The following is an 87,436-nucleotide window of genomic DNA, read 5'->3' as shown; positions in this document are numbered from 1 at the left end:
ACCTCCTGGTAGTCGGTCGCGCTGCGGGTACCCCGGTGCACGCGCTGTCATGCCTCCCGTTTGCCTGCGCGGAGGCGGGGTAAACCGGCCCGGGTGAACACTTTCCCGGACTACACGGTGGTGATCCCGACCACCGGACGCCCCGCGCTGCGCACCCTGCTGGACACGCTCGCCGCGGCCGAAGGCCCCGGACCGGCCGAGGTGATCGTGGTCGACGACCGTCCACAAGGGACGCCGCTGGAGGCGCCCGAGGGCGTCCGGGTGCTGCGTTCGCACGGCCGGGGCCCGGCCGCCGCGCGCAATGCCGGCTGGCGGGCGGCGAAGTCCGAGTGGATCGCGTTCGTGGACGACGACGTGGTCCTCGCCGCGGACTGGCCCGCCCAGCTGGCCGCCGACCTGGCCCGGCTGCCGCCGGAAGCCGCCGCGTCGCAGGCCCGGATCGTGGTTCCGCTGCCGGACGACCGGAAACCCACTGACGACGAACGCGGCACCGCCGGGCTGGAAACGGCGCGCTGGATCACCGCGGACATGGCGTACCGGCGGGCCGCGCTGGTCGAGTCCGGCGGTTTCGACGAACGATTCCCGCGTGCCTTCCGGGAAGACTCCGACCTGGCGCTGCGCGTCGTGCTGAAAGGACACCGGATCGAGCGCGGCGAGCGGGTCACGACCCATCCAGCGCGCCGTTCGGGATTCTTCGCCAGCGTACGAGCCCAACGAGGCAACGCGGACAACGCGCGAATGCGGTACAAGCACGGCGTCCTGTGGCGGCAGCGAACCGGCGCTGGCAGCGGAATGCTGGGACGGCACGCGCTGACCGTCGCAGCAGCCGTCGCGGCGCTCGCGCCCGGGAAGCGTCGCCTCGCACTGGCGGCCTGGGCCGGATTGACCGGAGCCTTCGCCGCGCAACGCATCCGTTCCGGGCCAGCCACGCCCGGCGAGATCGCGCGCATGCTCGTGACGAGCGTGCTGATCCCGCCCGCCGCCTGCTATCACCGGCTCCGCGGGGAAATCGACGCCCGCCGTTCGCTTACGCCGCAAGCAGTGCTGTTCGACCGCGACGACACGTTGATCCACGACGTCCCTTACCTGGCGGACCCGGAGCAGGTCCGGCCGGTCGACGGAGCGGTCGACCTGGTGCGGGAGCTCCGGCGGAAGGGCGTCCGGGTCGGGGTCGTGAGCAATCAGTCCGGAGTCGCGAAAGGACTGATCGAACCGGGTCAACTGAGCGCGGTGAACGCTCGCGTGGACGAATTGTTCGGGCAGTTCGGCACCTGGCAGGTCTGCCCGCACGACGCCGGCGACGGCTGCGGCTGCCGCAAACCGTCCCCGGAACTCGTCCGGCGGGCGGCGAAGGAACTGCAGGTCGATCCCGCGCGGTGCGTCGTCATCGGCGACACCGGCGCGGACGTCGACGCGGGGCTCGCCGCCGGGGCGCGTGCCGTGCTGGTTCCGACTGCGCGCACTCTGCCCGCCGAAATCACTCGCGCCCGACGGGAAGCGCTGGTCGCGCGAGATCTCCAGGACGCGCTGCGACAGGCGGGGGTCGTCAGGTGAAGCGCGTTGTGGTGGCCCGGCAGGACAATCTCGGCGACGTCCTGCTGGCGGGCCCGGCGATCCGGGCGATCGCCGCACAGGCCGAGCACGTCACGCTCCTGGCCGGACCACATGGCGCCGCGGCCGGGGAACTGCTGCCCGGCGTCGACGAAGTACAGGTTTTCCGCGCGCCGTGGATCGACCCCGATCCGCCGCCGCTGACCCGCCCGTCCGTCGAGGCCCTCGCCGAACAGTTGACCGGTTTCGACGCGGCCTTCGTGTTCACGTCGTTTCACCAGTCGCCGTTGCCGCTCGCGCTGGTGTTGCGCATGGCCGGGGTGCCGTGGATCGGCGCGATCTGCGACGACTACCCGGGCAGCCTCCTCGACCTGCGCCACCGCGTACCGGGGGATCCGCCGGAGGCGCTGCGCATGCTGTCGCTTGCGCAAGTCGCCGGGTGTTCGCTGCCGTTCGGCGACGACGGGCGGCTCGCTGTCCGCCGTCCGCTGCCGGATGTCTCCGCGCTGACCGGAATCGGCGACTACGTCGTGGTGCACCCCACGGCCTCGGTACCGGCTCGCAGCCCCTCCCCGGTCCACAGTGGACGGATCGTGGACGCGCTGACCGAAGCGGGACACCGGGTGGTGGTGACCGGCGCGAAGCCCGAGGGGATGACCGCCGACGTCGACCTGAGCGGCCGCACGACGCTGCCCGAACTGGCCGCGGTGCTCGCCGGGGCCGAGGTCGTCGTGGCCCCGAACACCGGTCCGGCGCACCTGGCCGCCGCGGTCGGGACTCCAGTGGTGTCGCTGTTCGCGCCGGTGGTTCCCGCGGCGCGCTGGGCTCCGTTCGGGGTTCCGGCGGCCTTGCTCGGCGACCAGCACGCGCCGTGCCGCGGCAGCCGGGCCCGGACCTGTCCGGTCCCCGGACATCCGTGCCTGGACGGCATCGACCCGGCCGAAGTGGTGGCCGCGGTGGCCGAACTGGCCAAGAGACCGAGCCGGCAGGCAACCGCTTGAACCGCACAGGAAAGGAGAAGAGATGGTGGACCCAGCACCGTTGCCCGAAGAGGCCGACGGGCCGCGCACCGCGATCGTGACCGGCGCGGATTCCGGCATCGGCCGCGCGGTGGCCGTCGCGCTCGCCGGCGGGGGAGTGGACGTCGGAATCACTTGGCACACCGATAAAACCGGTGCGGAGGAGACCGCGGCCGAGGCGCGCGAGCAGGGTGTGGCCGCGCCCGTGCGGCAGCTCGACCTGACCGACCTGCCCACGGCGGCGAGCGCCGTCGACGAGCTCGCGGACGAGCTGGGCGGCGTCGACGTGCTGGTGAACTGCTCCGGGACCGGCAGCAGCGAACTCGCGATGGACATGGACTTCGACACCTGGCGCGGCGTCGTGGATGTCGATCTGCACGGCGTTTTCGTGTGCTCGCAACGCGCTGCGCGGCACATGATCGACGCCGGCCGCGGCGGCCGGATCATCACGATCACCAGCGTCCACGGACACGTGCCCCGGGTCGGAGCGGCCCCGTACTGCGCGGCGAAAGCCGGTGCCGGCGCGCTGACCCAGGTGCTCGCGCTCGAACTTGCCGAGCACGGGATCACGGTCAATTCGGTGGCTCCCGGCGAAATCTCCACGCCGATGACCGGACAGACCGACGTCGACCCGCGCGATCAGGAGCGTCCCGGAATCCCCTTGGGCCGCCCCGGACACGCCCGTGAAGTCGCCGCGGCGGTGGCTTTCCTGGCCACCCCCGCGGCGGGGTACATCACGGGCTCGTCCCTGGTCGTCGACGGCGGGCTGATTCGCATGGGCGCCCAGGCCGGGACAGTCTTCCCGGACAACCGGTGGCGTCGCCCCTAAGCCCGTTCTTCGCGGGCTGTGCTGCCGCTGAGCGCGACGACCAAGGCGACGAGCGCGGTCAGCCCGTGCAGCCAGTTGTCCGCCCAGTTGAGGTTCACCGGGTCGTCGCGTGCGGTGCTGAACGCCGTCGCCAGAATCCCGTACGCGGTCAACCCGGTGAACGCCACGAACAGGACCCAGCAGTACGCGACCGCGCCGGAAAGCTTGCGCGCGGCCAAAAGACCGAGGAGACCCAGTGCGGTGTGGACGATGTTCAGCACCGTGCTGGAACTGAACAGCCAGACGACCCGCGAGGTGTCGTGCCCGCCGTGGGCGGTTTCCGGCACGAAGAACCCGGCGACGCCCAGCACGAGGTAGACCAGCCCGAGCACGGCGACGACCGGACGGGCCCAGGAACGGGTGGTGACCGTCGGCATGGGGACTCCTTTCCGTTTCGGCCGCTGGCCGTACGCGGCTTTTTCCGTTGTCGTGCGCCAGGTTTCCGGGCTACTCCTCGCGAAGCGATTTCGCGACGGAACCGCCGGCCTCGTCCGCCTGTTCCCCCGGATCCGGGTCCGCGCGGCGCTGCGGAAGATCCTCGTCCGGAGCCGCGGCCCGGGCCGCCTCCGCGCGGGCGAGCGTCTCGTCGTCGGGCGGGTTCGGCACCGGCTGGACGTCCGGCCGCTCCTCGGCGAGCCTGCGGCCGAGCGGCTCGCCCTCGCGCGCCTCGGCGGGCGTCGGGGCCTGCTGGGCCACCGGGCTCCAGCGTTCCGGCGGTTCGACACCGGCTTCCAGCGGGTCGACCCGCAGCTCGTCCTCGTCGAGGGATTCGGACTGATCGAGCGTTTCGGGCTCGGCCGGATCGAGGTCGGGCATCATGCTCCCTTCTCGCTGCAGCGCTTTTCTGGCGGGTACCCGCCTGGAACGGGACAAAACGGCGTCAGGCGGCGGCGAGATCGCGGATCGCGGTCTGCGCCTTCTGGATTTCCTGCCCGACCAGGAGCGCGGTAAAGCGGGCGACCGAAATGCTGTGCGCCGCCGAGGCGACCGCGTCGCAGGCTTCCTGCGGGTCGTCCGAATGATGCCGGACGCGCCCGGCGAGCAAGGCGTCCTCGAGCTGGCCGCACAGATCGGGAAGGAGTTCCGAGAGGTCGTCGGCGAGGAGGCTCAGCAACCCGAGCGTCCGGTAGAGGTCCGCGGGTGATTCGTAGCCGCCGGCACCGGCTTCGCGACGGAGCCGGCGCAGCGCGGTCTGCGCCTGCTCGGCCGGTGCGGGAGACGTCGCTGAATGGTCCATGGGACGGCAGATACCCGGTGGTGGCACGGCTAACCGGACGATTGCGGACGGCCGCGCCGGGTATCCGGGAGCAATGGACGAGATCGTCGAACTGATCCGGAGGCGGGCCTGTCTCGCGGAAGCGCGCGACGCCGAACGCGCCGCGCACGCGGTGCTGCGGACGCTGTCCGAGCGGATTTCCCCGGAAGCGGCAGCAAGCCTCGCCGTGCAGCTTCCGGCCGAGCTGGCGGAAGACCTGCGCCCGGGCGGCGGCGCCGGGGAACGCTACGAGCTGGAGGACTTCGTCGGGCGGATCGCGGAGCGCGAGAACCTGACCGAGCCGGAGGCCGTGCACCGCGCCGGAGTGGTGCTGGACGTGCTGGGCCGGGAGACGGTGCAGGTGGCGGACGAGGTCTGGAACGTGCTGCCGGAACCGTTGCGGCGCCTGGCGGAGCCGGACCGGCTCGGAGCCGCCTGACGCGGCTGGCTCAGGCGTTCCGCACGCGGGGCCGGTGCGGCTGGGAGTGGCCGCCGGGTTCGGCCGGGATGTCGCGGTCCACGTGGTCGGCGTGGTGCAGCGCCTGGGCCAGGAGCCCGCGGACGTGCTCGTCGGCGGCGGAGTAGTACACGAACGTCCCCTCGCGACGGCCCTTCACCAGGCCCGCGAGCCGGAGCTTGGCCAGGTGCTGGCTGACCGCGGTCGGCGCGGCCCCGGCCAGTTCGGCGAGGCAGGCGACCGACGATTCTCCCTGCAGGAGCGCCCACAGCACCTTGATCCGGGTCGGGTCGGAGAGCAGGCGGAAGCTTTCCGCGGCCAGGTGGACCTGCTCGTCGGAAGGCATGTCGAAGTCCGGCAGGGAGGTGTGCATGCCCCGATGCTACCGGGCCTGGTCGACTATCTGCGCATCTGCGCAGGTATGCTGGAATGAGGCCGGTGCGTTCGCCCGGTTCGCGAGAGGTTTCGAGCATCCGGGAGTGTGCTGATGACTGAGCCGCGTCGGGATCGTCCGCGGGCCGCGGACGGTCGCGGTCCTGCGCATGGGCAGGACGCCGGGGCGGGCGACGGGCACGGGCATGGTCCCGGCGCGTCCGGCCCTGGTCACGGCCACGGCCACGGGCATGGCCATGGGCACGGTCATGGGCATGGCCACGCTGAGCCCGCGACCTGGCGGGACCGTGTCAAGCACTTCTTCACCCCGCACAGCCACGACAGCGCCGACCGCCTCGACACCGCCCTGGAAACCAGCCAGCGCGGCATCCGGGCGCTGATCTGGTCGTTCGCCGCCCTGTTCGGCACCGCCGTCATCCAGCTGGCGCTGGTCGCGGTCACCGGCTCGGTAGCCCTCCTGGGCGACACCATCCACAACTTCGCGGACGCTCTCACCGCCCTGCCGCTCGGCATCGCTTTCGCGCTCGGCCGTCGTGCCGCGACCCGCCGCTACACCTACGGCCTGGGCCGCGCCGAAGACCTGGCCGGCGTCGTCGTGGTGCTGATCATCGCCGGATCGGCCGCGCTGGCCGCGTACGAAGCGATCGACCGCCTGCTGCACCCGCACCCCGTGCAACAGCTCTGGGTGCTCGCCGCGGCGGGTGTGGTCGGGTTCGCCGGAAACGAACTCGTCGCCCGGTACCGCATCACCGTCGGCCGCGAAATCGGCTCCGCCGCCTTGGTCGCGGACGGCTTGCACGCCCGCACCGACGGCTTCACCTCGCTGGCAGTGGTGCTGGGCGCGATCGGCGTCGCCCTCGGTTTCCCGGCCGCTGACCCGGTGATCGGGCTGTTGATCACTGTTGCGATCCTGTTCGTCCTGCGCGACGCGGCCAAGGAAGTCTTCCGGCGGCTGATGGACGCCGTCGACCCGGCGACCGTCGAACTGGCCGAGGAGACGGCCGCGGCGGTGCCCGGGGTGGAGGGCGTCCGCGAGGTTCGGATGCGCTGGATCGGCCACAGCCTGCGCGCCGAACTCGCCGTCCAGGTGGCCAACACCCTCACCGTGGTGCAGGCGCACGAACTGGCGCACAGCCTGGAGCACCAGCTGATCACCACAGTGCCCCGCCTGACCGCGGCGGCGGTCCACGTCGAACCGGCGATCGGGGCGGAGACCGCGCATATCTCGTGATTGCTGTGGACGAGCGAGATCACAGCGGTGCCTGCAGGGTGACTTCGAACGGGGAGAACCCGCTTCTGCGATAGAAACGAATGGCGGATTCGTTTGCCGAATACGCTGTGACGCTGGCTTGCTGTGCACCGGATTCCCTGGCCCACGCGAAGAATTCCTCCGTCAAGGCCGTCGCGACACCGGTTTCGCGGTGTGCGGGGTCGACGCGCAGGCTCTCCAGCACGCCGACCACTGTCCCCGGCCGGAGCGGGTCGGCGCGGCGGATCCGGCCGATCAGGTGGCCGATCGCGGAGCCCGCGGCCGGAAGCGCCAGAAGGCACAGCGAATCCTCGCGGCGCACGAGATCCGCGAAGTAAGCAAAGCCTTCGCGGCGCGGCCAGGAGAGATCCAGCGACGGATCCCGCCGCCCGCCGTCCTCGGCGAAGAGAGCTGCCGCCGAGGCGACGAGCTGCGGTACGTGCCGCGAGGTGGCCCTTGCGGTCCGTGAAGGGCTCCTTGAGGGAATTAGATTCCCTCAAGGGGCCCTTCACGGACCGCCCGCGACTCAACCGCTACGCCGACCAGACCCGTTCCCCGCCGACCCACGTTTCCCGTACCCGCACCCGATCCAGCGTTTCCGGATCGGTCTCGAACGGATCCTCCGCCAGCACCGCGAAATCGGCCAGGAAACCCGGCGCGAGCTGCCCCTTGGTCGTCTCCTCGCCCGACGCGTAAGCCGATCCCGTCGTGTACACGCCCAGCGCCGCCTTGACGCTGATCCGCTGCGAAGGCCCGAACAACTCCCCGTCCGGAGCCCGGCGCGTCACGCAACTGCGCAGCGCGTACAGCGGCGGGAACGGCCCGCACGGATGGTCGGACGAACCGGCGACGGCGACCCCGGCGTCGAGCATCGACCGGTGGGCGAACATCCGCTCGACGCGCTCCGCCCCGTAGTACTGGGTCAGCTTGTCGCCGTGCGCGGCGGCGTAGTTCGCGAACGGCACCGCGACCATGCCGTGGTCGCGCATCCGCTTCAGGATCTCGTCGTCGATGATCGAACAGTGTTCGATGCGGTGTCGCGGATCCTGCCTGGGCTTGGCGGCCTGCGCCTGGTCGACGGCGTCCAGGACACGACGGATCGCGCGGTCGCCGTTGGCGTGCACGCAGACTCGCCATCCGGCGTCGTGCACGTGCCGCACCGTATCGGCCAGTTCGGCGGCGCTGACGCGCTCCAAGCCGTAGCTGTCGGTGCCTTCGATGGGCTGTTCGACCAGACAGGTCCCGCCGTTGACGGCACCGTCGGCGAAAGTCTTGACCCCACCTAGGCGCAACCGCGTTTCCGGGGTGATCGGCTCTTCCGGGAGGGCGCGGAAGTAGTCGAAGTGGTCGTAGGCGGCCAGCGCGTTCACCCGGAGCGTGAGCTGGTTCTGGTCGGCAAGATGGCGGAGCACCTGCCATTCGGTGCGGCCGACCAGGGCGTCGCCGACCGAGGTGATGCCCGCCGCGTGCAGGTCGGCGGCGTGCCGGGTGAAGGCGGCGGCCAGGACCTCGGTGGGCGGGTCCCGCACGATCGTCGGGCGCGGGGTGAAGGCGGGAAAAGCCAGGTCGTAAAGGGCTTGGTCGTGGATGACGCCGTCGAGGCGCCCGGCGGCGTCCCGGCCCAGGTGACCGCCGGGCGGCGGCTCGCTGGAGTCGGTGAGGCCGGCGAGGGCGAGGCCGGGGGAGTTGAGGACGCCGGCGTGCAGTGTCACGTGCACGACCAGGACGGGGTGGTCCGGGCAGGCTTCGTCCAGTTCGGCGCGGGTGAGTTCGCGGCCGCCGTTGCTGCGGAACGAGTCGTAGCCGCAGCCGATGACCCATTCGCCGGACGGCGTCGCGGCGGCTCGCTCGCGCAGGGCCGCGGCGAGGTCGGCGGTCGAGCGGATCCGGGACGGCGAGAGGTCGACCTGCAAGGATTGCGCGGCGACGACCGTCGGGTGCTGGTGGGCGTCGTTGAAACCCGGGATGACAGTGGCGTCGCCGAAATCGTGCACTTCGGCCGAGGGGAACTCGCCGCGCAGGTCGGCGACGGTGCCGTGCGCGACGACCCGTTCGCCGCGCATCGCGAACGCCGGAGGTTCGGCGCCGGTCATGGTCACGATCCGCCGGGCGGTGACGATCTGCGCGGATTCCGGTGCGGACACGGGGTTGCCTCCAGGTTCGACGGCTGGCCGGGCGGCACTGTGTCCACAAAGGACGGTGTGGCTGCAGTGCCGCACCGCCGAGTCTAGGGGCGGCGGGGACCTGGCCGCATCGTCGAAGCGGGTTGCGGCAATCGGGTGATCTCGGTCCCACCCGGGTGAACTCCGGAATGAGAATCGGCCGTGCGGCGGTGTATACGCTGGAAGCACAGGGCACCAGGCCCGGCTCCCGCGGCGGCAGGAGGCTCGCATGTCCGGCATCGGTGCGGCGCGGGCCGCGCTCAGGGCCGCGGCGCAGCCGTGGGAGATCCAGGTCGGCCGCGACCTCGCCGACCGGCTCGACACCAAACCGCCCTCCCGCTGGTCCCGTCCGGGCGCGGCGGCGGAGGACCTCGCGGATCTGGTCGGCCCGGGCGAGGTGGTCCTGGCCCCGTCGGCGACCCGTCCGTCGGACGACGGCGTGGTGTGGACTCCGGAGCAGGCGCTGGGCGCGGGCGCCCGCGGGGTGGCGCTGTGGGTCGACGACCTGCCGTACCCGCGCATCGTCGGCGCGATCCCGTACCCGGAGCTGATCGCGGTCGAGCACGCGATGACCGGGAAGCATGCGTGCCTGGTGCTAACCGGTGTCCGGACGACTCTGGTTTTCCGCTACCGCTCGTGGGCGTGGCCCGCGGTGGCCGACCTCGTGACGCACGTGCGGTCGCGCGCGCACCGGCCCGGCGCGGCGGAACCAGCCCACGCGGGCCCGCCGTCGCTCGGCTGGGACCGGCTCCCGGCTTCGCCGCTGGTGGCCCTCGGACATCACCGGCACGCGCGCTACCTCGGCGCGGAACCGGAACTGCCGCGGCGCTGGCTGTGGCAGCAATCCCGCCCGGCCGCCTTCGTCGTGCTGACGCGGCAGGAACTGGTCGTGGTCCAGCATGTCCTGGGCCGGCGGCCGTTGACGCACGGGGTGCAGCTGCTGGCGGTGGCCCGCAACCGGATCACCGGCCTTGCCCGGCGGGGCGACCGGCTGCGCATCGCCGCCTCGGGGCGCCGGTACGAGGTGGACCTCGGCGCCGAACTGGCGGACGAAGCGCGGTCGAGGTTCGGGCCGATGCTGCGCGCGGACGGGCGGCGAGTGGTGCGGAGGGCGTCGAAGGCCGCTCCGCAGGCGTGACCGGCGCGGAACGCCTACTCCGGCGCGTGGTCTTCTGGTACGCAAGCGGGCTATGCGCGGCAACCGACCTATTTCGACTTCTCGATCTCGCGGCGCTCGCTGAGCGGCCGACCGGCAGGAGCTTCCTCAGCTCTCCTTCGCGGCAGTCTTCCGCAGTTTCCGGCGCACGAGCGGCCAGAACGCCGCGATCACGGCGAGCGACACGAGGCTCGTCCACACCTGGGTGCGGGCGGAGTCGTCGGTCAGCAGCATGACCACGATGATCCCCACGACGCCGGCGACCGTCAGGATGCCGAGCCACGGATGCAGCCACATCTTGAGCTTGAGCCCGGCGCGTTCCTCCGGCGTCATGGTGTGCCGCATCCGCATCTGGGTGAACGCGATGAACGAGTACACGAACAGCGCGACCAGACCGGCGGAGTTCATGATGAAGTCGAAGATGCCGGAGTCCGGTGCGACGAAGTTGACGAGGACCGCGACATACCCGCCGATCGTGCACGCGGCGACCGCCACCACCGGCACGCCGGACTTGTTCTTCCTCGCCACCACGCGCGGGGCGAGCCGTTTTTCGGCGAGCGCGGAGAACATCCGCCCGGCGGAATAGAGTCCGGAATTGAGCACCGAACACGCGGCGGTGAGCACGACGGCGTTCATCACCAGACCGGCGCCCGGCAGTCCGAACAACGTGAAGGCGTGCGCGAACGGGCCCTCCTGTTTGGGATTCGGCAGCTGGTTCCACGGGACGATGGTGACGATCAGCAGGACCCCGCCGACGAAGAAGAGCAGGATCCGCCAGATCACCGTGACGACGGCCTGCCGCACGCCCTTGGCCGGGTCCTCCGATTCGGCCGCGGCCATCACCGCGATCTCGGTGCCGAAATAGGAGAAGATCACGATCGCGACGCCGCTGAGCACCGGCCACCAGCCGTTCGGCGCGAACCCGCCGTGCTGCCAGAGGTTCGGGATCGAGAAGCTCGCCTTCGGCCAGAGCCCGAACGCGAACAGCGTGCCGACCGCGAGGAACACGATGATCGCGGCGACCTTGATGCTCGCCAGCCAGTACTCGACCTCGCCGAACGACCGCGCGGACACCAGGTTCGTGGTGGTGAAGAAAAGCAGCAGCACCACCGAAAACACCCACTGCGGCACGTCCGGGAACCAGCCGCCGAGCACCGACCCGCCGACGACCGCCTCGAACGCGATCACGCCGATCCAGTAGTACCAGTACAGCCAGCCGACGAGATACCCCGCCCACTCGCCGAGCCCGACCCGGGCGTACTCCATGAACGACCCGATCGCCGGACGCGCCGCGGCCATCTCGCCGAGCATCCGCATCGCGAGGAAGACGAGCAGCCCGCCGATCAGATAGGAAATGACCGCCGCCGGCCCGACGGCGCGCACGACGTTCCCCGAACCGACGAAAAGGCTCGCCCCGATGATCCCGCCGAGGGCGATCATCGTGATGTGCCGGGAACGCAGCTTCTTGGGATCGGCGGCCGCTCCGCCTGGGCTGTCCGCGCTTCCCTGGCTTCCCTGGCCCTGCTCGGTCATCCGGTCAGCCATCGATCGCTCTTCCTCTCGCTCGGCCGTTCCGCCCCGTCCGACAACGATGTCGGAACCGGCCGCGGAGCCAGGCCGCGGCCGCCGGGTCCGTCGAGGTTAGGGGCGGGAAGGGGCGGATGCCGGGCGGGGCGTAGTCGATCATCCGAATGGAGCAGCGATCTTGCTTGCCCGGTGCGGTTTTCCGGTTCACGTGCAGGTGCGGACGAAGACGGCGACGGCGGGTGCGGGTTCGATGCTGCGGTAGAGCAAGTGGAAGTCGGTGGTGAGCCCGGGTTCGGTCAGCGGGCGGTACACGACGTCCGGCACCCCGGCCTGCTCGACGCCCGCCGGGACGACCGCCAGACCCGCCTTCGCGGCGACCAGCGCGAGCACGCTCAGCGTGCTGTCGGCGCGAAACCGAGCCGGCGAACCCGGCAGATTCGGCCGGTGGCCAAGCAATCCCCGGGGCGCGAGATCGTCGTCTCCGGTGATGTACTCGACCAGTTCCTCGCCCGCGATCTGCTCGGCGGTGAGCATCCGGTGACCGGCCAGCCGGTGCCCGGCGGGCAGTGCGACCAGGAACGACACCGAACTGGCCGGGGTCGAGGCCAGGCGGGGTTCGTCGGCCGGGGCCGGGAGCGCGCTGAAACCGACGTCCAGTTCGCCCGCGAGGATCGCGGCGCGCTGCGCCTGCGGCCCGGCTTCCCGGAGTTCGATCCGGACGAGCGGGCGTGCCTGGTGGAACTCGCCGATCAGGCCGGTGAGGAGACCGCCGAAGACCGCGGCGCCCGCCACTCCGATTCGCACGCTTCCGGTGTCCCCGCGGATGGCTGACCGCGCGGTGTCCCGTGCTCGTTCGGCCTGGGCCAGCACCTGCCGGGCCTCGATCAGGAACGCTTCGCCCGCCGGGGTCAGCCGGGGCCGCCCGCCGCGGTCGAACAGCGGTCCGCCGAGTTCGTGTTCGAGGTCGCGGATCTGCATGCTCAACGTGGGCTGGACGACGTGCAGCCGCCGCGCGGCCGCGCTGAACCCGCCCTCCTCGGCGACCGCGACGAAGTAGCGCAGGTGCCGCAGTTCCATCCCGGCTCCTATCAGCAGTACTGATCGTTGGATCAGAAACGATGCCTTGAGCCTATCGCTGCCCGGGGCCACTGTGGAGGTGCAGACCCACGAAGAGGAGCAGCGATGCGGATTGTCACGCTCGAGGAACACTGGTCCGATCCGGCGGTGACCGCTGCCGGTATGCCGAGCATGCTCGACCACGTGCCCGGCTACGCGGCTGCGTTCGACCAGAGCACCGGAATGCCCTACCCGCAACGCCCGGAACTGCTGGAGGACCTCGGTTCCGCCCGGATCGCCGACATGGACCGCAACGGCATCACCACCCAGGTCCTCTCTCTGATCAACACCTTTCTGCCCGCGGACGTCGCGCCGGAACTGACCGCCTCGGCCAACGACGCCATGTTCGAGGCGGTCAAGGCGTTTCCTGGCCGGTTCGCCGCGTTCGCCGCCCTCCCGACGGCCGTGCCCGGCGCCGCTGCCGGCGAATTGCGCCGGTGTGTCCGCGAACTGGGCTTCGTCGGCACCATGATCATGGGGCGCACCGACGACGAATTCCTCGACCAGCCGCGCTTCGATCCGATCCTGCGCGCCGCGAGCGACCTGTCCGTGCCGATCTACCTGCACCCGGGCCCGCCGCCGGCACCGGTGAGCGACGCCAACTACGCCGCCGGGCTGTCGCCCGCGGTGTCGGGGGCCATGCGGCTCGCCGCGTGGGGGTGGCACCAGGAAACGGCCGTGCACTTCCTGCACCTGGTGCTCACCGGGGTGCTCGACCGCTACCCGGAACTGCAGTTCGTCCTCGGCCACTGGGGCGAGTTCGTCCCGTTCTACCTCGACCGGCTGGACGAGACGATGCCGCGGCGGATGACCGGGCTCGACCGGACCTTCCGCGAATACTTCCGCGACAACGTGTTCATCACTCCCAGCGGCATGTTCAGCCAAGCCCAGCTGCGGTACTGCGTGGACACCGTCGGCGCCGACCGGATCATCCATTCCGTGGATTTCCCGATGCTGAGCAACGAGGGCGCCGCGGCGTTCCTCACCGAATCGCATCTTTCCGCCGAGGACCAGGAAAAGATCGCCCACGGCAATGCCGACCGGCTGCTGGGCCTGACCGCGGTGTGACTCAGGTTTGATCGCGGGTCAGTCCGGCGGCCCGGGGCTGGGTTGTCGTCCTCACCGGCTTGTGGACTCGGTCAGCTGAGGATCGCTCGGTCATTTCGACGGAACTTTCGTCCTTTGTGGACGGTCAGAAGGGCCGCGCCGCTTGAGTTCCGGCATGGGAATCAGTGCCCCTCGGAGATATCTCGTCAGCGGGCGGATCAGCTCGGCGAGTCGGGACGGAGGAGGCGGATTCCTTGTGCGGTGGTGCGGTAGAGGACCGCGCGGCCGGACCGTCGTCCGGCGACCAGGCCGCTGTCGCGCAGGACCCGGAGGTGTTGCGAAACCGCGCTCGGCGAAACGTCCAGGGCTTCGGCGAGGTCGGTGGTCGTGGCGGGGGAGCGCAGCGTCTCCAGCAGTTCGGCGCGACGTCGGCCCAGGAGGCGGACCGCGTGTTCGACCGGGCGGCGCTCCGCGACGGTCCACAATGCACCGCTGCCTCGGGCCGGGTAGCGGATCGTGGTCTGGGTGGTGGTGTGCAGCTTGATCATCACCCACGGCGGGCCCAGCACGACCGGGGAGAGCACCAGCCCGCCGGCGGGCCGCCCGGGCGAGCGACGGTGATCGCCGTCGAGGGTGAGGCGGCCGTCCTGCCAGTTCATTCCGGGGTGCAGGTCGGCGAACAGGTGGCCGGCGCCGCCGTCGGCCCATTGTTTGGCGCGGTAGGCGATGTCGGCGTCGAGGACGGCGCGTAACCGGCTCCAGTGCGGGGCGATCAGACGGTCGTGCGCCTGACGGAGTTCGGCGGCGACGGCGCGGAGCCCGGCCTCGGGGTCGGCGGCGAGCGCCCGGGCCGGTGCGGGGAGGCGGTCGCCGAACACGCCGCGCAGGCTGCGCCGGATCTCGCTCGCGGTGGTCCGGCACATCGCGGCGAGCGCCTCGTCGATCGTGCTCGCCGCGCGGGCCGGGGCGGGCAGCAGGAACTGCGGCCAGCTGGTCCGGCCGGTGACGAGCAACGGCCAGGTCCACGACAGGTCCACCGGACGGACGGCGAGTTCGTGCTCGGCCCAGCGGGTCCAGCGTCCGTGGCGCGTCCGGCCCCAGCATCCGGCCAGGGTCTGCAGGCCGGAGACGGTTTCGGACAGCGGCGAGACGGCGAGCCTGGTGCCGGCCAGGTCGCTGGTGCTCAGTCGGAGGGTCAGCGGCACCTCGCGATTATGCGGCAGCGGACGGGGGTCTAGGGAGTTGGCGGGCTTGCCGGAGGGGCGGATGGCGGCTGCTTGCCTTCGTCGGACGCGGGTGCGGGCTGGTCGTGAATCAAGTCGAACGCTTTTTGCCGCAAGGAAAACGGGCGACCATCGGCACCGCGTCCCGCGGCTGATCACTCCTCCGGTGCCTGGTGCGCAGCGGATGGGGGCGGTGGAAGCGGCGGGCAGGCCAGACGAGTGGTTGCCGTGGTTATGAGCCTGTTGTGCGGCGGGGAGCGGCCTTCCGCGGGGCGAGGTGGTGGTTCTCGCTCACGCGGGCCCGCCGAACCACCGGGCGAGGTGACGGTTCAGCTCCTGCTGGTCCTCGCCGATCCAGGCGACGTATCCGTCCGGGCGGAGCAGGAGTGCCGGAGCGTCCAGGGCCGCGGCGGAGTCCGGGAGGAGGTCGACCCGGTCTGCCCAGCCCGCGACGTTCAGCCGTTCGGTGCGGTCGAGCACCAGGCCGCGGCCCTGGTGCAGGCGGTCGTAGAGGCGGCCCTGCCTCAGGTCGAGGTCGGGCAGACGGCGGCCGAGCAGGTCGGGGCCTTCGCCGAAGTCGTAGCGGAGGTCGATCGCGGTGATTTTCCCGATCAGGCGGCGGTTGACCTCGTCGATGTCCATCAGTTCGGCGAGCAGCCCGCGCACCGCTCGCGGTCCCGCTTCAGTGGAGGACAGCTCCATTTGGGCACGGGTGTTGTCGAGGACGTCCGCCGCGACCGGGCGGCGTTCGGTCTGATAAGTGTCGAGCAAGGTGTCCGGGGCCCAGCCTCGAACTTGCGCGGCCAGCTTCCAGCCGAGGTTGAACGCGTCCTGAACGCCCAGGTTGAGGCCCTGCCCGCCGGTGGGCGGGTGGATGTGCGCGGCGTCGCCGGCCAGCAGCACCCGGTCGACCCGGTACCGTTCGGCCAGCCGGGTGGCGTCGCCGAAGCGCGACAGCCAGCGCGGGGAGTGCACGCCGAAATCGGTTCCGGCGACGGCGCGCAGCCGTTCTTGGAAGTCCTCGAGCACGGGCGGTTCGGCGCTGATCCCCGCGGCCGGGACGACGACGCGATAGACCCCTTCTTCGACCGGCCCCAGCATGAAGCGCTTGTTGGTGGCGCGGACCTCGGCCACCTTCGCCGCGATCTCTTCTTGCGGCGCGGTCGCGGCCATTTCGCCCATCAGGGTCTCGGTCCGCGAGGGTTCGCCGGGGAAGCCGACGCCGAGCAGTTTGCGCACTGTGCTGCGCGCGCCGTCGCAGCCGACGAGGTACTTCGACCGCACCCGTTCGCCGTCGGTCAGCTCGACGGTCACTCCGTCTTCGTCCTGCTCGAAGCCGGCGACCGCGCAGCCGTGCCGGACCTGGGCGCCCAGCCCGATCGCGTGGTCCTCGAGCATCCGGACGACGACCGGCTGCGGGATGCCCAGCAGGTACGCCGAATCGAGCTCCTTGGGCGCGGGTTTGGCGATGCCCGCGAAGATGCCGCCGACCGGACGCTGTCGTCCGCGTTCGAGGATGCGCGGCAGCAGCCCCCGCATCGCGAGCAGTTCGAGGCTGCGGATATGCAGGCTGACGATGCGGGCGAGCGGGACAGGCTCGGTTTCCTTTTCGAGGACGAGCACCTGCACGCCGTGGAGCCGGAGCTCAGCCGCCAGCGTCGCGCCGGTCGGGCCGCATCCGGCGATGATTACGTCGATCATGAAGCATCCGTTCGGTCGGCTGCGGCGCGTGTGGCGGCCGTTGCGGGCTTGGCCGCCTGCCCCACCGCGGTGAGTCGGGCCGCGACGGCAGGGGACGCGTCGGACTGGTTCCGGATGTGCGCAGGACTGGGCATCGGCCGATCAGTCTGCGGCACCCGGCACGGTGCGGCAAGCGAAATACCGGACAGCTCGGCCACGACCCTGGCGAAACCTTCGATGTAGCTCCAGTCTACATGGTAGCGAACACCTGTTCGAGTCGGGAACGCTTCCGGGCATGAAACGACGCGACGCCAAACTCCCGGCCGCGTACTGGCGGTTGTGGTGGGCATCGGCGGTGGACAACGTGGGCGACGGGGTCTTCTCGGCCGCTGTGCCCCTGCTGACCGTCACCCTCACCCGTGATCCGGTGCTGGTCTCCGTCGTCTCGGCGGCGACCTACCTTCCGTGGCTGCTGCTCTCCTTGCCCGCGGGCGCGGTCGTGGACCGGCGCGACCGGGTCGGTCTGCTGTGGCGGTCGCAGGCTCTTCAGGCGGCGATCGTCGCGGCGGCGGCGGTGCTGATCGGGCTGGGGCGGATCGACATCGCGGCGCTGGCGCTCATGGGATTCGGGCTCAGCGCGTGCGAGGTCGTGTTCGCCAACGCGTCGCTCGCGGTCTTGCCGGACCTCGTTTCCGAGACGCACCTGCACCGGGCGAACGGCAGTCAATACGCGATCGCCAACGCTGGGCAGTTGTTCGTCGGGCCGCCGATCGGCAGCCTGCTCTTCGCCGTGGCGGCGGCTTTGCCGTTCGGGGTGGACGCCACCTCGTTCGTGGTGTCCGCCGCATTGCTCGCGACGCTGCCTCGTCGTCCGTTGCCGCAGATCGCGCACCCGCCGATTCGGGTCGCGGTGGCGGAAGGGGTGCGCTGGCTCGGGCGGCACCGGCTGTTGCGCACGTTGGCCGGGCTCCTGGCAGTGAACACGTTCTGCTATCAGCTCGGCAACGTCACGGTCGTGCTGCTCGCGACGCAGACCCTGCATGTCAGCGAGCGCGGTTACGGCGTGCTGCTCGCGGGGGCCGCGGTCGGCAGTGTGCTCGGTGGGATGGTCAACGCGCGGGTCGTGGCGAAAATCGGGGCGCTGCGGGCGTTGCTGACCGCGTTGATCGCCAACGTGGTGATCTTCGTGCTCATCGGCGCCAGTCCGAACGCGGTCGTTCTTGGGCTCCTGCTGGGGTTGAACGGATTCGCCACCACGCTGTGGAGCGTCGTCACGGTCAGCCTGCGGCAGCAGGCGGTGCCGACGGAACTGCGCGGGCGGGTGCACAGCGTCTACCGGATGCTGGGCTGGGGATTGATGCCGCTGGGATCGCTGGCCGGCGGGCTGGTCGCGGACGCGTTCGGCATCCGGGCGGCGTATCCGGTGGCTGGTGCGGTGCGGGGGATCGCGTTGGCCGCCGCGCTGCCCGTGCTTCTTTCCGCGATGCGCGCCAGGAGGTCCGCGGAGTGACCCGGAATGACTGTCCTTAGTGGACACAAGGGCGGGCCGCGCCGGATGCGGGCACTGCCGCGGATGTCATCTACCCCCGGTTGGACGTCGCCGTGGAGCAACGTGTGCTGGTGAATCTGCTGGGTCGCGCACCGCGCGGTCTTTCTCGGCCTAGGGCGCGAACGGGCGGCGCTCATCGCGTCGCTGGCGTTCGACGCGTCCTGGGAACCGAGACCGGCCATGATCGACGGCTTCGGTGCGTGCGGCCCCGGCGGTCATTGCGGGTGACAGTGTTGGGCGTGGTCGGTCTGAATCTGTTCTTTTCCGCTTGGCGGCGACATTGCGCCCGGGCCTCGCGGCGCGGCGGGAATCGGTCCGTGAAGGGCTCGTTGAGGGAGTCTGAATCCGGGAAGGGGCCCCTCGCGATCCGAGGATCCGTGAGGGGCCCCTTCACCGCTGCGGGATGGCGAAATGGACCGCGGAACGCGGGGATTTACGGCAGAACCAGCCCGTAAGCGCTCAATGCGGCGGGAACCGGCTGGAAGAACGTTTCTCCGCCGGACGTGCAGTCTCCGCTGCCGCCCGAGGTGAGGCCCAGTGCGGTGGATCCGTCGAACAGCGAGCCGCCGCTGTCGCCGGGTTCTGCGCAGACTGTGGTGTCGATCAGGCCGTTCACTGCGCCTTCCTGGTAGTTCACCGTGGCGTTGAGCGCGGTGACCTGGCCGTCGTGCACGCCGGTCGTCGAGCCGCTGCGGGTGACGGTTTCGCCGACGGTGGCGTCGCCCGCGGCGGTGATCTGCTGGCCGGTGTTGATGGCGCTCGGGGCGTCGACGCCGGCGTCGTAGGTGGCGTACGAGTAGTCAGTGCCGGGGAAGTCAGCGGCGGACGTGGTGGCGATGTGCTGCGAGTTGCTCTGGTCGGCCCACCAGTCGTTGGTGGCGACGCCGCAGTGGCCGGCGGTCAGGATCGCGGCCTGGCCGCTCGAGGTGTGCACGTTGAAGCCCAGCGAGCAGCGCAGTCCCTGGCCCCAGATCGCGTCGCCGCCGCTGATCAACGGGCGCAGTTTGCCTTTCGTCCGGGCGAAACGGGCTTTGTCGCCGAAGCGGTGCACGGCGTTGGTCACCTGGGAGAGTTTGGCGCCGGTGACCGTCGAATCGGCGGTGACGAGGACCTGTCCGGTCCGCGGGTCGACGCGCCAGGCGGTGCCGGGGACGCTGGCCGTGCGGGCCAGTTCCGCGGTGACGGCTTTCAGTTGGGACGCGCGGTATTTCACGAACTTCGGCGTCGCGCCGGCCGCGCGGACCTGGTCGGCGGCGGCCTGGTCGGTGACGGTGACTGTCAGCCGCGAACCGGACTGGTCGTAGAACGAGCCGACGGTGCGGTCGCCGAGCGATTTCGCGAGGCTGGCGGACACGGCGGTCGCGGCTCGCGCGTTCAGCGGCGCCGTCGAGGGCTGGGCAGCCGCGACGCCCGAGGCGGCGAAAACTGATCCAGCGGCCAGAACCGCCGCGGCGAAGGCGATACCGCCGCGCCCGCCGTGTCTTTGACTGAGTGCTGAGATCATGCACATCTCCGTTTCTTGCGAATAGGACGATGGCGCGCCGCGGTCAGCGAATGCGGGCGCAATTCGCAGTTTAGGGACGCCGGTCGCCCTCCTATACCCACGAAAGTCGCGAATCCCGTTCGGTTTCGCTGTTCAGCGGCGACTTCCGTCCGCTGAACGGAAGTCGTTCTCCCGCACCGGATCCGTTGGCTGCCAGGTGAACCGTGCGGACGCTCATTCCGCGTTCGGTTCATCCCGGTAATCGAAGTTCGTGCCGCCTCGCACGGTTCGGCGTCCGGACGTGTCCCTCCTTTCGACGGTGTTCGGACTCCGGCGGCCCTGGGACTCTGTGGTTTCCGTCGCGGGCCCGGCGCCCGCGAAGCCGTCCCGGCCGTATCCCCGGCCGAACTCCCCTCCCGCGATTCGCGGGATTGGCTGCTATGGAAGGGAAAGCGATGCGGAAAACAATGCTGGTGCTGATGGGCGCGGCCGCCCTGCTGTTCGGGGCCGCCGCACCGGCGGTCGCGGCGCAGCCGGCCATCATCGGCGGCAGCGACGCCACCGAAACCTACTCGTTCATGGTGTCCCTGGACAACGGCTGCGGCGGAAGTCTCGTCGCGCCCCAGTGGATCATCACCGCGCACCACTGCGGTGAGGCCTCGCAGGCGCGGATCGGGTCCACCGACATCAACTCGGGCGAGGTCGGCCAGATCGACAACGTGATCACCAACCCGGGCACCGATCTCACCATGATGCACCTGAGCCAGCCCGCGCAGTCCGCACCGGTCGCGATGGCGCAGAGCAACCCGGCTCCGGGAACGAGCGCGCGGCTGCTCGGCTGGGGATGCACGAGCTGGCCGAACTGCCAAACGCCGCAAACCCTGCAGCAGATCGATCTTCAGGTGCTCGACAGCAGCGCGTGCGCGGAGGGCGGCGGCGGTGCGGGCGACGTCTGCATCTCCGGCGACTACGCGCATTCGGCGTGCCACGGCGATTCGGGCGGCCCGGCGATCGTCGGCACCACCGGGAACTGGACGCTGGTAGGCGAAACCCACGGCCCCGGCGACAACGGCGGCGAATGCGCGACCACCACCCTCTACACCGGCATCGCCCAGTACCAGTCGTGGATCCAGCAGCAGATCGGAAGCTGACCCCTGTCCGGAAAACCTCGCGCGGAGAGGAAAAACCATGATCCTGCAACGCTTTGGGCGACTGGCCGCGGGCGCTGCCGTCGCGTTGACGCTGCCGCTGACCGGAGCCGGCACGGCGTCGGCCGCACCGCTGGACGCGGTCGAGCTGTACTACGACGCCAGCGGTTTGCCCGACTATCAGGCCGAGGCCACCCAGGCCGCGGCGAACTGGAACAGTTCGGTGCACAACGTGCACCTCAACAGCGGCGGCGCCGCGACCATCATCATGCACGAAACCACCGGCGGCGGTTCCTACACGCAGACCGACGGGCACGGGACCGGAGACATCTACATCGACACCCAGCAGGTCGCCGAGGGCAACGACCCGACGCGGATCATCGCCCACGAGATCGGCCACAACCTCGGCCTGCCCGACCACTACGAGGGTCCCTGCTCGGAGCTGATGTCCGGCCACGGCCCGGGGATCACGTGCAAGAACGCGATGCCCGACGCTCAGGAAGCCGCACAGGTGGACGCGAACTTCGCCAACGGCTTCGCGACGGTTCGCTTGCCTGACAAGCACATCTATCGTTGAGACGCCGACGTTCGCCGGAAGCGCACGGCTTCCGGCGAACGTCGGGCGTCGCTCACGCGCGGGCGACCTCGACGTGGTCGAGGATCCCGAGCGCGTCCGGCACGAGAACCGCGACGGAGTGATAGGCACTGACCACATAGGACGACACAGCGCGGTCGTTGATGCCCATGAACCGAACATTCAGCCCCGGCCGGTATTCGTCGGCGAGGGATTTCGGCCGCAATCCGATGACGCCCGCGTCGTCCTCCCCGGTGCGCATCGCGAGCACCGAGGTGGTGCCCGCCTCGGTGACCGGGATTTTGTCGCACGGCAGGATCGGGACCCCGCGCCACGCGGTGACGCGTTTCCCGTCCACCACGACCGGCTCCGGATAAATGCCCGCCTTCGTGCATTCGCGGCCGATCGCGGCGATGGCCCGCGGATGCGCGAGGAACAAGCGCGTTTTGCGCCGTCGGGAGAGCAGTTCGTCCAGATCGCCCGGCGTCGGAGGACCGGTGCGCGTGGTGATCCGGGATTTGAGATCGGCATTGTGCAGCAGGCCGAAATCCGGGTTGTTGACCAGCTCGTGTTCCTGCCGTTCCCGCAGCGCTTCCACGGTGAGCCGCAATTGCTGCTCGAACTGGTTCATCGGGTCGTTGTACAGATCGGTGACGCGGTTGTGCACCCGCAGGACCGTTTGCGCCACCGCGAGGTCGTACTCGCGCGGCGAGGGTTCGTAGTCGACGTACGTTCCGGCGATGACCGGTTCGCCGTCGTGGCCCGCGGACAGTTCGATGTTCGCTTCGCCCTTGCGGTTCTGTGGTTTCCGCGGCCGGGAAGCGGCCTGCGCGACGTGCGCGCGCAGGGAATCGATCCTGCCGTTGAGCCGGGCGTACGAGCCGGCGGGCAGCACGAGCGCGACCACCCTGGTCGCGGCGCGCGCGGTGAAACCCCAGGTGGCGTCGTCCCGGGAGAGGAGTTCGCCGCCGAAATGATCGCCGTCCGTGGAGGTGCCCAGGTGAGTTTCCGCGCAGTAGTGCCCCTGGGCGTGCCGGGTGACCTTGCCGTGCACGACGAGCACGAGCTGGTCCAGGGGTTCGCCGGCGGTGACGAGCGTGCTGCCCTTCTCGTACTCGCGCTGTTCGAATGCGTCGGCCAGCGCGCCGAGCGCCGCTTCGTCGGAGAACCCGCGCAGCAGTTCGATTTCGGTGAGTTCCAGAGGGACGGCCTGGACCCGCGTTCCGGTCTGGAAGAAACTCACTTTGCCGTCGCCGACGGTGTAGGTGAGCCGCCGGTTGACCCGGTAGCTGCCGCCGGGCACCTCGACCCACGGCAGCTGCGACAGCAGCCACCGCGGGGTGATCGAGCGCATCTGGGGCAGCGATTTGGTGGTCGTGGCGAGGGTGCGGGCCGCCCTGACTCCGAGGGAAAGCTGCTCCTGTTGTTCCGTGACCGGCACCGGGCTCAGCCCTCCCGGCCGATTTCGGCGGCTTCCAGCACGGCGAGCGCGTCGGGCACGAGGACGGCGGCGGAATAGTAGGCCGACACCAGGTAGGACAGGATGGCCTGCTCGTTGATGCCCATGAACCGCACGTTGAGGCCGGGCTGGTATTCGTCGGGCAGTCCGGTCTGGTGCAGCCCGACGACGCCCTGGGATTCCTCGCCGGTCCGCATCAGCAGCACCGAGCTGGTGCGGGTCTCGGTGACCGGGATCTTGTTGCACGGCAGGATCGGCACCCCGCGCCACGAGGGCACCTGGTGGCCGCCGAGGTCGACCGAACCGGGGTAGATCCCGGCCTTGCTGCATTCCCGTCCGAACGCGGCGATCGTCTTCGGGTGCGCGAGGAAGAACGCGGGGTCCTTCCACACCAGCGAGAGCAGCTCGTCGAAATCGTCCGGCGTCGGCGGGCCGGTGCGGGTGGGCACCCGCTGGTCGAAGTCGGCGTTGTTCAGCAGGCCGAAATCGGGGTTGTTGACCAGCTCGTGCTCTTGCCGTTCCCGCAGCGCCTCGACGGTGAGCCGCAACTGCTGCTCGGTCTGGTTCATCGGCTCGCTGTAGAGGTCGGCGACCCGGCTGTGGACCCGAAGCACGGTCTGCGCGACGCTCAGCTCGTACTCGCGCGGGGAAGTGTCGTAGTCGACGAAGGTTCCCGGCAGCCGCGGTTCGCCGTCGTGCCCGGCGGCGAGAGCGATCTCGGCCTCGCCGTGTTCGTTGCGGGCCGTGTCTCCGCTCGCGACGAAGGCGTCCAGGTGCGCGCGCAGCGTTTCCGAGCGGTTCAGCACTCCTTCGAACTCCTGGCGCGACAACGTCAGCACGGTCGCGGAGGTGACCGCCTTGGCGGTGAACTCCCAGATCCCGTCCGGAGTGGTGAGTACGTTCTCGCCGAAGTAACTGCCGTCCAGGAGCGTGCCGAGCACGGTCTGGTCGCCGAAGTGCCCGACACCCGCTTTCGTGATCTTGCCGTGCGCGACGAGGAACACCTGGTCGGCGGGGCTGCCGAATTCGGCCAGCACGTCGCCCGGCTGGTATTCCCGCTGCTGGAACCTCCCGGCGAGCTCCTCCAGCACCGCCTCGTCGTCGAATCCGCGCAGCGGCGCGAGCTCCCCGAGCTCGGGCGGGATGACCCGGCACTCGGAGCCGCTCGTCACGAAGGTGACCCGGCCGTCGCCGACGGTGTAGCTCAGCCGCCGGTTGACGCGGTACGTCCCCGCCGACACCTCGACCCACGGCAGCACCTTCAGCAGCCACCGCGAGCTGATGCTCTGCATCTGCGGCACGGACTTCGTGGTCGTGGCCAGCTGCCGCGCCGCCGCGCGGCCTAGGCTCAAGGGTTCCTGGTCTTCCACGTCCGCGGAGTCGACCGGATCGGTGACAGTCACAGCGAAACCACCTTGTCTTCGGTTGCGAAGCCTGGCATCAGGGGTCTGGGATCAGGATCGGTAGCGAGGGTTCGTCGCGTGCCATTCGAAGCCGCCGCCCATCCAGTCGCGGACGCCGGCGAGGAAGCGCTGCAGTTCCGGCGACGGGATCGCGAGCAGCGCGCGATGGCCCTCCTCGAACTCGCGCACGATCCGGTTGTGCAGCGCGACGGTGGTCTCGACCGCCTCGGAGACCGGGCAGTTCCGGTCGGCGGCGATCTGGAGCACCATGTTGCAGACCGGGTTCTCGTCGGCCGCGTCCTTGGCCACCGAATGGAGGTCGTTGACCAGGACCGTCGCGGTGCCCGCGCGCATCATCGCCTCCCGCACGCGCGGGTCGTAGCAGAACGGCGCGGGCAGTTCGTACCCGCCGACGGCGTCGATGAGGGTCATCGAGGTGTAGAAGCTGTCGTGCTGGCGGGCCGCCAGGTACTCCCAAGCCGGGGGATAGCGGCCGGTGTGGCGCCACGCCGCGTAGGCGTCCCAGCTCACGAACATCGCGAACGTCGAGTAGCAGACCCGCTGGACCAGCACCGGCGAACCGTGCCTGCCGAGATGGTCGACCGCCGAGCGGAACCCGACCCGGATCGGATCCGCGCGCAGCGCCTCTTCCAGCGGCGCGGAGAACTCGCCGGCGGGCGCGACCGGGTCCATCGCGGCCATGACCAGCGCCAGCCGCGGCGGGAGTTCGGTCGGCGAGGCGCCGAGGGAACTGTCGTCGGCGTAGTAGTCGTCGGCCGCCCACCACACCGCGTTGAGCTGCGCGGCGAGCAGCAGCCGGTCGGGATCGTCGCAGTCCGGGTGGGCGAGCATCACGAGCCTGCCGAACGTGGCGCGCGCGATCTGGTCCAGTCCCTCGCCCTCGAACCCGCAGTCCTGCGCCCACGCGACGAGCCGCCGGTCCACCTCCTCGGCGAGCGGCTCGTCCACCCGCCGCACGACCGGGCAGTACAGCGGCGACGCGCTGCCGTCGCCCCATTCCCGCTCCGCGTACGCCGGATCCTGCCCGCGCGCCGGCGCGAACTGCTCCGCGATCCGCGCCGCCGAGGTCCCGAGCCCGACCGGACCCGCCCACGCGAAGTCCGGGCGGACCGCTGCGATTCCGGACATGTTGTCCCTCCCGCTCAGACGCGGTCGGCGGCGATGAGCAGGTAGTGGAAGCTGCCCTCGCGATAGGCGGTCAGGAACGGCTTTTCGATGCTGGTCGCGACGGAGGACTGCTCGCGCAGCTCCCAGTACGGGATCGTCGCCTCGGTCAGGTCCACCACGTTGATCGGGACGAATCCGTTCGCGGCCAGGGCTTTGAAATAGTCGCCGCGCGCGTGGATATTGCAGATGTAATGCTGGTCGATCTGGCTCACCGCGCGCGAACGCCCGCCGGTCAGGTCGTTGTAGCATCCGGTGATGGTCACGAATCGCCCGCCCGGGGCGAGCTGCCGCGCGTGTTCGGCGAAGAGCTCGTGCAGATCGACGTACATCGTGCTTTCGTTGTTCCAGATCCCGGCGAAATCGCCGCTTTCGAATCCGGTGTCGAGCATGTTGCGGAGGTGGAATCGCACCGCGCCGTCGATTCCGCGCAGCCGGGCCTGTTCATTGGCGAAATCGACCTGCTGCTCGGAAATGGAGATGCCGTCCACCCGGCAGCCGAACCGCTGGTGCGCCTGCACGCTCGTGCCGCCGCGTCCGCATCCGGCGTCGAGGAGCCGGGCCGTGGGATCGATGTCTCCGAGGTGCCCCAGCAAAAACTGCGACTGCGCCGTCTCCAGGCGGTGCAGCTCGGCGATGATCGCCTTGTCGCGCTTTTCCCCGCGTCCGTCCAGGACGGACGGATCGTAGTCGCCGATGCCGTAGTGGTGGTGGTAAAGCCCGTCGACGTCGCCGAGGCGCAGGTTGACCGGATCCTTTTCGGCATTCCAGTAGTCGGCGACCGACTGCTGATACGCGGTGCGGGCAACCGGACGGGCAACAGACGTCATCATGTACTCCCTTTTCGGAACGCGATTTCCGGTCGGCGCGCGGCGAACTGCGACGGCGCGCTTCCGGCCTGGCGGAAGCGGTCGGCTTTTCTCCCTCCGGGCCCGAGGCTAGCGAGAATTCTTTTCCGCGGACAAGACGATTCGCGGTAATTCACTCGCGGGCTGGCGGGAGTCGTGCGGCGTGCCTCTTCTGGCCTAGAAAGCGGCTCCTGCGGGGTGGTCGCACGCCGGCCGCCGGGCCACGTTCGATGCCGCCGCGGACACGGGCGGATGACGGCGGGCGACAGCCCGTGCGCGATCCTGGCAGACGGGTGACGCCTGGTGGGGCCAGCGGTGGCGGGCGGGGGCGCCGCACCGCTGCGGGCGGGTGGCAAAGGGCCGTCCAGATGCGTGGGCGGCCGAGGGCTGGGATTGGGGCGGTCGGCGAGTCTGGCGGGTGGACGGCGGTGCGCTGACGCGGTTCGGCCGGGTTGTGTCGCGCTGGTGGCGATCGAACGTGCCGGGGGCCGGTCGTGGCGGGCCACTGGTGCGGAGCGGCGTGCTTAAGCCGGGCCGTGCGGGTTGGCGCGTTGATGCCTGGGCCGGTGGTGTCGGGGAAGTGCGCCGGGTGGGTGGCAGGGCGCTGGTGCGGAGCGGCGTGCTTGCGTCCTGCCGTGGGGGTGGGTGTGCTGGTTCCGGGGGTGCGTCCGCCGGGTGAATGGTGGCGTGTCGGTGTGGAGTGGCGTCCGTATGTCCTGCCGTCAGGATGGGTGGGCGGTGGCGTGCGGATGCGGAGTGGCGTGCTTACGCCGGGCCGTGGGGTAGGTGTGCTGGCCGGGGCGAGTCAGCCGGGTGAGTAGCGGCGTCTCGAGGTGGAGTGGCGTGCTTGCGTCCTGCTGCCAGGGTGGATGTGCTGGAACTGGCGGTGGCGGGGTGAGTTCGCCGGGCGTGCGGCGACGTCCCGATCCGGAGCGGTGCGCTTACTCCCTGCCATCAGGCCGAGTTTGCTCGTGCGGAAACCGGCGGAAGCGGAGTAAATTCGCCGGATGAACGGTGGCGCGCCGATGCGGATCGGCTGGATCTGCCTCGCGGTGGTCAGTGCGGGGATCCTCGGGTTCGGGATCGTGGTCGCGATCGTGCCGCCCGCCGGGGACGCCCTTCTCTACCGCACGGACGCGCTCGCGACCGCCGGGCTCGGGCTGTTCGGCGGGCTCATCGCGGTCGTCCCGTTCCGCGCCGGGGAGCGGTGGGCGTGGTTCGCGTTGTGGTTCTACCCGCTGTTCTGGCTGGCGCATCTCGTGTTCCGGTTGCCGCCGGGGACGGACCATGTGCATCAGGTGGTCTTCGTAGTGCTGTCGCTGGCGGGACTGCTGCTGCCGGTGCGGTCGTTCTTCCGGACCCCGGCCGAGGGACAGCACGCTCGCCGGTAGCCGGACGTGCCGCGATTCCCGGCGTGTCCACGAAAAGGCCCGCTGTGGCAGAGGATTCCGCGCGCAGGAAGCACTCCGCCGAGCGGTCGAGTCGTCGCCCTGCGTGCCGGATGGTGCTGTCTCTGGGTGGTGGTGCTCGGCGGATCCGCGGGCTGAGGTTCGTGACCTCCAGCTCGGTGGCGTCCGCGGCGGTGTTCATCTCCTCCGGACGCGGCTGGTTCCTCGTCGGCGGCTTCCTGGTAAGCGCCCTCTCCCTAGTGTCTGTCGGGGAGACCTCGATCGGGTACGTCGCGGCGCACGGTAATCGGTACAGCCCGATCGTGGTTAGGACGGCACGCTGCTGGCCGGGCGCGGCTTCCGGCGACCGTCGAGAGGCTGACTTTATCGCGCTGGCGACGAGGTCTGACGGTTGGAGGCGTCTGATGTGGACACCGAGTACCCACCGGGCTGAATGGACGGGCCCGTGCCATCAGCGCCGAATCGTGGTGAGGATCGGAGTAAGACTCTTGATCTCCTTGAGGAGGCGTGTCGCTCCGCGCCGCAGCTCCTCGTTCGCGCTGTGCGTGAGCGGCTCGCAGATCCCGACCGCCGCGTCGCGTTCGCCGGTCGAGATCCCCAAGACCTTGGAGATCGCTGAGTAGATCCAGTCCGCGTGGTTCTCATCAGCCGTCGCGAATGCTGTCGCCACCAAACTGAGGCCAAGGGCATCGAATCGCCGGAGCAACGCTTCCGTGGTCTCGTAGGTGACGCCCGTGTCTTTATTGTCCAGCACGAGTCTCACCAGCACCGGTTGAGCCTCAGCGACCTCGGCGAAGCGTGCCAAGCCCCACCCGGCGTCGATCCGGTCCTGGTAGGCCGGACTGCTCGCCAACGCGAGAAGCGATGTCACGCAGGCGTGTCTCGTTCCAGTATCCACGAGTCCACCTTCCACCGGTGGCTGCTCTGGAGCAACGGAATATACGTGACAGTGGAGTGAGTGCCGGGACATGGAACAAGCTGCTCAACCCGGACGCGCGCCGCTGTACCGTCAACCCGGATCACCTGAAGCGCACACGGAAGGGCTGTTTTTCGTGGCTGTGAAGAATCAGCGCGAATCATGAACCGCGCGACGAAATACGCCATTCTGGACTTGGACGGCCCCCTGCTTCCCGGGCACACCATGAGGCATTACGTGCACATTCTGATCGACGACGGTGCCTGCGACCGGCAAGCGGGGCTGTCCTGCCTGGAGGCCATCGGACAGCTCGCGGCCACCGAGAAAGCGCCGCCCGGGCTGATGGACGAGATCTACCGGCGGTACGCGATGAAAGGCGCGTCGGTCGAGCAGACCCGGTTCGCGGCGGAGAAAATCTGTCGGGCGAGCCGGGGGAAGCTGTTTTCCTTTGTCCCGGAACTGCTTTCGTTGCTACGGGGGAGCGGATACCGGATCTATCTGCTGTCGGGCAGTCCCGATTTCCCGGTGCAGGAGGCGGCGATCGACCTCGGGCTGACCGGCGGGCACGGTGCCGTCGTGGAGGTGGCCGACGGCAGGCTCACCGGACGTCTGTTGTCCGCCCCTGGCGCGGCCGGGGGCAAACTCGCCTTCATGCGCTGCCTCGCCGAAGCGACCGGGTTCGACACGGAGAACTTCCTCGCGATCGGGAATTCCGCCTCGGACGCGGAGATCTTCCCGTGCGTAGGCAAGGCTGTGGCCTTCGAACCGGATGCCGAGTTAAAACGGCTTGCCGCTGGTCAGCGCTGGCAGGTCGCCGACCGGCGCTCGATCCTCCGAGTGTGCGCACGGTTGGTCGCCCGCACGGCAGCTGCGCGACCGACGCTCCTCTCACGTCGAGAAGACGGTGCGCTGCTTCGCTGATTGCTCGCGCTTTGAACGGATCGTGCGGTGTGCCAGCGCAATCGCGATGGACGGCGTAGTTCGCTGATGACGTCGCGCCGGTCCTTTCGTCGTCCGAAAGTCAAGGCGCTGTTCCGCGGCCTGGAACATTGACGCGGCGGCCGCCGGAAGCGGCTTCCGCCGGTCCTCCCGTTGTTGGCACGGACAGCGCATCCTCGCCGTCGTGGGGGGGCGACGGCCCAGAATATTCTCGGGCCGCGACGATTCTTCGCCGGAACCTCGCAGGACGTTGCACCCCGGTTCTGCGGCGGACAAAAGCGGGGAAGCAATGGTCACGGCCCGCGACCACGACGGCGCGTGAGCGCGCGATGGCAACGCAGAGCGACCGTTCGCGGCCGTTTGCGGGGACGGACCTGTCGCGCGACGAGGCGTGCAGGCCAACGCGCTGCGCCACTGGGGCGATCTCTTTCAGTGAACGGGTGCGACCGGTTGTGCCGGACGCGGTCCTGGGCAAGCATGAAGGCGCGAAAGCAGGGCGGCGTCGCGAAAGACGCGGGTGGCGAACAAATCGGGCGGCGGCGAGGCGCGGGCCGCCCGTGAACGGCGGAGGGCGTCGAGACCGCATGGGCAGCGGTCGCGCAGGCGCGCCGAGGCATCTGGGGACGAGGTTCCCGGCGGCTGGACGGCGCGTGCGCACGACGGACTGATGATTCGGTGGAGGTTGCGGCCGTGACTATGAGTGAGGATAACGGGCAATGGGCTTGCACGAGCGTGGTCCCGCGCAGGCCGATTCCCCGGGCGCTTTCGATCCTGAGTGCTATCCGCGATTCGGGCGGGATCGAAACTCTGAGCGAGATATCGCGGTCGACCCGGCTGCCGAAAAGCACGGTGCACCGGCTTCTCGCCGAGATGCAGGGATACGGAATGGTCGTGCGGGCGGGCTACCATTACCGGCACGGGGAAGCGGTGTGCCGGCTCGCCAGGCCCGATTCGACCCAGGAACTGCAACGGTTGCGAAGAGGCATTCTTCCGTCGCTGATCGACATCCACTGGCGCACCGGCTACCTGGTCGGCCTCGGGGTCGCCAGCGGCAATGTCGTCGATTTCGTGCATTTGATCTACAGCAGCGGCTATTGTTCGCTGGCTGAACGGATAGAAAACGATTCGCAACTGGCCGGAAGCGCGGCGGGAAGAGTGCTGATGGCGTTCGACCCGGGTCTCGCCGCGCGCTTCGCCGCGTTCGCCGGTTACCGTGGAGAGGACGAGAGCGGCAGTGGTCTTCCTGCGTGGCTGAGCACGGAACTGCGAGACATCAGGCAGCGCGAGGTGTCGTTCAACCCGCGCCTCCCCGGCGCGCTGCTCGCCGCGGCGGTGCCGGTGTTCAACGCGACCGGGACACCGGTGGCGGCGCTGAGCGTGGCCGCCCCGCGCCGGGTGTTCAATTCGCGGGAAGCGCATTCGTCCCTGCAAGCGACCCGGATGACGGCGCAGCGAATCCTCCGCGAAACGGTGGCGGCTGATGGGCGGAGCGCGAAATCCATCCGTCAGGTGGAATAGCTACGGTGTTTGAATGCGTCCGGAAGGCGGAATGGGTGTTCGGGGGATGGCGTAATTTCGCGGGGGTTCTCTCCGGTTCGATGTTCGCCGGTCGTGCCCTCACCGCGGCGGGGGACAGCCAGTTCAGCAACGAGATCCCGAGCCAGCATCGCTGCGACGAACTTTGGAACCCGCTGACCCCGTTCGCCCAGCATCGGTGCAGCGCCGGTGCCGACAGGCTTTCCTCCGTCGGCACCGGTCAACTCGTTGAGTTCCTTCCGGTCAGGGGCGGCCGCCTTCGAGGTGAATGGTTTCACCGGTGAGAAATTCGGCCCGCAGCAACCACAGTACCGCGTCGGTCACGTCGGTGACGGTGCCGGTGCGTCCGACGAGGGTCCGCTGTGCGGCGTTCGCGAGGAAGTCCGGTTTGCCGTCGCCCTTGCCGTCCCAGACTCCGGAGTCGATGATTCCCGGCGACAACGCGTTGACCCGAACCGGCGCGAGCTCGGCGGCGAGATGTTGCGCGGCGAACGCGGCCGCTCCGTTGGTCACGCCGGTCACCACGCTTCCGCGCGCCGGGCGCCAGCCGACCTGCCCGGAGAACAGCAGCAGCGACCGCCGGATCGTGAAGTGTTTCGCGAGTAGTAAGGGGCCGATGACCTTGGCGGTGAAGGCGTCGACGGTCTTGTCGCGGTCGAGTTCGCGGATCGGCACCGCGTGCGGCGCCGCCGCCGTGTTGACGAGATGATCGACCGGCCCGAGCGCGGCGGCCGCGGCGGCGATGGTGGCCTCGTCGCGCAGGTCGATGTGCAGTCCGCCGGGCCGATGCGACGCGACGTGCACCTTCGCGCCCTCGTCGGCCGCGGCCTCGGCGATCGCCGCGCCCAGATGCCGTCCGCCCAGCACCAGCACTGTTTGTCCGGCCAGCCGGTTGCCCATGGTCCTTCTCCGTTCCGTCGGTCTGCCGTGGCCGAAGTAGGCTATGGAAAAGTAACCAGGTACTTCAACGTAACCGGAACCGGAGGAACCGCCGTGGGCTACAACGTCATGTCCGCCAGCTGCCCGTCACGGGTGGTGCTGCACCGGATCGGGGCGCGGTGGACGGTCTTCGTGGTCAACGCGCTGGAGCACGGCCCGCTGCGCTTCACGGTGCTGGCGGAGAGAATCCAGGGCGTCACCCCGAAGGTGCTGACCGAAACGCTGCGCGCGATGGAGGAGGACGGCCTGCTCGCCCGGGTCGAGTACGCGGAACAGCCGCCGCGCGTCGAGTATGGGCTCACCGACCTCGGCCAGTCCCTGCTGGTGCCGCTGCGCGCGGTCCGCGAATGGGCGGAAAGCCATGTCCCCGAAATTCTGGAAGCCCGCGTACGCGCTCAGTCGGCACGGCAAGGGGCTTGAGCGCCGTTCGTGCCGCAGATCAGCAGCACCCGGGTCCCCGGCCGCGGCGACTGTTCTGCCCTGAAAAAGCGGGAGAACATCGTTCACCGCAAGGCGTTCTCGACCAGCTCCACGGTCGCGCGCGGGTCGTCGACCTGGACGACCAGGCGGGCGTAGCGTTCGTCGGCGAGCTCGATCACGACGGCTTTCGACGCATCCTTGACGTCCCAGAAGACCTTTTCGCCGTCGAGATGGAACGTGCCGGCCGTGATCACCCCGGGCAGGTGGGCGCCCGGCGCGCGGATCCCCTTGCGCTCGGCGGCGATGCCGGGGTCCGCGGTCGCGCCGCGGACGTTGGCCAGCGGGATGGTCAGGCTGCTCTTGAGGGCCCAGAGCTTGTCGAGACCTTCGATCACGACAACGAGGTCGTCGCCGTCGATGTGGACCAGTGCCATGTCAGTGTTCCTTGTCAGTCAAGAGGATCGAGCCGTTGGGTCAACGCGATGCGCGCCTCGTCGGGATTGCCGCGCAGCCGGATGCCCAGTGCGGCAGCGGTGAGGGCGGACGCCAGGGCAGGGGAGATGTCGAGCGCGTCGGAGACCGCACGGTCGAGCGTGGCCAACGCTGCGGCCACCTCCTCGGCTACCTCGTCGTCGGCCGGTGCCCGTTCGACCGCCGCGAGCAATAGCAGTCCGAGGTCGGCCGACGTGACGAGCCGCAGCGCGGTCTCGGCATCCGCTGCCGCGGCGAGCGCTTCGGCCAACGGCTGCACGTCATCCGCGACGTGGCGGCGCAGGGCGACCAGGTAGAGGCCGCGCTTGCTGCCGAACGTCTTGTACAGGCTGTTGCGGTGCACGCCGAGGTGGTTGACCAGGTCGTCGACCGACACCCCGTCGTACGCGCGGCCGCCGAACAACCCTACGGCGGCGCGCACCACCTCCTCCTCATCGAACGCCCTCCGCCTGCCCATGCCTCGACGGTAGTCTTTTGAGGAACGATCAGTCAAGAACGATCGTTCCTCAAAAACTTCCGGGACATTGAGAGACAGCCCTAGGTGTCGGAGGAAATCCCGTCACCAGCCACGTCCGGCATGCATAACCTCCTGGAACCGCCAGGTCGCGAGCGACGGCGGAACGGAGTGCTGAGTCAAGAAAGGCCGTGAACCGTGACGCTGCGGGACAAGGTGGAGAGCCGCCTCGCCGGGGAGCTCGTGGCGGGGGAGCGCGTGCTGAACGCATTGATCGCGTTTCGCGCGGGCGGCGTGCGCAAGACGATGATCGGCGGCGCGGCGGGCATTGCCGGGTTCGCGGGCGCGGCCGGGATGGCGCTCGCCGCTCGTCGCGGGCAGGCCGAAGTCCCGCAGGTGCCGATCTCGACGCCGGGCCGGTTCGTCTTCGCATTCACTTCGCACCGCGTTGCGCTGTTCACCGTCGGCGGCATCGTCCGGGCCGCACCCGGAAAGCCGCTGCGGTCGTGGGCGCTCGACCAGCTGGCCTGGGTCTCGGAACCCCAGTTGAACTCTGGCGTGGCACAGGCGCTCCAGGGCCAGATCGGCGTTACCGGAGAAGGCGTCCTCGGGTACGAATTCGCCCGTCTGCAGGTCGACGAGGGGCGGTCGGCGATCAAGCGACTTGCCCGTGCGCTGGAGGAACTCGACACCGCATCCTGACCGGATCCGCGCCAGTTCGGCAGGCAGCCGGTCCGAAATGGACGGTCCCCAACCGCCGAATATCTGGCGTCAGCGCCGCGCGGCCCTTCCGGAGCGACGGGTCGAGGCGGGGCTGTCGTTGCGTCGCAGCCCGGTTTTGTCGGTGGGGCCAGGTAGCGTTCCGGTTCGTGGACGTTCGGGAACGTATTCAGGAGCTCGCCGACCAGATCGTCGTGCTGCGCGACGCGTACTACCGGGGTTCGCCGGTGGTGGCGGACGCGGAGTACGACGCGATCGAGGACGAGCTGCGCGGGTTGATCGAGGCGAGCCCGGAGCTGGCCCCGGACCCGAATCCGCTGGACCAGGTGGGCGGGCCGGCGGTGCTGCACGCGCCGATCCGGCATTCGCGGCCGATGCTGTCGCTGGAGAAGGCGACGAAGCCGGAGCAGGTCGAGGCGTTCTTCGACCGGTTCCCTGGCCAGCCGGTCGTCGTGATGCCCAAGCTCGACGGCCTGTCGCTGGCGCTGGTGTACGAGGACGGCCGCCTCGCGCGAGCGGTCACCCGGGGCGACGGGACCACCGGCGACGACGTGACCATGCTGGTACGGGCGCTGACGGACGGCATTCCGCACCAGGTCAGCGCCCCGGGCCGGGTCGAAGTGCGCGGCGAGGCGGTGATGCTGCGCTCGACGTTCGCCGCCTACAACACCGCGCACCCGGACAAGCCGCTGATCAACCCCCGCAACGCCGCGGCGGGCACGCTGCGCGCGAAAGACCCGGCCGCGGTGGCCGAGCGGCGGCTGCGGTTCTTCGCCTTCGACTTGGACACCGAGCCCGGCAGCGCGGAAACCGACCTGGGCAGCGGCCTGCTGGCGCTCGGGTTCACCGCGGCGGAGATGCGTCGCTGCCCCGACGCGGCCTCCGCGCAGGCCGTGATCACCGCGATCGAACAGCAGCGCAACGACCTGGACTACGACATCGACGGTGCCGTTCTGCGGCTCGCCGACCGCGCCGCGTACGCCGCCGCGGGCACCCGTTCGAGTTCGCCGCGCGGGGCGCTGGCGTACAAGTTCGCGGCCGAGGAAAAGACGACCGTACTGTCCGATGTGGTCTGGGATGTCGGCAAGACCGGCAAGATCGCCCCGGTCGCGTGGCTGGAGCCGGTCTTCGTGGGCGGGACCACGGTGACGCGCGCGACGCTGGCCAACCAGGAGGTCATCCGCGCCCGCGGCATCAAGATCGGCGACACAGTGCTGGTGCGTCGCGCGGGCGACGTGATCCCGTTCGTCGCCGGGGTGCTCGACGAGTCGAAACGCACCGGAGCGGAGCGGGAGATCGTGCCGCCGTCGACGTGCCCGTCGTGCGGGCAGCCGCTCACCGAACAGGGCAACAGTCGGGAATTGTTCTGCACCAACGTTTCCTGCCCCGCCCAGACCGTGCGGCGGCTGATCCACTGGGCGTCCAGGGCGGCGGCGGACATCGACGCGATCGGCGGCGTGTGGATCGAACGGCTGGCCGAGGCCGGGATCTTGGAGCATCCGTCTGACTTCTACCGGCTGACCAAGGAACGCCTGCTGGAATTCGACCGCATCGGCGAGGTCTCGGCGACGCGGATGATCGAGTCGATCGACGCCAGCCGCCGGGTCGGACTGCGCCGCGCGCTGATCGGGCTCGCGATCCCGATGGCGTCGGAAGGCACCGCCGCACGGCTGTGCCGGGCCGGATTCGGTTCGCTGGAAGAGGTTCTGGACGCGGGGGTCGACGGGCTCGTGGAGGTCGAGGACATCGGGCCGAAGGTCGCCGCCTCGCTGGTGGAGCACCTCACCCGCTTGCGCCCGGAACTCGAACGCCTGCGGGAACGCGGGGTCTCCCTGGACGTCCTGGAGGAAGACCTCCCGCCGGCGGTCGTCGCGGGAGCGCCGCTGGAGGGCAAGACCGTGGTGGTCACCGGAGCGATCAGCGACCCGCGATCGGGGGAGAAGGTGCCGCGCCCCACCTTCCAGCGCCTGTGCGAAACAGCGGGCGCGACCACCGCGTCGTCAGTCTCGGCGAGCACCGACCTGCTGATCACCGGCGCCGACGTCGGCGCGAGCAAACTCACGAAAGCCGAGAAACTCGGCGTCGAGGTCGTGGATCAGGGGGTGATCTGGGAGCAGCTGATCGCGGCTGGAGTGGTGTGACCCTGGGGTGCCGCGTTTCCCGCAGCGGGCGGCCAGGTCGTTCCACCGGGAGAGGGAAGGCGAGTCGCCGGGCTGCGGTGGCGTGCTGTCTCGGTACGGCGGACTGCCTAGAGTCTCTTGCGCGGCAAGGCTTTGCTTGGAATGGCTCGTCGGCGGTGCGGCAAGGTGTCGGGCCGCACGAACGGTCACCGCCGGTCGGTGGCAACCAGCGGCGCGGTCGCGTGCGCGGGGCTGCCGATCGTTGCTCTAAGCCGGGGTTCGCGCGCCCGGTCGTTTGGACGCCGCAACCGGCCGAGCTCACGTTGGCACTCAGAGCAGACCCCTGTCGAGACGAATGCTTGCACAGCTTCGCCCACCCGTCGAGCGATCCACAGCGCAGCCAAACCCCGCCCCGCGGCTCAGTTCCTGTCTACAGCGAAGTACGGCTCAGCCGCCTCCAGCCGGGGGACTGGGACGCCCAGCCGTCGAGCTTCCGACAGTGCGTCTCGGCAGATCTCGCGCGGCTCGCGTGCGTCCGGATCGGAGTGCGCCGCGAAACTCACGCGCGCCGGGGCGAAATGAGCCAGCAGCCAGACGAGTACCCGAGCGGTCAGCCAAGTCGGTGCCCGGAACAGCAGCGTTCCGCCTCGGTGCCGCCGCAGGTCGACGCCACGGGCTTCGAGAAGGGGCAGAAGCTCCCGTCCAGCCAGCAACCCCTCGCGCAAATCACCCCGCGACTTTGCCAGCGAACTCAGCGAGCCCACCCGCACGCCCTGCGAGTGCAAACCCGCGTCCGAGGCGAAATGAACCCACAGCCAGCCGCGGAAATCTGGTTGCTCCCGGAGACGGAACCCGGCGTCGCGGAACACCTGCCGTACCGTCCGCTCTCGTTCGGATGGCGGCGCGCCGAGAGCCCCGAACCCGGCGAAGGGCAGGATCATCCCGCGGAGCACGCCGTCCTCGCCGAAACCGCCGCCGGCCTGGGGGAAGCCCCACGCGACCTGGTCGACGGGAAGGTCGCCGATCGCGTCCAGCGGTTCGGACCAGATGTTGCCGAAAACCAGCACCGTGGCTTTCCCGACGCGCGGGGCCAGGAAAGCCGCTGCCTCCGCGAGCCGGTAGTGCTGGACGCTCAGCACAATCAGGTCGAACCCGTGGTCCGGCTCCAGCTCCTCGCGGTAACGCACCGGCCAGTTCTCGACGACTCGCCGTCCCCACGCCCGCAGGTCCCGGAGATCGAGATCGATCGAGCTCCCGTACTCCGCCGCCCGGCCCGGACGGACGTAGAACTCGACCTCGTGCCCCGCCCGCTCCAAGGCCCAGCCGCACATCGCCGCGATCACGCCGCGTCCGAACATCAAGATCTTCACAGCCGCACCTCATGGGCTACCCTGAAACTGGAGACAATCTCCACTTGCCAAAATATGGAGACAATCTCCAGTTGTCAACGAGAGGTCCCGCATGCCCGACGCCAAACCACTGCGCGCCGACGCCCGGCGCAACCGCGACGCGTTGCTCGCCAAGGCCCGGGAACTCTTCGCCGCGGGCGATTTCTTCGACCTGCGCTTCGACGACTTCGCCAGCCTGGCCGGGGTGGGCACCGGCACCCTGTACCGCCATTTCCCCACCCGCGAGGCGCTCGCCGAGGCGGTCTACCACGAGGAAGTCGCCACCCTTTGCGCCCGTGCCCGGGAAGCGCAGGCCACCCTGCCCGGAGCCGACGCGCTGGCCGCTTTTCTCCGCGGAATGATCGACTACCTGGACGCCCACCACGGCCTCGCCCGGACGATCGCCACCCTGATGGCCACCAGTTCGGAGGCGCTCGCCGAGGGCAGCCGAGCTCTCGAGGAAGCGGTCACCGACCTGGTCTCCGCGGCGGCACAAGCCGGGGCGATTCGCGACGACGTAAGCGCGGGTTCTGTCCTGATGGCCCTGCACGGGATCAGCGCGGCACACGACCGCCCAGGCTGGCGAGGCGACGCGGACGGCGTGATCACCTTGCTGCTGGACGGACTGCGGCACGGCACGAAGTGAGAACGCGAGCACTATCCTCAATGGACACTGCCCAGGCTGGAGAATTGAACAGGGACAGGCGTCGGTAAGCGAGGGCGGGTGCGACGGCGTTGGCGCTGTCCCAACGGGCATCTACGCGGCGCACGATGGCTGAGCCAAACCCGGCACCTCACGCATAATCCCGCGCCGCGAGCCTCGGCGAAGGACGATCCCGTCCAGAATCGGCCATGCCTGGGGCAGGAACGCGTCGCCACCGGTCTCGCCCTGCCCGGCGGCCGGGCAGCACGAACGCGACCCGACGTCGGACATCAGCGGAGGCGAACCGGCGGCACGTTGACCTGGTACAACCGCGCGGTCGGCGTCACCGGATTCGTCCGCGACGACCCGACGGCGGGCAGCACCACGGTCACCGCCGAATTGCGGCAGGCGGGCACCCTGTTCGACGTCCAGACCCGCACCGCCTCCGACGACCAGAAGACCGTGGCTGGATCGAGCCCGGCCACGGTTTTGCAAGGTCGACATCTACCTCGGCCGCAACGGAAGCAAGATCCTCATCGCCCCGGCACCGCGCAAGGTCTGAGCGGGTGTCCGCGGAAAGGACCTCGTCTATCCGGCCAACGCCGAGCGCGTCCTCTCATGGTGCGAAGGGACTCGAACCCCGTTCAACTGGCCTCAAGCTGCGATTTCCGTTGCTCCGGCAGCCAAGCCCGCATCATCTCGGCATACCGCGGCGCGGCGGCGAGAAGTTCGTCGTGGCTACCCAGCAGCGTTTCCCGCCCGTCCATCAGCAGCACTCGGTGCGCCCGGACCGCGGACGACAGCCGATGCGCGATGACCACCAGGGTGCCTCCTCGGGCGGCGAAGGCGCGTTCCGCGTGGACCTCCGCTGCTGGGTCCAAAGTGGACGTTGCCTCGTCCAGGACGACGACTCCGGCGGGCGCGGCATAGGCTCTCGCCAGCGCCAGCAGCTGGGCTTCCCCGGCGGAAAGGCCGTCCGCGCCGTGGCCGAGTTCGGCGTCCAGGCCGCCGAGGCGGGCCAGCAGCGGGGCGGCGCCGACGGCTTCGGCGGCTGCGACGAGGCGGCGGTCGGAGGCTTCGGGGTGGAACAGGGAAAGGTTTTCGCGCAGGGTTCCGGCGAAGATGTACGCCTGTTGCGGGACCAGCACCAAGTGCCGGGGCCGGTCGGCCAGCTGGCCGACTCGTACGCCGCCCAGCCGGACTTCGCCGTGCTGCGGCGCCAGAAGACCGGTGAGCAGACCGGCGAGGGTCGATTTCCCGATGCCGCTCGGGCCGACCACGGCGAGGTGTTCGCCCGGGCGCAGATCCAGATTCAAGCCGCGCACTACCGGTTCCGGTGCCGCGCCCCAGCGGAACGTCAGGCCGCGGACGGTGAGGCCAAGTCCGGCGGGGCTTTCGGTCGCCGGGCGACGTTCGGGCGGGGCAGTGGTTTCGGCGAGCCGGCGCAGCGCGACGAGCAACCGGAGAACGACCGTGGACGCGGTGGCGGCGAGTCCGCGCAGCGCCGGTTGCAGGGTGGTGGCCAGGTAGACGAGCGCGCCCAGCGCGGCCCCGGCGGTCAGTTCGCCGCGCGCGACCATCGACGGCGCGAGGGCGAGCGCGAGCACCAGCGGGACGAACCCGCCGAGCGCCACGATCACTGACCGCAGCGCCGCCGACCTGGCGACGCGCACCGCAGCCGCGGCTTGACGGTCCATCGCGTGGTCGGCGGTCAGCGCGGCGACCGGTTCGGCTCCGCAGGCGACGACGTCCCGCATCCCGGCGAAGATCGAACCAGTGGTCGCCGCGGTGCCCTCGTCGGCGAGCGTGAGCGCGCGTTGCCCCCGGGCGAGGGACGGCAGCAGTGCGGCGAATCCGGCCAGCGCGACCAGCACGGGGACTACGACCGGCAACGCCAGCGACCCTGCGACGGTCACGAGTCCGGCGACCGCCGCCGCGGTCGTGACGACCATGCCGCGGGCCTGCACCAGAAGCCCGCCGGTGGCGTCGCGCACGACCTCGACGTGCTGGGTGATCCGCGCGACGCCGCGAGCGTCCGGCCCGCTTCGCGGCGGCGCGGGATCGTGCAGCACCCCGCGCACGACGGCGGTCACCAGCGCGTCGCGCAATGGCTCGACGACCTTGCCCAGCTGCCGCCACACGAGCCGGGAACCGAACGCGCCGGCGAGAGCGGCGAGGCCGAACACCCCGAGCCAGCTGAGGCCGACACCGGGCTTGCCGGCGGCGAACCCGCTGTTGACGGCCAGTTCGACGAGCCGTCCGGAGAAGAATGGGGGCAGTCCTTCGAGGACGGAGCAGGCAAGGAGGACCAACCCGCCGCGCCATTGCCCGGCGAGGGCGTTCCAGTAGAGACGGCCGACGCTCATGTCCGCTCCGTACGCACGGCACGCTCGTGCGGGCGGAATTGTTCTGTCGTTCGCTGTGCTGCGTTCACGTTTCCTCCGTGAACACCGCGCGATACCCGGGCAGCTGCCATAAGCGCGCATGCGGCCCGACCGCCAGGACCTGTCCCGCCGCCAGCCACACCACCACGTCCGCCCGCGCGGCCATCGCGGCTCGGTGCGTGACGACTACCCGAGTCCGGCGGCCCAGTTCAGCTGTCACGGCGCGTTCGGTGATCGTGTCGAGGCTGGCGGTGGCGTCGTCGAGCAGGAGCACTCGCGGGTTTCTCGCGAGCGCACGAGCGAGGCCGACCCGGGCGCGTTCCCCGCCGGACAACGGAGTTTCGGCGAGGGGAGTGTCATAACCCTGCGGCAACCGGACGAGGACGTCGTGGATCCGCGCGGTCCGGCAGGCAGCATCGACGGCCGGAACGCTGGCCCAGGAACCGTAAGCGACAGCATCCGCGACGGTGTCGCCAAGTAGCGCGGGCTCGGCGGGGGCGTAGCCGATAACGGCCCGAAGTTCCTCAGGACGCAGTACAGCGAGGTCGCGGCCGTCCAGCAGGACGTGACCGGCGTCGGGGCGACGGAGACCTGCCAGCAATGAGACCACAGTGGACTTTCCCGACCCGGAACTTCCTACCACCGCGGCGAAACAGCCACCGGGAATGGTGAGATCGATGTCGGCGAGTGCGCCGTGCACGGTGACGCCGCGGAGTTCCAGGGTGCCGTTTCCGGGCAACAGTCCGAGCGCGCCGCGAGGGGGCGGTTCGGTGTCGAGGACTTCGGTGATCCGGTGTGCGGCCGAGCGGATGCGGGAAAGCGTGGTGAGCAACGGGATTTGTGTTACCAGGCCGAGCCCGAGCGCGACGTAGCCGAGGGCGGCGAGGACGTCCCCGGCGGTCAAGCGTCCGGCCAGCACGCCGAAACCGGCGGCGGCGAGGGTGAGGATTTCCACTGTCGGGAGCAGGAGACCTGCTCGCCACACCATCCGCGCTTGGGTGCGCCACATGCCTTGGCCGGCGAGGTTCAGCCGCGGCAACGGGCGCAGCACCCGGGCGGCTTCGGCATCGGCGGTGCCGGACGCGGCGATCGTCCGGAGGCCGGCGACCGCGTCGAGCAGTCGGGCGGACAGTTCACCGGAAACCCGTTGGTAGGAAAGAACATCCTTGGCCGTACCGCGCAGGTGGGAACGGGCCAGCAGCAGCGCGAAGGGGAGGCTGCCGAGGAAGACCAGCGCCAGCCGCCAGTCCAAGAGCGCGAGCAGGACGACCGCGCCGGAGGACATGAGCCCGGTCGCGATCAGCTGCACCACGACCGCGGCGATGCCGCCGGCGGCCGCGCAATCGCCGGTCACCCGGCTGACCGCGTCGCCCGGGGCGAACGGCGAGCCGGTGCCGAGAGCGAGCAGCCGGTCGGTAATCCGGCGGCGGAGCCAAGCGCTCGCGTTGCTGGTCAGGCGGGCGGGAAGGACCATGGTGACGGCGTCCGCGGCGATCTCCGCGACACCTACGACAAGCAGCCACACCACCGCGCCGGTACTGCTTCGCCCGCTGAGCACCGCGTCGGTCGCCGCGGCGAGAGCGCCGGGCAGCAGCAGTCCGGCACCGGCGGTGATCAGTGACGTGATGACGACCGCGACGAGACGGGGGCGGTCGAGGAGAGCGGTCGTGGTCAGCAGTCGGTCGGCGGGGCTGGCCATGGCGCTCCTCTCGCGTGGTGGTCGCCGTGCGGGGCACTGGCGGTGGTCGGCGGGGTCATGACGATGGCGAACGGGCGGTCGGCGGATCCGGTCACGCCGCTCGCTTCGCGTGGTGGTCGGTACGCGCGGCACCGGCGGAGATCAGCGAGGTCATGAGCACTGCGGTGAGGCAGGGGTGGTCGGCGGGTCGCTCCTCTCGCGTGGTGGTCGTCCTGCGGGGGAGGTCGGCGAGGTCATGGCGGTCGCGGCGAGTAGGGACGGTCGAGAAGAGCGGCGCAGGCCAACGGGAGTCGGCGTGGCTGGCCATGGCGGTCCCTTCGCGCGGAGGTCGCCATGCGGGGCGTCGGCGGAGATCAGCGACGTCACGACGAGTCGAGGGTGCCAGGTCTGCAGGACGACGGCGTTCCCCTCGCGTGGCGAACGCCTGCACTCCCGGCGAACCCCGCCGTCGGATCGTCGATCTCAACCCGGAAGCACCGGAGCCGTCCGTCTCGGCGCGACCACCGCGGGTCGCCGGGGCAGAATGAGCGGGGCGGGAACGGCGCACTTGGCCTGCGCCGTTCCCGCCCCGCCCGCGCGGTCAGTAGCAGAGAAGCAGGCTGAGCGTGCTGTCGCCGCAGTACGCGCTGTAGTGGCTGTGGCCGTGGTGGTCCAGTCCCTGGCCTTCGAGGGCTTCCGGGGCCTCCAGCGCCTGCAGTTCCAGGACGTGTTCCATGGGTGTTCCCTTCTCTCGGGGTCCGCCGGCGCTCATCGGCCGGAGGTGTGCGGGGACGGTGCGGAGCCCAGGAAGGGCAGCAGTTCCGCGCCGTCCAGTAGTGCGGCGAGCGTGCGGAGGACTCCCGCGCTGCCGGTGCTGACGTCGGTCGACAGGCGAAGCAGCTGGTTGCCGGGGAAGGCCAGCCCGCCGCGGTACGGGACGCCGTGCCAGGACAGCCGGGACAGATGCAGGTCGATGGCTTCCCGGTCCGGTTCGTCGGCGAAGGACAGGGCGGCGGCGAGTCCGCACCGGCCGTAGAGCAGGCCGGGGTGGATCACGAACTCTCCGCGGCACGCCGCCCGCAACCCGGGCAGGCTCCGGGCGGTCGCCGAGTCCGGGAGGTGCCGGGCGACCTGCTCGGCGACCAGCAGGATTCCGGCGCTGCCGATCGCGGCGTACGGCAGCGTCCGTAGGGTGCCGTCCCGCACCTGCAGCGAGCCGTCGGCCGCTGGGGCGCATTCCTCCAGGTCGCGGGCCAGGACCCGGTCGGCGAGGGTGAGCCAGGTCGGCTCCCCGGTGTGTTCGTACAGGCGCAGGAACAGCAACGCCGGTCCGGACCAGCCGCTGAGCAGCCCGGCCCTGGCGAAGCGTCCGGGCGGGTCGGCGGTCTCGAAAGCGGTCGCGAGCTTGACCGCGATGTCGAGGGCTTGGCGGCCGAATTCGTTGTCGCCGCGGGTCGTCGCGAAGTGCAGGCGGGTGAGGCCGATCCCGGCGAGGCCGCTCTCCAGGCCGTGGTCGGTGGTCTGGTCGGCCAGCGACCGCGACGCGGCGAGCAACTCGTCGGCTTCCGCCGAGTAGCCGAATTCCTCCAGGACGTAGGCGATGCCGTGGCTGCCGTCGAAGAAGCCGGGCCGCGTGGGCGGGTGCCGTCGCGCCGCAGCCACCAGCCACTGCTCGTATTCCGGATAACGGCCGGCTCCGGCGATGTGCAGCGAGTGCAGCACGCCCGCGGCGCCGACGCCGAATCCCGCGCCGCCGGAGCGGAACTGTTCGATGTCGCCGGGGAACAGCCGGTCGGTGCGCTCCGGCGTGGCGCTCGCGAGGATGGCTTCCGCGATCTGCTTGCGCACCAGCGTCCAGTCCGGCCGCGGCTCGTCCAGCGCGGTGTGCGTCGCGGCGGGCGGTGTGGTGCGCGAGGCGAGCACGGAGACCACCCGGTCGGCGTATCCGTCCGGCAGGTCGAACCGCTGCTGGGCGAAGTCCGCGATCCCGCGCAGCTTGCCCGGCGCGAGTTCCAGCAGCATCACCAGCGGAAGGAAGAGCCACAGCCGCAGCGCGGCGAGCGCGTGCTCGTCGATCTCGAACCCGCGCCGGTCGGCAGGCGCGCGGAAGCCAGGCGCGCCGAGCCCGGGACGGTCGCCGGACTCGGCGTCGACGGCCAGCTCGAAGTCGATCAGCGACACCCGGTCCTGGTCGTCCACGAGGATGTTCTTCCCGTGCAGATCGCCGAACACGATGCCGTGCCGGTGGATGTCCGCGACGATGCGTTCGACTTGGGCCAGCACGGCCAGAGCGCGGTCGCGGTAGGCCGCAAGCTCGCCTTCGGCGCGGGAGCCGCCGGTGAGCGGGTAATGCCGCGCGAGCCAGCTGCTCAGCGAGATGCCGGGCAGATGCTCCATCGCCAGGTAGTGGTGCTCCCACACGGTGAACTGCTCGTACACCCGGGGGACGCCCGGAACGTCCGCCAGCCGTTCGAGCACCTCGCGCTCGTGGTTGAGCCGGGCGACCGCGTCGGCGCCGTCCCGGTCGAGCCCGGCGTGCGGCCGGGCCTCCTTCAGCACGACGGTCTTCTGGTCGACCCCTCGTTCGGCCAGATAAACGCCGCCGCCGTTGGAAAAGTGCAGGGAACCGGTCACCCGGTACGGGAATCGGGCGCCGTTCTTGCGCGCGGCGAGACTGTCGGACAAACAGGACGGAATAGGTGCCCAGTCCGGCACGGAAAAGGACGGTTCGCGCCGGTCGGGCACGAGAGTTCCATCCGGATGGCGGATTGCCAGCACCCGGGTTCCGGCGTGTTCTGTCCACTGTTCGACGAATCCGCCATATCGGACGTAAAGCGGGCCTTCGCGGTAGCGGAGATCGCTCAGAATATACGCACCGTGCTCGCCTTCCAGCTCGGCGGAAAGGTCGTGCAGTATCCGGGCGAGCTCGTCTGCGGCTCCTGGGTAAATCGTGATCAGCTTGCCGCTTCCTTCCCGCGGCGCGTATTTCGAATTGCGGCTCACCAGGATCGTCCGGGAGCGCAGGTGCTTGTACGCGACCCGGTGCTCCACGCAGTACCGGTGCACCCGCGCCAGTACGGACTCGGCGTTGTCCAGACCTGCGGAGACATGGATTTTCCAGCCCTGGACGGGAAGTTTCCGGCCGGACGGGCGCAGCGAACGCCAGATCCCGCGGGTTTCGACCGTCCACTCCGGTCCCGGGCCCGGCAGGCCCGCGGCCAGGTCTCCGGCCGCGCCCGGGGTTTCCCGCGGTTCGTCGAAGAACAGCGGATCGGCGAAGCAAAAAGCCTCGTACCGGACGTCCATGAAAACGAACCCTTCCTTTTCCCTGAGGAAAACCGGGCGACTTCGATGTCGGACGGTGACACCATTCCCGCACGGAGGAGGTGCCCCGGCCAATCCGCCAACCCGGGGGTTCGAAGCTCCTCGTCAGAGTGACGGACGCGGGTTCGGGCGGCGGAAATGCGGACTGCGCGTGAGTTGTCCCTACCCGATCGGGGCGTAACGAAGACGGTTAGCGGTCAGCCGCCCAGGTCGGCGCGGAAACAGCGGGAGAAATTGGCGGAAGGCCATCAACCCGTTCCGGTGAGCCGGCTTCCGCGCGCCGTCCGGGGCGCACCCGGTGCGGACTGGTCCGTTCGGGGCGGGCGTCGCGAATGTGGTGCATTCGTTACCGGAGAACGGGCCAGCCGTCGATTCGCGCCGCGGTGACCGTGCCGTGAAGGGCCCCTTGCGGGAATCTTGTTCCGGCAAAGGGCCCTTCACGGCTTCCCGGCCCAGGTTTCCGAGCCGCGAGCGCGAAACCTCGGCGATTCCGGGCCTGGCGGGCTGGCCGTCCGTGAGGGGAACCGTCACGGACTCTGATTCCCTTAGGGCTTTCCGAACGGCGCGGCGGATACCGGCGATTCGAGGCTTTGTCGCCCGGCTGTCCGTGAAGGGGCCCCTCACGGACTCTAATTCCCGCAAGGAGTCCTTCACGGACTCCCGCGGTACCCCAGGCGACCCATCACGACCCGCAGGTGTCAGCTGGCCAGGGTTTTCCCCGTGCACACCAGGCTTTCCAGCAGTTCCACCGCACGCCGGGCGGCGGGGTGGTCCGCGATCGGCTTCTTCACCGCGAGACTGAGGTGGCGGACCGGCGCGGGAGAGGACAGGGCGACAGTGGTGAGGCCGTCCGGCAGTTCGCCGATCCCCAGCTCGGGAACCACCGTCAGCCCGATTCCCGTTGCCACGAAAGACATCGCGGTCCGGTAGTCGTGGGTTTCGACGACGAAACTCGGCGAGAACCCGGCCTGCGTGCAGGCGTTCAGGAGCACCTGCCGGCACGGGCCCTCGCGCAGGTCGTTGTCGACCCAGTGCCGTTCGGCGAGCGCGGCCAGCGGCACCTCCGGCAGGCCGGCGAGCGGGTCGTCGCGGCGGACGACCGCTAGGTAGGGGTCCTCGGCCAGCCGGTGCACGACGACCGATCCGGGATGTTCGGCCCCGGTTTCCTCCACGAAGATGTCGATGTCCGGATCGCCCGGCGTGAACTCGGTCAGCATCAGGTCCAGCCGCAGGGCGGGGAACTCGGCGCGCAGCGCGGCGACCGTCGGGGCCAGCCAGGTCGAGCCGGCCGAGCCGAAGTAGCCGATCGACAGCCTGCCGACCCGTCCGGCGCGCAGTTCGCTGACGACCTGCTCGACCCGGCTGAAGGACGCGAACAACGCCTCGGCCTCGGCGGCGAGCGTCCGCCCGGCTTCGGTGGGCTCGATGCCGCGGCCGGACCGTTCGAACAGCTGCAACCCGGTCTCCCGTTGCAGCGTGGTGATTTGCTGGCTCACCGCGGACGGCGTGTAGCCGAGCGCGGCGGCGCTCGCACGGATCGACCCGGACGCGACGACCGCGCGCAGCACGCGGAGCCGGGGAATGTCGAGCATGCCCGCGAATGTACAGCACTCCTTAACGGAGGTACAGAACTCATCGCTTGTGCTGTACAGCGGAGCGTGGCGACGATGACCAGGTGACCGATCTCGTGGAAACCGTTCACCCCGCCGCCAAGACCGACTTCGGCAAGATCGCGGCGGCCGCCGGGCTCGCCGTGGTGCTGTGGGCCTCGTCGTTCGTCGCCATCCGCAGCGTCGGGCACGCGCTGTCCCCGGCACCGCTGGCATTGCTGCGGCTCGCTGTCGCCGCCGTCGCGCTCACCGTGTTCGCCGTAGTCAAGGGCGCGGTCCGCGTCCGGCTGTCGCGGAAAGCGTTCCTGCTGGTCGCGGCGTATGCAGTGCTATGGCTGGCCGCGTACACCGTCGTCCTCAACGCGGGGGAGCGGCATGTCGACGCGGGGACCGCGGCGTTGCTGGTCAACCTGGCACCGCTGATGGTCGCCGCCGCAGCCGGGAAGTTCTTCGGCGAAGGCTTCTCGCGCTCGCTCGTCATCGGTTCGCTCGTCGCGCTGGGCGGGGCCGCGCTGATCGCGACTGGAGCCACCGGAAGCAACGACTGGGTCGGCGTCCTGCTGTGCTTGCTGGCCGCCGTGCTCTACGCGGCCGGCGTCATGGTCCAGAAGATCACGTTGCGCCACGTCGACGGGCTGACCGCGATCTGGCTCGGGTGCGTCGTCGGCGCCGTGGTCCTGCTGCCGTGGGCACCGCAGCTGATCAGCGAACTGCAAGTCGCTCCCACCGGAGCGGTGCTCGGCAGTGTCTACTTGGGAGTGTTTCCCACCGCGGTCGGCTTCACCGCGTGGGCGTACGCGCTGCGCCGCACGGACGCCGGTCGCCTGACGATGGTTACCTACGCCGTGCCAGCGGTGGCCGTGCTGCTGTCATGGCTGCTGCTGGCGGAAACCCCGACCGCATACGGACTCGTCGGCGGCGCGCTCTGCCTGGCCGGGGTGGCCATCTCCCGCCGTCGCTCACGGCGTCCCCACGCCGACACCAGGGGATAGGACGACACGGTGAACCGCGGATCGGCGAGCACCCGGCGGAACTGCTCGAGTTCTTCCGGCCGCACGCCGTCCGCGGCCAGCTTTTCGGCCAGCTCCACCGAATTCGCGGCCAGCAACCGGATTTCCGGTCCGCCGCCCGGCCACCGGGTCGTCACCCGCGCGCTGCCGACCTCGCGCAACCCGGCCCCGGCGAGCACCGACGGCAGCCGCCCGGCCCATTCGACGTCGCTGCCCGCGCGTTCGAGGAGGTCCAGGATCCGGCCCTGCACGGAAGCGAAAACCTCCGCACTCTTCTCGTCGGGCGTGGCCAGCACGGTTTGCCCGCGCGGCTCGATTTCTTCGAGGACCAGCCAGCCGCCGGGCGCGAGCGCCCCGGCGAGCTTCGCCACCAGCTCGTCGCGCTCCGGGAAGTGGATCAGCACCAGCCGGGCGTGGATCAGGTCGAACTTCCGGTCCGGGACCGCCTCCGCGCGGACGTCGTGGCGCACCGCCGAAGCGTTCGCGGGCAGGTCGGCGAGCAGCCGGGTGTCGAGGTCGGTGGCCAGCACGTGCCCGGCCCGCCCGGCCAGCCACCGGGCGATCGACCCGCCCCCGGCCCCGACCTCCCAGCAGGACCACCCCGCGCCGACCCCGAGCTGCCCCAAATGCCGGACGGTCGTCGCGTCGTAACTGGCTTCCAGTGCGGACATCCGGTCGCTCGCCGGGGCGCTCGCGTTGTCGAACGGGTACTCGTCGGCCATTCCGCCACCCTGCCAGCATCCGCGCGGCGGTGCTGGCAGGGTGGCGGAACCCTCAGCAGCTTTCGCGGACGTACGCGGAATCGCCCTTCGGTGTGACGTCCCGGTCGCGGCGGACGACGCTGAGGGTGTTGCCCCACTTGGCACATGCGGTGCGCAAGCCGTCCTCGGTGTATTCGATGACGATCACGCGGTCGCCGAAATACCGGGTGTACTCCGCGCAATTGTCCTGCTGGCCGCATTCCTCGGCGACCGCGAAGTCAAGACCGTTCGCCGCCCGAGACGAGGCCAGTTCCGAGGTGTTCTTCTGGCCGATCGCGAGACCTTTTCCGTGCGCGCGCTCGGAAAGCAGCTTCACGAGGTCCTGGGCGTTCCGCGCGCTGAGCAGCCCCTGGGACCGGGTGAAGCTGTCGTAGTTGTCCGGCTCGATCGCTTGGTAGCCCTTGCCCGCGCATTCGTCGATCCATGCGCCGACCTTGTCCGCGATCCGGCTCCGCTTGTCGGCGGTGCGCGAGTCGAGCAGCGCCTCGTTCCAGTCGGGATCCATGACGACGGTGCCGTCGTCGTCGCGCAGAACCAGGTCTCCCCATTCCTTTTCGGCACCGGGCTGTACCTGGAAAGCGTTGACGTAGCAGATGTTGTACAGCCCGGAGGCCGCCGGGGCGCTGTGGTCGCGGCTGACGACCTGGACGCCCGCCGGCGGCTGGTAAGGGCCGCCGATCTGGTAGTCGAAGCCGGCGTGCGGGGCCGGCAGGGGAACGTCGGCGACCTGGCTGTGCGGCGACGGCAGCGGCGCGCTTTCCACCGGGCCCGCGGCCCCGAACGTGCAAGCCGAGCTGCCGATCAGCAGGGCGGCCGCCACAGTACCGCGAGAAATCCGACCAGGGAGCGAAGGCATCTGGTGACTCCAGCGATGGGTGAGTACGGCCCCGCCTCGGATGTGCCGAAGACATCCTGGCGACTGGGTCCGGGCTCGCGGAGAACTCCGCATTACCGGCTGGGCGTACTTCTGGCCTGCCCGTCCGGCAGGCATCAGGAGTTTAGCGGATCACCGCGCCGCACCGTCAAGAACGTGCGGCGGCGGCCTGGTGCGTGGCTATGCCGGTTCCCGCCGGCATAGCCACGCCCGGCTAGCTGCCCAGCGTTTCGCGCAATCCCGGCTGGAGTGCGTCGCCGTGCGCGCGCACCATTTCGTCGCACAGTTCCCAGATGCGTTCGACCGGAAGCGCGGCCGCGGTCGCGGGATCGGTCATCGCGGCGTGGCGAATGTGCCGGGGATCGTCCTCGATCGCCGCGCGCACCACGAGTTCGGTCGTGCTCAGATAGGTGCGGTTGAGCGCGGCCAGCTGTGGCGGCAGCGCATCGACGCGCGTCGGCTGGATGCCGGTGGCGTCAGCGAGACACGGCACTTCGACGGCGCCGGTCGCGGGCAGATTCGGGATCAGCCCGCGGTTGAGGACGTTGCCGTAAACGGTGCGCGGCGTCCCGGTGACGATACTGTGGACGATCTGCGGTGCGTATTCGTTGGTGCCTTCGACGGCGAGCGGTTCGTCGCGTTCGACGGCCTGGCGGGTGCGCTCGTATTCGGCCTCGTTCTCCGCAACGACGTCCAGGTACGCGCCGATCGGCAGCCGCAGCCGTTCGATTTCGCTTTCGTGGCCCAGATACCAGGGCACGTATTCGGAGGAATGCTCGCTGGTTTCGGTGGGGTAGTAGCCGAGCCGCCGGAACATGTCGAACCGCACGCGCCGCCGCAGTTGCGGGTCCTCCGCGAGTTCGGCGAGCCGCGGGTACAGGTCGGCTCCCTGGTGCTCCAGGCGCAGGATCCAGGCCTGGCGGTTGATGCCCGCGGCGTGGTAGGCGACTTCGGACAACGGCACTTCCAGCAGTTTGGCCAGGTCGTGCACAGTCCAGTACACCGAATGGCACAGGCCCACCACGCGATCCGGGCCGAGCGTCTCGGAAAGGTACTGCACGTTCATGGCCATCGGGTTGGTGTAGTTCAACAACCATGCCTGCGGGCACACCTGCGCGATGTCCTCGCCGAGTTCGCGGAGGAACGGGAACGTGCGCAGGGCCCGGAAAATCCCGCCGACGCCGAGCGTGTCGCCGATGGTCTGCTTCACTCCGAAGCGAGCGGGAATGTCGAAGTCGACGCGGGCGGCTTCGCCCATTCCGATTTGGACCATGTTGATGACGAAATCCGCGCCCGCAAGGGCTTCGCGGCGGTCCGCGTGGGCGGTGAGGACAGGCTTGGCGCCGCGGGTTTCGGCGATGCGCCCGGCCGCCGCGTGCGCGGTGCGCAGGCGTTCCGGGTCGATGTCGTGCAGCGCGACGTGCACTTCGGACAGCTCGGGATAGGCGAACAGGTCCGCGAGCAGGCCCTGAGTGAACACGACGCTGCCGGCGCCGATGAAGGTGATCTTGGTGGTCATGCGGTTTCCGTACCGCTCACTCGTCGCCCGGTTGAGAGATGCGGTACCGGTCCCGTTGGTATTGCACGGCTCGTCAGGGCTGTCGGATGAGGAACTGCGCGGCGCGGTGGTGAGCGGCATGACGAAGGTGAATATCTCAACGCATCTGAATGGTCTGTTCACGCGGTCGGTGCGGCAGTTCCTGGAGGGGCAGCCGGATGCGGTGGATCCGCGGAAATACGTCCGGCTGGGGAGGACGGCGGTGGCCGCGGAGACCGCTCGCCTTGTGCGGTTGCTTGCGGGCTGATCGGTCGATTTGTGTGCGACGATGCACTGATGCCGGTCGCGGATCATCAGACGTTGCGGGTGCTGGAAGGTCGATACGTACTGGAGCGCGCGGCACCGGGCGTAGAGGACAGCGACGTGCTCGCGCTCGTGCGCGGTCCGGACGGCGGAGCTCGCATGCGACGCCAGGACTCGGCCGACGACGCTTGGGTGGCGCTGTGGAACGGCGACGAGGCGCACCCGCCGGACGCGACCGGCATGCTGGCGGCGATCGTGGCGCCTCTCGCGGCGGGCGAGGTGCCGGTCTGGGTCGCGGCCAGCTTCGACGGCGACCTCGTGCTGATTCCCGCTGACCAGGCGGACGCGGCGATCGCGCTGCTGCGCCGGGCCGGGCACCGCGTGCTCGGCTGAAGATTCCGCACGCACCTGTTCAGCCTCGCAGGTGAGCCGGAGAAGGTCCGGCTGTCGAATCCGGCCCCGCTCGAGCGACGCAGTGGTGAGAACGGCTCGCACCGGGCCGTCCGGCGCGAGGAGACCGCGATGGCCAAGTCCGTGCTCTACATGTCGATGTCGCTCGACGGGTTCATCGCCGGGGCTGACGACGGCCCCGGCAACGGGCTCGGGAACGGCGGCGGCGCGCTGCACGAGTGGCTCGGCGGCCCCCGCTCGGAGCTTCGGCATTTCGCCCCGCCGGGGGTGAGCGGGCAGGTCCTGGCCGAGGCGATGGCGACCGGCGCCGTGGTCGTCGGCCGCAAGACGTTCGACTACGCCGGCCACTGGGGCGGCGACCACCACGGCGTGCCGATTTTCGTGCCCACGCGCCGGACCGCGCCCGCAGCGCAGAGCGGCTGGGTCCACTATGTGCCCGACGTCAGCACTGCGATGAGGGAGGCCAAAGCCGCCGCGGGCGACCGGGACGTGATGGTTCACGGAGCCGCCCTCGCGCAGTCGCTGCTGCGCGAGGGCCTGCTGGACGAGGTCCAGATCCACCTGATCCCGATCGTGCTCGGCGAGGGCCGGCGGCTGTTCGGCGCCGACCGGGTCGAACTCGAGCTGGCGCGCGCGCTCGACGCGCCCGGCGTCACGCATCTGCGCTACCGAGTGGTGTCGTGACCCCGAGCCGGTCGTGTCGAAAACCGGAGACCCCGTTCGACGCAGGGACAAGGACCGCTCGCGGCGAAGATCCGCGGCACAGGAGGAGGCAGGCACCATGGGCAAAGTGGTAGCGAACGCGATCATGTCCCTCGACGGCTACGTCGCCAAGCAGGACAACACGATCGGCCCGTTGTTCGACTGGCTGCAGAACGGAGAGGTCGCCATCCCGGCCCCGGCGGGCGACTTCACCGTCCATCTCGCCCCGGCGAGCACGGAGCACTGGCGGCGATGGGTGTCGTCGGTGGGAGCACTCGTGTGCGGCCGGACGCTGTTCGAGGTGGCGCGAGGCTGGCAGGGCAGGCACAGCTTGGACGTCCCGGTCGTCGTGGTGACCCACCAGGTCCCCACGGAGTGGGTCGACGCCCATCCCGACGCGCCGTTCACCTTCGTGACCGACGGCGTCGAGGCCGCGGTCGCCAAGGCTCGTGAACTCGCCGGCGACCGGGTCGTCGCGGTCACCGGCGGCACCATCGCCCGCCAGTGCCTGGACCTCGGGCTGCTCGACGAGGTGGCCGTCGACCTCGTTCCGGTGCTGCTGGGCGAGGGGAACCGGCCGTTCTTCGGCCAGCTCGCCGCTCCCGAAGTCCTGCTCGGCAACCCGACCGTCTGCATCCAGGGCGACCGGGTCATCCACCTGGTGTTCCCGGTCCGCGACCAGACCTCCCCGGCGTGACCCGAGCGCCGAACGACGCTGCCGATCCCGGCGGGTGCCGCGCATCCGGTACTCTTGGTATACCAAAGTGCTCCCGCCGGGAAAGGTGCTCTCCGTGTTGATCCGTGACGTCCGTCCCTGGGGCGGCCAGCGCTGCGACGTCGAGGTGACCGGCGGCCGGATCGCCGCGGTCCGCCCGCATGACCCGGCAGCAGTAGCAGGCCCGGACGGGGTCGACGGGCGTGGGCGACTGCTGTTCCCGTCGTTCAGCGACGTGCACGTCCACCTCGACTCGACGCGGATCGGCTTGCCGTTTCGGCCGCACACCGGGGCGCCGGGCGTGTGGGCGATGATGCTGAACGACCGCGAGAACTGGCGGAAGGCCGAAGTGCCGCTGCCGGAACGCGTCGCGGGCACCTTGGAGCGGATGATCGCGAACGGCACCACCAGGGTGCGCACGTATGCGCAGGTCGACGTGGACTGTCAGCTTGAGAGGCTCGACGCCGTGCTCGCGGCCAAGGAGCGCTTCGCCGCGCATGCGGACGTCGAGGTGATGGCGTTTCCGCAGGCAGGCATCCTGCGCGAACCCGGCACGGCGGACGTGCTGGAGGCCGCGCTGCGTTCGGGTGCGTCGGTGGTGGGCGGGATCGACCCGTGTGCGCTCGACAAGGATCCCAAGGGGCACTTGGACGTCGTGTTCGGGCTGGCCGAGAAGTACGGCGTCGAGGTCGACATCCATCTGCACGAGCCGGGGCATCTCGGCGTGTTTTCGGCCGACCTGGTGATCGAGCGGGTCCGCGCGCTGGACATGCGCGGCAAGGTGACCCTGTCGCACGCGTACGAGCTGGGTTCGGTTTCGGAAGCGGTGAGCCGCCGGCTGATCGACACGTTCGCGGAGCTGGACATCGCGATGGCGACCGTCGCGCCGTCCGTCGACCGGCAGTTGTCGCTGGCGGACCTGACGACCGCGGGCGTGCGCGTCGGGCTGGGGGAGGACGGCCAGCGGGACTACTGGAGCCCGTACGGCAACTGCGATCTCCTCGACCGCACGTGGCAGCTGGCCTTCACGCACGGCTTCCGGCGCGACGAACTGATCGAGATGGCGCTGGCGGTCGCGACGATGGGCGGCGCGTCGATCATGAGCCACGACGTCCCGCGGCTGGCGGGCATCGACGACCGGCCCGGCGTGGCGGTCGGCGATCGCGCGGATCTGGTGCTGGTGGACGGCGAAACCCCGACCAGCGCGGTCATGGACCGCGGCAAGGACCGGACGGTGCTGCACGACGGCGTCGTGGTGGCGGACGGTCTGGCGGTCGTCGACCTCTGACCGGGGCACCGGAGCCGATGCCTCAGCGGTGCGGTGCCGACTCTGGGATCTCAACGTTGCCGGGCTGGGCGGCGTTGAGATCCCAGTGGCGTCCGGGGGAGTGCGGCTGAGATGTCACGGGCTCTGGTTGATCAACCCGCGACGGGCGTGAGCATATTGCTGTCAACTCGGCGAATCTTGAGATCTCAACGCTGCCGGAACCCAGGCCGCGACGGAGGCGCCGTGTCGGCTCCAGCCGGGGGGCCGCGACCAGGCCGTGCGACGCGGGCTCATCTCGCCGAAGCGGACTCCCTCGCCGGATGCCGTCGCGCTGCCTCGCTCGTGCCGGTCGCCAGATGGGCCAGCACCAGCCGTTCCACCCGTTCGACATCCCGGTCCACGATCGCCTCGTACAGGAGTTCGTGCTCCGCCGCCATGGCTTCCAGGTCGTCGTGCTGGCCGAGCAGCCACCGCATCCGGCTGCGCAGCGTCCGCTCCAGTTCGCCGAGCAGTTCGTTCGCCGACAGGGACGTCACGACCTCGTGGAAGTCCGCGGCCGCCCGGCGCGCGGAAACTGCGTCCCCGGCGCGGGCTGCGCGCAGTTCGGCGTCCAGCACTTCCCGCAGCCGCGCCAGGCCCTCGCGCGTGCGGCGCTGCGCGGCGAGCCGGAAAGTGAGGCCCTCGAACGCGGTGCGCACCTCGTTGAGGTCCGCGACATCCGACGCGGTGAACTCCCGCACCACTGACCACGACCGCGGCCGCGGCGTCACCAGCCCCTCGTTTCCCAGCGCGCGCAACGCGTCCCGCACCGGCACCCGGCTCACGCCCATCTCCGCGGCCAGATCCCGTTCGACCAGTTTGCTGCCGGGAGCCCGGGTGCCGTCGAGGATTTCGTTCCGCAGCCGTTCCGTGACGCGCTCCGACTCCGACGCGAAACCCGGCTCCATCCGATCCCCTCCCGCCGTCACCGACAGTATCGGCGAACCTCCTCCCAGGTTCCCGGAAAAACCCCTGTCCGGCAAGCTCTGGCCGCCAGGTTGCGCCGTTTGGTATACCTAACGCACCGAGCGGAAGGAACCCGATGCGCACTCGCTGGCGTGCCCGCCATGTGCTTGCCCACCAGAACGGTCGGCACGCTCTGCTGGAAAACGGCGAGGTCGTCTGGGAGGACGACGTCGTCACCTACGTCGGCCCGCGGTATGCCGGAACGGCCGACCTGGACGTCGACCTCGGCGATTCCCTCGTCCTCCCGGGCCTGATCGATCTCGACGCGCTGACCGATGTGGACCATCTCGTCCTCGATTCCTGGGCTCCCGCAGACCGTGCGGCGGGTCTGCAGTGGTCCGAGGACTACTTCGCGCACCGTCGCCGCGACGTCTTCACTCCAGAGGAACGGCAGACCATTCGCGAGTACGCGCTCGTTCAGCTGGCGCTGCACGGCATCACGACGTTCATGCCGATCGCGTCGGAGGTGCACTCCTCGTGGGCCGAGCCGTACGAGGAGCTTGTCGCGACGGCGGACTTCTCGCGGAACCTCGGGCTGCGCGGATATCTAGGCCCCGCTTACCGTTCCGGCGTCAACGTGGCCACTGTGGACGGTAAGCGCACGGTTGCCTTCGATGAACGTCGCGGCGAGGAAGGATTCGCCGACGCACTGCGGTTTCTCGACCACGCAAAGGAACTGGGCGATCCGCTTGTCAACGGCGTTCTGCTGCCGTGCCGCATCGAGACGCTCACCGAAGACCTCATGCGCGCCACTGCCGAGGCGGCGCGGCAGCGTGACGTCCTGGTGCGGCTCCACTGCCTGCAAGGCGTGCTGGAACGCGAACTGATCCTGGACCGTTATGGCGTAACGCCGCTGGAAATGCTCAAGCGCACCGGCCTGCTCGGCGACCGCCTGCTGATCCCGCACGGGCAAGTCCTCGACCGTCATCCCGACGTCCACGGCGAAGACCGAGGCGACGTCGCGACGTTGGCCGCGGCTGGTGCGTCAGTGATCCACTGCCCGCTCACGTCCTTCCGCTACGGCCACGCCCTGCGCTCGTTCCGCGACTACCGCGAAGCGGGGCTGAACCTGTGTCTGGGCACGGATTCCTTTCCTCCGGACCTGGTCCGCGGCATGGACGTCGGCGTGCACTTGGCGAAGGTGATGGACGGCCGCGCCGACGCGGCTCCAGCGGAGTGGTACGTCGAAGCGGCGACGCTGGGCGGCGCCCGCGCACTCCGTCGCGACGACCTCGGCAAGCTGACGCCAGGGGCGCAGGCGGACCTCGTCGCGTTCCACGTCGGCGACCTCCGCGACGGCGTGCAGGACGACCCGATCCGCACGTTCCTGCTCAGCGGAACCGCCCGCGAGGCAACGCATTCCGTCGTCGCGGGCCAGCCTGTGCTGGTGGACGGACACGTCCCCGGTGTCGACGAGCAGGATCTTCGCCGCCGCGCGCAGGCGTTGTTCGAGAAGATGCGCGCCGCGTATTCGGAGCGGGACGTCGAACGCCGGGAGGCGGAGGAGCTGTTCCCTCCGACCTTCCCGGCGTTCCAGGAGTAGCAAGGGCGGGCTATCCCCGCGAGACGACAGCCCCGCCCTTCACCACCAGCCGTCGCGAAGGATGGGACACGACGGCCTCGGCCGGGTACACCGCCTCTACGAGGAAGAAATCAGCGTGGTCGCCGATCTGCAGGCCGTAATCCTTGAGCCGTAACGCTTTCGCGCCGCCGTACGTCGCCGCGTGCAGTGCGAGTTCGATCTCCGGGTCGGTCCGGAACGAGCTGCGGTACGCCAGGTGCATGGTGCGCGTGAGCATGTCCCCGTCGCCGTACGGTCCCCACAGGTCGCGGATGCCGTCGTTGCCGCACGCGACGTTCGCGCCCGCTGCCCGCATTTTGGCCAGCGGCGGCACCGGCCGGTCGTACACCGCCGCGGTGGTCAGCGTGATCCGCTGTTCGGCGAGGCCTTCGATCAGCCGGTCCTGCTGCGCCTCCGGGATGCCGCAGATGCCGAACGCGTGCCCGATCGCGACCTTCCCGGCCAGGCCGAGCGCCTTCGTCCGCTCGATGATGAGCTCGATTTCCCAGGCCCCGAGCGGACCTTCGTCGTGCAGGTGCAGGTCGACACCGCAGCCGTGCCGCGCGGCGATGTCGAAGATCGCGTCGAGGTGCCCGCGCGGATCGCGGTCGTAACCGGCCGGGTCGATGCCGCCGACGTTCTCCACCCCGGACGCCACGGCGCGCTCCAGCAGCTCCAGCGTGCCGGGCCGGGTGAGCAGGCCGCCCTGGGGGAAGGCGACCTGCTCGACGGTGACCCGGCCGCGATGCCGCGCCGCCGCTTCCCGCACCGCCTCGATGCCGGACAGCCCCAGTTCGGGGTCTACATCGGTGTGCGTGCGGACGAACGAGGTGCCGTTCGCGATCATCACGTCGAGCAGCGAGGCCGCGGTTTCGGGCGAGAGGAGCCCGAATTCCTTGCGGCGGCGCTGTTCGTTCGAGATCCGGTCGGCGAGGACGGAACCCGAGGTGTTCGGGACCCAGGGGAGGCCCCAGAGGGTCTTGTCGAGGTGGCAGTGGGCGTCGACGAGGCCCGGAAGCAGCAGCGCTCCGCCGCCGTCCTCGACCGGGACATCCGCTGGGAGGTCCGCGTCGGCCGGTCCGAACCCGGCGATCCGGCCATCGCGCACCAGCACGTCCGTCGGATCGCCACCGCCGGTCCGGACGTTGCGCAACAACAGGTTCACGCGACTCCCTCCGCGGCCTCGGCCCGCACCGTCGGCTCGCGGCGCTCAGCGGTGGCGAGGCTGACGCCGACGGTGAGCACGATGTTGACGATGATCGCGAGAAGGCCGGGATTGAGGCCCCACAACGTGTTCTTCGAAGCCAGGACCGTCCACGCGACGATCGCCACGCCGACCACGAGCCCGGTCGCCGCGCCCGCCTTGGTCAGCCGCCGCCACACGAGTCCCAGCACGATCGCCGGGAAGAACTGGGAGACGCCGTTCTGCCCGGTCAGGAGCAGGTTCACCAGCAGCGCGGGCTGGAAGATCGCGAACAGCAGCGCCACCGCCGTCACCACGACGACCAGGCCGCGCGACAGGCGGAACACACCCTGTTCGGTGGTCTTCGGCCGCAGGACGCCCTGGTAGACGTTGCGGGCCAGCAGCGTCGCGGACTGCAGGAGCAGCAGGCTGATCGGCACGATCGCGGCCAGCGCGCCCGCGCCGCCGACGAGGCCGACCACCCACGACGGCATGGTCTTCAAGGTCAGCGACAGCAGCGCGCCGTTGGTGGCGCTGCCCTTCAGCCCGGGCACGACCAGCATCGCGGCGAAGCCGACGAACAGCGTCAGCGCGATCAGGATCTGGTACAGCGGAAGGTAAATCGCGTTGCGCCGGATCGTCTGCTCGGACTTCGCGGTGTACATCGCGGCCAGCGCGTGCGGGAACATGAAGAACGCCGCGCTGGTGACGAGCAGGGTCGACATCATCCACGGCACGCCGAGCGGGCTGCCCGGCGCCGGCACGCCGAGGAAGCCGGGGTGCTGTGCCTGCACGGTGTCGATGAGATGCCCGAAACCGCCGAAGTAGTGCACCGGAATCGCGATGCCGACGACCAGCACGGTGCCGATCAGCAGGATGTCCTTGAGCACCGACACCCACGCGGCGGCCTTCATGCCGGACGCGTAGACGAACACCGCGATCAGCACGACCGCGAGCACCATGCTGGTGACCCGGTTGATGCCGGTCGTCGTCTCGACGATCTGGCCGAGGCCGAGCAGCTGCGCCTCGATGTAGGGGATCATGAACGCCACGCCGACGATCGCGGTCAGCGCGCCGAACCACGGGCTGCGGAACCGGTGGGTGAAGAAATCCGCTTGGGTGACGAGGTTGTGCTTCTTCGCGTACCTCCACAGTGGAGGGAGGAAGAAGTAGGACAGGACGAAGGCGCACGTGCCGTAGCCGGCGATGTAGAACGCCGCGCCGCCGTTGGCGTAGGCGAACCCGGAGGCGCCCAGGTAGGTGAAGGTCGAGTAGGTCTCGCCCGCGGCGAGCACCCAGAACAGCAGCGTCCCGTAGGACCGGCCGGCGACCGTCCACTGTTCGAGGTCCATCTGCTTCCGGCCGCGCGCGGCGAGGCCGATGACCACCGCCAGCGCCACCACGGCCAGCGCGACCGCCGCACCCGCGTTCATCGCTGCTCCTGCTCGGTTTCGGCGGCGCCGGGGCGCCGGATGCGGTCGGCGACGCCGAGGAACACGGGCGTGAGGGCCACCCAGAGGAGGATCCAGAACCCGATCTCGGGCAGGAACCAGATCCGGCCGCCGCCGCTGAACCAGGGCAGGCCGGCGATCATCGCCACGTAGGGAGTGAAGGCCACCGCGGCCACCACTGCGGAACGCTTCATCGCGCACACCCTTCATCGTTTGGTATACCATAAGCGCGCCTGGTGGCGAGTTGTCAAGAGTGCGGGCGGGAACGATGCGGGCTCGCGACTATTCCGGCCATGCGGGTGCCCATAGGACGTGCTGGGTTCTCTGGGCGCGATGGAGATCGGTTGTCCGATGTGGACGCGGCGGGTTTGACCGGGTGTTCGATGGAACTTTGGTAGACCGGATCGCCTGGTTCGCCGAGTCGCACCGGTCGCTGGTGGCCTCCGGCCGAACCGGAGCTGAGGTGTCAGTGCGGAGCAGCCGATCTTCTATCCGGTGCTGAACGAGGACTACACGGTGAAGATCGCGCGATACCGGAATGCCCGGTGCGACGGGGCGGGTTGCGTGACCGCTTCCGCGTCGAAACGGCGTTCCTCGACCGGGAGCTGTGGGTTCCTCCCGGGGAACTGGGCGAGTTCAACACGCACCTGGTCGGGAAGATCGAGGTCGTGCATGAGTTCCGCTGACCGGCGGCTCGTGAGCGGCGGTGCCGGTGCTAGCCGGACTCAGCACTCGCGAGCCCGCCGGACAACCCGCGGAAACACCGCACCGCCAGCTCCACCGGCGCTGCCTTCTCCTCAGTACCAGCCCACATCTCCAGCGAGATCCGGATCGCGTCCGTCGCCGCGGCCGCGACCAAATGCACGGTCACCTGGTCCGTCTCCGGTGCCAACCGCGCCAGCACGGGGCGCAGGCGGGTCTCGGATTCGCCGTTCACCCGGTGCCATACGGCCGCAAGCGCCGAATCATCCCCGCTTGCGGCGCGCAGCAAGCCGCGCGTCCAGGCGAATTCCGGGGCGGCGTCCGCGGCGGAGATTGTTGTGCGGATCGCGTCCTCGACCGCCTTCAGCAGCGGCGTTCCTTCGGGCGTCGACGCGAGGTGTTCCCGCCACGAATCGGCGCCGACGACCAGCAGCGGTGCGACCGCGTCCTCTTTGGTGCGGAAGTAGCGGTAGAAGGTCCGCGGGGCGACGCCCGCCGCGGCGGCGATCGCTTCCGCGGTCGTCCCCTGTGCGCCATGCTCGGTGAACAGTCGCGCGGCGGCACGGGCGATGTCCAGTTGCGTCGCCGCTTTGCGCCGTTCGGTCAGGGTCGGGGTCTTTCCGCTCACCGCGGCAACGCTACCCGATTACTGCCAAGAGTGCATATTTTGTCAAAGTGGCACAGTCTGCCACCAAGGCGTAAGGTGACGGCAGAGGAAAGGAGCGGACCATGAACCGTTACGAAGGACGCCGCGTGCTGGTCACCGGAGCGGGCTCGGGCATCGGGCAGGCGACGGTCCTGCGGATGCTGGCCGAGGGCGGGCGGGTCGTCGCCGCTGACGTGAGCGAAGCGGGCCTGGCGGACACCGCCGAGAAGGCCGGCGACGCGGCGGACCGGCTGAGCACCGTGGTCGTGAACGTCGCCGACGAAGCTTCGGTGAAGGCCGGGGTCGCGTCGGCGGTCGAGCAGCTCGGCGGGCTGGACGCGCTCGTCAACGCCGCGGGCATCCTGCGGTCGGCGCACACGCACGAGATGCCGCTCGAGGCGTTCGAGCAGGTGCTGCGCGTGAACCTGGTCGGCACGTTCCTGGTGATCCGCGAGTCGATCCCGGCGCTGCGCGAGGGTTCCGCGCCCGCGGTGGTGAACTTCAGCTCGACGTCGGCGATGTTCGCGCACCCGTACATGGCGGCGTACTCGGCGAGCAAGGGCGGCATCCAGTCGATGACGCACGCGCTGGCGTCCGAATACGCGAAGGACGGTATCCGCTTCACCTCGGTGCAGCCCGGTTCGATCTCCTCGGGCATGACCGACGGCAGCGGCAAGAGCAAGCAGAGCGTCGGCCCCGGCTTCCCCGAGGACGCCGACTACACCCTGCTCACCAAGCTGCTTCCCGCGCTGGGCCAGGGTTTCGCCGGTCCGGAGACGGTCGCGTCGGTCGTCGCGATGCTCGCCAGCGAGGACGCCGCGTTCATCACCGGCACCGAGGTCCGCATCGACGGTGGCACGCACTTCTGATGCGCGATTCGTTCAAGAACTCGCGGGCGGCCGGGCCGTAGCTTCGCGGCATGACACAGTTCCCGACCGCCCGGTGCGGGGGGCCGCGACGATCCTCGTGCCCGGCCTGCATGATCGGCGCGCACACGGCGCGTGCGCTCGCGGACCTTGGACAGGACGTCCTGGTCACCGGCGCCGGCGGACGGACGTCCCGTCGTTCCTAGCGGGCCGGGTCGCGGTGGAAACGCTCAACGTGACCGACCGGGAAGCATCGCGGGGATAGCTGAGGCGTTGGCGGAGATCGCGGCGGGCGGGGAGACCGGGCCGTATCTGGATATTTCGCGGCTCCGGGAGGAAACGGGCGTCGCGCCGGAGTTCGACGTGCGGGCGGCGGTGGCGGATTGCGCGGCGTGGCGGAAGACGAACCCGCGTTGCGCACCGGCCACAGTGGACGGTCCGGGCGGTGGTGCGAGAATGGCCGGATGGCAGCGGAACAGGGCGTCGAATCCGAGACGGACCGGGTCGTCCGGCAGCTCCGGGACGAGATCCTGGACGGGGTGCGCGCACCGGGCAGCAAGCTCGTCGAACGGGACCTCGCCGCGGACCTGGGCGTGAGCCGGGTCCCGGTGCGGGACGCGCTGAAAACCCTGGTCGCCGAAGGACTGGTCACGCCGCGGCCCCGGACGTGGGCGGTGGTGCGGGAGTTCACCGCGAGCGACATCGCGGACCTGCAGGAAGTGCGCGCGGCACTGGAAGTCCTGACGTTCAAACTCGCGACGATCCGCCATTCGCGCGCCGGCCTGGAGCGGCTCCGCGCCGCGATGGACGAGGAAACGGCCGCTGCCGCTGCCGGCGACGCCGTCGCGGCCCACCGAGCGGCGGCCGACTTCCACGAGGCCGTGACGGCGATGGCGGGGAACGAGCTGCTCAACGAGCTGGAACTGACGCTCCGCAGCCGGATGCGGTGGCTGCTGGGGCAGCACGAGGACCTGGAACGGGTCGCGGGGGAGCACCGGGAGCTGTACGAGGCGATCGCGCGGCGGGACGTGGAGACCGTGGAAGCGCTGTTGATGGACCATATGGAGAGCGGGCGGCATCTGCGCGGGCTGGGGCGCGCGGAGGGCTGACCGGCCGAGCCGTGGCGGACAAGGGAAGCGGGATCGGCTCGGGCGCGGGGGAGCCGAGCGGCCGTCAGCCTGAATCCAAGGCGAGAGTGCGCGGCATCCTGTTTATGCCGTGCTCTGGGGGACGGTCGCGGAAAACGCGATCAAGCCGGGCGCGATTCAGCTCGGGTGCGAGATTTCGAGGTAATGCTTGCCCTTCATGGGAATGCATTCGACACCGTCGACCGTGGGGTCCGGCGGCAGGGCGCGCAGGGCGCGAACGCAGTCGTCCGGGGTCGCGTAAGGCCCTTGGTACTCGAGATGGCGGGCGAAGGCGGTGCCGCTCAGCAGCAGAGCGCCACCACTCGTGGCGACGCAGAAAGCAGCGGTGGCCACGAATTTCCGCATGGTCGATCCCTCCGGTTCCGGCGATCGTGCCGACCGCCTCTTCACCGTCGCTACCCTCGCCGGGTCGCGGCGAACCAGCCCTTGCCTGTTCGGCTAACCGGAATTGATCGAACGGGCATCGCGCGCACTCCCTTGCCGGAACGGCAACTTTCCGTTCCCTCCTGCCTGACGTGGTGCTCCCCGGCGATCCATCAGATCACTGCGCCGCCACCGCACTGTCGGCAAAACGGCTTGGAACAGGGCTGATCGAAGCCTCGGCGCTCGGGTGAAAGCGAGACCTCCTCCGCCGATCAGGTCTAGACATCCGATGGATGGCCGACTTAGGCTCCCCGCCGTCACCGTTCGGTCACGGATCCGACAGGAGGACCGCCGTGTCGATTCCCGCGAGCTTGGTGCTTGCCGCGGTGCTGGCGGCGGGGGGAACGGCTGCCGTGCCGGCCGCTGCCGCGGAAACAGCCGCTTGCCACGGACCGATCCGTCCGGCGGCGATCCAGACTGTGCAGTCGTGCGACGGCATGGACCGGATCCTCGCCAAAGCCGCCGCGACCGTGCCGCGCGCCGGGCAGGTCGCTTGGCAGCAGCGGCCGGTCACCGCGTTCACGCACTTCGGCATGAACACCTTCACCGACCGGGAATGGGGCTCCGGCGCGGAAAAGGAGTCGACGTTCGCGCCGGCGGCGGTCGACACCGACCAGTGGATGCGGTCGCTGAAGGCGGCCGGCGTGACGCAGGTGATGCTGACTGCGAAGCACCATGACGGGTTCGTCCTCTATCCGACGCGCTACACGAACCACTCCGTCGTCGCGAGCCCGTGGTGGGTCGCGCCCGGGTGCGCCGACGGCGCGGTGGCGAAGGCCCGCGCGGACGCGCAGAACAGCCGGGCGCAGGATCCGTCCGCCTACTGGCAGGTCCGCGCCGCCGGATGTGCGAATCCGCGAGGTGACATCCTGCGCGACTACGTCGATTCCGCCCGGAAAGCAGGGCTGAAAGTCGGGGTGTACCTCTCGCCTGCGGACGGTGCGGAACTGCCCGCGCAGTTCTTCGCGGACCAGGTGAAACGGGTCGAGGCGAAGGTCGCCGCCGGGCAGCCGTTGAGCATCGAGGAACAGGCGACCTACGAGGACCGCGCGAACACGCCTGCCGGTCAGGGGCGGTACGGCACTGGCAGCGCGGCGAAGGTCCGCACCATTCCGTCGCTGGTCCCGAACGACGACCGTGCCGCGGCGCTCGCGGCCGGGAAACTGCCGAAGTTCACTGTCACCGAGGACGATTACAACACCTACTACCTGAACCAGATCTACGAGCTGTTCACGCAGTACGGCCCCATCGACGAGCTCTGGCTGGACGGGGCGAACCCCTGGCGCGGCAACGGAATCAGCGAGAACTACGACTTCACGACCTGGTTCCGGATGATCCACGCCCTGTCGCCGGATACCGTCACGTTCGCCGGGCCGGCGGGCGTTCGCTGGGTCGGCAACGAGCAGGGCCAGGCCCGCGAGACGGAATGGAGCGCGCTGCCGACCACCGGCGATCCGAACACCGCGCACAACGAAGAGTTGTTCGTCGGCGGGGCGGAGGGCGCCGACCTCGGGTCGCGGCAGGTGCTCGCCGATCCGTCCGTGCGATATCTGGAATGGGCACCGGCCGAAGCTGATGTATCAATCCGGCCGGGCTGGTTCTATCACCCGGACGAACAGCCGAAGACGGCCGCGCAGCTCGTCGACCTTTACCGCGCGTCGGTGGGACGCAATGCCTCGCTGCTGCTGAACGTTCCGCCCGGCCCGGACGGCCGGATCGCTCCGGCGGATACCGCCGCGTTGGCCTCCTTCGGACAGGCCATCGCCAGGACGCAGGCCCAGAACCTCGCCGCCGGCGCGCGAGGGCTGAGCGCGGTCACGGATTCCTCGCTCGCGACGTCGTGGTCTCCGCCGCACGGCGCGCAAACCGGGACGATGGAGGTCGTGCTGCCGAAGGCGGTGACCTTCGACCAGATCCGGCTGGGGGAGGACATCACTCGCGGCCAGCACGTCGAAGGCGCGACCGTACAGGCCGAAGCGGACGGTTCCTGGCGCACGATCGCAACGGTCACCACCATCGGCGCCAACCGTCTCGTCACCCTCCCGTCGCCGATCACCGCGGGCCACCTGCGCGTGGTCGTCACGCAATCGCGAGCAACGCCGTACCTGGCTACCTTCGCGTTGTACCGCACTGTCCCCGCCGCTTGAAAGGAAGTCATGACTCTACGCCGCAGAGCTTGGCTCGCCGCTGTCGTCGCGACGAGTGCCCTCGCTGTCGTCCCGCCGGCTGACGCCAGCACTGGTTCGATACCAGTCGTTTCGCCGACGCCGCAACAGATCAACCGGGACGCCGACGACGTGTCGTTGCCGTCCTCGGTGGTGCTGGTCACGGACGGCACCACGGACGGACCGGCCAAGGATCTGCTGGTTTCCCTCTTGAAACAGCACGGAGTCAGGAAGATCAGCGCGGCACCGCAACGCGGGTTCGTCATCCGGCTCGCCACCAGCGGGGACGCGCCGACCCCGGCAGAAGGCTATTCGCTCGCCGTGCGGCGAGACGGCGTGACAATCAACGGCCGGGACGGCGCCGGACAATACTACGGCGTGCAGACATTGCGGCAGCTGTTCCTCCGAAGTGGACACGGCTGGGCGGTGAGCGGCGTCGCGGTGCGAGACTGGCCGAACATGGCGTTGCGCGGATCGATCGAGGGCTTCTACGGTCCGCCGTGGACGAACGACGACCGCGTGCGGCAGATCAAGTTCCTTGGCGAAACCAAGGCGAACACGTACATCTACAGCGCGAAAGACGACGCGTACTTGCGCGCACAGTGGCGGGATCCGTATCCGCAACAGGAGCTGGACGCGCTGGGCCAGCTTGTGCGCACGGCGAACGCTAACCACGTCGACTTCACCTACGCCTTGTCGCCCGGCGTCTCGATCTGCTTCTCGTCGCCGCAGGACGTCGCGGCGGTGAAAGCGAAATTCCAGGCGGTGTACGACCTCGGCGTGCGCTCGTTCTCGCTGCCGTTCGACGACATCTCGTACACCAAATGGAATTGCGCTGGCGACCAAATGGCGTTCGGCGCGCCCGGCCAGGCGGCCGCGGGCAAGGCGCAGGTTTCGTTGCTGAACGAGATCACCAAGGACTTCGTGAAGACCCACGACGGCGTCCGTCCGCTGCAGACTGTGCCGACGGAATACAGCGACCTCAAGGACTCACCGTACAAGACCCAGCTGCGAGAGAATCTCGATCCGTCCGTGGTCGTGCAGTGGACCGGTACCGCGGTGGTGCCGCCGAGCGTGACGAACGACGAAGCGCAGCAGGTGTCCACTGTGTACGGACGGAAAGTGTTCCTCTGGGACAACTACCCGGTCAACGATTACGAACAGTCGGCCGGACGGCTGCTGCTCGCACCGTACGCGCATCGCGAAGCAGGGCTGTCGAAGTATCTCAACGGGATCGTCTCGAATCCGATGAACCAGGAAGCGGCCAGCGAGGTCGCCGAGTTCGGGGTCGCCGATTTCTCCTGGAACGACGCGGGCTACTCGCCGGACCGGTCGTGGCCGCAGGCACTGGCCCGGCTCGCGGGCGGCGACCCGCGCGCGACGGCGGCGTTGAAGGTCTTCGCGGACCTCGAACACCTGGCACCCGTCTTCGGCCCCACGCCGTGGCAGCCCCAAGCGCCGGTGCTCGCGGCCCGGGTCGCCGATTTCTGGCAGCACTGGAACGCCGGTGACCACCGGGCTCTGGACAAACTGCGCTCCTATGCCGAACAGATCCGCAACGCTCCCGCGGTGATCCGGGGCGGGCAGGTGCAGAGCGCCTTCGTCAGCGAGGCAGGCCCGTGGCTGGACGCGACCGCGCTGTGGGGCGACGCGATGGTGACCCGGCTGGACGCGCTCGCCGCGGCGACCCGCCGCGACCACGCGACGGCGCAACGCCTGACGGCAGCCGCGGACGCGCTGGTCAAGCAGGCGGAAGCGGTGAAGACGGGCAACAGCAACCGGTGGGGCGTGCGGCAGGCACTGGTCGGCGACGGCGTGCTTGACGCGTTCCTCGTCCAGGTCCGCGCGGAGACGGTCGGATGAGCGGGGGAGAGATGAACGTGAGCAGGAGGAGTTTCCTCGGCGGAGCGGCCGCGGTCGCCGCGAGCACGGTGTTCGCCGGCCCGGCGGGCGCGGCCGGCCGCCGCGGGCTGAGCGTGTCCGGCGATCAGTTCTTGCTGGACGGCAAGCCGTTCCAGATCGTGTCCGGCGCGATCCACTACTTCCGGCTGCGCCCGGACCAGTGGCGCGACCGGCTGTCGCGGCTCAAGGCGCTGGGTCTCAACACCGTCGAAACCTACGTGGCCTGGAATTTCCACCAGTCGACCCCCGGCCGAGCCGATTTCCGCGGCCCCCGCGATCTCGCGGCGTTCATCCGGCTGGCGGGGGACCTCGGTTTCCAGGTGATCGTCCGCCCGAGCCCGTACATCTGCGCGGAATGGGAGTTCGGCGGCCTGCCCGCCTGGCTGCTCGCGGACCGGAACATGGAACTGCGCTGCGCCGATCCGGCTTACCTCAAGGCCGTCGACGCGTGGTACGACCAGCTGATCCCGCGGCTCGCCCCGCTCGAAGCACAGCACGGCGGGCCGATCGTGGCCATGCAGATCGAAAACGAATACGGCAGCTATGGCAACGACACCAGTTATCTCGCACATTTGCGGGACAGCCTGCGTTCCCGCGGAATAACCAGCCTTCTTTTCGTCGCCGACGGTGCTTCCGAATTCTTCATGCGCTTCGGTGAACTGCCGGGAACGCTGGAAGTCGGCACCGGCGACGGCGATCCCGCCCCGAGTATCGCCGCGCTGAAAGCTTTCCGTCCCGGGGCACCGGTCATGATGGCCGAATACTGGGACGGCTGGTTCGACCACTGGGGCGAGCCGCACCACACCACCGATCCGCAGCAAACCGCCGCGCACATCGACCAATTGCTGGCCACGGGTGCGTCCGTGAACCTGTACATGGCCTGCGGCGGCACCAACTACGGCTTCACTGCCGGCGCCAACACGTCCGGTGTGCAATACCAGCCCACCGTGACCAGCTACGACTACGATTCCCCGGTCGGCGAGGCTGGCGACGTCGGAGCGAAGTTCACCGCACTGCAGGCTGTGCTCACCAAGTACACGAAACAACCAGTCATCGCTCCGCCTGCTCGTTCGCCCCGCTTGCCCGCACAAACGGTCACTCCGTCCGGCACGGCGTCCCTTTTGGGCTCGCTGTCCGCACTGTCCACGGTGGTCAAATCGGCGCAACCGGTTTCCATGGAACGGCTGGGCCAGGCGGCCGGCCTGATCCACTACCGCACGATCGTGCAAGGCCCGCATTCCGGCCCGCTGAGCATTCACGGCCTGGCGGACCGCGCCCTGGTGTTCGTCGACGGGGTGCACCTGGGCGTCCTGGACCGCAACCACCCGGACGCGACGCTGGACCTGAAGCTGGAGAAGCCTCGGACGCGGCTGGACATCCTGGTCGACACCATGGGCCGGGTGAACTACGGCCCGTACCTGGCGGATCGCAAGGGCATCGACGGCTGGGTCGCGATGAGCACCCAGCAGAAACTGTTCGGCTGGGAGATCCGCCCCTTGCCGCTGGACGACCTGTCCCGGCTGAGGTTTTCGTCCGCCTCGCCGGGCCCCGGGCCGGCCTTCCACCGCGCGACCGTGGCGATCGCCGAGCCAGCGGACGGTTTCGTCGCCCTGCCCGGCTGGGAGAAGGGCGTGGTGTGGCTGAACGGCTTCAACCTCGGACGGTATTGGAAGATCGGGCCGCAGAAGACGCTGTACGCGCCGAAGTCGTTGTGGCGGAAGGGGCAGAACGAACTGGTGGTGCTCGAAATGCATCAACCGGGGACCGCGATCGAGATCCGTCCGGAGGCAGATCTGGGCTGAAACCGGCGAAGATATCCGGCGACTGAAGGGTCGCTTAGGCTCACCGGCCGCTGGTGCGACGGCGAAAGCATGCAGTCGTCCGAGCGCCCCTGCCCGGGCCGGTCGATCGGGGCCGGATTCCAGTGCTCGTGACCGGCGCCCGTCCCGGTCACTGGTCCCCGGCGAGGTTCTCGATCGCCCGTTTCCGGCTGTGGTCGAACACGATCGAACTGCGGAACTGCACGACCTCCTTGCGGCTGCTGAGATCCTCGACGAGGAACGTGTGCAGCCGGGCGACGTCCGGAACCGCGACGTGCAGCAGGAAGTCGTCTCCGCCGGCGAGGACGAAGACGGCCATCACCTCCGGCATGGCGAGGGCGTCGCGGCGGAACCGGTCGATGATCGGCTGGCTGAGCGGGCGGATCTGGGCGAACACCATGGCCTGCACCGACCTGCCCAGCGCGGGCAGGTCGACCTCGGCGTGGAACCCGGTCAGCACCTGGCGGGCCTGCAGCCTGCCGATCCGGTCGGAACAGGTCGACGCCGCGACGCCGACGCGGTCGGCCAGGTCGCGCATCGGGATGCGGGCGTCCTGCTGGAGTTCGTGGACGATGAGGCTGTCGATCCGATCCAGGTTCGGAAATTCGGGCATCTGCCGAACATATCACTGTCTTCGGCCCGGAGAGCGCGTTCCCGGAGGCAAGCTGAAGCCTGTGAACCGAACAGAGAGTTTCGCTGGCGAAGAGCTGCAGGTCGTCCGCGGCGCCCGGTCGGGGGTCCCGATCGCCGTCGCGATCCACTCGACGGCGCGGGGTCCGGCGATCGGCGGGTGCCGGATCAAGCCGTATCCGTCGTGGCGGGACGGGATGGACGACGCGCTGCGGTTGTCGGCGGCGATGACGATGAAGTGCGCGCTGGCCGGACTTCCTTACGGCGGCGGCAAAACCGTGGCGGCGCTGCCCGCGGAGGGGCTGGACCCGGTGCGACGGCCCGATGTGGTCGCCGACATCGCCGAGGCGATCGCCGCGCTGGGCGGGCGGTACCGCACGGGCCCGGACATCGGCTCCACGTCCGAGGACATGGCGGAGATCCACCGTCGTGCGCACGGCTGGGCGTTCTGCCGTCCCGAGGCACAAGGCGGCAGTGGAACATCGAGCGCGGCGACCGCGCGGGGCGTAGTGGCCGCACTGCGGGCCGGTGTCGCGCCGGGTTCGGTCGCGGGGCTGCGCGTCGGCGTGATCGGATTCGGAAGCGTCGGGCGGCTTGTCTGCCAGTCGCTGCTCGAGCGCGGCGCGAAGGTTGTCGTGACGGACGTCGACCCCGGGCTCCGGCCGGTCGCGGAGCGGCTCGGCGCCATCTGGACGACGGAAGATCTGGTGCGCGAGCCGCTGGATGTGCTCGTGCCCGCCGCGACGGGCGGAGTGCTGACGGCCGAGTCGGCGGCGGCTTGCGGTGCCTCGCTGATCGTGGGACCGGCGAACAACCAGCTCGCTGCCGAGGAGGTCGCGACGGTGTTGCGGGACCGGGGAATCACGTGGATTCCGGATGTCGTCGCGAGCGCCGGCGGGATCATCCACGCGGTGGGCCGCGAAGAACTCGGGATGGACGAGAGGGCGGCGAACGCGAAGATCGACGCGATCGGCGATACGGTCCGTGCGGTGCTGTCGCGCGCTCGGGAACGGGGGCTGACGACAGTGCGGGCCGCGCGGGAACTCGCGGCTCTCGCCTGAAGGAAAACGCAAGCCAGGGCTCCGGGTCCCGGCCCGGAGCCCTGGCCTCCTTTCCCGTTTTTCGCGGGTCAGTACCAATGCGCGCGGCCGCCGATGCGGCGTCCGGTCCCGCCGAGCACCGCCAGGATCGCGCCGATCACCACCAGGGCGATCCCGATGCTCCACAAAATATGGATCGAGGTGATGAACCCGATCACGAGCAGAATGACGCCGAGAACAATCACGGGGAGAACCTCGTCTTTCTTCTCTCGGTGGGGACTAAGGCGTGCTTTCTCCGGAATACCCTCACTCGGTCGAGTGAAACATGGCTTCGGGAGGGAATTCCGCGGCGCGCATTCTCGCGCGCTGTGAATATGTCACCGCATTGGTCGGTTCGAAGGCAGGAATTCAGGCAAACGGCGTAAGGCAGCGCGGCGGCGGCAACCCCCGCCGGGAAACCGGACGAAGGGGACTGATGCCCGCCCGCCTGCGTCGGCGCGGCAGGACAGGCATCATGGGGTGGTGGCCGGATGCCCCGACCGCGTGCTTCCTTCTGTCCGGCCAGGGCAGGGACGACCGACGACGGGACCGTGACGATGGACGAGCCGACCGACCCCACCCCCGACCCGGTGCCCGACTTCCGCGTCGTGCGGGAGGACCGGCCCCCGGCCGCGGTGCTGAGAGTGCACGGCGAGGTCGACATGGTCACCGCGCCGCTGCTGACCGCGGCGGTCGACGAGGTGCTCGCCGGTGCTCCGGCCGTGCTGGTGCTGGACCTCGCCGCGGTGGAATTCCTGGCTTCGGCCGGGCTGACCGCGCTGGTGACCCTGACCCAGCATCCGACGTCCGGAGCGAGCCTGCGGATCGTCGCCTCCGGACGGGCGACCGTGCGGCCCATCCAGCTCACCGGACTGGAGCGGACGTTGCCGCTGTACCCGACGGTCGAGGCGGCGCTGGCGGCTTCCTGACCTCGGGGGTCTGTTCCGGACGGACGGCACGGGTGAACCCGGCCCGGGCCGGGTAACCGGGCGGCGGAAGGAGTTCCGGGGCGGCCGCAGCGCTGGCGCCGCGAGAAGAACGCCTGTCGAACGGGGAGAACATGCGCATCGGCTACACCTTGATGACCGAACAGACCGGACCGCGCGAGCTCGTCAGCTGCGCGACTGCCGCGGAGCAGGCCGGATTCGACTTCGCGGCCTGCAGCGACCACTATTCGCCGTGGCTGGCCGAACAGGGCCACGCGCCGTACGCGTGGAGCGTGCTCGGCGCGGTGGCCCAGGCGACCGAGCAGATCGAACTCATGACGCTCGTGACCTGCCCGACGATGCGGTACCACCCCGTGGTGGTCGCGCAGAAGGCCTCGACGGTGCAGCTGCTGTCCGACGGCCGGTTCACCCTCGGGCTCGGGGCGGGGGAGAACCTGAACGAGCACGTCGTCGGCAGGGGCTGGCCGTCGGTGTCGGTACGGCACGACCGGCTCGCCGAGGCCGTCCAGATCATCGGCGGCCTGTTCGACGGCGGCACGTTCACCTACACCGGACAGCACTACCGCGCCGACGGGGCGAAGCTGTGGGACCTCTCGCCGACCCGGGTGCCGATCGCGATCGCGGTGTCCGGCCCGAAATCGGTGAAACGGTTCGCGCCGGTGGCCGACGCGATGGTCGCGGTCGAACCGAAATCGGAGCTGTGCACGCAATGGGACCACGAGCGGGTCGGGCCGCCGACGCGCAAGATCGGCCAGCTGCCGGTCAGCTGGGACCCGGACCGCGGGGCGGCGATCCGGCGGGCGCACGAGCAGTTCCGGTGGTTCGGCTCGGGCTGGCCGGTGAACGCCGAGCTATCGGGAACGCAGGCGTTCGACGCGGCGACGCAGTACGTGCGCGAGGACGATGTGGCCGTGGGGATTCCGTGCGGTCCGGACGCGGGACCCATTGTGGACGCGGCGAAGCAGTTCGCGCAGGCTGGATTCACCGATCTGGCGCTGGTGCAGATCGGGGGCGCGGAGCACCAGCCGGAGTTCGTGAAATTCGCGCAGCAGGAGCTGCTGCCCGCGTTGCGCTGAGCTTCCGCTGTCCTCCACTGTGGAGAGACGAAGCTGGGCCCGGGTGTCGAGGCACCCGGGCCCAGCCGTGCTCACCCGGTCACGGATGCCGCAGCAGCGCCCCGAATCCGTCCGTCAGGTCCAGCCGCTCGTCCATCACCACGACGTCCGCGCCGACCGCGACCGCCGCGTACGGCAGGGCCTCGTCCGCCCGCCGGCGGGCCGGTTCGTCCACGCCGAGGGCGTCCAATCGGGACGGGGCCGCGCCGATCTGAGTCGGTTCCGCACCCGTGTACACGGTGGCCTCGCCGGAGTCCCCGACCAGCAGCGTCGCCACATTCGCCTCCGCGAGCGCCGCGGTGACGGCGGACAGCCCGCTGACCGCCAGCGCCGATTCGCGAGAAGCTTCGGCGCGGAAGCGTTCGGCCAGGTCGTCGAGCTCGCGCAACCGTTGCCCGGTAAGCAGTTCGTGCACGGCGCGGTCCAGCTCGGCCCGGTCCGCGCCAGCGGCGCGGCTGCCCGCGTCGACCTCCGCGGTGAGAGAGCGGGCCGGTTCGGGCAGCCGGTCGTGCAGTTCCGTGCGGGCCTGGACCTCACCGGCCAGGACGATCGCTCGCGGCCGTACGCGTTCTGCTGCCTTCGCGACGTGGTCGGCCACTTCCGCGAGGTTCTGGTGCGCCGTCTGCTCGGCGTGCGACTGGATGTCGCGGTGGGCCGGTCCGCCGCCGCGGACCTTGTGCACCGGATGTTCCTGCCCGCGCACGGTTTCGGTTTCCACACTGCCGTCCGGCCGGTGCACCTCGATGTCCGCGCCGGTCCGGTCGACGAGCACCACCAGGTGCGCGGGCGCTTCCTCGAGATGGCTCACGGTCGGCAGGAAATACGGCAGTTCGGAGTAACGAGCCTCCTGCGCGGGCGGCGGAGCCGCGAGCCGCCGGTCGAGCAGGACGGCGCCGTGCGCGGCGACGATCGTGCGTCCGGCCCGGCCGACCGGCGGAGCGCTTTCTTCCACCGCGCGCAGGACCGCTTCGACGCTCGGCCGGTCGGCGCCCTGGTCCTCGAGCGCGGCCTCGATCTCCTTGAGCCGCAACCGCAGCTGCTTGGCCGCGTCCTCGGTGTCGTGCGATTCGTCGAAGTGCACCGAGACGAACGGCCCGTCCGTCAGCAGTGCGCGCAGTTCGCGTGTGTCCATTTCGGATTCTTCCTCCCGTCGTTCGGGACGGCCTCACCGGGTACGGGGCAGCTCGGGCGAGGCGGTGTCCAGCGGCACCGCACCGGAACGGACGAGGCCGAGCTGGACGGTCTGCCGCCGGCCGACCTTCTCGAGCGCCCAGTCCGACGCCGTGCGCAGGCGGTTTCCCGGCAGGGACAGCAGGTGGTAGCCGCGGGTCACCAGACGGGCGGGAAGGCCCGCCAGCGGGACGTGCAGCGGGTTGGCCGCGCCCTGGCCCGACCCGAGGTCGACGGCGAAGCCGAGGTCGTGGTGCCGGTAGCGGCGCGCCCGGCCGACACCGAGGGACGCGGCGACGTTGTTCCCGGCCAGTTTTCCTTGCCGCTGCGCGTGCTGCGCGGTCATCGGGGTGGTCTGGCCGGGACGGGTCAGGTCCGGCACCGCTGCCGCGTCGCCGCAGGCGAACACGTCGTCGCGGCCCGGCACGTTCAGCTCCGGCGTGACGACCAACCGGCCCTTCACGGTTTCCAGCCCCAGATCGGAGACCAGCGGATCGGGGCGGACGCCCACGCACCACACCAGCGTGTGGGTCGGCACCGCGTCTCCGGTGGTCAGCGTTACGCCTTCGACGTCCGCGTGGTCCACCGACGTCTTCATCCGGACTTCGACGCCGCGCCCGCGCAGCACCCGGTCGGCGGTGGCGCCGAGCCGGGGATCCAGTTCGGGAAGCACGCGTTCGGCGATGTCCAGCAGCATCCAGCGAATCGGCTGTCCCTCGAGTTCGGGGTGGCGGCGCGCCAGAGCCGCGGTGAACTCCGGGCCCTGCGCGGCGACCTCGGTCCCGGTGTAGCCCGCGCCTACGACAACGAACGTGCACCGGGCGTCGCGCTCGGCCTGGTCGTCGGTCGCGGCGGCCAGTTCGATCTGGCGGGTGACGTGGTCGCGCAGGTACAGGGCCTCGGGCAGGCCGCGGAAACCGTGTGCGCATTCGGCGACGCCGGGGATCGGCAGCAGCTTGTTGACGCTGCCCGCCGCGAGGACCAGCCGGTCGTAGTGCAGCTTTCCTTCGCGGTCCTCCGGGTCGGTGTAGGTCACGGTGCGGGCGTCGAAGTCGACCGACTCCGCGGTGCCCAGCACCAGCCGCACGCCGCGCAGAGTGTCCGGAATGGACACCGCGACGTGCCGGGGGTCGACGATCCCGCTGGCCACCTCCGGCAGCAACGGCAGGTACAGGAAATAGTCGGTGGGGTTCAGCACGACGATCTCGGCGCGGTCGCCGAGGGTCCGCAGCAGTTTCTGGGCCGCGTGGTATCCGGCGAACCCGCCGCCGACGATCACGACTTGCATGGGCGCCTCCTTTCCGTGGAACGGGTACCCGGAGCGCGGCCGCGCAATCGCGCCGGTTTCGCCCCGTCGCGTCCCGGGCATCCGGGTCCGGTACCCGGTTGCGAGGAGGAGCGGATGAGCAGCACGATCACCGAAATCGTGGACGTCGACGTCCCGGTGTCGACCGCGTACAACCAGTGGACGCAGTTCGAATCGTTCCCCGAATTCATGGAGGGCGTGGAGGAGATCCGCCAGCTCGACGCCACGCACACGCACTGGGTCACCCGTTTCGGCGGCGTCGGCCGGGAGTTCGACGCGACCATCACCGAACAGCATCCGGACGAACGGGTCGCGTGGCGCTCGGACTCGGGGCCGGACCACGCCGGGGTGATCACGTTCCACCGGCTGGCGGACGCCAAGACCCGGGTCACCGCGCAGATGGAGATCGACCCCGAAGGGTTCGCGGAGAACGCCGCCGACAAGCTCGGCATCCTGGACCGGCGGGTCAAGGGGGACATGCTGCGGTTCAAGCAGTTCATCGAACAGCGCAGGCGCGAAACGGGTTCGTGGCGCGGCGAGGTCGAGCGGCCCGGCTGACAGCGTTCTCCTCGTTCTCCTCGGGGTTCCGCACGGTGTTTCGCGGAACCCCGAGGTGCTGCCGTGGGACGCCGCACAGGCGGGCATGGCCCGGCCGGGCGCCGGGTAACCGGACCGGAGCGAACCCGCGCAGAGAGGAGAACAGCATGGCCCGCGTGGCAGTGCTCGTGGACGAAATGACCGAGGACGACGAATTCCGGGTGCCGTGCGAGCGGTTGCGTTCCGCCGGGCACGAACCGGTGGTGGTCGGCTTGGCGAAGGGCAAGAAGCTCACTGCTTTGCATGGCACCGAAATCACCACCGACCAGGCCGTGGACGACGTGCGCGCGGCGGACTTCGACGCGGTCGTGGTGCCCGGCGGATATTCGCCGGACAAGATCCGCACCAGCGAGCCGATGGTGGCGCTGGTCCGGGAAACGGCCGCCGCGGGGAAGCCGGTCGCGGCCGTGTGCCACGGTCCTTGGCTGCTCGCCGAATCCGGGCTGGCTCGCGGCCGGACGGTGACGTCGTGGCCGTCGTTGCGAACCGACCTGCGCAACGCCGGCGCGGAGTGGGTCGACCGCGAGGTGGTCACGGACGACGGAGCGATCACGTCGCGCAATCCGAACGATCTGCCCGCGTTCTGCGACACGTTGCTCGAGCGGCTGAAGTAAGGCTCTCCGCGGCGAGCAGCCACGGCCGGTGGCTGCTCGCCGGGCCCTGGCCTCAGGAGAGCGCGAACCGGATGCCGAAGTGGTTGAGGGTCGCGGGCAGCCGTCCCGGCCGCAGGTCGGCGGCAGTGCCTCGCGGCGCGAAACCGGCTTGCTGCAGGAGCGCGGCGAGCAGCGTCGAAGTCGTGAAGAGCACGACGTCGCGGCCCGGGCACACGCCAGGTCCGGCGCTGAACGGAACGAGCGCCGGGTTGGCCTCGGCCCGGCCGTCCAGCCAGATGTCCGGGGCGAAGGAATCCGCGTACGGCAACGTTTCCGGGTCGCGGTGGAAGAACGGCGTGTAGATCAGGAACGACGTTCCCGCGGGACCCCAAGCGGTGTCCTCGGTGCTTTCGCGCAGCAGCGCGGGCGTCGTCGGCCAGAGGCGGATGGATTCCAGAACGCAGGCGCGCAGGTACGGAAGCTGTTGCGGCTTCGAGAGATCCGCTTCGGCGGCTTCGCGGCGTGCGGCGGCCAGCTCGTCGGGATGTGTTGCGAGCAGGGCGAGTGCGCGGAGAGTCGCGATGGCGGCGGCGTCGAAGGCGAACAGCCAGTGCGGCACCTGGCCGGTCGGGTCGACGTCCGGGCCGGCTGGGTGTTTCGCCATCGCCGCGCCGAGGCTGCCGGGACGGTCCAGGCCGAGCTGCCGGTCGAGCAGGGACTGGAACTGGCGGCGCTGCTCCTCCCGTCGCGGGTGCGCGAACGCCCAGTTCGCGTCGAGCCGCAGCTGGTCGAGAAGATCGGTGACGCGCCGGTCGGCGGTGGTGTCGCCGCCGAGCACGATCTTGCGGATGATCGTCCAGAAGTGCTCGGTGAACTGCGTCGCGTCGAGGTCGGGGAACCCGGAAAGCATTTCGTGCGCCTCGGTGCGGATGGCGTCCGCCCAGGAGCCGGCGAGTTCGTGCGCGGCGCGGCCGGGTTCGAGGACGGTTTCGTTGAGCTTCCGCCGCCGGGTGCGCGTGGCTCCGCCGGAGATCAGGACGCCGTGCGGCTGGAAGTGGCGCAGTGCGGCGTCTTTTTCGGCGGTGTCCGGGCTGAACGGGGTCGGCGTGCCGGCCAGCAGCGCGCCGACGTGGTTCGGTTCGAGCACCAGCCGGAACGACCGGCCGGGAACCGGCAGGTCGAGCGGACCGGGCCCGTAGCGCTCGCGCAGATCGCGCAGCAGGCGGATGCCCGACCGGTCGACGCGCAGTTTCTGCGCCGCGGCCATCGCGCGGGGACGGCGTTTGATCAATCCGATGCCGACCGTGGGGGCGACCACCCGCGCGACGACGCGGCCCGAGTCGCGGACCGACGCCCGCTGCGGGCGGATGTCGGCCGGGGGCAGTGCGGACAAATCCGGGCTCGCGGTCGCGTGGGTAGTCGCCATGCTGTTCGGTTACCCGGGCCGGTCCGGGTGAAACCTCCGGGCCGCGCGGAGGGGGTCGCGTGTCCCTTGTGGACTGTCGGAAACGCCAGGTGTGGAACGGTTCTGGCGGCGAGCGCACGGTCCGGAGCGTCCACAGTGCTCGCGGCGGGACCGAAGCTCAGACTGGTCGCGCGCAGTGCGCTGGGGTACGGTCGGGGCAGGAGCGGTTCAGCCCACGTGCCGTCGCCTGACCCGATGCGGCCCGCTTTCCGGGCCCAGGGCCGGGCCGCACGTTCCGGCCCGGCCTCGCGTCTGCGAGGAGGGCTCTATGCACGAAACGCTTGCTTACCTGCCGGGAGCACCGGCGAGAATTCTGATCACCGCGACCGCGGACGAAACCGTCGTCGCGGTCTCCGCGGAACTGGACCGGCGCTCCACCTCGCGGCTGGGCGACGTCCTCGCCGAGGAGACAGCCCTGGGCCCGCCGGTCTTGGTCGTCGACCTTTCCGGCCTGACGTTCTGCTCGGTCAGCGGACTGGAAGTGCTCACCGACGCCGCGCGCGCGGCCGCCGCGGCGGGCGTCGGCTTCGTCGTCGTGGCCGCGCAGCGCGCTGTCCTGCGGCCGCTGCGCGTTCTCGGGCTCGACCGGGAGCTGAGGGTGGCCGGATGCCTTGCCGAGGCCGTCGAAGGGGGTGCCGCCGCGCGGACGCTGGCGACTGAGGTCGGTTGACCGCCCTGGTCAGGCCCGGCCCCCGGGTTTCCGGAGGGGCCGGGCTCAGCGGTGCCCGCGAGCTGGGCGGAACCGCGAGGGGGCTCTGCCGCCCGTCCGGGATCCGGGTATTTTGGCAGGAGCTCCGGGACAGTCCGGGCTGGCGGGGAGGGTATGGTGGAAGGCAGTGGCAGCGGGACGGTCGACTACTCGGCCGTGGTGCGGCTGAGCGGCGACCCGGCCGGGTTGCGCGGCGAGGTGGGCGAGGTGCTGGCCGCGGAGCCGCGGATGGTGGTCTTCGAGCTGAGCGAGCTGACCTCGTTCTCCCGGGAAGACCTCTCGGCGCTGCGCGAGACCGCCCAGCCGAGCGAAGCGGTGTTCGCCTGCCGGGAGGGCGCCGTGGCCCGCCAGGTGCTCGAAAAGGAGGGGGTCCCGGTCTCCGATTCGGCGTCCGCGGCCCTGGCCCTCGAAGACGAATCGCTGCGGCCGTCCGGCGAGCAGTTCCGGTCGCTCACCGAGATGCTCCTGGCCGCGCCGACGGTCGGCGACGTCCTGCAGGTGATCGTGGACGGGACCGCGTCGCTGGTGCCCGCCGCCGAACTGGTGTCGATCACCCTGCGCGGGCCGGACGGCGACTTCCACACCGCCGCCTACACCGACGAGAAGGCCGCCGAGCTGGACCAGCTGCAGTACAAGCTCGGCGAAGGCCCGTGCCACGACGCCGCGCTGCCGGACCGCCCCGAATTCCTCGAAGCCCCCGACCTGCGCGAGGACGAGCAGTGGCCGCGGTGGTCCCCGGCGGTGGCGGAGCTGGGCTGGCGTTCGGTGCTGGCGACCGCGCTGGTCGACGTGTCGCGGTTCTCCGGCGCGCTCAACCTCTATTCCCGCGCCCCGGGCGGACTGGCCGACGCCGACCACGACGTCGTGCAGCTCCTGGCCAGCCACGCGACCCTCGCGGTCGCCGAAACGGACGCGGTGACCCGCAGCGAGCTGAACCAGGCCCAGCTGCGCCGCGCGCTGGACAGCCGGGACGTGATCGGCCAGGCCAAGGGCATCATCATGGCGCGCCGGGGACTGGACGCGGAGGAGGCGTTCGACCTGCTGCGCCGCACTTCGCAGCAGCTCAACGTGAAGCTGGTGCACCTGGCGGGGACGCTCGCGTCCCGGCACGTCGAGCTGGACGGACCGGTTTCGGAGATGGGCGAGCCGGACCCGGTGTGACGGCGGGAGCGTTCGCGCCGCGTTGCTCGCGACAGCGGCCCGGGCCGAGCGTGTCCGGGAGGCGGGCGCCGGTTTTGCCCGCTGAGCAGCGGTGGCGCGATACGGAGCACGGGCTCGGTTTTCCTTGCGGCACCCCACGGGCGGACCCGCGATCCCGACGTGTCCGGCACTGGCCGGCGGGGTAGCCGGGTACGGAGGACTCGAGCCGACTGAGGAAGGAGCCCGTCATGGTGCACCCCGTGCCGCCTGGACCGGAGCCCGTCCCGTCGCCGCCGGAGCCGGTGCCGCCGTTCCCGCCGGAGCCCGCCCCGCCGCCGCGTCCGGGGCCGGGTCCGCTGCCTCCGCCGGAGCCGCCCGTCCCGCCCGAACCGCGCTGACCGCGCTGACAGTGCTGACCGCGTCGCCGCGCCCGATTGCCGCGCGAGGCGACCGGGTACTTCCCGGGAAAGCGCCGAACGCGAACGGAGGCCGGCGATGGACGAAGCGAACCAGGCCGAGCCGGGAGTCGTGGTCGGGGACGACGGTTCCGAGGGCGCCCGCCTGGCCGTCGACTGGGCCGCCGCCGAGGCGGAGGCGCTCGGGACGTGCCTGGTGGTCGTGCGGACGATGACGTTGCCGATGCCGAACGTGGACTTCGTCCCCGGGGTGATCACCCCGGTCACGGGCGAGATCGTGCCCGATCAGTCCGTTGTGGACTACGCGGAGAAGGAGCTGGCCGAGGTCGCCGCCGAGGTCGGCCGGAAGCGGCCCGGGCTGCCGGTGCGCACCCGGGTGCGGTTCGGGCGGGCGAGCTGGGAGCTGGCGGACATCGGGCGGCGGGCGGAGCTGATCGTGGTCGGCGCGTCGGGGCGCGGCGCACTGCCCCGGCTGCTGCTCGGGTCGACGGCCTCGCAGGTCGTGCACACGAGCGCGCGTCCGGTCGTCGTGGTGCGTGCGGCGGCGGAGAAAGCCCGGCGGGTCGTCGTCGGGGTGGACGGGTCGCCGGCCAGCGTCGCGGCGGTGCGGTACGCGTACGACTTCGCCGACCGGCACGGCTGCACCCTGCACGCGGTGCACGTGTGGTCGGAGCCGCCGGAGGACGTCTTCGGCCCGGCCCGCTCCGGCGGCGAGGGGCAGCAGAGCCCGCTGGACGAGGGCGAGCGGCTGCTCGCGGAATCGCTCACCGGTCTCGCCGAGCGGCATCCGGATGTCGTGGTGCGACGGGAGGTCGCGCTCGGAAGCGTGGCCGAGGTGCTGCTGGACCACGCGGAAGCGGCGACGCTGCTGGTGGTCGGCGGCCACGGGCGCGGTGCGTTGCGGGGCGCGTTCCTCGGTTCGGTGAGCCATGCGATGGCCTATCACGCACCGTGTCCGGTCGCGATCGTGCGGGAGGGCGTCGAGGAACACCCGGGTTAGCGCTGCAGGCTCCGCCGAACGAGCGCCGCCGCCAGCCGGGCCTCGTCCCCGGGCACCAGTTTCGCCAGGCGTTTCGGGTCGGTGGGCAGACCGGCTTTCTTCGCGCCGTCCAAGGCTTTGCGGTCGAAGTACGGACGCAGCCACGGCCACACCGCCTGTGCCTCGCGGCAAAAGATCTGCGCGCCGGTAGGGCCGATCCGGGGGAACTCGGTGATGAGCTTCTCGAGCCGCTGCGGATCGCCGTCGGCGGCGTCGGCCATGCGGCGCAGGTCGTCGCGATACTGGTCGCGAATGAACTCGGCGCCTTCGCCGAGGTGCTGCGCGGTGCTTTCGTCGTACTGGACGTAGTGCGCGCGGCCGAGGGCGTCAACGCGTTGCTGCCACGTGGAATCGCGCATCGCAGCCGGGGAGCGCCAGCCCGAACGCGACAGCTCGCGCGCGGCGGCGACGGCGATGTCGGCGCTGATCCGCGTTGACAGCAATGTGGTGAGCACCAGCAACCGGTACAGCGGCTGCGGTTTGTCGGCCAGCTTGATCCCGGCTTCCTCGGCGAACGTCGTGCCGTGCTCGGCGAGGAGTTCGTCCACTCGGCGCATACGGCCTGGATTCCCGTTCGGGCGGAAGCGAAACTCAGGGCTCTTCGGGGAACGGCTCCATGGCGAATTCGACGCACAGCCGCCAGCCGTCCGCGCCGGGCGCGGGTTCGGTCCAGGCGTCGAGCGAATCGGTCACCGCGCGCAGGATGTGCCAGCCGACCTCGTCCGGCCCGGGCGGGAACGCCCAGGACGAGGTGGTGGCGACGGTGACCGTCATCCGGCCGGAGCAGCGGAACGAGCACTCCAGCACCGCGCCCTCGTCCGCCCGGCGCGCCTGTGCCGCGACCGCCTCCTCCACCGCCAGCCGGAGATCGGCCACCTCGTCGAGGGTGAACTCGGCCGAGCCCGCGACGTCTTCGGCCACCAGCCTGGCCAGGAACAGCAGTTGCCCGTTCGCCGGCAGGCGCAGTTCGACCAAGGGCGCGGCCGCGGTCAGCACATCCGTTCCGTCCGCATCGCGCTGAGGCATGTTCTCCGGGTTACCCCGCCCGGCGGCGGGCCAATCACCGCCGGACGTGCCCGGGAGCACCCGAACGGCCCGTTTCCGGGACGGCACGACGGGTAACCGGGGGACCGGAGCACGGCAGGGAAAGGAGCACCCGGCATGAGCACCAACGCATACCTCTCGTTCCTCGCGATCGGGATAGCGCTGGTCCTGGTGGACGGCCAGATCATCTACCGCAGCGGCCGCCGCTACCTCGCGAACGCCTACGGGGACCCTGGAGCCGGCGCCTCGATGACCCGGCTGGTGACCGTGTTGTTCCACCTGGGGACCTTGGGCATCCTGGCCCTGATCTCGACCGTCGACATCGGCGGGAGCGACCTGCCGGGCGTCGTCGGACGCCTCGGCGTGCTGCTGCTGATCCTGGCGCTGGCCCACGCGGCGACGCTGGGCGCGCTGGCCCGGATCCGCGGCGAGCAGGACGTGGCCGACGCCATCGCGCATCGCGACGAGCGCGTGGCGCGCCGGGCGGAGGCGGATCTGCAGGCTCCGACAGTCACGCCGGTGCCGGGCCAGGAGGGTCGACATCCGGACGTGAGCCCGTCGTTGGAGCAGCGGTCGCCGTATACCGCCTGACGGATCGGAACCGGTGCGCTTCCGCGGTGTCGGCACTGCGGAAGCGCACCGGTTCTCTGTATGCGGCCTGGACTTCGCCGATGCGACTGTCTACAAGCGAGGGTCGACCGGCTCGGATTCCAGTGCCAGCACGGCGAAAACGCATTCGTGCACGCGCCACGTCGGCTCGTCGCGGGCGAGCCGGTCCAGTGCTTCGAGGCCGAGGCCGTACTCCCGCAGCGCCAGCGAGCGCTTGTGGCCGAGGCCTCGCTGCCGCAGCCGGGACAGGTGGCGCTCCTCGGTGTAGTCGGGGCCGTAGATGATCCGCAAGTACTCCCGTCCGCGGACCTTCAACCCCGGCTGCACCAGCCCGCGCGAGCCGCGGACCAGGTTGGCGGCCGGTTTGACGACCATGCCCTCGCCGCCCCGCGCGGTGAGCTCGGTCCACCAGTCGACTGCCGCCGCGACTGAGGCGGGGTCGGTGGTGTTGACCGGCAAGCGTCCGGTCGGGGCGAGGAAGCCGTCGCTGCTTTCGACGAGCCGGTCCGCCAGCGCGAGGTGCCAATCGTGGGATCGCTGGTGATGGGCCTGGCCCGCGGACGCCAGCACCTGGAAGGGCGCGAAGCGTACGCCGTCGAGGCCGTCGGTCGGCCAGCAATAGCGGCGGTACGACTGGGCGAACGCGTCCGCGTTGGCCGCGCGGGAACGGGTGCGCTCCAGCAAGGCCGAGACGTCGAGGCCCGACTCGTCCGCGGCGGCCAGCGCGGTGGCAGCGGCCGGGAGCGCCGAGCGGGCAACAGCGCCGACCGCGGCGTACTGCTCGCGCAGCAACTGCTCGGCCTTCACGCTCCACGGCAACAGTTCTCCGTCGAGCAGCAGCCAGTCTGAGCCGAGTTCGTCGAACAGACCAGCCTTTTCCGCGGCCGCGCGGATCCGCTCGACCGCTTCGGCCGTCAGCGCTTCGGTGAAGAAGTGCCGGCCAGTACGCGTCCACACGGCGCCGAGTGCGTCGCCCGGTGCGCCGAAGCGCGCCCGGGCGGCGTCGAGCGACCGGCAGACGAGCGCGACCGCGCGCGAACCCATGTGCTTTTCCTCGCACACCACGGAATCCACGCCCTCCGCGCGGAAGTACTCGAACGCCTGGTCCGGATGTTCCAGCAGCCCGTCGGCCGTCGCGGTGGCGACCGGCGACATGGTCGGCGGCAGATAAACCAGCCAGCGCGGATCGATCGCGAAGCGCGACATCACCTCCAGCGCCGCGGCCGCGTTCTCCTCCCGGACGCCGATCCGCTTCTGGTAAGCGGTCTCGATCACCCGGCGGCCCAGAACGTCGGCGACGTCGAGAACTCCCGGGTCGCGGCGCGCGACGGGTTCGGCAGCCGCCGGGTTGGCGGGGAACGGTTTGGCGGGCTCGTAGTAGACCTCGGCCGCCGGGACGGAGACGATCTCCTTTTCCGGATACCGCAACGCCGTGAGCGCTCCGCCGAACACGCAGCCGGTGTCCAGGCACAGGGTGTTGTTGACCCATTCCGGTGTGGGCACCGGGGTGTGGCCGTAGACGACCATCGCGCGGCCCCGGTACTCGTTGGCCCACGGATAGCGCACCGGCAGGCCGAATTCGTCGGTCTCGCCGGTGCTCTCCCCGTACATGCAGAAGCTCCGCACCCGGCCGGACGCGCGGCCCTGGAAGCGTTCGGTGATCCCCGCGTGCGCGACGACCAGCTTTCCGCCGTCCAGGACGTAGTGGCTGATCAGGCCGTCCATGAATTCCCGCGCCTCAGCCCGGAATTCGGCTGTCTCGGCCTCGAGCTGCGCCAGCGACTCCGCGAGGCCATGCGTGACCTGCACATTCCGGCCGTGCAGCGCACGCAGCAGCTTGTGCTCGTGATTTCCGGTGACGCAGAAGGCATTTCCCGCGCGCACCATGCCCATGACGAGCCGCAGCACGCCCGGCGTGTCCGGGCCGCGGTCGACGAGATCGCCGACGAACACCGCCCGTCGCTCCGGATGCTGAGCCCCGATCGCGCGGCCCTGGTCGTCGCGCTCGATGGCGTAGCCGAGTTCGGCGAGCAGCGCTTCGAGTTCGGCGCGGCAGCCGTGGATGTCGCCGACGATGTCGAACGGCCCGGTCTCGTGCCGCAAGTCGTTGTACAGCGGGACGCGCGTGATCGCCGCTGCGGAGATCTCCTCCGGGGTGCGCAGCACGTGCACCGTCCGGAAGCCCTCCTTCCGCAGGCTGCGCAACCCGCGGCGCAGCTGGTCCCGCTGCCGCCGGATCACCTGCGCGCCGAAGTTCCGGTCCGCGCGTTCGGCATTGCGCGCGACGCACAGCGATTCCGGCGGGTCCAGCACGATCGCCACCGGCAGCACGTCGTGCTCCTTGGCCAGCGCGACCAGCGATCTGCGCGAGTCGGGCTGCACATTGGTCGCGTCGACCACGGTCAGCCGTCCGGCGGCGAGCCGTTTGCCGACGATGTAGTTCAGGACGTCGAACGCGTCCTTGGTCGCCGACTGGTCGTTCTCGTCGTCGGACACCAGCCCCCGGCAGAAGTCCGACGAAATCACCTCGGTCGGCTTGAACTGCGCGCGGCCGAACGTCGATTTGCCGGACCCGCTCGCGCCGACCAGCACGACGAGGCACAGGTCGGGGATCTCCAGCGCGCTCATGCCGCACCGCCTTTCGTGAACAGGGCGAGCTGCGTCGCCGGACCGACTTCGGGATCTTCGGAACCGACCGGCAGGGTCCGCACGCCGTAGCCGTAACTGCTCGCGACCCGGTCGGCCCACGCGCGGAACTCGGCGCGAGTCCATTCGAAACGGTGGTCCCGGTGCCGGAACTTGCCCGCGGGCAGCGACTCGAAACGCACGTTGTACTCGCTGTTGGGCGTGGTCACGACGACCGCGCGCGGCGCGGCGAACTCGAACACCGTGCGCTCCAGCGCTTCGAGCCGCGGCGGGTCGACGTGCTCGATGACCTCCATCAGCACCGCCGCGTCGAGGCCGGCGAGCCGGTCGTCGCGGTAGGTGAGCGAGGACTGCAGCAGTTCCAGCCTGGCCCGCTCCCTTTCGGACATCCGCTCCAGCCGCAGCTTCCGCGCCGCGACCCGCAGCGCGCGAGCCGAGACGTCCGCGGCCACGATCCGCTCCACCGACCGCTCGGCCAGCAGGTCGCGCACCAGCGCGCCCTCGCCGCAGCCGAAATCGCCGACCGAGCGCGCGTCCAGCGACCGGAGCACGGCCATGATCGTGCCGCGCCGCTGCTCGGCCAGCGGAACCGGCCGGTCCGGCGCTTCGAGGACGGCGGGCTCGGCGAGCGCGTTGTCGAGCTCCTCGGGCTCCGAATCGTCCACCTCGGCCAGCCGGGTCAACGCGGCGGTCGTCAAGGACCGGCGGTGCGCGAGGTAGCGGCGGGTGATCAGCTCCTTTTCGGGATGCCCGGCAAGCCAGTCGCCGCCGGCGCGCAGAAGCTTGTCGATCTCGTCCTCGCTGACCCAGTAGTGCTTCGCGTTGTCCAGGACCGGCAGCAGCACGTAGAGGTGGTTGAGGGCGTCAGCCACCCGGACTTCGCCGGTGAGCCGCAGGTCGACATAGCGCGAATCGCCCCACTGCGGGAACTGCGGATCGAGCGGGAGCGCCGCGGCCTCGACGGTCCAGCCGAGCGGTTCGAACATCCGGCGCACCAGCTCATCGCCGCCCGGACAGGCGGGCACCCGGATGTCCAGCGGAATCGGGCGGGCCGCCAGCTCGGGACGCGCCTTGCACCGGCCGGTGAGCGCGGTGCGGAAAACTTCCTTCAACGCCACCGAAAGCAGGCTCGACGCCGCGTAGGGACGGTCGTTCACGTACTGGCCCAGCGTGAACCCGTCGCCCGAGCCCGCC

The 87,436-nt window shown here is 70.2% G+C and carries 82 protein-coding genes and 1 pseudogene (1 of these 83 cut by a window edge); 39 read left to right on the top strand and 44 right to left on the bottom strand.

Annotated features, from left to right (window positions below; genetic code table 11):
* Positions 1–93 precede the first annotated feature (93 nt).
* The 3 genes from H5411_RS05960 to H5411_RS05950 are packed head-to-tail and all read left to right on the top strand — an operon-like array spanning position 94 to position 3,399.
* Complete coding sequence (locus H5411_RS05960) at positions 94–1,554, top strand: HAD-IIIA family hydrolase (RefSeq protein WP_183123169.1); 1,461 nt, start codon at positions 94–96, stop codon at positions 1,552–1,554.
* Positions 1,551–2,552, top strand: a complete 1,002-nt coding sequence (locus H5411_RS05955; RefSeq protein ID WP_101439636.1) for a glycosyltransferase family 9 protein — start codon at positions 1,551–1,553, stop codon at positions 2,550–2,552. The genes H5411_RS05960 and H5411_RS05955 overlap by 4 nt, the downstream gene beginning before the upstream one ends.
* A 22-nt stretch (positions 2,553–2,574) precedes the next feature.
* Positions 2,575–3,399, top strand: a complete 825-nt coding sequence (locus H5411_RS05950) for an SDR family oxidoreductase (protein WP_101439637.1) — start codon at positions 2,575–2,577, stop codon at positions 3,397–3,399.
* On the opposite strand, the gene H5411_RS05945 is transcribed toward H5411_RS05950, so the two are convergent.
* The 3 genes from H5411_RS05945 to H5411_RS05935 all read right to left on the bottom strand — a co-directional run bounded on the left by H5411_RS05945 (position 3,396) and on the right by H5411_RS05935 (position 4,675).
* A complete protein-coding gene (locus H5411_RS05945; protein ID WP_101439638.1) occupies positions 3,396–3,815 on the bottom strand; it encodes a DUF4383 domain-containing protein in 420 nt (139 codons plus the stop codon). The genes H5411_RS05950 and H5411_RS05945 overlap by 4 nt on opposite strands.
* Positions 3,816–3,885: 70 nt before the next feature.
* Complete coding sequence (locus tag H5411_RS05940) at positions 3,886–4,257, bottom strand: hypothetical protein (RefSeq protein ID WP_312877726.1); 372 nt, start codon at positions 4,255–4,257, stop codon at positions 3,886–3,888.
* A 61-nt stretch (positions 4,258–4,318) separates the two neighbouring features.
* Entirely contained in the window at positions 4,319–4,675 is a 357-nt protein-coding gene (locus H5411_RS05935) for a hypothetical protein (RefSeq protein ID WP_101439639.1), read from the bottom strand.
* Between the two features lie 73 nt (positions 4,676–4,748).
* On the opposite strand from H5411_RS05935, the gene H5411_RS05930 reads away from it, so the two are divergent.
* On the top strand, positions 4,749–5,132 hold the full coding sequence (locus H5411_RS05930) for a DUF2267 domain-containing protein (RefSeq protein ID WP_158242557.1): 384 nt from the start codon (positions 4,749–4,751) through the stop codon (positions 5,130–5,132).
* A 10-nt stretch (positions 5,133–5,142) separates the two neighbouring features.
* On the opposite strand, the gene H5411_RS05925 is transcribed toward H5411_RS05930, so the two are convergent.
* Entirely contained in the window at positions 5,143–5,523 is a 381-nt protein-coding gene (locus H5411_RS05925; RefSeq protein ID WP_101439641.1) for an ArsR/SmtB family transcription factor, read from the bottom strand.
* Positions 5,524–5,637: 114 nt separating this feature from the next.
* On the opposite strand from H5411_RS05925, the gene H5411_RS05920 reads away from it, so the two are divergent.
* Entirely contained in the window at positions 5,638–6,774 is a 1,137-nt protein-coding gene (locus H5411_RS05920) for a cation diffusion facilitator family transporter (protein WP_101439642.1), read from the top strand.
* A gap of 19 nt (positions 6,775–6,793) precedes the next feature.
* Here the strand turns inward: H5411_RS05920 and H5411_RS05915 are convergent, their stop codons facing one another.
* Both H5411_RS05915 and H5411_RS05910 read right to left on the bottom strand, forming a co-directional pair.
* Positions 6,794–7,165, bottom strand: a complete 372-nt coding sequence (locus H5411_RS05915) for a GNAT family N-acetyltransferase (protein ID WP_220816587.1) — start codon at positions 7,163–7,165, stop codon at positions 6,794–6,796.
* A gap of 160 nt (positions 7,166–7,325) precedes the next feature.
* Positions 7,326–8,936, bottom strand: a complete 1,611-nt coding sequence (locus H5411_RS05910; protein WP_208637532.1) for an amidohydrolase — start codon at positions 8,934–8,936, stop codon at positions 7,326–7,328.
* A 247-nt stretch (positions 8,937–9,183) separates the two neighbouring features.
* Here H5411_RS05910 and H5411_RS05905 point away from each other — a divergent pair, with 247 nt between their 5' ends.
* Positions 9,184–10,092 carry a hypothetical protein gene (locus H5411_RS05905; RefSeq protein ID WP_101439645.1) on the top strand — a complete coding sequence of 303 codons (909 nt, stop codon included), beginning with the start codon at positions 9,184–9,186 and terminating at the stop codon, positions 10,090–10,092.
* Between the two features lie 126 nt (positions 10,093–10,218).
* On the opposite strand, the gene H5411_RS05900 is transcribed toward H5411_RS05905, so the two are convergent.
* Together H5411_RS05900 and H5411_RS05895 are read right to left on the bottom strand one after the other, a co-directional pair.
* On the bottom strand, positions 10,219–11,655 hold the full coding sequence (locus H5411_RS05900; RefSeq protein ID WP_101439646.1) for an amino acid permease: 1,437 nt from the start codon (positions 11,653–11,655) through the stop codon (positions 10,219–10,221).
* A gap of 186 nt (positions 11,656–11,841) precedes the next feature.
* On the bottom strand, positions 11,842–12,714 hold the full coding sequence (locus H5411_RS05895) for a LysR family transcriptional regulator (protein WP_101439647.1): 873 nt from the start codon (positions 12,712–12,714) through the stop codon (positions 11,842–11,844).
* 105 nt (positions 12,715–12,819) lie between these two features.
* Between H5411_RS05895 and H5411_RS05890 the strand changes: the two genes are divergently transcribed.
* Positions 12,820–13,821 (top strand): amidohydrolase family protein, encoded by a 1,002-nt coding sequence (locus H5411_RS05890; RefSeq protein WP_101439648.1) that lies wholly within the window; start codon positions 12,820–12,822, stop codon positions 13,819–13,821.
* A gap of 197 nt (positions 13,822–14,018) precedes the next feature.
* On the opposite strand, the gene H5411_RS05885 is transcribed toward H5411_RS05890, so the two are convergent.
* Both H5411_RS05885 and H5411_RS05880 read right to left on the bottom strand, forming a co-directional pair.
* Positions 14,019–15,005 carry an ArsR/SmtB family transcription factor gene (locus H5411_RS05885; RefSeq protein WP_183123168.1) on the bottom strand — a complete coding sequence of 329 codons (987 nt, stop codon included), beginning with the start codon at positions 15,003–15,005 and terminating at the stop codon, positions 14,019–14,021.
* 309 nt (positions 15,006–15,314) lie between these two features.
* Entirely contained in the window at positions 15,315–16,724 is a 1,410-nt protein-coding gene (locus H5411_RS05880; RefSeq protein ID WP_101439649.1) for an FAD-dependent monooxygenase, read from the bottom strand.
* 274 nt (positions 16,725–16,998) lie between these two features.
* Between H5411_RS05880 and H5411_RS05875 the strand changes: the two genes are divergently transcribed.
* Positions 16,999–18,213: an MFS transporter gene (locus H5411_RS05875; RefSeq protein ID WP_101439650.1), complete on the top strand. Its 1,215-nt coding sequence runs from the start codon at positions 16,999–17,001 to the stop codon at positions 18,211–18,213.
* A gap of 472 nt (positions 18,214–18,685) precedes the next feature.
* Here H5411_RS05875 and H5411_RS05870 read toward each other — a convergent pair whose 3' ends face one another.
* A complete protein-coding gene (locus H5411_RS05870) occupies positions 18,686–19,756 on the bottom strand; it encodes a S1 family peptidase (protein ID WP_244194853.1) in 1,071 nt (356 codons plus the stop codon).
* A gap of 434 nt (positions 19,757–20,190) precedes the next feature.
* Between H5411_RS05870 and H5411_RS05865 the strand changes: the two genes are divergently transcribed.
* Positions 20,191–20,886, top strand: a complete 696-nt coding sequence (locus H5411_RS05865) for a S1 family peptidase (protein WP_208637533.1) — start codon at positions 20,191–20,193, stop codon at positions 20,884–20,886.
* A gap of 37 nt (positions 20,887–20,923) precedes the next feature.
* Entirely contained in the window at positions 20,924–21,460 is a 537-nt protein-coding gene (locus H5411_RS05860) for a snapalysin family zinc-dependent metalloprotease (protein WP_101439653.1), read from the top strand.
* A gap of 52 nt (positions 21,461–21,512) precedes the next feature.
* Here H5411_RS05860 and H5411_RS05855 read toward each other — a convergent pair whose 3' ends face one another.
* The 4 genes from H5411_RS05855 to H5411_RS05840 are packed head-to-tail and all read right to left on the bottom strand — an operon-like array spanning position 21,513 to position 26,334.
* Positions 21,513–22,907, bottom strand: coding sequence for a family 2B encapsulin nanocompartment shell protein (locus H5411_RS05855; protein ID WP_101441295.1), 1,395 nt, complete (start codon positions 22,905–22,907; stop codon positions 21,513–21,515).
* A complete protein-coding gene (locus H5411_RS05850; protein WP_183123167.1) occupies positions 22,904–24,319 on the bottom strand; it encodes a family 2B encapsulin nanocompartment shell protein in 1,416 nt (471 codons plus the stop codon). Before H5411_RS05850 ends, H5411_RS05855 begins: the two co-directional genes overlap by 4 nt.
* 51 nt (positions 24,320–24,370) lie before the next feature.
* Complete coding sequence (locus H5411_RS05845; RefSeq protein ID WP_183123166.1) at positions 24,371–25,468, bottom strand: family 2 encapsulin nanocompartment cargo protein terpene cyclase; 1,098 nt, start codon at positions 25,466–25,468, stop codon at positions 24,371–24,373.
* A gap of 14 nt (positions 25,469–25,482) precedes the next feature.
* Positions 25,483–26,334 carry a geranyl diphosphate 2-C-methyltransferase gene (locus H5411_RS05840; RefSeq protein WP_183123165.1) on the bottom strand — a complete coding sequence of 284 codons (852 nt, stop codon included), beginning with the start codon at positions 26,332–26,334 and terminating at the stop codon, positions 25,483–25,485.
* Between the two features lie 1,025 nt (positions 26,335–27,359).
* Between H5411_RS05840 and H5411_RS05835 the strand changes: the two genes are divergently transcribed.
* Positions 27,360–27,743, top strand: a complete 384-nt coding sequence (locus H5411_RS05835; RefSeq protein ID WP_101439657.1) for a hypothetical protein — start codon at positions 27,360–27,362, stop codon at positions 27,741–27,743.
* A gap of 469 nt (positions 27,744–28,212) precedes the next feature.
* Here H5411_RS05835 and H5411_RS05830 read toward each other — a convergent pair whose 3' ends face one another.
* The gene (locus H5411_RS05830; protein ID WP_183123164.1) at positions 28,213–28,674 is read right to left on the bottom strand and encodes a hypothetical protein; all 462 of its coding nucleotides are present in this window, start codon (positions 28,672–28,674) and stop codon (positions 28,213–28,215) included.
* 165 nt (positions 28,675–28,839) lie between these two features.
* On the opposite strand from H5411_RS05830, the gene H5411_RS05825 reads away from it, so the two are divergent.
* Both H5411_RS05825 and H5411_RS05820 read left to right on the top strand, forming a co-directional pair.
* Entirely contained in the window at positions 28,840–29,598 is a 759-nt protein-coding gene (locus tag H5411_RS05825; RefSeq protein ID WP_183123163.1) for an HAD family hydrolase, read from the top strand.
* A 693-nt stretch (positions 29,599–30,291) separates the two neighbouring features.
* Complete coding sequence (locus H5411_RS05820; protein WP_143271474.1) at positions 30,292–31,134, top strand: IclR family transcriptional regulator; 843 nt, start codon at positions 30,292–30,294, stop codon at positions 31,132–31,134.
* Between the two features lie 261 nt (positions 31,135–31,395).
* Here H5411_RS05820 and H5411_RS05815 read toward each other — a convergent pair whose 3' ends face one another.
* The gene (locus tag H5411_RS05815) at positions 31,396–32,052 is read right to left on the bottom strand and encodes an SDR family oxidoreductase (RefSeq protein WP_101439662.1); all 657 of its coding nucleotides are present in this window, start codon (positions 32,050–32,052) and stop codon (positions 31,396–31,398) included.
* A gap of 93 nt (positions 32,053–32,145) precedes the next feature.
* Here H5411_RS05815 and H5411_RS05810 point away from each other — a divergent pair, with 93 nt between their 5' ends.
* On the top strand, positions 32,146–32,511 hold the full coding sequence (locus tag H5411_RS05810; protein ID WP_376772096.1) for a winged helix-turn-helix transcriptional regulator: 366 nt from the start codon (positions 32,146–32,148) through the stop codon (positions 32,509–32,511).
* Between the two features lie 83 nt (positions 32,512–32,594).
* Here the strand turns inward: H5411_RS05810 and H5411_RS05805 are convergent, their stop codons facing one another.
* Positions 32,595–32,945 carry a hypothetical protein gene (locus H5411_RS05805; RefSeq protein WP_101439663.1) on the bottom strand — a complete coding sequence of 117 codons (351 nt, stop codon included), beginning with the start codon at positions 32,943–32,945 and terminating at the stop codon, positions 32,595–32,597.
* A gap of 14 nt (positions 32,946–32,959) precedes the next feature.
* Positions 32,960–33,460 (bottom strand): TetR/AcrR family transcriptional regulator, encoded by a 501-nt coding sequence (locus H5411_RS05800; RefSeq protein ID WP_167442076.1) that lies wholly within the window; start codon positions 33,458–33,460, stop codon positions 32,960–32,962.
* 195 nt (positions 33,461–33,655) lie between these two features.
* On the opposite strand from H5411_RS05800, the gene H5411_RS05795 reads away from it, so the two are divergent.
* Both H5411_RS05795 and ligA read left to right on the top strand, forming a co-directional pair.
* Complete coding sequence (locus H5411_RS05795; RefSeq protein ID WP_101439665.1) at positions 33,656–34,159, top strand: hypothetical protein; 504 nt, start codon at positions 33,656–33,658, stop codon at positions 34,157–34,159.
* Positions 34,160–34,326: 167 nt separating this feature from the next.
* Positions 34,327–36,318 carry an NAD-dependent DNA ligase LigA gene (gene ligA, locus H5411_RS05790; RefSeq protein WP_183123162.1) on the top strand — a complete coding sequence of 664 codons (1,992 nt, stop codon included), beginning with the start codon at positions 34,327–34,329 and terminating at the stop codon, positions 36,316–36,318.
* A 398-nt stretch (positions 36,319–36,716) separates the two neighbouring features.
* On the opposite strand, the gene H5411_RS05785 is transcribed toward ligA, so the two are convergent.
* Positions 36,717–37,667 (bottom strand): ketopantoate reductase family protein, encoded by a 951-nt coding sequence (locus H5411_RS05785; RefSeq protein WP_101439667.1) that lies wholly within the window; start codon positions 37,665–37,667, stop codon positions 36,717–36,719.
* 91 nt (positions 37,668–37,758) lie between these two features.
* On the opposite strand from H5411_RS05785, the gene H5411_RS05780 reads away from it, so the two are divergent.
* Positions 37,759–38,331, top strand: coding sequence for a TetR/AcrR family transcriptional regulator (locus H5411_RS05780; RefSeq protein ID WP_101439668.1), 573 nt, complete (start codon positions 37,759–37,761; stop codon positions 38,329–38,331).
* A 287-nt stretch (positions 38,332–38,618) separates the two neighbouring features.
* On the opposite strand, the gene H5411_RS05775 is transcribed toward H5411_RS05780, so the two are convergent.
* The 6 genes from H5411_RS05775 to H5411_RS05750 form a co-directional block, all read right to left on the bottom strand.
* The gene (locus H5411_RS05775; RefSeq protein ID WP_101439669.1) at positions 38,619–38,813 is read right to left on the bottom strand and encodes a hypothetical protein; all 195 of its coding nucleotides are present in this window, start codon (positions 38,811–38,813) and stop codon (positions 38,619–38,621) included.
* A gap of 159 nt (positions 38,814–38,972) precedes the next feature.
* A complete protein-coding gene (locus H5411_RS05770; protein ID WP_183123161.1) occupies positions 38,973–40,694 on the bottom strand; it encodes an ATP-binding cassette domain-containing protein in 1,722 nt (573 codons plus the stop codon).
* 64 nt (positions 40,695–40,758) lie between these two features.
* Entirely contained in the window at positions 40,759–42,411 is a 1,653-nt protein-coding gene (locus tag H5411_RS05765; protein WP_183123160.1) for an ABC transporter ATP-binding protein, read from the bottom strand.
* A 580-nt stretch (positions 42,412–42,991) separates the two neighbouring features.
* Positions 42,992–43,126 carry a class III lanthipeptide gene (locus H5411_RS05760; RefSeq protein WP_158242558.1) on the bottom strand — a complete coding sequence of 45 codons (135 nt, stop codon included), beginning with the start codon at positions 43,124–43,126 and terminating at the stop codon, positions 42,992–42,994.
* A 32-nt stretch (positions 43,127–43,158) separates the two neighbouring features.
* Entirely contained in the window at positions 43,159–45,696 is a 2,538-nt protein-coding gene (lanKC, locus tag H5411_RS05755) for a class III lanthionine synthetase LanKC (RefSeq protein WP_101439673.1), read from the bottom strand.
* Between the two features lie 716 nt (positions 45,697–46,412).
* Positions 46,413–47,306 carry a LysR family transcriptional regulator gene (locus tag H5411_RS05750; RefSeq protein ID WP_101439674.1) on the bottom strand — a complete coding sequence of 298 codons (894 nt, stop codon included), beginning with the start codon at positions 47,304–47,306 and terminating at the stop codon, positions 46,413–46,415.
* Between the two features lie 83 nt (positions 47,307–47,389).
* Between H5411_RS05750 and H5411_RS05745 the strand changes: the two genes are divergently transcribed.
* Positions 47,390–48,316: a DMT family transporter gene (locus tag H5411_RS05745; RefSeq protein ID WP_158242559.1), complete on the top strand. Its 927-nt coding sequence runs from the start codon at positions 47,390–47,392 to the stop codon at positions 48,314–48,316.
* Positions 48,317–48,651: 335 nt separating this feature from the next.
* Here the strand turns inward: H5411_RS05745 and H5411_RS47400 are convergent.
* From H5411_RS47400 to melA, 3 genes and pseudogenes are all read right to left on the bottom strand, one after another.
* Positions 48,652–49,005: pseudogene (locus H5411_RS47400) on the bottom strand (class I SAM-dependent methyltransferase); the annotation flags it as partial.
* A 103-nt stretch (positions 49,006–49,108) separates the two neighbouring features.
* A complete protein-coding gene (locus H5411_RS05740; protein ID WP_312877711.1) occupies positions 49,109–49,915 on the bottom strand; it encodes an endo alpha-1,4 polygalactosaminidase in 807 nt (268 codons plus the stop codon).
* A 268-nt stretch (positions 49,916–50,183) separates the two neighbouring features.
* Entirely contained in the window at positions 50,184–51,488 is a 1,305-nt protein-coding gene (gene melA, locus H5411_RS05735) for an alpha-glucosidase/alpha-galactosidase (RefSeq protein WP_101439678.1), read from the bottom strand.
* Between melA and H5411_RS05730 the strand changes: the two genes are divergently transcribed.
* The 5 genes from H5411_RS05730 to H5411_RS05710 all read left to right on the top strand — a co-directional run bounded on the left by H5411_RS05730 (position 51,442) and on the right by H5411_RS05710 (position 54,886).
* On the top strand, positions 51,442–51,774 hold the full coding sequence (locus H5411_RS05730; protein WP_244194854.1) for a class II fructose-bisphosphate aldolase: 333 nt from the start codon (positions 51,442–51,444) through the stop codon (positions 51,772–51,774). The two genes, melA and H5411_RS05730, sit on opposite strands and share 47 nt — an antisense overlap.
* Positions 51,775–51,803: 29 nt before the next feature.
* Entirely contained in the window at positions 51,804–52,163 is a 360-nt protein-coding gene (locus tag H5411_RS05725) for an ACT domain-containing protein (protein WP_101439679.1), read from the top strand.
* Positions 52,164–52,292: 129 nt separating this feature from the next.
* Entirely contained in the window at positions 52,293–52,865 is a 573-nt protein-coding gene (locus tag H5411_RS05720; RefSeq protein ID WP_101439680.1) for a dihydrofolate reductase family protein, read from the top strand.
* Between the two features lie 97 nt (positions 52,866–52,962).
* The gene (locus H5411_RS05715; protein WP_101439681.1) at positions 52,963–53,580 is read left to right on the top strand and encodes a dihydrofolate reductase family protein; all 618 of its coding nucleotides are present in this window, start codon (positions 52,963–52,965) and stop codon (positions 53,578–53,580) included.
* Positions 53,581–53,674: 94 nt separating this feature from the next.
* Positions 53,675–54,886, top strand: a complete 1,212-nt coding sequence (locus H5411_RS05710; protein ID WP_101441297.1) for an amidohydrolase family protein — start codon at positions 53,675–53,677, stop codon at positions 54,884–54,886.
* 269 nt (positions 54,887–55,155) lie between these two features.
* Here the strand turns inward: H5411_RS05710 and H5411_RS05705 are convergent, their stop codons facing one another.
* Positions 55,156–55,812, bottom strand: a complete 657-nt coding sequence (locus H5411_RS05705) for a GntR family transcriptional regulator (protein ID WP_101439682.1) — start codon at positions 55,810–55,812, stop codon at positions 55,156–55,158.
* A 134-nt stretch (positions 55,813–55,946) separates the two neighbouring features.
* Here H5411_RS05705 and H5411_RS05700 point away from each other — a divergent pair, with 134 nt between their 5' ends.
* A complete protein-coding gene (locus H5411_RS05700) occupies positions 55,947–57,413 on the top strand; it encodes a chlorohydrolase family protein (RefSeq protein WP_101439683.1) in 1,467 nt (488 codons plus the stop codon).
* Positions 57,414–57,423: 10 nt separating this feature from the next.
* On the opposite strand, the gene H5411_RS05695 is transcribed toward H5411_RS05700, so the two are convergent.
* From H5411_RS05695 to H5411_RS05685, 3 genes are read right to left on the bottom strand one after another with little or no spacing between them, the layout of a single operon-like run.
* Positions 57,424–58,596, bottom strand: coding sequence for an amidohydrolase (locus tag H5411_RS05695; RefSeq protein ID WP_101439684.1), 1,173 nt, complete (start codon positions 58,594–58,596; stop codon positions 57,424–57,426).
* The gene (locus H5411_RS05690) at positions 58,593–60,047 is read right to left on the bottom strand and encodes a sodium:solute symporter family protein (protein WP_158242560.1); all 1,455 of its coding nucleotides are present in this window, start codon (positions 60,045–60,047) and stop codon (positions 58,593–58,595) included. Before H5411_RS05690 ends, H5411_RS05695 begins: the two co-directional genes overlap by 4 nt.
* Entirely contained in the window at positions 60,044–60,259 is a 216-nt protein-coding gene (locus tag H5411_RS05685) for a hypothetical protein (RefSeq protein WP_037713851.1), read from the bottom strand. Before H5411_RS05685 ends, H5411_RS05690 begins: the two co-directional genes overlap by 4 nt.
* Positions 60,260–60,610: 351 nt before the next feature.
* On the opposite strand from H5411_RS05685, the gene H5411_RS05680 reads away from it, so the two are divergent.
* Positions 60,611–60,751 (top strand): hypothetical protein, encoded by a 141-nt coding sequence (locus tag H5411_RS05680; protein WP_246368782.1) that lies wholly within the window; start codon positions 60,611–60,613, stop codon positions 60,749–60,751.
* Positions 60,752–60,780: 29 nt separating this feature from the next.
* On the opposite strand, the gene H5411_RS05675 is transcribed toward H5411_RS05680, so the two are convergent.
* Positions 60,781–61,395 (bottom strand): TetR/AcrR family transcriptional regulator, encoded by a 615-nt coding sequence (locus tag H5411_RS05675; protein ID WP_183123159.1) that lies wholly within the window; start codon positions 61,393–61,395, stop codon positions 60,781–60,783.
* 101 nt (positions 61,396–61,496) lie between these two features.
* Between H5411_RS05675 and H5411_RS05670 the strand changes: the two genes are divergently transcribed.
* On the top strand, positions 61,497–62,282 hold the full coding sequence (locus H5411_RS05670; RefSeq protein WP_101439688.1) for an SDR family NAD(P)-dependent oxidoreductase: 786 nt from the start codon (positions 61,497–61,499) through the stop codon (positions 62,280–62,282).
* Between the two features lie 461 nt (positions 62,283–62,743).
* On the top strand, positions 62,744–63,388 hold the full coding sequence (locus H5411_RS05665) for a GntR family transcriptional regulator (RefSeq protein WP_101441298.1): 645 nt from the start codon (positions 62,744–62,746) through the stop codon (positions 63,386–63,388).
* A 156-nt stretch (positions 63,389–63,544) separates the two neighbouring features.
* Here the strand turns inward: H5411_RS05665 and H5411_RS05660 are convergent, their stop codons facing one another.
* Positions 63,545–63,772, bottom strand: coding sequence for a hypothetical protein (locus H5411_RS05660; RefSeq protein ID WP_101439690.1), 228 nt, complete (start codon positions 63,770–63,772; stop codon positions 63,545–63,547).
* A gap of 371 nt (positions 63,773–64,143) precedes the next feature.
* On the opposite strand from H5411_RS05660, the gene H5411_RS05655 reads away from it, so the two are divergent.
* Genes H5411_RS05655 through H5411_RS05645 form a run of 3 tightly spaced genes read left to right on the top strand, consistent with a single transcriptional unit; the run spans position 64,144 to position 69,719 of the window.
* Positions 64,144–65,997: an alpha-L-fucosidase gene (locus H5411_RS05655; protein ID WP_208637535.1), complete on the top strand. Its 1,854-nt coding sequence runs from the start codon at positions 64,144–64,146 to the stop codon at positions 65,995–65,997.
* Between the two features lie 9 nt (positions 65,998–66,006).
* A complete protein-coding gene (locus H5411_RS05650; RefSeq protein WP_183123158.1) occupies positions 66,007–67,878 on the top strand; it encodes a beta-N-acetylglucosaminidase domain-containing protein in 1,872 nt (623 codons plus the stop codon).
* An 11-nt stretch (positions 67,879–67,889) separates the two neighbouring features.
* On the top strand, positions 67,890–69,719 hold the full coding sequence (locus tag H5411_RS05645) for a beta-galactosidase (RefSeq protein WP_183123177.1): 1,830 nt from the start codon (positions 67,890–67,892) through the stop codon (positions 69,717–69,719).
* Between the two features lie 148 nt (positions 69,720–69,867).
* Here H5411_RS05645 and H5411_RS05640 read toward each other — a convergent pair whose 3' ends face one another.
* Complete coding sequence (locus H5411_RS05640; RefSeq protein WP_183123157.1) at positions 69,868–70,350, bottom strand: Lrp/AsnC family transcriptional regulator; 483 nt, start codon at positions 70,348–70,350, stop codon at positions 69,868–69,870.
* 61 nt (positions 70,351–70,411) lie between these two features.
* Here H5411_RS05640 and H5411_RS05635 point away from each other — a divergent pair, with 61 nt between their 5' ends.
* Entirely contained in the window at positions 70,412–71,428 is a 1,017-nt protein-coding gene (locus tag H5411_RS05635) for a Glu/Leu/Phe/Val dehydrogenase dimerization domain-containing protein (protein ID WP_312877703.1), read from the top strand.
* 68 nt (positions 71,429–71,496) lie between these two features.
* On the opposite strand, the gene H5411_RS05630 is transcribed toward H5411_RS05635, so the two are convergent.
* Positions 71,497–71,652, bottom strand: coding sequence for a hypothetical protein (locus H5411_RS05630; protein ID WP_183123155.1), 156 nt, complete (start codon positions 71,650–71,652; stop codon positions 71,497–71,499).
* A 351-nt stretch (positions 71,653–72,003) separates the two neighbouring features.
* On the opposite strand from H5411_RS05630, the gene H5411_RS05625 reads away from it, so the two are divergent.
* The gene (locus H5411_RS05625) at positions 72,004–72,375 is read left to right on the top strand and encodes an STAS domain-containing protein (RefSeq protein WP_183123154.1); all 372 of its coding nucleotides are present in this window, start codon (positions 72,004–72,006) and stop codon (positions 72,373–72,375) included.
* 131 nt (positions 72,376–72,506) lie between these two features.
* Positions 72,507–73,469, top strand: a complete 963-nt coding sequence (locus tag H5411_RS05620) for a TIGR03557 family F420-dependent LLM class oxidoreductase (protein WP_183123153.1) — start codon at positions 72,507–72,509, stop codon at positions 73,467–73,469.
* A 79-nt stretch (positions 73,470–73,548) separates the two neighbouring features.
* On the opposite strand, the gene H5411_RS05615 is transcribed toward H5411_RS05620, so the two are convergent.
* Together H5411_RS05615 and H5411_RS05610 are read right to left on the bottom strand one after the other, a co-directional pair.
* A complete protein-coding gene (locus H5411_RS05615; protein ID WP_183123152.1) occupies positions 73,549–74,640 on the bottom strand; it encodes an Rv2629 family ribosome hibernation factor in 1,092 nt (363 codons plus the stop codon).
* 33 nt (positions 74,641–74,673) lie between these two features.
* Positions 74,674–75,966, bottom strand: coding sequence for an NAD(P)/FAD-dependent oxidoreductase (locus tag H5411_RS05610; protein ID WP_183123151.1), 1,293 nt, complete (start codon positions 75,964–75,966; stop codon positions 74,674–74,676).
* Positions 75,967–76,080: 114 nt separating this feature from the next.
* Between H5411_RS05610 and H5411_RS05605 the strand changes: the two genes are divergently transcribed.
* Together H5411_RS05605 and H5411_RS05600 are read left to right on the top strand one after the other, a co-directional pair.
* Positions 76,081–76,542, top strand: coding sequence for an SRPBCC family protein (locus H5411_RS05605; RefSeq protein WP_183123150.1), 462 nt, complete (start codon positions 76,081–76,083; stop codon positions 76,540–76,542).
* Between the two features lie 146 nt (positions 76,543–76,688).
* A complete protein-coding gene (locus tag H5411_RS05600) occupies positions 76,689–77,195 on the top strand; it encodes a type 1 glutamine amidotransferase domain-containing protein (RefSeq protein ID WP_183123149.1) in 507 nt (168 codons plus the stop codon).
* 52 nt (positions 77,196–77,247) lie between these two features.
* Here the strand turns inward: H5411_RS05600 and H5411_RS05595 are convergent, their stop codons facing one another.
* Positions 77,248–78,600 (bottom strand): cytochrome P450, encoded by a 1,353-nt coding sequence (locus H5411_RS05595; RefSeq protein ID WP_183123148.1) that lies wholly within the window; start codon positions 78,598–78,600, stop codon positions 77,248–77,250.
* A 307-nt stretch (positions 78,601–78,907) separates the two neighbouring features.
* On the opposite strand from H5411_RS05595, the gene H5411_RS05590 reads away from it, so the two are divergent.
* The 3 genes from H5411_RS05590 (at position 78,908) to H5411_RS05580 (ending at position 81,904) form a co-directional block, all read left to right on the top strand.
* Positions 78,908–79,309: an STAS domain-containing protein gene (locus H5411_RS05590; RefSeq protein ID WP_183123147.1), complete on the top strand. Its 402-nt coding sequence runs from the start codon at positions 78,908–78,910 to the stop codon at positions 79,307–79,309.
* 153 nt (positions 79,310–79,462) lie between these two features.
* Positions 79,463–80,509, top strand: coding sequence for a GAF and ANTAR domain-containing protein (locus H5411_RS05585; RefSeq protein WP_246368781.1), 1,047 nt, complete (start codon positions 79,463–79,465; stop codon positions 80,507–80,509).
* 474 nt (positions 80,510–80,983) lie between these two features.
* Positions 80,984–81,904, top strand: coding sequence for a universal stress protein (locus tag H5411_RS05580; RefSeq protein ID WP_220816553.1), 921 nt, complete (start codon positions 80,984–80,986; stop codon positions 81,902–81,904).
* On the opposite strand, the gene H5411_RS05575 is transcribed toward H5411_RS05580, so the two are convergent.
* Both H5411_RS05575 and H5411_RS05570 read right to left on the bottom strand, forming a co-directional pair.
* Positions 81,901–82,500 (bottom strand): endonuclease, encoded by a 600-nt coding sequence (locus H5411_RS05575; protein ID WP_183123146.1) that lies wholly within the window; start codon positions 82,498–82,500, stop codon positions 81,901–81,903. The genes H5411_RS05580 and H5411_RS05575 overlap by 4 nt on opposite strands.
* Before the next feature lie 34 nt (positions 82,501–82,534).
* Positions 82,535–82,969 carry a hypothetical protein gene (locus tag H5411_RS05570; protein WP_183123145.1) on the bottom strand — a complete coding sequence of 145 codons (435 nt, stop codon included), beginning with the start codon at positions 82,967–82,969 and terminating at the stop codon, positions 82,535–82,537.
* Between the two features lie 135 nt (positions 82,970–83,104).
* On the opposite strand from H5411_RS05570, the gene H5411_RS05565 reads away from it, so the two are divergent.
* Entirely contained in the window at positions 83,105–83,578 is a 474-nt protein-coding gene (locus H5411_RS05565) for a hypothetical protein (RefSeq protein WP_101439703.1), read from the top strand.
* A gap of 90 nt (positions 83,579–83,668) precedes the next feature.
* On the opposite strand, the gene H5411_RS05560 is transcribed toward H5411_RS05565, so the two are convergent.
* Both H5411_RS05560 and H5411_RS05555 read right to left on the bottom strand, forming a co-directional pair.
* A complete protein-coding gene (locus H5411_RS05560) occupies positions 83,669–86,224 on the bottom strand; it encodes a polynucleotide kinase-phosphatase (protein ID WP_183123144.1) in 2,556 nt (851 codons plus the stop codon).
* Positions 86,221–87,436 carry the 3' portion of a 3' terminal RNA ribose 2'-O-methyltransferase Hen1 gene (locus H5411_RS05555; protein WP_183123174.1) on the bottom strand. 194 nt of this gene lie beyond the right edge of the window, so only the last 1,216 of its 1,410 coding nucleotides appear in the window; its start codon lies beyond the right edge, outside the window; it ends in the stop codon at positions 86,221–86,223. The genes H5411_RS05560 and H5411_RS05555 overlap by 4 nt, the downstream gene beginning before the upstream one ends.

It is taken from the genome of Amycolatopsis echigonensis, assembly GCF_014174495.1.
GTDB lineage: Bacteria > Actinomycetota > Actinomycetes > Mycobacteriales > Pseudonocardiaceae > Amycolatopsis > Amycolatopsis echigonensis.
The sequence above is the reverse complement of the archived record's forward strand: the minus strand, read 5'-3'. Positions and strand labels throughout refer to the sequence as shown.

Coding starts and splice junctions, on each gene's coding strand:
- H5411_RS05950 (WP_101439637.1), top strand. CDS start 2,575: ATGGTGGACCCAGCACCGTTGCCCGAAGAGGCCGACGGGCCGCGCACC.
- H5411_RS05945 (WP_101439638.1), bottom strand. CDS start 3,815: ATGCCGACGGTCACCACCCGTTCCTGGGCCCGTCCGGTCGTCGCCGTG.
- H5411_RS05940 (WP_312877726.1), bottom strand. CDS start 4,257: ATGATGCCCGACCTCGATCCGGCCGAGCCCGAAACGCTCGATCAGTCC.
- H5411_RS05935 (WP_101439639.1), bottom strand. CDS start 4,675: ATGGACCATTCAGCGACGTCTCCCGCACCGGCCGAGCAGGCGCAGACC.
- H5411_RS05930 (WP_158242557.1), top strand. CDS start 4,749: ATGGACGAGATCGTCGAACTGATCCGGAGGCGGGCCTGTCTCGCGGAA.
- H5411_RS05925 (WP_101439641.1), bottom strand. CDS start 5,523: ATGCACACCTCCCTGCCGGACTTCGACATGCCTTCCGACGAGCAGGTC.
- H5411_RS05920 (WP_101439642.1), top strand. CDS start 5,638: ATGACTGAGCCGCGTCGGGATCGTCCGCGGGCCGCGGACGGTCGCGGT.
- H5411_RS05905 (WP_101439645.1), top strand. CDS start 9,184: ATGTCCGGCATCGGTGCGGCGCGGGCCGCGCTCAGGGCCGCGGCGCAG.
- H5411_RS05900 (WP_101439646.1), bottom strand. CDS start 11,655: ATGGCTGACCGGATGACCGAGCAGGGCCAGGGAAGCCAGGGAAGCGCG.
- H5411_RS05895 (WP_101439647.1), bottom strand. CDS start 12,714: ATGGAACTGCGGCACCTGCGCTACTTCGTCGCGGTCGCCGAGGAGGGC.
- H5411_RS05890 (WP_101439648.1), top strand. CDS start 12,820: ATGCGGATTGTCACGCTCGAGGAACACTGGTCCGATCCGGCGGTGACC.
- H5411_RS05880 (WP_101439649.1), bottom strand. CDS start 16,724: ATGATCGACGTAATCATCGCCGGATGCGGCCCGACCGGCGCGACGCTG.
- H5411_RS05875 (WP_101439650.1), top strand. CDS start 16,999: ATGAAACGACGCGACGCCAAACTCCCGGCCGCGTACTGGCGGTTGTGG.
- H5411_RS05870 (WP_244194853.1), bottom strand. CDS start 19,756: ATGATCTCAGCACTCAGTCAAAGACACGGCGGGCGCGGCGGTATCGCC.
- H5411_RS05865 (WP_208637533.1), top strand. CDS start 20,191: ATGCGGAAAACAATGCTGGTGCTGATGGGCGCGGCCGCCCTGCTGTTC.
- H5411_RS05860 (WP_101439653.1), top strand. CDS start 20,924: ATGATCCTGCAACGCTTTGGGCGACTGGCCGCGGGCGCTGCCGTCGCG.
- H5411_RS05845 (WP_183123166.1), bottom strand. CDS start 25,468: ATGTCCGGAATCGCAGCGGTCCGCCCGGACTTCGCGTGGGCGGGTCCG.
- H5411_RS05840 (WP_183123165.1), bottom strand. CDS start 26,334: ATGACGTCTGTTGCCCGTCCGGTTGCCCGCACCGCGTATCAGCAGTCG.
- H5411_RS05835 (WP_101439657.1), top strand. CDS start 27,360: ATGAACGGTGGCGCGCCGATGCGGATCGGCTGGATCTGCCTCGCGGTG.
- H5411_RS05825 (WP_183123163.1), top strand. CDS start 28,840: ATGAACCGCGCGACGAAATACGCCATTCTGGACTTGGACGGCCCCCTG.
- H5411_RS05815 (WP_101439662.1), bottom strand. CDS start 32,052: ATGGGCAACCGGCTGGCCGGACAAACAGTGCTGGTGCTGGGCGGACGG.
- H5411_RS05805 (WP_101439663.1), bottom strand. CDS start 32,945: ATGGCACTGGTCCACATCGACGGCGACGACCTCGTTGTCGTGATCGAA.
- H5411_RS05800 (WP_167442076.1), bottom strand. CDS start 33,460: ATGGGCAGGCGGAGGGCGTTCGATGAGGAGGAGGTGGTGCGCGCCGCC.
- H5411_RS05780 (WP_101439668.1), top strand. CDS start 37,759: ATGCCCGACGCCAAACCACTGCGCGCCGACGCCCGGCGCAACCGCGAC.
- H5411_RS05770 (WP_183123161.1), bottom strand. CDS start 40,694: ATGAGCGTCGGCCGTCTCTACTGGAACGCCCTCGCCGGGCAATGGCGC.
- H5411_RS05765 (WP_183123160.1), bottom strand. CDS start 42,411: ATGGCCAGCCCCGCCGACCGACTGCTGACCACGACCGCTCTCCTCGAC.
- H5411_RS05760 (WP_158242558.1), bottom strand. CDS start 43,126: ATGGAACACGTCCTGGAACTGCAGGCGCTGGAGGCCCCGGAAGCCCTC.
- lanKC (WP_101439673.1), bottom strand. CDS start 45,696: ATGGACGTCCGGTACGAGGCTTTTTGCTTCGCCGATCCGCTGTTCTTC.
- H5411_RS05750 (WP_101439674.1), bottom strand. CDS start 47,306: ATGCTCGACATTCCCCGGCTCCGCGTGCTGCGCGCGGTCGTCGCGTCC.
- melA (WP_101439678.1), bottom strand. CDS start 51,488: ATGACCACCAAGATCACCTTCATCGGCGCCGGCAGCGTCGTGTTCACT.
- H5411_RS05725 (WP_101439679.1), top strand. CDS start 51,804: ATGCCGGTCGCGGATCATCAGACGTTGCGGGTGCTGGAAGGTCGATAC.
- H5411_RS05720 (WP_101439680.1), top strand. CDS start 52,293: ATGGCCAAGTCCGTGCTCTACATGTCGATGTCGCTCGACGGGTTCATC.
- H5411_RS05715 (WP_101439681.1), top strand. CDS start 52,963: ATGGGCAAAGTGGTAGCGAACGCGATCATGTCCCTCGACGGCTACGTC.
- H5411_RS05705 (WP_101439682.1), bottom strand. CDS start 55,812: ATGGAGCCGGGTTTCGCGTCGGAGTCGGAGCGCGTCACGGAACGGCTG.
- H5411_RS05700 (WP_101439683.1), top strand. CDS start 55,947: ATGCGCACTCGCTGGCGTGCCCGCCATGTGCTTGCCCACCAGAACGGT.
- H5411_RS05690 (WP_158242560.1), bottom strand. CDS start 60,047: ATGAACGCGGGTGCGGCGGTCGCGCTGGCCGTGGTGGCGCTGGCGGTG.
- H5411_RS05685 (WP_037713851.1), bottom strand. CDS start 60,259: ATGAAGCGTTCCGCAGTGGTGGCCGCGGTGGCCTTCACTCCCTACGTG.
- H5411_RS05670 (WP_101439688.1), top strand. CDS start 61,497: ATGAACCGTTACGAAGGACGCCGCGTGCTGGTCACCGGAGCGGGCTCG.
- H5411_RS05665 (WP_101441298.1), top strand. CDS start 62,744: ATGGCAGCGGAACAGGGCGTCGAATCCGAGACGGACCGGGTCGTCCGG.
- H5411_RS05660 (WP_101439690.1), bottom strand. CDS start 63,772: ATGCGGAAATTCGTGGCCACCGCTGCTTTCTGCGTCGCCACGAGTGGT.
- H5411_RS05650 (WP_183123158.1), top strand. CDS start 66,007: ATGACTCTACGCCGCAGAGCTTGGCTCGCCGCTGTCGTCGCGACGAGT.
- H5411_RS05645 (WP_183123177.1), top strand. CDS start 67,890: ATGAACGTGAGCAGGAGGAGTTTCCTCGGCGGAGCGGCCGCGGTCGCC.
- H5411_RS05640 (WP_183123157.1), bottom strand. CDS start 70,350: ATGCCCGAATTTCCGAACCTGGATCGGATCGACAGCCTCATCGTCCAC.
- H5411_RS05625 (WP_183123154.1), top strand. CDS start 72,004: ATGGACGAGCCGACCGACCCCACCCCCGACCCGGTGCCCGACTTCCGC.
- H5411_RS05620 (WP_183123153.1), top strand. CDS start 72,507: ATGCGCATCGGCTACACCTTGATGACCGAACAGACCGGACCGCGCGAG.
- H5411_RS05615 (WP_183123152.1), bottom strand. CDS start 74,640: ATGGACACACGCGAACTGCGCGCACTGCTGACGGACGGGCCGTTCGTC.
- H5411_RS05610 (WP_183123151.1), bottom strand. CDS start 75,966: ATGCAAGTCGTGATCGTCGGCGGCGGGTTCGCCGGATACCACGCGGCC.
- H5411_RS05605 (WP_183123150.1), top strand. CDS start 76,081: ATGAGCAGCACGATCACCGAAATCGTGGACGTCGACGTCCCGGTGTCG.
- H5411_RS05600 (WP_183123149.1), top strand. CDS start 76,689: ATGGCCCGCGTGGCAGTGCTCGTGGACGAAATGACCGAGGACGACGAA.
- H5411_RS05595 (WP_183123148.1), bottom strand. CDS start 78,600: ATGGCGACTACCCACGCGACCGCGAGCCCGGATTTGTCCGCACTGCCC.
- H5411_RS05590 (WP_183123147.1), top strand. CDS start 78,908: ATGCACGAAACGCTTGCTTACCTGCCGGGAGCACCGGCGAGAATTCTG.
- H5411_RS05585 (WP_246368781.1), top strand. CDS start 79,463: ATGGTGGAAGGCAGTGGCAGCGGGACGGTCGACTACTCGGCCGTGGTG.
- H5411_RS05580 (WP_220816553.1), top strand. CDS start 80,984: ATGGACGAAGCGAACCAGGCCGAGCCGGGAGTCGTGGTCGGGGACGAC.
- H5411_RS05575 (WP_183123146.1), bottom strand. CDS start 82,500: ATGCGCCGAGTGGACGAACTCCTCGCCGAGCACGGCACGACGTTCGCC.
- H5411_RS05570 (WP_183123145.1), bottom strand. CDS start 82,969: ATGCCTCAGCGCGATGCGGACGGAACGGATGTGCTGACCGCGGCCGCG.
- H5411_RS05565 (WP_101439703.1), top strand. CDS start 83,105: ATGAGCACCAACGCATACCTCTCGTTCCTCGCGATCGGGATAGCGCTG.
- H5411_RS05560 (WP_183123144.1), bottom strand. CDS start 86,224: ATGAGCGCGCTGGAGATCCCCGACCTGTGCCTCGTCGTGCTGGTCGGC.